The following is a 114,542-nucleotide window of genomic DNA, read 5'->3' as shown; positions in this document are numbered from 1 at the left end:
GTGGAGCACAAGCCGGTGGACAACAAATGCCGACATGTCGTCGAGCAGGTGTGCATCGTCGACACCGACCACCAGATGCGGCCGGTCGGGTCCACCGACCAGCCCGGTGAGAACGTCATGAACTCGCATGAGCGGGTCAGCACCGAAGTCGGTGACGACGTCGGTGAACGCACCCAGCGGGACGCTTCGGGACGACTCCGTTCCTGCCGTCCAGTAGGTACGGCATCGGCGGGTGCGCGCCTGCTCCAGGGCCTCGCGCGCGAGCCGGGTCTTGCCGACGCCAGGTGCTCCGGCGATGACGATGCCGGCGCAGGAGCTGTCCCCGGCGATCACTGTGCGGACGATTCGCAGTTCGTCCCCCGGCCGGTCAGCGGCCACGCGCTGATCACATGCGAATTCTAGGTCACCACAGCAGCGGTGCTCCACCGTCGGGCCACACCTGCAGGGCATCTGGTTCGGCCTCGGCGATGCGCGCGGATCCCTCCGGCGCGTCCGGGTCCACGTACCCGGCGAGCGGTTCGTCACCGGCAGCCCCTGCCCGCATCCGCAGCGCTGCCGCGTACGGCTTCGGCAGCTCCTTCGACATCGCGTCCCAGGTCTCGAAGCTCTCGTTCATGCATCGAGGGTTGCGCCGCGGCACGGGGACGGCACGCGTAGGGAGGTACTCCATTCGGATCCGTCCCGGCCGGACCGGTACGTCCGCCTCGTGCCCCATGCGTACCCCGGCTCGGCGCGAGGGCCGGACTGGGGTAGCGCACTACTCGCGTCCCCCGGCGGCGGGCGTCCGATGCTGAATATGCGGTCCGGAGATTCGGCCCCGCCCGGGGGCGGTCACCACCGCGTCACACTACTGCTCGGTCCTGCCGGACCACCCGAACGACAAGGACAGCCATGTCATGCAACAGCATCCGCGGCCCAGTGGCACCGCGGCAGCCGGGTCGAACGCCCGCGCCGTGCACATCGTCACGGGAGCCACCAACCGTCCGGGGAACGTGGCTGCTGGGCTCCACGAGGGAGCTGCTTCGCGATCCCCTCGAACTCGGTCTGCGCGGGTACGCCGAGGGAGGCGACGTCGTACGCTACGCCGTCGGGCTGCCGGGCCGGCGCCGCGAGTTCTTCACGGTCAACCACCCGGACGGGGTGGGGGAACTGCTGAACGCTCCGAACCACCTCAACTACCGGAAGGACTCGGAGTTCTACCGCGCGATGCGCGACCTGTACGGGAACGGCCTGGTCACGAGTCAGGACGAGACCTGGTTGCGTCAGCGTCGATTCATCCAGCCCCTGTTCACCCCGCAGAGCGTGGACGGCTACGTGACGACGATGGTCGACGGAGCCGAGCGTGTGGCCATCCGGTGGCACAACTGTCCGAGTCGCCTCGTCGACCTCGGTGCGGAGATGACGACGCTGACGCTCGGTGTCGCCGCTCGCATCCTGTTCGGCGTGCAGGCGCCCCAGATGCTGCCGGTGCTGCGCACGACGTTGCCCGTCCTCGGACGTGCCGTCCTGCAGCGGGGTGTGTCCGCGGTTCGGTTTCCCTCTGCGTGGCCGACGCCCGGGAATCGGAGAATCGCGCGCGCGGAATCCCGTCTCGACGGGCTGTGTGACGCGATTATCGAGCGCCGCCGCGCCGCCGCTGAGCCGGGGGTCGACCTGATCGGGCGCCTGGTGGCGGCCCAGGAATGCGGTGACGCGTTGTCCACCGCTGAGATCCGCGATCAGGTCAAGGTGTTCCTGCTGGCCGGACACGACACGACGGCCACCATGTTGACGTTCGCACTCCACCTGCTCGGCAAGAACGCGGGTGTGCAGAATCGAGCTCGGGACGAAGCCGAACAGGTGCTGGTCGGCGGAACACCGACGGCCGCCGATGCCCACGCGCTGACGTATACGACGATGGTGCTCAAGGAGGCCGCGCGGATGTACCCACCCTCGCCGTACCTGACGCGGCGGGCCGTCGAGGAGAGGGAGGTGTGCGGGTATCGGATCCCTGCCGGTGCGGACGTCAACCTGGCGCCGTGGGTGGTGCACCACCGTGCCGATCTGTGGCCGGAGCCGTTCCGGTTCGACCCGGAGCGTTTCACCCCGGACAGCGAGAGGGAGCGTCACAAGTATGCGTGGTTCCCATTCGGTCACGGCCCCCGTGGCTGTATCGGTCAGCGCTTCGCGATGCTGGAGGCGGCGGTAGCCCTGGCGATCCTGGTGCGTGAGTTCGAGTTCTGTTCCCTTTCGGGCTCGGTGGCGCTCACCACCGATCTGCTGCTGCACCCGGCCGGTGAGGTGCCGTGCGGCGTCCGCCGGCGCGTACCGGTGCGCCCGGCGAACCGTCACACGGACCAGTGGCCGTGAGAGGACTGTGGAAACGGGCACAGACGGTCGATTCCCCGAGGTAGTGGCGCCTACCCGCCCCATCACGGATTCGTGCGTGTTTCCGGAGGTTGCGCGGTGCACGCCGTGGGCAGATTCCGAAGGTGCGAGCGAATCCGTGCGTCCTTGACATGCGCCGGGCCACACCCCAAACTGACAACGTGCGTAGTCAAAGCGAGCTCGTCCCGCTCGGCCCCGACAGCCTGACGTGGAAGTACTTCGGCGGCTGGCGCGGAATGTTGTTCGGCCCCTGGGCCGGATCGATGCAGAACATGCACCCGGGCCTCGGCGCGGCCGTGGAGGAGCACTCGCAGTTCTTCGACGAGCGCTGGGAACGCCTGTACCGGTCGCTGTACCCCATCTACGGCGTCGTCTTCGACGGCCCGCGCGCCCCGGGGACCGCCGCCCAGGTGCGTGGCTACCACGACACGATCAAGGGGATCGACAAGAAGGGCCGGCGCTACCACGCCCTCGACCCCGACACGTTTTACTGGGCGCACGCGACGTTCTTCTACAGCCTCGTCGTCTCGATCGAGTGGTTCGACGGCCCGCTGTCCCTCGCCGACAAGCACAGGCTGTTCGACGAGCACGTCCGGTGGTACCGGCTCTACGGGGTGTCGATGCGACCCGTCCCCGGCAGCTGGGAGGACTTCCTCGCCTACTGGGACCGCATGTGCCGGGAGGTGCTCGAGGACAACAAGGCGACCCGCGACGTGCTGGACCTGTCGCACCTCGACCGGCCGCCGTTCCTGCGGTGGGTGCCCGCGAGTGTGTGGACGGTGCTGCGGCCACCGATGACCTGTGGGTTCCTCTGGCTGACGATCGGCCTGTACGACCCGCCGGTGCGCACGCTGCTGGGCTACACCTTCTCCGAGCGGGAAGAACGGCTGCACCGCGCCATCGGCCGCTCGATCGGGCTGGGGGAGAAGCTGATTCCGCGACGCTACCGCTACCATCCGCGGGCCCGGGCCGGCTGGGACCGCGCATCGGGCCGCATCCCGGCGGACGCGCCCGTCGTGCACACGCCCGATCGCAACCTGCCGCCGGCGCATCTGCTGGACAGTCCGATGCACTACACGGGGGCACACGAGAATGTGAGCGGCGGCACGCGCTGAACCGTCGCGGGCGGTGGCGTCATGGCTGGACCGCTCGCAGGGGTGCCGGAATCCGGTCAGGGGCGCAGTAGGACCTTGGTGGCGCGCCGCTTGTCCATGGCTGCGTAGGCTTCGGCGACCTGCGCGAGGGGCAAGGTGAGGTCGAAGACCTTGCCGGGCTCGATGCGTCCGTTCCAGACCCGGTCGAGCAGGTCGGGGAGGTAGGCGCGCACCGGGTCTTCCAGAACATGTGCTGTTGCGGAAGGTCGGTGACGTGGGGGACACCGACCCAGCCCACCATGGCACCCGGGTGGGTCGAGCGCAGCGCTTGCAGAACGCCCACGTCACAGGCCCGATGGTGCACCCGGGCGATCTTCCGCACCTGCAAGCCCTCGCCGCCCGCATCCAGGCCGGCGAACCACCCCCGACCGAACTGGTGCGCCTGCACGGACCCGGCGGCCGGTGGCGAAGGCTCAGGTCACCGTGCGGCCGTTCCAGCTCGACGACGGACCCGCACACGTCGATCTGACCCTGGTCCAGATCACTCGCACGCTCGACCGGTACCGACCGCCGCCGTCCGTGCAGGGACGTGTCGTCTGCGCAGGTGAGCGAGTTGCCGACACGGCCGGTGCAGTCGGCACCGCCGGATCGGGGGAACGAACCGTGCCGGCGCAGGGGATGGCATAGTGACCAACCGGGTACGCGCCAGGTGGAAGGGGTGGTGATGAGGGGCCGCAAGACGGGGGCAGGGTGTGGGTGCTGGGGGTTGTCGTGGCGCTGGCCACGCAGACCGGCTGCGGCTGCCCGGCGTCGGCCCCCCTTGTCGCCGGCCAGCTTCTGGTCGCCTGCGGCGACAACCCCGAACGACTGACCAGCGAACAGCAGTTCGCTGCCCTGTGCGGAACTGCACCCATCCCCGCGTCGTCGGGCCAGCATCAGCGGCACCGACTCTCCCGGGGCGGCGACCGCACCGCCAACTCCGCGATCCATCGGATCGTGCTCGTGCGGATGTCCGCCGGCGACACGCGCACCGTCGACTACATCGCGCGACGCACGACGGAAGGGTAAATCCGAGCGCGAGATCATCCGGTGCCTCAAACGCTTCGTCGCGCGCGAAGTCTTCAAAATCATCCGGAATCCGCAACCGGGGGCACGCACCGACACGGGCCGACTCCGACAACGTCGCCGAACACTGGCCATCCCGATCACCACGGCGGCGAACGCACTCGAGGTTCCCTACCAGCGTCTACGACGTCTGGAAATCGGGCAACGCCTCGACCCCGATCTCGCCGCCACCTACTCGCGGTGGCTCACCGACCGCGAACAGCAGTCCAGCTCCCAACCCCTGGCTGACACGGCTTGACACCAATAGGAGCATCCATCTTCATGGACGCAACCCCATTCTCGACCCACGTGTATCCACCGCGAGCGCGGTGGCGCGGGTGCCGGCGGATGCGGATGCGGCATGGAGGAGGCCGTTGCCGGTGGCAAGGACGTGCATACGAACCTTCTCGCCCGCGGCCATCGGCGTGTGCAGGGCAACCGCTATCCGGCCCCGTCCGGGGACGACCCTCCCTTGGCGGTGGATCTGCTGGTGCCGCTGACGGCCGGCGGGCGCATTGATGCCGTGTACGTCGGGGAGTACGGGTTCGACGTCATCCCGGGTTGAGCCTCGCGCCGGCCGCCGCACCGGTCGAGGTGTCGATCCACGCCCCTGCATCGAGGAGACACGCTGGTCTTCGATGCACTGCTTCCGGACGTCGAGGCAGCGGTCGTTCTGAAGACACTCGCGTGGCACAGCCGATCGGCCGCAAACGATATCGGCGATCTCTGCTCGCTGATGACCATCGGGCACGAGCACAAGCCGCGACTGCCGGGGTAGAAGCTCGGTACCGCCCGGAGCGGAACACGTGGGGATGCTGCGCGGGCGTTGTACGTCTTGGTGGCGATGATCGATCGACAGCAGAGGATCGAGGGGCTGACCATGCCGGTCAGAGCACGCCTCGCGAGGCGCAGCGCACGATGTCACCAGCAGAAGATCAATTCGACGAGGACATGTGACCAGGAACAAGATCCTTCCACGCCACGCCACGCCACGCCACGGGATGGTATGGCTACCTGGGGGGCGGCGATGCTGTGGCCACGCCCGTGAGCTGGTTTACCACGTCCGGGCGGATCTGACCCAGCGCTGGGCGCCGGTGCGCTCGCCGCCCTGGACGTATCGGAGCTGCGCGACGGCGAACCGCCCCCACAGAACCTGCCACCGACAGCACAGCTCGCACTCGCCGCAGAGCGGTAATCGCGCTGCCGCAGCCGCGGCACGGCGTCGACCTCAGTCCACAACCGTAAGGGGACTTCGTCCAGTTGGCTCGATGGCCGTCACGTACGGCGATGCGGTTCGCCGACCTACCTGGACGCGAAAGTGCGAGGGCACAAAAGCATGTCAGGGAAATGATGTCAGCCAGGGAGAACAAACTATTGACCTTCCGATCGGAAGGGATTAAATTCATCGGTCAAGCGGATCCGAGTCCGCGATCGGGCCCCACGCCCGCGGCGCCTCGCCGCGTGTCGTTGTCGGCAACTCGGTGCGAGGAGTGTGCCCCATATGGCTGTCAATTCCACTGGTAGAAAACGGTTATCGAGCAGGAACATCCGAGTGGCCGGCGACTCGACGAGGGTATGCAGCTGTCGAGGGGCAAATTCACCTGAGAGTCGGCCATCCGGGGTAACGGCCTGGTTCCACTGCAGGACTATCCTGTCGAGATATATCCTCCGGCAAAAGCTCTCGCCCGAGTTTCCTTGTTTGAGCTGCAGTTCGCGGGCCATCGGATCGGCACGGCGGGCGACTGGCCGGACGTGCTGGTCGCGACCAAGACGACCGAGCAATACCTGCGTTGTCGATTCGCGGAGCGGGCGGAAATCGCCGAGGCGAACGTCACCGCATTTCACGCCGACTACGCGTTTGAGGACACCACCGAGTCCTGCGCATCGCGATATGAGGTCGCGACGGCGAATCTGCCGGAGGGGCGGAACCGTACAGTCTCCGAGAACCTTGCGCTCGCCTACGGACTGCTGATCGGAGCCCGCAGCGCGGGCAGGCCGCTGTTCCTCTGCGTGACCGGGTCATGCCCGCGTTGGACCTGCGGCAGGGACTTGCGCGCCACAAGTCCCACGGAGCGCGGACCTTCCAAGCCGAGGACGAGAGTGCGGCGATCGTTGCCGCGGTGGGTGCCTCCTTCGGAGGTCACTTGGTTGTGACCTCGTGCCGCTGGACGGCGTGGACGCTGGTTCTCTGGTGGTCCACGACGCTCACGACGAGGATCCGTCGATCGCATTCATGCTCGCGCGTCTGCCGGACCGGCAGGGGCGAGTCGTCCCGGTCGGCAGCTTCTGCGACGTGGCCCGGCCCGCGTCCGACGATCTGGTCAAACGAGCAGATCGCGCAGGCCTGCACCGGGACCGCGTCGGACCTGGCCGCGGTCATCAGCGGCGGCGACAGCTGGGTGGTGGGTTCGGGCGTACGGCGGTGACCCATCTCCCATCCGGAACGACCACACGAAGGAGTAGGAAGTGATCATCGATCAAGTAGGCGTCGTGGGTGGTGGTCTCATGGGGACGGGCATCGCGCGTGTCTGTGCCCTCGCCGGCGCCGATGTCGCGGTCTGCGAGGTGGACGCCGAGCGCGCGGAGGCGGCGCGGGCACGCACCGAACGTTCGCTGCGGCGCGCCGCGGCGGCGGGCAAGATCACCGACGCAGACTGCAACGGTGCGTTGGGGCGGCTCCACTACACCGCAGCGCTCGAAGACCTCGCTGAACGCGAGCTGGTCATCGAGGCCATCGTCGAGGACGAGCGGGCCAAGACGGACCTGTTCGCCGCGCTCGACAAAGTGGTCGTCAGCCCGTCCGCCGTGCTCGCCTCGAACACCTCGTCCATCTCGATTACCAAGCTGGCCGCCGCAACCACGCGCCCGGAACGGGTTGTCGGTCTGCATTTCTTCAATCCCGTACCCGCGCAGCGCCTGGTGGAGCTGGTACCGACGCTGCACACCCAGGCGGCGACGATCGACCGAGTCGAACGGTTCGCCAGCGATGACCTCCGGAAGCTGGTGATTCGCTCGCAGGACCGCGCGGGGTTCGTGGTGAACGCGCTGCTGACCCCGTACCTGCTGTCCGCGGTACGCATGCTCGAGGCGGGATTCGCGGCGGCCGAGGACATCGACCGCGGCATGGTCGAGGGCTGCGCGCACCCGGTCGGCCCGCTGTCGCTGGCGGACTTCGTCGGACTGGATATCCTCCTCGCTGCCTCGACCTCGATGTACGAGGAGTTCCGGGATCCGGGTTTCGCACCACCACCTTTGCTGCTGCGCATGGTCGAATCCGGATTCCTCGGTGAGAAGACCGGCCGCGGCTTCTTCACCTACTCGTGATGCCCAGTTTCGAAGGAGCTTCCATGCCCTCAGCCAACTCCTACGCAGGACTCACCGTGTCCCCGAAGACGGCGTGGTCGCTGACCGGTGCGTCCGGTACAGGCGGTGATGCCACCGCGCCGACCAACCTGATCTGGCCGCTGCGCCGGGCCGCTCGACTGCACGGCGACTCGATTGCGATAGTCGATGGGGCGACGCGACTGAGCTATGCGCAGTTGTGGTCCTGGTGCGACCGGCTGGCCGCGGGTTTGGCGGGGCGCGGCGCGGTTCGGGGCGACCGGATCGGCATCCTTGGAGCCAACAGTGCCGAGTATCTCGCCGCCTACTTCGGGGTACCGGCTGCGGGTTACGTGCTGGTCCCACTGAATGCGCGTCTCGCCGACGCCGAGATGATTGCGATCATCAATGACTGCGAGCCGGTGATCGTGGTGGCGGACGAGGCTCATCTCGCCCGCGCCGAGTCGCTGTCGGCATCGACCGATGCCACCGTCGTGGACTTCGGACGGTTGCTCGGCGAACCGATCGAGTGCACCGCCTCGGACGGTGGGAGCGAGGTCGGTGCCCAGGATCTCGCGGCAATTTTCTATACCGGCGGTACGACGGGACGGGCGAAGGGAGCGATGCTTACCCACGGCAATCTCACCGCGAACGCGCTGCACATGATCGCGGGACTCGGCTATCGCTCCGATGACGTCTATCTGCACTGTTCACCGATGTTCCATCTCGGCGACGGGATGTCGACCTATCCGATGACCTGGGTGGGCGGACGACACGTCGTAATTCCGCGTTTCGAGCCCGAGGCCGTGGTCGATGCGATCGAGACGGAAAGGGTGACCTGTACCTTCCTGGTGCCGACGATGCTCACGCTGCTTCTCGAGTACCTGGACGGGACGGACCGAGACCCGGACCTGTCGTCCCTGCGTGTCGTGGTGCACGGCGGTGCGCCGATCGCGCCGATGCTGCTGAACAGGGCGATGGAACGGCTGGGATGCTCCTTCACGCAGTCGTATGGCATGACCGAGGCCGGGCCGATCCTGAGCTTCCTCCCCGACGAGGGCCTGCTGCTCGGCAGCCGGATCCTGAATTCCGCCGGGCGCCCGGTGGTCGGGGTCGAGGTGCGGGTGGTGCGGCCGGACGGAACGGACTGTGAGGTCGGCGAGACCGGCGAGATCATCGGTCGGGGACCGAACTTTGCGGTCGGGTACTGGCGGCAGCCGGAGGTGACCCGGGAGCGGTTCCGTGACGGCTGGTACTGGACGGGGGACTTGGCCTATCGCGATGAGGATTTCTACCTCTACATCGTCGGTCGGGCCGGTGATGCGATCATCAGCGGTGGGGAGAACGTCTATGCCGCAGAGGTAGAAGCCGTACTTGCTCAGCATCCGGACCTGGTCGAAGCCGCGGTGATCGCGGTGCCGTCATCTCAGTGGGGTGAGCAGGTCCACGCCGCCGTCGTGATCCGGCCGGGAGCGGCGACGACCGAGGCGGATCTCGATCGGCATTGTCGCGCACTGATAGCCGGCTACAAGATCCCGCGCTCGTACGAGTTCCATACTCAGCTTCCGCGCACCGGTCCTGGAAAGATCGACAAATTGGCATTGCGGCGTCCGCATTGGACGGCGCATGGAAGGGACGTGTCATGATCACATCGGATGGTGGGGAGAACAGGGTCGCGCTCGTGACCGGTGCCTCTCGTGGAATCGGAGCGGCCTGTGCTTTGCGTCTTGCGACGCAGGGGTACGCAGTCGCGGTGAACTTCGCGCGGTCCGGCCATGAGGCAGAGTCGGTTGTGAAGCAGATCCGTGCCGACGGCGGGCGGGCCGTGGCGATTCGGGCGGACGTAGGGGCGGAGGGCGCGGGCGAGGAGCTCGTGGGTGAGACGGTGCGTCGGCTCGGGCCACCGCTGGTGGTGGTCAACAATGCCGGGGTTCAGCGGTCCCGGGCGATGATCCGTCAGACGCGTGACGAATTCGACCAGATGCTCGACATCAATGTCCGTGGGGCCTGGTCGGTGACCCGCGCCGCGCTGCCGCACATGTACGACGCGGGCTGGGGACGCGTGGTGTTCGTCAGCTCGGTTCTGGGTGCCACCGGTGGGCCCGGCGACACCGGGTACGGCGCTTCGAAGGGGGCGTTGCTGGCGATGTCGAAGAGCCTGGCGCTCGAGGTCTCCCGACGCAATATCACCGCCAACGCGGTGCTGCCGGGAACGATCCTTACCGACATTGTCACCGACGTCGATCCGGCGGTGCTCGAAGCCAATATCGCGGCGATCGCCGCGCGGCGCGGGGGTGAGCCCGAGGAGGTGGCGGCCGTCGTCGCTTTCCTGTGCTCTCAGGACGCCTCCTATGTCAGTGGTGCGGAGGTCGTGGTGCACGGCGGTGGGTGGCTCACGCTTCCGCCGTCGAAATAGCACTGGTGGCATCGGATTCGAAACACGGAGGTAAGGACAAGTGCAGTACGGAATCGGCTTGTACACCGGGCAGGTACCTCCGGGCGAGGACCTCGGGTTCCACGACGAGTACGCCCGGATCATCGAGCAGGCGACTCTGGCCGAAGAGGCGGGCCTGGACTCGATCTGGTTGAGCGAACACCACGGGGCGACGGACGGATATCTTCCCTCGTTGTTGCCGATCGCGGCGGCGATCCTCGGTGCGACGACCCGGTTGGTGGTGGGGACGGCGGTGCTGCTGGCACCTTTCCACAATCCGCTTCGGCTGGCGGAGGACGTTGCGGTCCTCGACCAGATGTCGGGGGGCCGTTTCATCCTTGGGATGGGAACTGGGTGGCGGCGCGGCGAGTTCCGGTCTTTCGGGGTGAACATGGCGACCCGCGGACGGGCACTGGAGGAGACCGTCGAGATCCTCCGGCGGGCGTGGCAGGGGGGCCGATTCGGGTTCGAGGGGCGGGTGCACCGGATCGACAGCGCGATCGTCAGGCCCGAGCCCTTCACGCCCGGCGGGCCGCCGATCTGGCTCGGCGGGACGGGGCCGCGGGCACTGGATCGGGCCGGCCGCCTGGGGGACGGATTCTTCGGGGTCTGTACCCCGTTCGACCCCGCCATGGCGACCTTCTCCCAGGTACTCGAGTCTGTGCCTGAGCACCGGCGAGCGGGTTTCTCGTTCGGCCAGCTGAGGTCCGGATTCATCGCGGACGACCCCGAACTCGGTTGGAAGCTCACCGGGCGCGGTATGACCTACACGATGGACGTGCACGCTCGGTGGGCTGCGGAGGAAGCCGGCAATGCGGTCGAGGTGGACACGATGCTCACGCCGGAGGAGGTTGTGCGGCAGTACAACCTGATCGGCACACCCGATGAGGTCACCGCGGCGTTGCGGCCGTACGAGCAGCGCTTCGCGGCGCGCACCGATTCTCATCTCTGTTTCCGGCTCTATCATCCCTACATGCCGCAGGACGCGGTGCTGGACGCGGTCGGTACGTTCGGTAGGGTGGTGGTTCCCGCCCTGCGCACCTCGGCCGGCGGTGGGCCGCAGCCGGGGTGATTGCCGGGCACGCGCCGCACCTACTGGAGGAAAGCCCGTGCCACCCAAGCGCTCCGCCGAGCGGCATGCCGAGGTCCTCGACGCTGCCATTGAGCTGATCCGCCAGAAGGGCATCGACGGGACGAGCCTGCAGGACATCGCCGATGCGGTCGGTATCAAGAAGGGCAGCCTGAACACCTACTTCTCCTCCAAGGAGGAGCTGGTCGAGCTGATCCAGGCCAGATTCACCGAGGTGGCGGAGCGGGAGCTGCGCATCATCGGGGAGCGCACCGACCTGACACCCGATCAGCGGCTGCGTGAACTGCTCTATTTCCATGCCGAGCACTGCACCCTGCGGGTCTCCTCGCCGGTGCTGGTCGGCTTCATGCAGCTGTGGACCTCGTCCTCGTCGCCGGGTGGACGTCACCAGCCGTCTGTGGTGCGCGAGTACCAGCGCGTCTTCGAGGACGCTGTCGCGCAGTGTGCGCGTAAGCGCATCTTCCGGAAGATCGATCCCGTGCTCACCGTGAACGGGCTCATGGGCAGCATGAGCTGGTGTGCATTCTGGTACAACGAGGACGAGCACGGACCGTTGCGGCCGCTTGTGGACGAGATCATCGATATGGCCTTCGACGGCCTGCGCGCGAAGGGCTGACGCGCCACGGGCACGGGCGGTAGCCGACCGCCTGCGCCCGTGGCGTGTGCTGGCGGTCAGCGCTGCGCGAGGCGGGCGCCCGCGTCGAGTCGGATGACCTCGCCGTTGAGCATCTCGTTGGTGATCACCGCACAGGCCAGGTCGGCGAACTCGTCCGGGCGGCCCAGGCGTCGCGGGTGGGCCACCGCGGCCGTCAGCTGGTCCTGCAGGTCGGTTGGCAGGTCCGTGGTCAGTGTGGTCTCGAATGCGCCGGGGGCAATTGTGGCGCAGCGGATTCCGTACTGGGCGAGTTCGCGGGCGGCGGGGAGGGTCATGCCTGTGACGCCGGCTTTGGATGCCGAGTACGCCAGCTGGCCCTGCTGACCTTCGAACGCGGCGATGCTCGCGGTGGTGACGATCACGCCGTTTTCCGTGTCGGCCCGCTGGTTCTTGCTCATGTGCCAGGCGGCGGCGCGCAGGACGTGAAACGTTCCCCGCAGGTTGACGTCGATCACATGGTTGAACCGTTCGGGGGCGACCGGTCCTTGCTTGCCGATGAGTCGGAATCCTCCGGCGACGCCCGCGCAATGCACGACGATGTCGACCCGGCCGAAGGTGCGAACCGTGGTGTCGAATGCGGCGTCGACCTCGTCGGGGGAGATCACGTTCGCGGCGAGGGGGAGCCAGGTTTCGCTCGGGGTGCCGGGTGGGGCGGACAGGTCCAGCGCGGCGATCCGGGCGCCGCGTTGGGCGAGCATCTGCGCGGTGGCCTCTCCTAGTCCCGCCGCGGCTCCGGTGACCACGGCAACGGCTCCGGCGATCTGCATGTCATCCTCCTGTGTGATCCAAGCCTCAATCCGATCGGAATGTGATCTACGTCTTGTCCCGAGCGAGAATCGGCGTTACCCTTCCATTCGACAGGATAACAGCCGGTGCCTCGGAGGCGAGGCTCTCGATACCTGAAATCTATTGGCCTAGAGGTCAATCCAGTCCGTCACGGCGTGGCGTCGACAATGATGGAGGATCCGCATGCTGTCGCATGAAGACAATGAACTCCTGACCCGGGTAGACGGGGAAGCGCCGATGGGGGCGTACCTCCGCGAATACTGGACACCCGCAGTCCGCTCCCAGCGGTTGATCGCCGACGGCGCTCCCGTGCAGGTCCGACTCTTCGGCGAGGACTTCGTGGCCTTTCGCGCCACGGACGGCAGGGTCGGCTTCCTGGACGAGTCGTGCCCGCACCGGGGGGCCTCGCTCGCGCTGGCCCGGAACGAGGACTGTGCACTGCGGTGCATCTACCACGGCTGGAAGATCGACGTGTCGGGCACCGTTGTCGAGGTGCCGTCCGAGCCCGCCGATCGACTGGCGGACATGGCCGACAAGATCACGATCGGCAAATACCCCACCCGGGAGGCCGGCGGCGTGGTCTGGGTGTACCTCGGGGTGCACGACGACCCGCCCGAGTTCCCCCGGTTCCCGTTCGACAAGGTACCGGCCGACCACGTGCGGGCCCTGGTCGCCGAGACGCACTGCAACTGGCTGCAGGCAGTCGAGGGGACCCTGGACTCCTCACACGTGTCGATCCTGCACCAGGCCTGGTTGGGGCAGAGTACCGGCAGCCTGGGCAAGGCGGCGGAAGACTCCGCACCACGCTACGAATCCGACGAGACGGGTTACGGCATCCGCTTCGCCGCGATCCGGCACTCCGGCGACGACCAGCATGTGCGGGTGACCGAGTTCGTGATGCCCTGGATGGCCTACATCCCGACCGGCGACGAAGATCGGGTCGCCATCATCGGAACCCCCATCGACGACGAACACTCCCGCCAGTGGTTCATTCGGTGGAACGACGACCATCCGCTCACCGAGGACACCGACACCCACTTCTGGTACCGGGACCTGACGGGGGCGCCGGACGACTTCACCGAGCTGGTCCGGGGCAAGGGCAGCTGGGGGCAGGACCGCTCGCTCATGTCCGACGGACACTTCTCCGGCTTCACCAATCTCATTCTCGAAGATGTCGCGATCCAGGAGAGCCAGGGGCCGATCGTCGATCGCTCCAAGGAGAAGTTGGGCACCAGCGACATCGCGGTCGTGAAGACGCGCCGTCTGATGCTGGATTCCGTTCGAGCACACCAAGAGGACGGGACAGTGTTCGGTCGGAAGGATCCGCTCGCCCGGCCCGGCACCGCCGGCGTGGCGATAACGATCGAGACCACCGGCGACTGGCGTACCGCCGCGGCCGGCGAGGCCCGGTATGTCTAGCCCCGGCCGTGCCGGCTTCGCGGACTGGCAGGCGATCCGCGCCCTCACCGCAACCTACAACCGCTGTTTCGACAGGTCGGACGCGCAGGGTTGGGCGTCGACCTTCATCCCGTCCGGCCGCCTCGAGGTCGCCGGCGAGGGGGTCGCCTACGCGGGGCACGACGAACTCCGCGACTTCTGCTCGTCCCGGGGATGGGGGATCCTGCACATGACCCTCGACCCCGAGGTCACCGTCGACGGTGACCTCGGCGAGCAGCGCTGCAATCTCGTGATGTTCCGGCGGTACGAAAACCGGGAGCGGCCGACCCTGCTGGCGACGGGGCGGTACACGGACACCCTGATCCGAACCCCCGAAGGGTGGCGCTTCGAGTGCCGGGTCGTCGAGTTGGACAATCGGCTGGGCTACACACCGGAAGGGCCGAAATGACATACATACCGGGTCCTCACGGAAACTCCAGCCCCGACAGTGCGGCGTCACCGGTCGACGTCGTGGTGTTCGGCTCCGGCGCAGCGGGATTCGCAGCCGCGCTGGCCGCGGCCGAGGAAGGCGCCACCGTGCAGCTGTACGAAAAGTCGGAGGTGCTCGGCGGAACCACCGCGAAATCGGGCGGCGTCTACTGGATTCCCGACAACCACCTCATGCGAGAGCACGGCATCGAGGATCCCCAGGACCGCGCGGTCAGGTACATGGCACGGGTGAGCGCCCCCGAACGCTACCGCGCCGACGACGCACTGCTGGGGTTGTCCCACTGGGAATACGATCTGCTCACCGGCTACTACCGGATCGCCTCCGAGGCGGTGGAATTCCTCGACGGCATCGGGGCACTGCGGTCGACGATCGAGACGGCACTTCGGTTTCCCGACTACCACATGACCCTGCCCGAGCAAGGGGGCGTGTTCGGGCGGGCTCTGTGTCCCGCCGACGAACACGGACGCCCGGCGGGCGGCGACGAACTCATCGCCCAGTTGGCGGCGGCCGCCGCGCGCAGCGGTGTCCGGGTCGCCACCCGGCACGCCTTCGTGGGACTGGAGATCGACGACGGCCGGGTGGTCGGTGCGGTGGTGCGCGACCTCGAGGCCGAGCGTGACAGCACCATCCGTGCGGAACTGGGCGTCGTGCTCGCCGTCGGGGGCTTCACGCACGACGCCGAGCGCCGAGCCCGTCACCTACCCGCTCGGGTGTGGGGCGGATGCGCCGCGGGCACGAACACCGGGGATGCGCTCCCGGCGTTCGAGGCCCTGGGCGTGCCCCTGCACAACATGGACCGCGCCTGGTGGGACCAGGTCGCGATCGAGCACACCCGGGTGGGGGCGACCGAGACCCGCGCAGGAATGTGGGTCGCCCCGGGGGACTCGTCCCTGATCGTGGATCTCGACGGGCGACGGATCGTCAACGAGAAACAGTTCTACAGCGACCGGGCCAAGGTGCACCTCGGGCCCGACGCGCCGGAGCTGCTCGTGCTGGTCTTCGACGGCCGGACCGAGGAGCTGTTCTCGAGGGAGCCGTTCGCCTATCCGTTGGCGCTGCCCGGCGAGCCGCGGTCGCACCTCGTTTCGGGCGAGAGCTGGCAGGAGTTGACCGAGAATCTCGCCGACCGGCTGCACTCGCTCGCGGCGGTGACCGGCGGCGCCCGGCTCGGCGCCGACTTCGGGTCGAACCTGGTCGACACGGTTGCCCGTTTCAACGAGCTGGCGCGCGCGGGCGTCGATTCCGACCACGGCCGCGGGAGTGAACCGATCGAGGCGTTCTTCACCGGCGAACCGCGCGCCGGCGGCGGCCCGAATCCGGTGATGGCGCCGCTGCGCGGGCGGGGGCCGTACTTCGCGGTGCTGATCGGACTCGGGACGCTCGACACCAAGGGCGGCCCGCGGACGACTACCGACGGCCAGGTGCTCGGCGGTGACGGCGTCCCGGTGAAGGGCCTCTACGCCGCGGGGAACTGCGCGGCGTCGCCGTCCAACGACGGTTACTGGGCGGCCGGGGCGACGATCGGCCCGGCGTTGGCGTTCGGGTACAGCGCGGGGCGGCACCTGGCCTCCCGACGGGCCGTGGAGACCGACTCCCGGATGCGGGAAGTGTCGAGATGACCTTCATCATCGGCGCCGCGTGCATCGATGTCATGGACCGGTCCTGCCTGCAGGAGTGTCCGGTCGACAGCATCTACGAGGGTGCCCGCAAGCTGTACATCCACCCCGCCGAGTGCGTGGACTGCGGTGCCTGCGAGCCGGCCTGCCCGGTGGAGGCGATCGCCTCCGATCGCGACGAGGACGAGGACTTCGCACCGTTCGTCGCCGACGCCGTCGAGTTCTTCCACTCCGTGCTGCCGGGCCGGGTGAACCCGATCGGGTCGCCGGGCGGCGCGCGAAGCACCGGGCCGGTCGGAGTGGACAGCCGCTATGTGCGCGAGCTGCCCCCGGCCGGTTCCTTTACCTAGCCGCGGCGCGGAAGCCGCGGACCACCAGAAGGAGAGACAGCATGACCAAGGTGACAGTTGTCAGTGCGCACGGGCTGGACTGGGTGTGGCGGACCGGCGGAACGATTCTCAAGTACGTCCAGGCCGGGGCGGAGGTGACCGTCGTCTGCCTGTCGATGGGCGAGCGGGGCGAGTCGGCGTCGGCGTGGGCGGAGCCGAACCAGTCGGCGGAGCGGGTGCGGGCGATGCGGCTGGCCGAGGCGGAGAAGGCCGCGGCGGTGGCGGGGGTCGAACTGCGCACCTACGACTGGGGCGACTACCCGATGATCATCGATGACGAGCGGCGCCTGGAGATGGTGCGGCTGCTGCGCGAGCTCCGTCCGGATGTCGTGCTCACGCACGGTCGCCGCGACCCCAACAATCCGGATCACGTGGCCACCGCCCGCGTGGTCGAGGACGCCGCGATCTGGGCCCGGGCCCACGGTCGCCTGCCGGAGTCGGAGCGGTTCGTCGTTCGGCAGATCCACGGTTACGAACCGGAGTTCCCGGAGTTCTGCGACTTCCAGCCGGACACCTACATCGATATCAGCGATGTCGCCGAGCAGAAGCTCGAGATGATGCAGTGCTCGCAGGTACAGCAGTTCATGATCGAGGTCTACGAGCAGCGGGCGCGCTATCGGGCGATCATGGCCGGGCTGCTGCTCGATCGCAAGGTCACCCACGCCGAGGCCTTCGAACGTTTCCTGCCCGCCGCGGGAGGGTTGTTCTGATGGACAACTTGCCCGTCAGCCCGTCAATCGTCGACCGTGTGGACCGGCGCGTCGGCGCGCACGCGGCGGAGTTCGCCGAACTCGGCGTCGCGACGGTGCACGAATCACAGGGGCGCAGCGGGCTCATGGATCCCGCGATCAAGCCGCTTGTGGCTGGCTCCCGCGTCGCGGGACCCGCGGTGACGTGCCTGAACCATCCCGGGGACAACCTGATGTTGTTGGCCGCGCTCGACCTGTGCCGGGAGGGGGATGTCCTGGTCGTCGGGAACTTGGCGCCGTCCACCGCCGGCATGGTCGGTGAGATCATCGGCAGCATCCTGGTGGCCCGCGGGGCCGCGGGTCTGGTGGTGGACGGGGGCGTGCGCGACATCCGTGACCTCCGCCGGCTGCCGTTGCCGGTGTGGACCAGGACCGTGTCGGCGATGGGGACCACCAAGGGCGGCCCGGGGTGGGTCAACACCGCGGTCGTCGCCGGCGGGACAACTGTGCGGCCGGGGGACCTGGTGGTTGCCGACGACGACGGTGTCGTGGTGGTTCCCCGCGAGTCGGCCGACGAGGTCTTGGCCCGTGCCCGGGACCGGGCCGAGCGGGAGTCGCTGCTGCTCAAGGACATTGCGGCCGGTCGGTGGCCCGGGTTGTCGCCGGAGTTGCGCGAGCAGCTGCGCAGGCTCGGCGTCACGCGGATCCCCGGCCCGCACTAGGACAATCACTCCCGAGAGGTGTACTCATGCGTTTGTGTTCGTTCCTGTCCGGGGAGTTCGCGCACGCCGGTGTCGTCGGCGTCGATGATTCCGTCCTCGACGTGACCCGGATCGTCGAGGCCCGAGGTGACGATCTCCCGCGGACGGTGGCGGGGTGGGTCGAACTCGGCTCCGCCGGGATCGACCGGCTGCGTCGGCTGTGTGCGGAGTCGTCCTCGGAGCATGTCGTCGGCGACGTCCGTGATCTCACGCTGCTGGCGCCGATGAGGCGACTGGCGCGCAACGTGATCTGTGTCGGTGCCAACTATCGGGAGCACATCGAGGAGTCCGTGCGTGCCGTGGGAGAGATCGACGTGCCGGACGCGCCCGTGTATTTCACGAAGGACGTGCGCAGCGTGTGCGGCCCGTTCGAGGACATCAGCTGGGACCCGGCGGTGAGCACGCAGCTCGACTGGGAGGTGGAGCTGGCCGTCGTGATCGGGCGGGCGGGCCGCAACATCCGGCCGGCGGACGCGCTCGGACACGTCTTCGGTTATGCCGTGTTCAACGATGTCAGCGCCCGGGACGTCCAGCTTTCCCGGAATCAGTGGTGGAAGGGCAAGAGCATCGAGGGTTCGTCGCCGTTCGGTCCTTTCCTGGTGACGAGCGACGAGATCGCCGATCCGCAGGATCTCGAGCTCACGTGCTGTGTCGACGGCGTGGAGATGCAACGTTCCACGACCAAGCTGATGATCCACGATGTCGCGGCCCTGATTGCGGATCTGAGCCGGACGTTGACGCTCGAGCCCGGGGACGTCATCAGTACCGGGACCCCGGCCGGGGTCGGATTGGCCCGTATCCCCCCACAGTGGCTTGTACCCGGGTCCGTTCTCGAGAGTGAGATCACCGGGCTGGGCCGACAGTGCAACCGCGTCGTCGAAGCTGGAGTGTGAGATCACATGGCAAATCTCGTCGGTGTTTTCGGTACCTCTCACAGTCCCGCGTTGATCACTCCGGTGTCCGACTGGCCGGCGCTGGAGCCGAACATCGCGCGCCCGGGGCTGGACCGCCTCGTCGGTGACGTGCGTGACCTCTGGGACGCGCACGAGGCGCGCTTCGACGCCGCCACGGCGACGCTGCGCGCGGCTGTTCTCGCGGTGGAGCCGGATGTGCTCCTGATCGTAGGCAGTGACCAGGGCGAGAACTTCGGTCCGCGGTCCGCGCCCGTGTTCGAGATGTATCTCGCCGAGCATCTCGACGCGAGCGCGGCGAACCGGCGCGACGAGGGACCCGATCAGTTTCGGATCTCCGTTCCGATCGCTCGAGATCTCGGGATCGATGTTCTGAAGTACCTGTGTCACAATGGTTTTGACATCGCTCACACCTCGGAGACGGTCGACGAGTACGGTATCGGGCATGCGGTGACCTGGCCGATGCGCTTTCTCGATCTGGTCGATTCCGGGCTCGCATTGTTGCCGGTGGTGACCAACGTGTGGAATCCGCCGAACGTGCCGAGTGTGGAGCGGTGCGTGACCTTCGGTCGGGCACTGCGCGCGGCGATCGAGGCGGCCCCCGCGCAAGCCCGGGTCGCGGTGCTCGCGTCCGGTGGGCTGAGCCACCTCGTGCTCGACGAGGAGCTGGATGCTCGGGTCTTGGCCGTGCTGCGCTCGGACGACGTCGGCCTGTGGGGGAGTATCGGGGACGACGAGCTCCGACTTGCCCACGCCAAGCACGGCCTGCCACTGCGCCTCAACGGCACGGCGGAGATCACCGACTGGATCATCGCCGACGCCTGCGCGCAGGCTCCCGCCGACATCATCGACTACGTGCCGGCGTACCGCACCCGATCCGGGTACGGGGTCGGCATGTGTTTTGCCCGGTGGAACCTGCGGACCTGATCCGCACCACGGCGTAATCCTTCGGCGGACTCCATGCTCGCAGCCTCGGCCGAGGAAGACGTCGGGCGCCAGGCGCCCGCTACGGCCCTGTTCCCGGATCGTCGTCGAGCCGCCGACGACGAACATCGGGATGCGCACCGAGAACCCATACGCACACTTTCCACGCTCTGCTCGCCGAGGTCGTCGTCGCACGCACCCTGGGGCGGGACGAGCACACACCTCGCACAACACCAGCTGTCACACGTCGACGCGGGCGCCGCCCGCCTGAATGTCAACTGTCCCATCAGAAAGGACTCACCCATGTCACTGAACGGATATCACGGCTCCGACGACGACATCCTGATCGAGATCGAGAACCGCATCGCGTGGATCACCTTCAACCGTCCGGAGGCGTTGAACGCGTTCGGGCCGGCCCAGTTCCACCGTCTCGCCGACCTGCTCGACGGCGTCTCGGTGAACCCCGATGTCGGCGTCGTGGTGCTGACCGGCAACGGGCGCGCCTTCTCGGCCGGTGGCGACGTGCGGGAGTTCACCAAGAAGGGCCTGGTCGACACCGGGGTGTATGCCCTGCGCGCGATGACCTCCATTCGATCCTGCCGCAAGCCCGTGATCGCGATGGTCAACGGGATCGCGGTCGGCGGCGGTAACGAGCTGGTCATCGCGGCCGACCTCGCCATCGCGGCGCGCAGTGCTCGGCTGGGTCAGGCCGGCACGATGATCGGCGCGTGTCCCGTGCTGGGCGGTACGAATGTCCTGCCCCTCCAGATCGGAGAGAAGCGCGCGAAGCAGATCGTCTTCTTCAGCGAGAAGGTCCCGGCCGAGCAGGCGTTCGAATGGGGTTGGGTCAACGCGGTCGTCGACGACGCCGACCTGAAGTCGGCGACCCGCGAGTGGGCCGAGCGGTTGCTTGCGCTGCATCCGCAGTCGCTCCAGATCGCGAAGGCGGGCAGCAACGTGTGGTGGAATTACTCCTACGACACGATGGTCAATGGCCTGGACATGATTGCGATGGGTGTGCCGGCCGAATCCGTCGACGAGGGACGAGACGCCTTCCTGGCCAAGCGTCCGGCGGACTACTCACCCTGGCACTGATCTCCCGCCTTCTCCCGTCGTTACACCCCCGTCGCACGGAAATGGGTACGGTGCATGACCGGTGTGCGATCTCGATGCTGATCCAGGCGCTGCCGGCGGCCGTGCACTCCCTTGCTCCCGCGGTCTTTCCGGCCGGACTGCGGGGCATCGGGAACAGTACGGGGCAACCGCATCGGCTGAATCGCCGGAATAGCTGCAGGACATCGCTGCCGACGTCGAGCAGGGAGGCCGGTTCGCTGACAAGTGCGACGTGGTGCGCGGGATTGTCACGATGGCGGTGGCCGGCGCCGAGTGGACCGGACGCCGGAGGATGCGGGTGGGCCCCGGATTCGACGACGTCACATCGATCGGATCGGCCGACGCTACGTCGAGCCGGCCTCCGGCTGGGGCATCGGCTATCCGGAGTCGTTCGATCCGGGCCTCGTCCGGAGGGGTGTTGCCCCGTGGATCGGCCGGTCCTGCGCACCTACACGATCCGTTCCGTCCACCCGCGTCCTCGCGTCCTGGCTGTCGGGTGCGGCTGCGGCGCGGCACTGAACCGGGCGGAGACCGCGGGCATATCCGGAATCTCGCTGTGCGACCTGATCACTCGGATCAACGGGTGCTGTGGGCCGGTCCGGTGTGCCTGACCGCGCCGGCGCTCGAGCGCACTCACCGAGACCCGTTCGCCGAGAGTGGGCCTGACGGCAGGCGTTGGTGGCGCCGAAGCCGGATGCGGGGATGCGGAAAACGCGCCTCGGGTCTTGCCCGGCAGCATGCCGCTGGTGCGGTGGTCCGCGGTCGACTCGGTTCGCGCCCGTCGGATTGGTGAGGCAGCTCACATTTTTTCATTGACCTTCCGATCGGAAGGCCTTAATCTCGGATCCATCGCCCGAATCCGGGGCACACCATTCACCGGCTACCGGCCTTACCCAATTTGGGGGAGCAGTGGACACAAGCAACAGCGATTACAACAACCGCTATGTCGCCACCCTTCATGATCCCGACACGATCCACCGCGAGATGCGGGCCAGGTGTCCCGTCCAGCACAGCGAGACCCACGGCGGATTCTGGGCGTTGACCCGCTACCAGGAGGTCGACGCGGCCACCCGGGACACCGAGCGGTTCTCCTCCCTGCCGACCATCACGTTGCCGTCCGTCGGCGCGCCCCGACCGTTCATTCCGATGGAGTCCGATCCGCCGCAACACTCCAAATACCGCTCACTTCTCAACGTCGTCTTCAATGCCCGCCGGTTCGCGGAACTCGAGGGCGAAATCCGCAAGCACGCCGTCGAGCTGATCGAACGCTTCACCGCCGCCGGTGAAGCCGACCTGGCGCGGGACCTGGCGTTCCCGCTGACGACGCGGGTGATCACCTGGCTGCTGGGTATCCCCGACGAGGACGTCTCCCGGTTCAGTGACTGGTCTCTCGGGCTGGTCTCCGTCGCCTCGCCGGAGGAGGGCCTTGCACTGCAGATGGAGATCCGCGACTACTACGTCCGCCACATCGCCGCCCGTCGAGAGAATCCGACCACAGACCTTGCCAGCCATCTGCTTTCGTCGACCATCGACGACCGCGCGGTCACCGAGGAGGAAGTTCTCGACATCTACCTCTCCCTGACCGGGGCCGGCGGCGAAACTACCGCAGCGGCAGCCAACCACATCTTCACCCTGATCGATCGTCACCCCGATCTCCGCTCACAACTGCAGGCCCACCCCGAGATGCTGACCTCGGCAGTCGAGGAGTTCCTGCGCTACATCACCCCGGTTCCCGGCTTCGCGCGCACGACCACGTGCCCGGTCGAGGTTGCCGGGACGGTAATCCCGGAGGGTGAACGCGTGTGGTTGTCGTGGCTGTCCGCCAATCACGACGAGGCGGCCTTCGACGAGCCGGCCCAGATCCTCCTGGATCGAAGGCCGAACCGGCATCTCGCATTCGGAGCGGGCGTGCACCGGTGCCCGGGCGCGCCGCTGGCCCGGATCGAACTGCGCATCATGGTCGAGGAAATCCTTGCCCGCATTCCGGACTACCGGCTGGCGGATCCGAGCGCCGTTCAGATATCGGAGGGGCAGACGCGGATCATCCGCTCCCTGCCGATCGTCTTCACGCCGCAGCGCTGACCCCCACCGGTGCACGTCGCCGGGCGCCCGGCATCCATCCCACCACGCTCAGGAGGTTCATGTGAGAGCCGCAGTCAGCCGCAGAGTCGGCCAGATCGAGATCGAGGAGCTGCCGGATCCCCGGCCCCGGGCCGGGGAGGTGCGCGTTCGCCTGGTGAGTTCGGGCATCTGCCACACCGACGTCTCGGTCCTGGCCGGGCATCTGCCGTCACCGCGCCCGATCGTCCTCGGCCACGAGGGAGCGGGCATCGTCGACGAGGTCGGACCGGGCGTCGAGCAACTCGCGGTCGGAGACCACGTGCTCTGCTCGATCATCACCTCATGCCACGCGTGCTACCAGTGTCTGCGAGGCGAGTACGCGCTCTGCGAACGCGCCGTCGGCTTCTCCGGCACCATGCTCGACGGCACCACCAGGTTGCGATCGCGCGACGAGGACGTGCACACCCTCTTCTGCCAGGGTTCGTTCGCCGAGTATGCGGTGGTGCCGGCATCGGCGGCGGTGAAGATCCGACCCGACGCGCCGCTCGAGAAGCTCGCCGGCCTGGGCTGCGCGTGGTCGACGGGCCTGGGGGCGGCGATCGTCCGCGCGGAAGTGCGACCCGGCAGCAACGTCGTCGTGATCGGCGCCGGCGGCGTCGGCCTCGCCGCGATGATGGGTGCGCGGGCGATGGGTGCGACCTCTGTCATCGCCGTGGATCTCGCCGAGCACAAGCTCGCGCGGGCTCGCGAACTCGGTCTCGCCTCGCACACGATCTCCGTATCGGGACCGGAGGCCGTTGCAGCCATCCGCGACCTCACCGACGGCAGGGGCGCGGATTACGGATTCGACGCGGTAGGCGCGCAGGGAACGCTGGAGACGGCGCTGCAGGGCATCCGGCCCGGCGGGCTCGCAGTGGCCATCGGTGTCATGGATGCGTCGGTGACCGTCACGTCCGACCTGTTCGCGTTCCTGATGCAGAAGCAACTGACGGGTACGTACGCAGGTTCGATCATTCCGCAGCGCGACATCCCCGCGTTCGTCGACCTCTACATGGACGGCCGACTGCCGCTGGACTCGGTCATCGACGCGACCTACGGGCTCGACGACGTCCCCAAGGCCCTCGGCCAACTGGCCGCCAACGAGATCACGAAGGGCGTGGTGTTGCTGTGAACGGACTCGACATGCAGATGTACGTCGACGGCCGGTGGCGCGACGCGACGTCCGGCGGACGGATCGACGTGGTCAACCCCGCCCGCGTCACGGAACTCGCGGGGTCGATCCCCGACGGGGCACCTGCCGACGTCGACCTCGCCGTCGCCGCCGCAAAGGCGGCGCAGCGCGACTGGGCGCGGCTACCGCTCGTCGAGCGGGCCGCCATGGTGGCCGATGCCGGTGCGCGACTGACGGCGATCGACCCCTCGGGCCCGGAGGTCCTGACCCGCGAGATGGGCAAGATCCTGGCGGAATCGATCATGGACTTCCAGTCCCCGCCATGGGGGTGGAAGCACTATCTCGACAACCTCGACGATCTGGCCGCGATCTTGACGGACAGCCGCGTCGACGACACCGGGCGGCTCGAGGTCAGGCGCCGACCGGTCGGGGTCGTGGGGACGATCGTCCCGTGGAACTGGCCGATCGCGCTGCTCGGCGTCAAACTGGGTCCGGCTCTGCTCGCGGGTAACACGATCGTCGCCGTACCGTCCCCGTTCGCCTCGCTGGGGGTTCTCAAGGCGATCGAGGCGATCGGTGCGGCGCTGCCCGCCGGCGTGGTGAACGTCGTCACCGGGACCGGCGACCGGGTGGGGGCCGCGTTGAGTGCGCATTCCGACGTCGACATGATCGCGTTCACCGGTGGGCCCGAGGCCGGCCGGGCGGTCGCCCAGGCCCTCGGGTCGCGGCTGCGCCGGGGCGTGTTCGAGTTGGGTGGCAACGATCCTGCCGTGCTGCTCGACGACGTGGTCGTCGACGACGAGCTGATCCGGAAGCTGGTTTCGGCTTTCACCGTCACCTCCGGGCAGGTCTGCTTCGCAGTCAAGCGGCTGTACGTGCACGAGACGCTGCTCGAGGAGGTGACCTCCCGTCTCGGCGAGGCACTGCAGGAGTTCGTGGTCGGTGACGGGCTGGATCCTGAGGTGACGATGGGTCCGCTCGCCAACGAGCGACAGTTCAAGCGGTTCACCGCTCTGCTCGCGGAGGCGGAATCCTCTGGTGCCCAAGTGAAGTCCTTTGGCCGTGCGCGCGACACGGCGTCGTGGGAGGGCGGGTACTTCCACCTGCCGACACTGGTGACGGGCGTCGCGGCGCAGGAGCGCATCGTCACCGAGGAACAATTCGGACCTGCGCTGCCGATCCTCGGTTTCCGAACCGAGAGCGAGGCGATCTCGCTCGTGAACTCGACCCCGTACGGTCTGACCTCCAGCATCTGGACGGCGGATCCGAGCCGCGCCTGGAACATGGCCGGCGAGATCGATGCAGGCGTGACCTTCATCAACAAGCACGGCATGGCAGCGTTCGATCCGGGCGCGCCGTTCGGCGGGGTGAAGGCCAGTGGCTACGGGCGCGAGATGGGCATGGACGGCCTGCTGGAGTTCACCTGGACCCAGCAGATCAGCGATCGACAGATCCTCGGATAGACCCGCGCCCGGACGGGCACGGCGGCGCCGGGGCGTTCGGTCCGGCGCCGCCGCAACCGACCCGATCCTGGCGGCTTTCGGATTATGAACGACGAACACATTCGAACGGATGACATGGCATGGCACACTCTGACCTCGACGCTGATCCGCAACGGATGTACGAGCTGTTGGTGCAGCAGGTGACGTGGGAGGCGGACGGCGTCGTCTCGATCCGGCTGATCGATACGAACGGCTCCGAGCTGCCGGCGTGGGCGCCCGGTGCCCACCTGGACCTCATCCTGCCCTCGGGCAAGGTGCGGCAGTACTCGCTGTGCGGGGATCCCGACGACCGCGCTGTCTACACGGTGGCGGTGCTGCGCGAGGAGCACGGCCGCGGTGGCTCACGGGAGCTCCACGACAGCGTGCTGGTCGGCCGGACGATGTCGGTGCGCGGACCGCGCAACCACTTTCCCCTGGTCGACGCCCCCTCCTACCTGTTCGTGGCCGGGGGTATCGGCATCACGCCGATGCTCGCGATGGTCCGCGAGGTGCGGCGCCGGGGGGTGCCGTGGCGACTGGTCTACGGCGGGCGCAGCCGGTCGTCGATGGCCTTCCTCGGCGAACTGGACCGCATCGGTGGGGGGAACGTCGACGTCGTCCCCCAAGACTCGCACGGGATGCTCGATCTGGACGCGGCGCTCGCCGCGGTCCCTGGCGACTGCGTCGTCTACTGCTGTGGGCCCGAGGGTCTGATCCGGGCGACCGAGGAGCAGGTCGATTCCCGATTCGCGCCGGACGCCCTGCATGTTGAGCGCTTCGGTGCGGCGTCGAGCAGTCAGTGCAGCGAGAGGCCCCCGGCCGAGAGCGCCGGCACGGGGTTCGAGGTCGAACTGCGTCGTACCGGCGCGGTGTTGGACGTGCCGCCCGATCGAACTCTGCTCGACGTTGTCCGGGACTCTGTCCCGGACTTCCTGTCCGATTGTGAGGAGGGCTTCTGCGGAGCCTGCGAGGTGCGGGTACTCGCGGGCGAGCCCGAGCACCACGACCTACTGCTGTCCGACCGCGAGCGCGAATGCGGTGACCGGATGATGATCTGCGTGGGTCGCTCGAGGTCCCCGCGTCTGGTCCTCGACCTGTAGTTCGCCGCGCCCCTACAGATGGGAATAATCTTGGAATCCATAACATTTCCGGCGGTCGGCCGCCCGCGTGGCGCGGCGGGAGACTTCCGGTACGACGCAGGGGCGACGGCGCCCGCACCCGCCCGGGTGCGGCCACTCGACGAGATCGTGCGTGAGGTGGTGGAGCCGGGAGACCAGATCCATTTCCCGTGGCTCTCGACGCGCGCGTACGCGTCGCTGTTCGAGGTGCTCCGGCAGGTCAGATCGGGCCGACTGCGCGGGCTGACCGTCATCTCCGCGTCGCTGCGTGCGGAGGTCGCCCTCCTCGTCGCCTCCGGCGGAGTGGACCGGCTCGTCACCGCGTTCGCCGCCACCACGTATCCGGCGGTGCGGCCGAACACGATCCTGGCGCAGGCCATCCGGGACGGCGCGCTCGTCGTCGAGGAGTGGTCCATCCTGGCGTTGATCCAGCGGGTGCTCGCCGGCGCGCTCGGATGGCCGTTCGTGCCCGCGACGACGATGGACGGCACAGACCTGCCCGTCGTGCCCGGATCGCGGCCCGTCCGCAACATTGTCAATCCCTTCGATGAGTCGGACTGCTCGGTGATGCCGGCCCTGCGTCCGGATGTGGCGCTGATCCATTGCCCGGTCGCGGACTGGCACGGCAACGGCGTGGTGTTCCCGCCGTTCGCGGAAGACCTCCACACCGTCTATGCGGCGCGCAAGGGCGTCATCCTGACGGCCGACCACATCGTGTCGCCGGCTGATCTGCGGCGGTGGGCGGGCCACGTGAGGGTCCCTGCGGCCTGCGTTCGCGGGGTCGCGCACGTCCCGTTCGGGGCGCACCCCTCGGCTTCCCCGGTCCCGATTCGGGTAGAGGGCGCCGCCGGGTACGGCGAGGATTACCGGTTTCTTGCCGACCTGGGGTGCCTGCGGACCTTCGAGGAGGCGGAGGAGTTCAGCCGGCGCTGGATCGACGTGCCGACCCGCGCACACTACCTCGGCGAACTCGGTCGTGAGCGCATCGAGCACCTGATCGCGATGGACCTCGACGAGTCCTGGCGGATTGACGAACTCGATGCCGAACAGACCCGCGCGGAGACCGGCTCGGTGACCCTGGGCGAACGCCTCGCCGTCTCGGGTGCCCGCGCCATGGCGAACCTGGCGCGCGCGTCCGGCACCCGGACCGTGGTGGCGGGCGCCGGCGTGTCGCACCTCGCCGCTGCGCTGGGCCGGGTGACACTGCTGGACGACGAGCACGTCGTCGACCTGGTCTTCGAGAGCGGGGTGCTCGGCTATATCCCGAGACCGCACGACGCGACGCTCTCGAACACCCGCAACCTCCCCACCGCGCGTCACCTCAGCAGCGCGCTGGAGGTGCTTGGCATGCTGCTGCCGGCCACCCCGGACACCACGATCGCGGTGCTGTCGGCCGGGGTACTCGACAGCGATGGGAATGCCAACAGTAATCGCACGCCGTCCGGACAGTTCCTTGTCGGCGGCGGGGGGAGCACCGACATTGCGTCGCGGGTTCCGACGGTCGCCGTCGTCGCGGCCGACTCTCGAAAATTCGTGGGCATGGCCGATTTCACCAGCTATCACGGAGCGAATGTCGCGGTGATCGCCACCGACGTCGGGCATCTGAGTAAGTGCGACGGCGAGTACGTGCTGTCGGCGTGGTTCAAGGATGCCGCCGCCGGGGCCGACGAGGCGCTGGCCCGCGTGCGCGCGGCGACCGGATGGGATGTGCGGCTCGCGCCCGACGTCGAGCAGCTGGCGGCGCCGTGCACCGCGGAACTCGAATACCTCAGGGCCATCGACCCGGAGGGCAACCTGATCGGATGAGCGCGGACTCGCCCGATGATCGAAAACGCAAGGATGGGTCGGATGAACAGCGAGGACCGAGAACTCGTTCAGTTCGCGGTGAACTGGGCACCGTTCGGGGGCGCGCCCCCGGACGAGGTGTTTGTCACGTTCGGGATGACCGTGGACCGGTATCAACGCCGGCTGCGGGAGATCCTCCGCACTGCGCGGGCAACTGATTCGCCGACCGCGTCCGGACGGGCAGATGTCGCTAGACGAGCTCATAAACTGATGGAATCAGTTGAACCACAGCGTATTCGCTGATCCATTCCGTTGACCGGTTTCGTGACATCGTGTACCTTCCAATCGGCAGGGTAAAATGCGATCGATATCACACCTGCGCTGCTCGGATGGGTGGAGCTCCGGGCGATGCTGGCCGGCGAGCCAGGCGTCATCGATGCCGGTCCGAGCCGACACGTAGGTGGACGGCGCGGTGCAGCGCGACCGCGGTCCGGTTGTTCCTCGGGGATCCGAGACCTTCTTCGGTGCATAACGTCATGTCGACAGAATGGAGTCATGAATGGCGCTCGATATTCACAACCCGGATGTCGAAAGTCAAGGGAGGGAACTGGTTCGGTCGGAGCCCACCTTTCTTCCGGATCCGCAGCCTGGGGAGCTGTGGTGTCCCCTCATCTCGGTGGACGATCACGTTCTCGAGCCGGCGGACATCTTCACCCGCCGAACGAGTTCGCGGTATCGCGATCTTGTTCCGTCGGTCGTCCCGGATCAGGACGGCATACCGTATTGGCACATCGATGGTGACCGAGTTCCCATGCGTCTCACGATGTGTGGTGCGGTCGGTCGGCCGATCGAGGAGTGGAGTCTGGCACCTCAGAAGTACGAAGATTTCCGCCCCGGGGTGTGGGATGTTCATTCCCGGATAAAGGATATGGATCTCAACGGGGTGTATGCCTCTCTGAACTTTCCGTCATTCATCTGGGGGTTTGCCGGGAAGCGGTTGAGCGGGATGCGCGATCGGGAGGTTGGTCTGGCTTCCGTCCGGGCGTACAACGACTGGATGCTCGAAGAATGGTGCGGGGCCTATCCGGACCGATTCATCTCCTGTCAATTGCCCTGGCTCCTCGACCCGGAGGTGGCGGCATCGGAGGTGAGAAACAACAAGGAACGTGGCTTCCAGTCGGTGACATTCTCGGAGAATCCCGAGGGGCTGGGTCTTCCGTCGCTCTACTCCGAATACTGGGATCCGTTCTTTCGTGCATGCGAAGAGACCGAGACCGTGATCAACCTGCACGTGGGGTCCTCGGGGTCGATTTGCCAACCGAGCGTGGCATCGCCTGCAGATGTGACGGTTGCGCTTTTTCCGTTGAACTCCGTCCAGGCAGTGGTCGATTGGATTTTCTCTCGGATCCCTCTGCGGTTTCCGCGGCTGAAGATCGTACTCTCCGAATCCGGCGTCTCATGGGTGCCGATGATCATCGAGCGACTCACTCGTTCCTACCGACAGGCTGCCAGTTCGAAGACGTGGAGCCCGTCGGATCCGAACCCGGTCGACATCCTGCGACGCAACTTTTGGTTTACGTCCATCGAAGATCCGGCGGCGTTCCGGATGCTCGACATCATCGGCGCCGACAGAGTCATGGTCGAGACGGATTATCCGCATGCCGACTCCTCGTGGCCGGAGTCGCAGGACCTGTTCCGTCGGGACATGAAGTCGCTGCCTCGCGGCACGGTCGAGAAGCTCTGCTTCCGGAATGCGAGTGCGCTCTACCAGCATCCTCTCCCTCCTCAGGCGCTGATCGATTCCTCGAGCATCGCCCACTCCTGATCTCGAGTATCGGAAGCGACATCACCCTTCCTCCCTTCCAGGAGCAGTCAACGATGCACACTCTCGACCTGCCGGATCCGCCGACATTTCAGTCTGTCGCTGAAGAACGAAATCACAGGAAAGTGCGCCTTGCCGCAGCGTTCAGGGTCTTCAGCAAGTTCGGATTCGACGACGGAGTCACCGGACATATCACTGCCCGCGATCCCGAGCGCACCGATCACCTCTGGGTGAACCCGTGGGGGATTTCCTTCGGCCACATTCGCGCATCGGACCTGTGCCTTATCGATGGGACCGGACAATTGGTCGAGGGTGTAGGTCCCGTCAATCCGGCAGCAATCACGATACATGCCAGTGTGCACGACGCGAGACCTGATGTGGTCTGCGTTGCCCACAGTCACTCGTTGTATGGGAAAACCTGGTCCGCATTCGGCCGGAAGTTGGAGCCCATCACGCAGGACGCGTGTGCCTTCTACGAAAGGCACTCCGTTTTCGATCAGTACAATGGCGTGGTGCTGGAGGACGACGAAGGTCGTGCCCTCGCGGACAGTCTGGGTGCGAATCGCGCTGCAATTCTCAAAAATCACGGCATACTTACGGCCGGGGCAACGGTCGACGAAGCCGCATGGTGGTTCATCTCCCTCGAACGATCCTGTCAGGCGCAGCTCCTCGCCCTCGCCTCCGGGAAGCCGGACATGATTCCTGCCGGGACTGCGCGGCAGGTCGCCGCGCTCTACGATCAGCGTGCTGGTTGGTTCAATTTTCAGCCAATACTCGCGCGAATCATGCGAGAGCAGCCCGACCTGGCTGAGTAGATCGCCGAACTTCGATGTCGGTGCCCGAGGTCATTCGTCCACGCCTCGGTCGGTGATTACGGCCCGCCGAACCGTCCACCCGCCTGCGCATTGCGCTAGAGGGTCACCCAACCCAAGCACATTTCTCATTCCTCCGGAATGTAATACGAAAGGTGATGTAATGCGCACACGCTTTCACGTCAGTAGACTTACTTGCGGGCTCACTGCCGCTGCGGTCGCCCTCACGCTCGCCGGCTGCGGGGCTGCCAGTAACGCCGAGTCGCAAAGCGATGTCATCAGACTCGGTGAGACGAGTGGAATCAGCGGGCCGGCCGGGGGGTACGGCAAGGCACTGAGTGAAGGCCAGCAGGCGATCTTCCGGGCAGTCAACGACGCCGGGGGCGTGAACGGGAAGAAGATCGAACTGACCCTGCTCGACGACGGCCTCGATGTGGCCCGCGCAGTGCAGAACGTCCGAAAGCTCGTCACAGACAAAAATATAGCGATCGTCGGTGGCTCGGGCTCGGGCTCGATCGATGCAATTGTCCCGGTTCTGGACAAAGCGGGCGTTCCTCTCCTCTTCCCGGCGAAGTCGAGTCCGTCGTTTGTGAACACGGTGGTGCCGCAGGCCTTCGCGCTGGTCCCCACCTTTCCCGACCAGGCGCATGCTGTGGTGTCCGCCGCCTTCCAGAAGACAGGCGCCGGCAGCGTCTTCCTCGTCCGCACGGTGTCCGACCAGAACGATGCCATTCTTGCGAAGGTCGAGACAGCCGTGCGCGATGGTGGCGGCGCATTTCTCGGCACGGCAATCGTGCCTTTCGGCGCCGACGTGACGCCGGTAGCCCTTCAACTCGGCGAGGCGCGACCGGATTATGTGGTGTTCACGTCCGCTCCCGCAGAAACCACCAAGATCGTCAATTTCCTTGCTGGTAAGGACATGCTGCCCAAGAAGGCGATCCTGGGTACGAGCTCGCTGCCTGGTAACACCTTCTTGCAAGGGACCCCACCGAGTGCGCACGGTCTACTGTTCAGCCTGGCAATTACCAAGCCACCTGCGGACCCGAGCGCAGCCGAGTGCCTGGAAGCGGTCGAAAAGTACTACCCCGGTGCGGAGGTCGACACAGTGACCACGTTCGGGTGCGCGATCGCGCAAACGGTGGTCGCGGGACTCGAGATGGCCGGACCCAACCCGAGCAGCGAGAGCCTGGCCGATGCGTTTGCCTCCATGCGGCACCATCAGACCAGTCCTCTCATCCCGCCCGTAACGTTCTCTCGAGATTCGCACATGGGCCTGACGTCATTGCCGGCGGTCACTGTCAAGGACGGTGTGTACGAGGCAGTCGAATCGGTCAGCGTACCGGTTCTGCAGTGATGCTTACCCGATAGGCACTGGAGGTGTCATGAGTCTGTTCTTGGAGACGGTTCTGAGCGGCGTCGCTGTCGGCATGCTGTACGGCCTGATGTCCTTTGCGATGGTTGTGCTTTTCAAGACAACCGCGACAGTAAATTTCGCCCAGGGGATGATGGGCACGGCAGCTGTCTTCGTCGCCTTGACTGTAATGGTCGAGTTCGGCGCCTCCCTTGTCGTGGCCGTCGTGATGGGGTTGTTGTTCAGCACAGTCTTGGGCGTGGTCACCTTCTACGCCGTCATCCGTCCCAAGCCGAGGGCGGACAAGACGAATGTGATCATCAGAACGCTGGCCCTGTCGCTCGTACTGGCAGCATTCATAGACCGATTCAAGGGAGTCGGCCAACCGTTTCAGTTTCCACAGCTTGTGACCTCCGGCAGCGTCGGTATTCTTGGGGTTCGCATCGACTATTCCCTGATGGAAACGGTCGCCGTGGCAGCGATTCTCCTCGGTGGTTTCAGTCTCTTCTTCAGATTCTCCGGCGCTGGTCTGCTACTTCGCGCGGTGGCCGAGTCCCGCGAAACGGTCAGGTTGCTCGGCGTCCGGAGCGACCGATTGTGTGCGATAGCTTGGGGGATCAGCAGCTTCTTGGCCGCAATCGTAAGCCTCTTGGCCGCCAACCACGCCTACGTCTCGACATTCATGCTCGAGGGCTACTTGCTCTATGCCTTTACGGCAGCGATCGCTTTCGGGCTCACGAGCCTGACCGGGGCGGTCATCGGCGGCGTCAGCGCAGGTATCGTCAGCAATGTAGTGGCAACCTACTTTGGGCCCGACGCGGCCAACCTCGTCATCTTCGTGGCACTCATCACCGTCCTGGTCATTCGTCCCCAGGGAGTTTTCGGAGAGCGGAGCGTACATCGTGTTTGAGCACTCGATACCGCGACAGCAGCGAAGGTCCCCTTATCGGTACTGGGGCCTGTCCGCGACACTTGTAGCGCTTGCAGCCCTCGGGATGATCATTCGTGACCCCTCGTGGCAGTACATTCTTATACTCGGTATGGCATGGGGCACCGTGGCCGTCGGGATGAACCTGTGGCAGGGGCACCTCGGCGAGATCTCGTTCGGCCATGGTGCTTTGGTCGCCGTTGCCGCGTATACCTGGACAGTCGCGAGGACCGCGGGGATGTCGCCGTTTCCGGCGCTCGTTGTCTGCCTGGGCGTCACCCTGGTTGCGTGCGGGATCGTTGCGCTGGCAGTGGTCCAACTTTCGCATTTCGGTTCGGCAGTGGCCACGTTCTTTCTGGCGTTTGTCGTGGCGGCCGGCCTACAGTCGAGTGCGTTCGTCAGTCTTACGGGTAGCCAGTCTGGTCTGCTGGTTCCGGAGCTCCTCGTTCTCGGCGTCGACCTCGGAAACGGCGCTGGGCTGTATTTTCTTGCGCTCTGCTTCTTGGCGCTCGTTCTCTTCACCTCCTCAAGTTTCGGCAGTGGAAGGCGCGGGCACGAGCTACGGCTGATTCGCTCGAGCGAGCAGGTTGCTTCCTTGCTGGGCGTCAGGGTCAAGCACGCCAAATGGACCGCGTTTGTCTTTACAGGACTCGGTGCAGCGTTGGCAGGAATTGTCATCTCCCAAGGGCTTACGGTGATCACCCCAGATTCGTTCGGGGTGGCGGCGTCCATCACGCTGGTCGCGATGGTTGTCGTGGGTGGGCAGGGAACCTTGTCGGGCCCATTGCTCGGTGGGCTGTTCTTCGCAGTGTTGCCTGCCGTGTTTCACGGCGCTCCTGAGAACCAGGCCCTATACGCAAGCATCACCTTCCTTGTCTTTGTCGTGCTGGCTCCGGCAGGGATTCTGGGTGCGCTGTCGAAGTGGAATGGTGGAGTTCACTTGTGGGGGAAAGGCACTGTCGCGCGGCGAGCACCCGAGCGTTCCGGCACTGCGGTGGACATGACCGGCGATCTCGATAGCGCTGACGCCGGCGAACCCTCATCCCAGGATCTCGATCGTACGGCGCTGGGCCGGGGCCAGAATTCTGCGGAAGGTACCGCGACTGCAAGGACCGAGGTCGCCGCGATCGAGCTTGCCGGCGTTGGTGTCGCTTTTGATGGGGCGCAGGTACTTCATGGAGTCGATCTCGCGGTAGGGCACGGTCGGATCCATGCCTTGATCGGTCCAAACGGCGCCGGTAAGACAACGTTGATCAACACGGTCACCGGCCTGCTCCGACCGACAAGTGGCGAGATCAGGATCAATGGTCGCGAAACCACCACGATGTCGCCACCAGAAATCCGTGCGACGGGAGTCGGACGCACCTTTCAGAATCCCTCGCTCGTTGATGACTTGTCCGCGGTGGAGAACGTTGCCCTAGGTCTTTTGCATCAGCACCGTCGCTGGCTGCTGGTAGATCTGTTGCGCCCGACGCCCGGCCGAAAAACGGATGCCGATATTCGAACCAGGTGCGAGGAGGCCTTGTTTCTCGTCGGCGTGTCCGAGTCTGTGTGGAACAAGAGGGCAGATGAAATCTCTCTGGCTGACAGGAAACTGGTCGACCTGGCCAGGTCCTTTGTGTCGGAGCCGAAGGTCTTGTTGCTCGACGAACCCACAGCCGGACTGGGTGAACATGAGATCCACTGTGTGGAGAATGCGATTCGAAAACTACGCAGCAGTGGGAGAGTCACGATTCTACTCGTCGCCCACCATATTGCGTTCGTGCGGCGAGTAGCCGATACCGTCACGGTACTGGACGGCGGGGAGGTTTTGGCCTCCGGAGAACCAAATCACGTCACACGCGACGAGCGGGTACTGGAAGCCTTCGTCGGCAAGCCGGTCGAACTGCCGGACCCGGAGCGTGAATCGGACTCCAACCCAGTCCAGTCAACCGCGGTCCGCGTGGCTGAGTCAGTTGGCGCCCAATCTTCCTCGACGAACCCTCAGGCGGAATCGCTCAGCGTGAATCTGTCGTCACAAGGCTTGGTGGTTACCGACCTGACCGTCGGATACGGACCCACGCGCGTTCTCGACAAGGTTTCCCTGAATGTCTCCCGCGGAGAACTCGTCGGCCTTACAGGCAGGAACGGCGCGGGAAAGACGACGCTACTACGCGCACTGTCCGGAGTGATCCCCCGCGGAGACGGTCTTATCACCATGGATTCGACGCCGCTTCCTTCGTCGCCAGTGGCGGCGGCCAGATCTGGGTTGATCCACGTACCCGAGGGCCGGGGCGTAGTCGGATCGCTTTCTGCGCTGGCCAATCTGCAGGTCGGCGCCTTGGCGGTCGGCCACAGATTGACGAATGAGGACCTAGACCAGATTTTGGACCGGTTCCCGGGACTCAGACCCCTGTTGGACCGCCCCGCAGGGCTATTGAGCGGCGGTCAACAACAGATGCTGGCGATAGCCCGGGGACTTGCCGCCGAACCTTCCATTCTGATGGTGGACGAACTCAGTCTGGGGCTATCGCCCAAGGCGACAAGCGAAGCGCTACAGGTGTTGTCGGCCCTGGCCCGCGAAAACGGCGAGGGTGTGCTTGTCGTCGATCAGAATATCCAAACGCTTTCGAGTGTTTGTGATCGGTTGTACGTCCTGAGGGATGGGTCTGTCGTCGAACTCGAGGGAGACGCCGGATCGATTCACCAGTTGCAGGATGTCTATTTCTAACCTCAATACCGGTAGGCGTCGTTTCCGAAGGGGGCGGGTCTGTCCACCTGGCGATTTGCCGTCGTCGGCCTCTGTAGGCAGCGCTGGGTGAGGCCGACTGAATTAGCGCGCGTTTTCGGAGTGAATGATGACTCACCCTCTGTGACCTGGTAGTTGATCCGCACGCTGTACTGTCCTGCCCGGTCGCCGGAAAGCTCCTCCAGGCAGTTACCTGGCGGCACTCGTCGGTCGTTGACGTCGGTGGCCGCGTCGGTGACCAGGAGATTGTGGTGCGAACACCCACGCAGAGCCAGTGCTCGCCCTACGTCTACCGGGTGGCCGGGCGGGAGGTGCCGATCGTCGACGGTACTGAGCTCGGGAAGGGTGAGGTGTTCGTTCGACAGCTCGACGAGTTTTCAGGACGATTGCGATGACTGGTGAGGGGACCGCGATCGCCGCAAGGTCTGACACTCCCTCTGTCTGTCCGCTGTATCCCTGGGGGTAACCCTCTGTCTCCCAGGGATACTCCTGTCCGAGGGCGGGTGGGCGCAGCACTCGAGTGATCGGGCGGTTATTCGATCGCGTAGCCGATTAGGTCGGCAGCTCCGGCCAACCGTGATGCGAATCCCGGGTGGTCGAGGGGAAGGGTCATCTCGGGCCGATCCGGGAACGCCTGGGCGGCGGGCGTGAAGAGGGCGACGCACAGTCCACCGGCGAATCGGCCTCGGTAGGCGAGCCCGTCGAGATCCGGGTGGGCGGCGCGGATGGTGCGTGCCCACCGATTTCCTGACAGACCCGATCAGGCCCGTCGGGATACAGCCGATAGGCGACCGCGTCTCAAGAGGCCGGTGTTGGGTGCGGGCGTCGGCGGTGCGTGGACGGGGGCTGGGCGCTGGTTATGAGCGCACGTGCATTCGTTCTCCTTGGGGGCCGAAGATGGCGAGCACTTCGCAGGGGGTGGGTCCGGGGTTGCCGATCCAGTGCGGTGTGCGGGTGTCGAATTCGACCACTTCTCCGGGTTCGAGCACCATGTCGCGGCTGCCCAGGATCAGGCGCAGTCGGCCGTTGAGTACATAGAGCCACTCGTAGCCTTCGTGGGTTTGCAGCGTCGGGTGGGCGACGTCGTCGATGGTGGGCAGCACCATTTTGAAGGACTGCAGGCCCCCGGGCCGGCGGGTCAAGGAGAGGAAGGTCCGTCCGTGCCGGGTCACCGGCTTGGACCGGATTCTGGGGTCGCCGGTGTCCGGGGCGTCGACGAGTTCGTCCAGTGCGACCCGGTGGGCGCGGGCCAGTGGAAGCAACAGCTCGAGGGTGGGCTTGCGCTGTCCGGATTCCAGTCGGGAGAGAGTGCTGAGCGAGATGCCGGTCTCCTCCGCCAGATCGCTCAGGGTGGCTTCCCGCTCGAGTCGAAGCTGTCGCAGTCTCGGGCCCACGTTCTTCAAGACGTCCTGGTCTTCCATGTCGCTCAGTGTGCCGGAGTTTTGCCATTACGGCAAGGATGTTTGCCATATCTCGGGAGGGGTCTGCACCCTGGAGACATGACGGAGAACGAGAGTTTCGATGTGGTGGTGGTCGGCGGCGGCGCTGCCGGTTTGAGTGGTGCGATGGTGCTGGGGCGGTCCGGTCGCCGGGTGCTGGTGCTCGACGCGGGTGAGCCTCGCAATGCTCCGGCCGAGCACGTCCACAACTATCTCGGCCGGGAAGGGGTGCCCCCGCTCGACCTGCTGGCCGACGGCCGGGCCGAGGTGGCGGCGTACGGGGTGGAGCTGGCGAGCGACCGCGTGACGGCCGTGACCCGCACCGAGCACGGTTTCGCCGTGGCCACCGGCAGCGGACGCGAAATCGCCGCCCGGCGGGTGCTGGTCACCACCGGGGTGGTGGACGAGCTGCGCGATGTCCCCGGCCTCGCCGAACGCTGGGGCCGCGATGTGCTGCACTGCCCCTACTGCCACGGCTGGGAGGTGCGCGGTCGAGCGATTGCGGTACTGGCGACCAGCCCGGTCGCGGGACACCAGGGTCTGCTCTGGCGCCAGCTCACCGACGACGTCGTCCTCGTCGTCGCAGACGGGGTCGAGCTGCCGGCCGCCGACGTGGAGCGGATGGCCGCGATCGGCGTGCGGATCGAGCACGGCACTGCGCGGGAGGTCGTCACCGACGGCGACCGGCTGATCGGGGTGCGCCTGGCCGACGGCTCGCTGCTCGAGCGCGAGGCGATCGTGGTGGCCTCCCGGCCGCAGGTATGCCTCGACTTCCTGACCTCTCTCGGCCTGGAGCCGCAGCACGTCGAGTGGGGCGGGGTGCCGGTGGGGTCGGTGATTGCGGTCGACCCGGTGGGGGCGACCGCGGTGCCGGGCCTGTACGCGGCCGGCAACGCCACCGACATCGGCATGACCCTGATCGGCGCGGCCGCTCACGGCACCCGGGTGGGAGCGTTCGTCAACGCCGACCTGGCCGCCGAGGACGCCGACCGCGCGGTCGTCGAGCGCCGGGCCGAGCTGTTCGAGCAGCCCGCCTGGGAGGATCGCTACTCCGGGGAGCGGGTCTGGAGCGGACGCGTCAACCCCCAGCTCGAGGCCGAGGCCTCGTCCCTGACACCCGGACGGGCCCTGGACGTGGGCTGTGGTGAGGGCGCCGACACGGTCTGGCTGGCCGGCCGCGGCTGGTCGGTCACGGCCCTGGACTTCGCGGTCGCCGCCCTGGAGAAGACGGCCACGCACGCAGCCGAGGCCGGCGTCGGTGACCGTGTCACCACGCTTGCCGCCGACGTCCGCAGCTGGCAGCCCGGCCAGCAGCGATGGGATCTGGTGTCCTCGCAGTTCCTGCATCTTCCCGACGGCGGGATGGTCGAGCTGACCCGGCGCCTCGGCTCCGCGGTCGCCCCCGGTGGCACCTTGCTGGTGGTCGGTCACCACCCCGACGACCTGGCGACCGGGCTGCGCCACGGTCACCACTGGTTCCTCTTCACCCCCGAGGCGCTGATTCCGGCGCTCGAGGACGGGCAGTGGGAGGTCGAGCTCTGCGAGGTCCGGTCCCGCACCACGGCCCACCCGCACTCCGGGGTGCAGGTCACCGTCCGCGACTCGGTGCTGCGGGCGCGACGACGCGGCTGAGCCGGAACGGTCGTGACGAGACAGGCCATCGACCGTGCGGTCGACACCCGCGACGGCGCGCCGACGGCCGCCGTTGCCGAGGTGACCCCACCGCCGGCACCTCCGGCCGGCGGTGCGCCCCGCACAGCAGACCATCGCGCAACTGCTGGCGTTCCTCGACAGCGCCGACCTCGCTCCGGTCGTCAAGGCGGCCGCCCAACTCGAGATCACCCACCCGGAGTGGACCTTCGCGGTCTTGGCCGATCAGACCGGGGCCAAGGCGACGAGCACAGCCTCGCACCGGTACAAGAAGGCCAGGACATCGCTCGCGCCGCCGGATTCAGCATCCCGCCGCTGCCCGACTTGGGCGAAACCCTCGCCGGCAAGGGCGTCGTCGATGTGGACGCGATACCGTTCCGGGCGCGCGCGGAGCTGGTGGTGCGCTGACGGCCGGCACAACCCCTATGCCGCCTCGGTGTCCGTCTACGACGAGGACGACTACCGGCGGATGCGGCTACTGGTGACCGACGACGGCAAGGCCGGCGCCGCACTGCACGGCGACGAGATCGTCTCGGTGTCCGCCCACCGGGACTGCACCCACCCGCGCGCGGCACGCGCGATGGTCCGGTACGCCACCGCGCTCGATGGCCGCCGTCTGGACTGTGTCGACACCGTGCTGCCGGACCTGTATGCCGAGGCCGGGCTCGTGCCCGCCGCGCGAGTGCGGTGGAACGACGACTACGCCCCTGCCGGCTGGGACTACGACAACTTCCGCGCCTTCAACCAGGGCCGCCGGGACGTGGTGTTCCTGGCCGACGACCCCGACCGGGTCGGCGGCAGGTATCCCCGGGGGCTATGAGCTTGCGTCTGCCGTGACGTACCCGCCCGTACCATCCCCCGTGCACTCGATAGCCGTTCTTCACGCAGGCCAGGTGCGATCGCGGTGACGGGTTCGGGGGGCCGCAATCGGCGACAAGAGAGACCGGACACGGACATGCCGGAGGTGGTTCCTAAGCTGGAGTTGCCCGGTTTCCGTCGACGGGCGGAAGGACGTCCGCAGGGTGAGTGGAGTGGGTGTGGAGCCGAGGGTGAGCGAACCTGAACTCAGGGATCGCGTGCAACGCCTGCTCGCCTTTCTGGCCGAGCTCGTCAAAGCACGGAGCGCACCTGTCCGCACCCTCGACAAACACCGTGCCGTGCTGTCGCTCGACGAGAAAAACCTCGACGTCGGCCTGAGCGCCGATGCCGCGGCAGGAGACGTCTTCCTCCGCGCACGGCGCGTTGTCCTCGAAGATCCACCGCGTCCCCCCGCGCTGGTCGCGAAGTATGTGCAGGGGGCAATCGACAACTCTGCCGCCGAACCCACACTCGACCCACAGGCCCCCGACGCCGTCGACGGCGTCGAGATCTGGTTGGCGCAATGGCGGGCGTGGGCGGCTGTGGATCGGGAACGACGGCCCGCGTCGCAGCTGTACACGTTCCTGCAGCACGCGATGCTGAACCTCGACGCCCAACCGGAATCGCTCGAGCTCGTCGTCGCATCGGGGTTGCTGCACCTCTCCGACGATGTCGCAGGCGCGCGGGTGCACACGCACTTGATCACCCAGTCCGCCCTCATCGAGCGGCACGAGGAATCCGGCGACCTGCTGGTCCGGCTGAATCCCGACGCCGTCCCGTCGCTCGAAGACACCCAGCTCCTCACCGGATTGGAAGTGTTCGATCCATCGAGTACCCGCGACCTGCACCAATCCCTCGCGACTCAGGTCGCGTCGCCCCTCGACCCCGCGGCTCGGGTGTTTCTCAAGGACTGGACCGACCGGGCACTTACAGTGCGCGTGGACGTCGTCGACCAGGCGGAGGAGGCATCGTCGCCCGAGGCGTTCGTGAGACCGTCGCCGGCTCTGGTGCTCCGCAAGCGCGGCGCCTATGCGCTCATCGAGTACTACAACCGCATGAGCGAGGCCGTCGCCGACGAGTCGAACCAGGTGCCGCTGGGTCTGGCGCAACTCGTCGAAGCGATCGAACCGGCCGACCGTGTCGCATGGCTCGACCGCATCGGCACACCGTCCGCGCTGTTCGCCGATGAGCCGTTGTTCCCGTTGCCCGCGAACGATGAGCAGCGCGACATCCTCGATCGCCTCACCGGCGACAGCGGCGTCGTGGTCGAAGGCCCACCCGGTACTGGTAAGACACACACCATCGCCAACCTGGTGTCCGCGCTGCTCGCGGGTGGCCAGCGCGTGCTGGTCACCAGTGAGAAGGCTCAGGCGCTGCGTGTACTGCGCGACAAACTTCCGCTCGAACTGCAAGAACTGTGTGTGGCGGTGACCGACCCGGCGCGGGGAGGGTCTGCGGAGCTCAACCGCAGTGTCAGCGAGATCGCTACCCGCAAGGCGCAATTCAACGGGCGGCGCGCAGCGCAGCGCATCGACGAACTCACCACGCAACGCAACGACGTGCTCAACCGTCGGGCGATCCTGACGGAACAGATTCGGCAGACGCGCGCGCAGGAGACGGTCGTTCACACCGCGGTCGCCGCCGGTTATGAGGGGACGGTCGCGTCGATCGTCCGGAGGGTCCGCGCACAGGAATCCGGACAGGGGTGGCTGCCCGTACCGCTGTTCACCGACGCCCCACCTCTGAGCGTCGACGAATTCATCACCCTCCATGCGCTTCATCAGCGGTCGAGCGTCGAGCGGGCGCGTCGGCGGCACCAAGCGTTCCCCGACTTGTCCCTGCCCACCCAGAGAGAGGTACAGGACGCGTGCGCCGCGGTCGCACAGGCATCGCAGGACGTGACCGGCGAAATGCCGGAGTTGCTGCGGGTACTCGAGGGCGCCTCACCCGACATACTGGCCCGTATCCGCGATCTCTGTGAACAACTGCAGGGCGCTCTGCACGATGCAGAACGGCTCGACCTGGGATTTCAACGCGTGGCCGACGATGTCCTGTCGGGGAGGGCGCAGCACCTGTGGGGAAAGACCGCCGAGTTCGTAGGTCTCGTGCAGGCCGCGCAGGAGGCCGATCGCGTCGTCGGTGCCAGCACGGTGGCAACGCCGGTGACCGGGCGGCTCGCGTTCGAGGCGTATGACGCGCTGGCTCGCAAGCTGGAGGCGGGGGACACATGGCGCAGTGGCTTCTCCCGGTTCCGGAGGAGTGACGAGCAGTCGGCGGTCGAGGCGCTCGGCGAGCCTGCGACCGTCGACGGGGTCGCGGCCACTACCGCCCACTCGGTGCGTATCGTCGCCGAGCACCTCCGTGCGCTCGACGCGGTGCGGGTCGTGGGGATCGTCCTGCGCGATCTCGGTATCGACATCGCACTCGACGAGTCACGCAGCCGTGCCATCGGCACCCTGGCACTGATCAACCGGGACCGTGGCATCGTGGACAACCTTGTCACACGGGTACGGGATGTCGAATCGGCGTTACGAGACATCCACCCTGGTGCGCCGCGGCTTGTGAGTGTCGAACAGGCGCGGTCGGTTGCGGAGTCGGCGCGGGAAATCGCCGCGGTCGGCACTGCGCAAGCCAGCAAGGCCTGGCTCGAATCCGTCGGCCTGTATGTGCGGGGCCAGATCGCCGGGGGAGCGTCGCCCGAAGGGCGCGCCCTGGCACGGGCCTTCCACGATGCGGACTTCGACGGTATCAATGCAGCTTTGGATGCATGGGATCGTGCGGCCGGTGAACAGCGGGAGGAGCTCGAACTCTTGTCGCTGCACGCGCGTTTGACCGACGCCGCACCGGCGCTCGCGCAGGCCATCGCCGAAGATCCGTCGTGGCCGCAGTGGCCGGTTCGTCTGGCAAACATCGAGAGCGCGTGGGCGTGGCGTCGCGCAGAGCAGTGGGTGCGGAACGTCAACGAGGGGCGTGACGACGGGCAGTTCGAACGTGACCTCGACGCGGTCGAGAAAGACATCTCGCGGTTGACCACGCAGCTCGTCGCGGAGAAGGCGTGGAGCGCGTGTCTCGACCGCACGACCGCCGAGCAGGTCCAGGCCCTGCACTCGTACCGCGACCATGTCGCGAGTATCGGAAAGGGTACCGGGAGATATGCAGAGCGTTATCGGGCTGCAGCGCGTGAGGCCATGCAGGTCGCGCAGGGTGCGGTGCCGGCGTGGGTGATGCCGTTGCAGCAGGTGCTGTCTTCGGTTCCGCCTGTACAGAACCTGTTCGATGTCGTCATTGTCGATGAAGCAAGCCAGGTCGACATCAGTAGCTTGTTCCTGCTGTGGTTGGCGCCGCGTGTGATCGTGGTCGGGGACGATAAGCAATGCGCGCCGAGTGCGGTGTCGTTGGGTGCGCTCGACGGAGTGTTCCGTCGTCTCGATTCATCCCTGCCCGACATCCCGAAGTACTTGCGCGATAGTTTCACTCCCCGCTCGAGCATGTTCTCGTTGTTGCGGTCGCGGTTCGGGAGCATCGTCCGGTTGCGTGAGCATTTCCGATCGATGCCGGAGATCATCGCCTGGTCGAGTGAACAGTTCTATGCAGACGACCCCCTGGTTCCGTTGCGGCAGTATGGGTCCGACCGCCTTCCGCCCCTGCGCACCACCTACGTCGACGGTGGTGTCGTCACCGGACAGAACTCGACGTTGACGAACCGTGTCGAGGCCGGTGCCCTCGTCGACACTGTGGTGCAGTGTGTCGAAGACCCCGCCTACGACGGGAAGACCTTCGGCGTGGTGGTTTTGCAGGGGCAGTCGCAGGTCGACGTCATCCAGAACGAACTGCTCGACCGGCTCACCCCGCACCAATGGGACGAACGCAGACTCCGTGTCGGCACGCCTCCGGATTTCCAAGGGGACGAGCGGCACGTGGTGTTTCTGTCCATGGTGGTCGCGCCCGACCAGAACATCGCGGCGATGACGAGGACCGAATACCAACGACGGTTCAACGTCGCCGCATCGAGGGCACAGGACCAGTTGTGGTTGTTCCATTCGCGGACCGTCGACACGTTGCGGCCGACGGACCTGCGGCATTCGCTGCTCACCTACCTGCAGTCGACGTCGCCGATGCCTGCGGCGCCGATGCCGGCGGGTGTGACGGGTGAGGAGCGGCACGAGGCATTCGACAGTCTCTTCCAGCAGGAGGTGTTCCTCGACATCGCTGCCCGCGGATATCACGTGAACCCCCGGGTGGAGGTGAACGGTCACGTCATCGATCTGGTGGTGACCGGTGCGGCAGGCAAGCTGGCTGTGGCGTGCGACGGCGAGCAGTGGCACACCACTCCCGACCGGCAGCGCGCCGACCTCGAGCGTGAACGTGAACTGCGCCGCAGCGGCTGGAGGTTCTGGAGGGTCCGCGAATCCGAGTACTACCTCGACCCGGACGCGTCGATGTCGGGGCTGTGGGGCGAGCTCGAGCGGCGCGGCATTACCTCCGAGGGTGCGGATGCCGGTGCGGTGTCCGACGTCGAGCGTTCCGGATTCACCGAGTCGTCGGTGGCCACGCCGGTGTCGTCATCGCTGGCTGACACCATTGTGGAGGCACTCGGGAGTGAGGAATATCCGGTCGTCGAGCTTGCCGATCGGCTCGAGATGGACTGGACGGTCGTTCTCGCGGTGCTGGAAGAGCTCGTCGTCACCGGGCGGGTCGACGCGTTCGTTGCGCCAGGGCAACGGACGAACTATCGGGTTGCGGGTGTAGTCGATCGCACTGCCGACGATGTTGCCGGCTTCTGACCGAATCGGATGATCGGACGATTCGTAGGCCGGGTTTCGAGACGTTGGTGCCGCTGACCTCGCGTGGATCGTCGCAATGCCGGAGTTCGACCTCGTGAGCAGGAGTGGTGACGACCAGTTCGTCGCCCGGCGCTATGTCTTCGTGTCTCATACTCGAGGCACGCGGGTGTGGACCTACGGTCGTGCCGGTTTCCTGAGCTCAGGACGCGGACTGTCCACCACTGTTTTCTGCTGGCCAAGCTCGACGCCGAACCGGACCGGCGGTCGGTCGGGGACGTCTTCGGCGCCCAGCCCGTCCCGGGATCCGGTCCCGACGACGCGTCAGCAGGCCGAAGCCGAGATCAAGGCCCTGGCCGGCGCCCGGCCCGGGGAATGGGTCACCTGGAAGGTCTACGACCGCAGCCGCCGCCAGTTGGCCAGCGTCGCCGCCCGGACCTGCGCACCGGCAGGATCGCCGCGGTGCGCAGATCCGGGCTGCACATCGACTCCCGCGTCACCCCGACCGCGGACGGCCGCTTCGTCGTGGAGATCGCCCACACCGCCGAGAACGCTTCCTGAACAGGGAAAATGCACGTCCCCTCGCCGTTCGGTGCCAGACCGTCCCCTCCGGGGCCGCAGGACAACGGCGCGGGACGTCGGGTTCGGCACCCGGTGCGGGGGTACGGCACACTTTCGGGCATGACTTCTGTGGGGAGCCCGGTGTGGAACAGCAGTGCGCCGATGATCATGTGGGCCTTCGCCGAGGGGTTCGACTTCGCCGGCACGAGGGTCCACCCGATCACCACCCACGCCGTGAGCGGGCTCGGGAACATCCCGGACGATTACGAACAAGCTTGTCGCGGAGCAACTCTGGGTGAGAGTCTGGCCGTTCGGGGCGAAGAGGTCCGCGATGCCGGCGGCGCAGTCGACTCCTGGCTGCAGCGCACCGGCCTGCTCTGACTGCCTGCCGCACCCGCGGCTGTCACATCACCGCTCGCAGGGCGAGCCGGATCGAAGGAAACGGAAGATGCGGATCGACCCGCGTACTCCACCACGAAGAACCCGCCCGAACAGTTCCACGGCGACGTGTGGCTGGACCCGATTGCCTTCCCCCGCGAGGACGGTCAGCGGATGATCGTCGCGAAAGTCCGGTTCGCGCCCGGCGCCCGCACCGCCTGGCACTCGCACGCCCGCGGCCAGACGCTGCACGTTACACAGGGCGCGGCGTGGGTGCAGTCCCGTGGCGGGGAAAAGATCGAGGCGTACCCCGGCCGGACGATCTACTGCCCGCCCGGCGAGGAACATCGGCACGGTGCGGCCGCCGACTCGTTCATGGAGCATCTGGCGATGCTCGACGACGCCGACAGCCCGGCGACGACCACGACGTGGCTCGAGCACGTCACCGACGAGGAGTGCAACGGCTGATGAAGGCGGGGAACGACGTCGAGGCGGCGGTGCGCGACTACGAACAGCAGCGCGACGCGATGGTCGCCGGCGACGCGGTCGCGCTCGGCGAACTGCTCGATGAAGATTTCACACTCACGCACATGGCCGGGTACGAGCAGTCGAAGGCCGAATGGTTGGCCGACGTCGCCTCCGGCCGGACGCGGACGGAGGCCACCATCCGGGGCGGGCACGGCACCTGGCCGCTGCAGCTCGAGATCCACTACACCGCCCGCGACGGCCGGTGGGTGGCGGCGTACACCCTCGCGTCCACCTGGGTGGGTCAGCCGCGGCGTAGGGCGCGGCCATCGGGCAGGGTGCGGCCGCTCAGAAGCGCCACCAGGCGTCCGCTGTCGGTCCGCACGACCTTCCCGCCTCCCCAGCTCCAGTCGATGTCGGCAGCCTCGAGCCGGACGTCGGTCAGGTCGACCCCGAACAGTGCGCCGTTCACGGCGGTGAGCTGGTCGAGGACGGCGACCACGGCCTCGACCGGCGCAACCGTCGGCCGGTCGAGCGCGACCGTGACGTCGAGGGAGTGGATGACTGCATGGCTGAGCGCCCCGGCCGCCCCGCCACCCGGCGGCTGCCACTCGTGCAGCAGCGGCGACCGGAGGTGGGCCAGGTGGTCGGCGACCGGCAGGGAGGCGTCGCGGGCGGCTACGGTGTTGGACAGCAGGGTGAAGTCGCCGCCTGCCGCCGCCATCTCGGCTCCGAACTGCTCGGGTGTGAGCCGCGCCGGCATCGTTACGTGCGCGACCACGTGGCGGACCTGCCACGTCGCGCAGAGCGACGGGGTGTCCCAGGTCTCGGTGGGCGCGGAGTCGAGCAGGTCGGCGAGGCCGTCGTATGTTGGCGGTACCCCGGACTGCAGGTTGTTCACGGTCGGTCCCCTTTCATTCAGTGGAGCAAGGTGCCCCGCCGCCGAGCCGGACGTCCTTGCATCGCGCCGCCTGTAGAGGTTGAGACTCCACGGGCCGGTCAAACTCATCGGAGAGTGGCCAAGCCGAAGTCGCCAAGGTGTGCGACCTGCCTGACACCTATCCCGAAACTCGCCGCGGAGGGCTACGCCGAGTACCGCGCCACATCGACTTCATGAACGTGCTGGCCGAGCAGTTCGGTCTCGACGATCATGCGCTGCAGTACCCACAGGCGGGGAATATCAGGGACCGCAGGGTGCCTCACGATCCTCTGGATGGGTGAGGTGACGACGTCGCCGGATCGCTGTTCTCGACCGCCAGGGAGAGCACTGCCTCCGCCAACGCCTGCAGGGATTCGGTAGCCAAAGTGGTGTCCCGGTCGGCGGTCAGCCGGCGCACAACTGCTCGCGCACGATTCTCTCGTAGTGCTCGGCAGTCAGGCATGCCTGACGACGCAATCGGAAAGGGGGCCAGAGCCGACTCCGGCCTGCCGTCGACAGGCCGGATCGACCATCCGGAAAACGGCATCGATCTGGTGACCGGACTACGTAGCGACACGCCGTCCTGCCGACACCGGACTCGTTGCACGGCCGCGTAGGTATCTCTCAAACACGGAGGTGAGGGACGTTGTCCGACGAGACGCAGCGGGATATCGGGTCGATCAGACTGCCGCAATGGGGCCGTGTCGAGCGAGGCGGTGGCATTGTGGGCTTCACAGTTGAGGGTGTAATCGCTGGCTGGATGTTGGCTGGCGCGTCGGTCCCGGGGCAGCGATGCGCAAACGCAGCCGGAGGCCCGATCTTGTGTCACCGTTCGCAGTGGACTTCTTCGAGTACCCGCTCATATCGGTCAATGGCGCACCCGATAGCGCAGGTGAAGCACCCGGTTGCCCTGAATCACCACGTCGGGATCCTCCAACAGGTGCTGTGCGTGGACCGACCCGAAGTAGCGCTTGCCGGACCCGAACACGACGGGTACGACGTCCATGCGCACCTCGTCGACCAGGCCCGCGGCAAGCACCTGGCCACCGACGTCGCCACCGGCGACCTCGACGATGTGGTCACCCGCGAGCTCCTGCGCCTTGGCCACGGCTGCCTCGACGCCGTCGACGAAGTGAAACGGCGCCTCGGGGGCCCAGCCCTCGGGCTTCGGCCGGTGCGTCACGACGACCACGTGGTCGACCCCGCCCGGAGGCTTCCCCTCCCAGCCGTCCGTCATGTCGAAGACGTGGCGGCCGACGATTGTCGCCCCGATCTGGTCCCAGTACGGCCGGGTGTAGTCGTAGGACGTCTGCGACACCTTCACCTCGCCGCTCTCGTCCAACGGGACGTCACCGCTGGACAACCAGTCGAACAGCGGTCCGGGCTGGTCGTTCTCGTCCGCGACGAAGCCGTCCACCGACACCGAGCTGTACATGACCACCTTGCCCACGGGGCTCTCCTTAGACCTCGACGTGCTTGACGCTACCCCTGGGGCGGGCTGTGCCTGCCCTGATCTGACCGTGTTCTGCCGACTCGACGAGCTCGGTCTCGAAGTGACCAGGCCGCGGTTCGAGCCGGACCGTGCTGTCTTGGCCTGTCGCGTCGTCGAACCCGACGGGTCGGATGAGAGGTGGTGTCGCCGCTGCGGATGCGAGGGATCGTCGCGCGACACCGTAACCCGGCGTCTGGCGCACGAGCCGCTGGGTTGGCGGCCGACCACGCTGGTGGTCCCGATCCGTCGCTATCGGTGCTCCAGCTGCGAGCATGTGGCGCCAGGACACCAGCCTGGCTGCTGAGCCGCGGGCGAAGCTCTCGCGAGGTGGTCTGCGGTGGGCACTCGAAGGCGTCGTGCGCCAGCACCTGACCGTCGCGCGTGTCGCTGAAGGACTCGTGGGCGCCTGGAACACCGCCAACGACGCCGTCCTGGCCGAGGGCAAGCGGGTCCTGATAGACGATCCGCACCGGCTCGACGGCGTCCACGTTCTCGGCGTCGATGGATCCCCGCAGCGGTCGCGGTGATGGATCCCTTCCACGGGGTCCGCGTAGCCGGTGGCGTGCTCGACAAGTGCCGGCGTCGGGTCCAACTCGCGATCCACGGCCACTGCGGTCACAAGGACGACCCGCTCTACGCCGCCAGGAGGACCCTGCACACCGGCGCCGACCTACTCACCGACAAGCAGAAGGACCGACTCACCGCCCTGTTCGCCGCCGAAGAGCATGTCGAAGTCGAGGCGACTTGGGGGATCTACCAGCGGATGATCGCCGCCTACCGTCACCTGGATCGAACGAAGGGGCGCGAGCCGATGCAGAACCTGATCGGGTCGGTCAGCGCCGGCGTTCCCGCTGCGTTGAGCGAGGTGATCACGCTGGGCCGAACGCTGAAGAAGCGCGCCGTCGACGTGCTGGCATACTTCGACTGACCCGGCACCAGCAACGGCCCAACCGAGGCGATCAACGGACGACTCGAACACCTCCGCGGCTTCGCCCTCGGGTTCGGCAACCTCACCAACTACATCGCCGGCCCGCTACTCGAGACCGGTGGCTTCAGGCCGCTGCTACACCCTGGATTATGAAGAGCCGCATTGTGCCCTGGCTCGTTTACGACGATGTGGGCGAGGTGATCGAGCCAGTTCGGCGGCATCTGGCTGATTGTGTTGCCCCATCGAATCAATTTTCGCGACAGTGCGTTTGAGGAGCAAGGTCACCAAGGGGCCAGGCTCGCGGACGGCGGGGCTCGCGCTGGCGTTCACGGTGATCGAGGCCGCTGAGGCACGCTGGCGCGCCGTGAACGCGCCGCACCTGGTCGCCCTCGTTCGGGCCGGAGCCGTGTTCGAGAAAGGAAGACTCATAGAACGACCGGTTGATGCGTCAACTACGAAGGAGGTCGCCCGACGCTCGCCCATCCACAACGATTTGACAATAACTCGTGTGGTGTCGCGATGAGTTCTGCCCTCCGGTGCAGTCTGAACTGCATGGGCAAACTCATCTATGGCTTCAACGTGTCGGTGGACGGGTACATCGCCGATGCACAAGGCAACATCGACTGGACCGATCCGAGCGAAGAACTGCACCAGTACTGGAACGACTTCGAGCGGGAGACCGCCCTGTCGTTCTACGGGCGGCGGCTCTACGAACTGATGTCCGCGTACTGGCCGACTGCCGACAAGGCCCCGGACGCCACCCCTCTGATCGTCGACTTCGCCCGCATCTGGCGCGACATGCCCAAGGTCGTGTTCTCGCACACCCTGGAGTCCGTCGACTGGAACTCCCGCCTGGAACGCGGCGACCCGGTCGAGGTGGTGACGAAGCTGAAAGCCGAAACCGACGGCAGGCTGGAGGTGGCCGGCGCGACGCTGGCAGCACCGATCGTGCAGGCCGGACTGGTGGACGAATACCGGATCGTGGTCGCGCCCATCGCCGTGGGCGGCGGCACCCCGTTCTTCCCGACCCTGCCGTCATGGATCTCGCTGCGACTGTTGGAGAACCGCACCTTCCCGGGTGGCACGGTCCTCCTGCGCTACGAGGCGAAACACGACTGATCGGACATACACAGCCAGGCGAGCTGCGGATGCACTACGAGATACACGACTCGAGCGGCACGCAAGTACTGCTGCTGCACGGCAGCCTGTTCAACATCCACCAGCAGTGCGACGAACTGCTGCCCGGGAAACTCACAGAACGACCGATCGACCCACCAACCACCCTGGAGGTCGCCTGAAACTCGCCCATCCACAGGTCTTGACAATATCTCGATCCTAGGAGCGCGCACTGTCGGACTCGGAGAGACCGGAGCGGATTGCGCAAGGCCTACTACGACGCATGGTCCGAGGTCGCATCAGCCAAAGCAATGCGACGACGGTCGCGGCAAAGACCACTGTGGAGAACCCGAATTCGGCGATCGACGGCGGCTTGTCCCACCACGGCACCCCGTAGCTCGACACGTACCACCAGCCGTTCGGCCCGATGAACGACATGGTCACCACGAACGACACCGCTGCCGCGAACAGCGCCCGATTGCGCCGCGAACGCAACACCGCGGGGCCGGTCGCCACGGCAGCGAGCATCGCCACGATCGCCACCAGCAGGCACAGCACCAGGGTGAAGACCGCGAACCGGCGCGCCAGGAACCCGTCCACGGTGATCTGCAGCAGGTACTGATAGCGCAGATACTCCTGGAACCACGGCACATTCGGGCCGACCTCGTGTACGTGCTGCATCTCCAGCACAGCCGCAGGGGTCTGGTCCGAGAAGACCGGCACCAGCACCACCAGCCCGGCCGCGACCATCGGAGCGAGCAGCGGCAACCATCCCATGTTGCGAGCCGGTGATGGAGGATGCGGGCGATCGGGCGGGCGCCGGCGATCGATGCGGCGAAGCAGATGATGCCCGACGGGCCGGCGGTGACGGTGATCGCGCCGATGAGGATCGCGGCGGCGGCGGGCAGCAGACGCCGGGCGATCGCGCGTTCGACCGAACACCAGGTCAGCACGACACCGGTGGCCCCTCGTCTTCGTTGCCCGCGGCTTGCGGTGTCCCGGCGCGGATATCGACTCGGCGGGAGGTGCGCGCACGCTGTGGCCATCCCGAGTTGCCGGGGTGTGAGGGCCGGCACAGTGAACAATATAGGTCAAATGACCTATATTTTGGCCATGGCTGACACGCTCACACGAGACCACGAAGGTCCGGTCCTGATCGTCGGTGGATACGGAACCGTGGGTTCCGCACTGACCGAACTCGCCGCTCCGCACTGGCCGTTGCTGCTGACCGGGCGCAATCCCGAGAAGGGCGCGGCGCTCGCCGACAAGCACGGGGCTTCGGTGCGGCGCTGGGATCTAACGGATCCGGCGCCATTTCGGGCGGCGGTCCGAGCGGTGATCGGAACGGTCAACGATCCGATCGACCGGGTCTTGACGGCTGCGGTCGGCGCGGGCGTTCCGTACGTCGACATCACGCGATGGACCAGCCGCATGACCCGCGCCATCGCCGCGGCAGCCGTGATGAAGCCACGTGCGCCGGTGCTCTTCTCGTCGGCGTGGATGGGCGGAATCACGAGTGTGGTAGCCGCTGCCCTGATAGCCGAGCGCGGCGGAGCTGCCGCCTCGGTCGACATCGCAGTTCGCTGGGACATGAACGACATGGCCGGCATCGATTCGGTCGACTTCATGGATCGGCTCGGATACGACTACGAGGTTCGTCGGGGCGGACTACCGGTGACGGTGGCGCCGTTGACAGATCCGCGGATCGTGAATATCGCCGGGTCGCGCACCAAGGTGGTCCGAATCGACACCCCTGAACAGCTCACGCTGCCGATCACCCTCGATGTCGGCACCGTGTCCACACGTCTCGGCTTCAGCTCGGGCGCGGCCACCACGGCGTTGCTCGCAGCGAAGAAGGCCGGGTTGATCAGGTGGGGCAAGGGGGACCGGTGGACATCCGTACGCCGGTCGTTGTTGTACTCGCCCGGCGAGGGAGGGAACGCCGAGATCCGGGTCGACGTCGACGGCGAGGGAGGAAGGACATCGGCAACGGTCGTCGATCCGCGAGGCCAAGCTCACTTGACTGCGCTCGGCGGCTTCCTCGGTTTGCGAAGAGTGCTCGATCCGACGGGGTCGGAGCCCGGTGTCACCTACCCCGAGCTGCATCCGGATCCGGCCTCGATCCTGCGATCGCTACCCGAGCACGGAGTGGAAGTATTGCGGGAATGATCTCGACGAAGGGCGGCCAACGGCAGGCCGAACTGCTCGATGCCGCCGAACGGGTACTCACGACCCGCGGCAACGCCGATGCGTCTCTGCGTGACTTTGCCGCTGCGGCGGGCGTGCGTATCGGGCACCTCCAGCACTATTTCCCGACTCGCGCCGATCTGATCCGGGCTGTGCTCGAGCGGGCGCTGCAGCGTTCGCTCGAGCGGCTCTCGTCCGCACTGGGGCCGATCGAGGAACGGGGTGAGCAGCCGGCCCTGACCAGGTCGGAAACGACGAGTCTGTTCGAGATCCTGCTCGCAGAGCAGGACGATCCGTCGTGCGTGCGGTTGTTCGTGGAGGTCTGGGCCATTGCCATGAGCGACGAGAGCACGGCCGCGGTCGTCCGCGACTTCTACGCCGGATACGTCGGTCACGTGGCCGACCTCGTGGCCTGCGTTCGCCCCGATCTCGACCGGTCGCGGAGCCTCGCGGTCGCGGCGACCGTGGTCAGCCTGGTGGAAGGTGCGGCCATTGTCCACTCGACGGTCGGCGTCGGTCGTTCGGCGGAAGCGAGGAGCGAGATTATCCGGGCCGCAGTCGGATTGGTACATGGTCCCTGATGCGTCCGGGCGGGCGCCGGCTGTGACCGCCCGCCCCGGTGCCGGCGTCGTCGATGCGGTCCGGCTCGGGGCGGGGTCGTTATTCGGGGTGAGCCGAGCTCCACGCCTGCCAGATATCGGGACGGAGCCGGCCCCGATCCGGCACCGGGAGGCCTTGGGCACGCGCCCAGGCTCGAACCTCGGCGGTGGACGGTGCCGGCGGTGCCACCTCCCCGGCGCCGCTCTCGGATTCGGCGATGTCCCCGGATTCGGCAGCGGGCGCGTCGACCGGGCGCGGTGCCGCAATGCGGGCGATCGCCGTGTTCTCTGCCTCGGCCCAGACGTAGGCCGCCGCCAGATAGCGGTAGGTCCACTGCTCCGCCAGGGCGCGGTTGTCGCAGAACACGATCGGCACGTTCGGCCAGCGCACCTGCAACTCGGCCAGACCGTCGGCGACGGTCGCCGGCCGCACCCGCTCGAGCGCGAAGATCGCCGAGTACCGGTCCTCGACCACGATCGCGGCCCGCGGTAGGGCCGCCAATTCGGCCAGCGCGTAGCGCAGCGTGCCGTTCGTCAGGCTCGAGACCAGGTCCGGCACCGACTTGCGTTCGACCGAGGCCACGAGGCGGTCCTCGAGGAAGACCCCGTAGTCCCCGCACGGCAGTGCGCGTTTGGTGAGCCCGACCTGCTGGTCGGCGAACCGGTAGGCGTAACGCTCGTGCGAGTCGACGACGATGGGCAGCTCGGCGATGCCGGCGGCCCGCGCGGTGGGTGTGCGCACGTTCGGCCGGGCCTGTTTGCGGGTCCGCGGGGACTGCCAGAACACCACCTCGCGCCCGCGCGCGGTGGTGTACACGATCTGCGATCGGTTCTCCCGGCCCCGATCGAGAACCAGATCGATTGCCGCGCCGCGCCGCGCACACGACCGCACGGCCACCCGCTCGACCACCTCGGGGTCGTCGGGCCATTCGTCGATCGGCACCGGATGGCAGTACAGCGCCTTCGTGCGCGGCCAGGTTCCCGAGGTGCGAAACACCAGCCCGCCGTCGAGGGGTACCCGCAGCAGGTAGCCCAGCTTGGACGCCGGCTCCGGATTCACCGCGATCACCATTTCCACAGCTGTCAGGGTCTCATCGCAACGCAAGGACGTCCGCGGGTGCCAGAAGTTACCCGCCGGTACACCTACCGGGGTCCGGTCGCAACCGGCATCATCGATCGTAATTGATTGATCGATTACTCAATGAGCGCGCACAGCGGTGTGCGGTCCCGAGCAAGGAAGGCGGACGTGAACTCTGTGAACGGTGAGACGGCGCTGGTGACGGGAGCGGGTCAGGGGGTGGGACGCGGCATCGCCCTGGCGTTGGCTGCGGCCGGAGCCCGGGTGGCCGTGGTGGGGAGGACGGCCGACAAGATCGAGAAGGTGGCGGCGGAGATCGAGGAGCGCGGCGGCCGCGCTGCCGCCTTCGTGTGCGATGTCACCGATGCGGCCGGGATCGATCTCCTGGTCGAGCGGGTGATCGCGCGATTCGGCGGCCTGTCGATCCTCGTGAACAACGCCCAGTCGACGGTCCACGGACGATTGCTCGACCTCGACGAACAGGTCTATCAGCGGGGGATGGATTCCGGGCCGACCGCGACACTGCGGCTGATGAGGGCGTGTCACCCGCATCTGAAGGGCGGCGGCTCGATCGTCAATCTCGGGTCCGCGGCGGGGGTGCGCTGGGACCCGTCCGGATACGGTGGCTACGCGGCCGCCAAGGAGGCGATCCGCGTCCTCACCCGCACGGCGGCGTGTGAGTGGGCCGCCGACGGGATTCGAGTCAATGCGATTCTCCCGTTGGCCAATTCATCCGCCCTCGAGGTGTGGGCGCAGGAGAGTCCGGACGAAGCGCGGGCGTATCTCGACACCGTGCCGCTCGGGCGGCTGGGCGACCCCGAAATCGACATCGGTCCGGCGGTGGTCTTCCTGTGCAGTCCGGCGGCACGGTACATCACCGGTCACTCGCTCCCCATCGACGGCGGTCAAGCGCTGATGCGCTGAGACGTGCGACGGACATCGCTACTCGTACCTTGTCGCGGAAGAGAGAAACGTGCAGATGCCCGATGTGCTCGCACCGGCCCGGTCCGGCCCGGCTCGGTCCCGTGGCCATGTGCAATCGAATCATCAAGGCGGAGAAGGCCGAAGGGATGTTCCGCCCTGATCAACCATGCCGGGGCATATCGGTCCGCCATGACGGTGTGCTGTCCCTGCCCCCCTTCTACGTTATACACGATTCGAGGCTCTCATGAGGCCCGGAATTGTGGCCGATAATCGCCTGCGGAACGCCGGAACCTACAGGTGAGGGGCAGGGGAATGGGATATGTACTGGACTTCCGGGAGATCGATCGGACGCAGGTTGCGGTCGCCGGCGGCAAGGGCGCGAACCTCGGAGAGCTGTCGCGAATCGGAGGCATACGTGTGCCGGCGGGGTTCTGCGTGACGACTGACGCCTTCCGGCGGGTCGTGGCAGAAATGCCGTCCCTCGACGATCGGCTCGATCGATTGTCGCGTCTCGAGGCGGCGGATCGAGATTCGATCCGAGTGCTCAGTGCGCAGATCCGCCGTGCGGTCGAAGAGTGCGTCATCCCTGACGATGTGGTGTCGGAGATCGTCCGCTCTCTCGCCCGGCTCGGTGAACAAGCCGCATATGCGGTCCGATCCAGCGCGACGACCGAGGATCTGCCGACCGCATCCTTCGCCGGTCAGCAGGACACGTACCTGAACGTCTCGGGCCCAGCGGCGATTCTCCGGCACGTGAGCCGGTGCTGGGCTTCGTTGTTCACCGAGCGAGCCGTCACCTACCGTCTGCGCAACGGTTTCGACCAGCGGAAGGTTCACATGGCGGTGGTTGTCCAGCGGATGGTGTTCCCGTGGGCGGCCGGGATTCTGGTCACGGCCGATCCCATCACCTCCAATCGGAAGGTCGCGTCGGTGGAGGCAGGCTTCGGACTCGGCGAGTCCCTCGTTTCCGGCTTGGTGGACCCGGACGTCTACAAGGTGCGTGACGGCAGAGTCACGGACAGGACCGTCGCCACCAAACAACGCGCCGTCCAAGCAGCGCCAGCCGGTGGCACGCACATGCAGGGAATCGAGCAGGAGCAGCAGAACCGATCGGTGCTGACAGATGAGCAAGTTGTGCAACTCGAGCGGCTGGGCAGAAGAATCGAAGCGCACTTCGGCAGTCCTCAGGACATCGAATGGTGCCTGGTCGACGACGGTTTCCGAATCGTGCAAAGTCGCCCGATCACCACGCTGTTCCCGGTCCCCGTGGTCGACGACGGGGAGAACCGTGTGTACGTCTCTGTCGGCCACCAGCAGATGATGACCGACCCGATGAAGCCCCTGGGGATCTCCCTGTGGCAACTGACGAGTCCGGCACCTACGAGGGAGGCGGGAGGTCGGCTGTTCGTCGATGTCACCCAGGCTCTGGCTTCGCCGGTGAAGAGAACGGGACTGCTGGACGCTCTCGGCAAGTCCGATCCGCTTCTCGGGGATGCGTTGGCGACCATCGTCGAACGCCTCGACTTCATCAGGTGGTGTCCGGACGACGGGGCCGGCGGTGTACCGGCCGGCGATGCACCTGCCCTGATCGAGGCCGACGAAGGCATCGTCGCCGAGTTGATGGCGCAGAGCCAGGCCTCTGTCGCGATGTTGAAGCGCGAGATCCGGGCCAAGTCCGGAGCGGCGCTGCTCGACTTCATCTCGGCCGACCTCAAGGAGCTGAGGCGGATCCTGTTCGACCCGCGGAGCCACCAGGTGATCACGGCGGCGATGGAAGCAACCTGGTGGCTCAACGATCGGCTTCAGGCCTGGCTGGGCGAGAAGAACGCAGCCGACACGCTCACGCAATCGGTCCCGCGCAACGTCACGTCGGAGATGGGCCTGGCGCTCGTGGGCGTGGCCGACGCGATCCGGCCGCACCCGGACGTGGTGGCCTTTCTGCAGCACGTCGAGGACGCGGGCTTCGAGGAGGGGAGCTTCCTGGACGAGCTGGCGAAACGCGCCGGCGGCCCGCAGGCGCGCGCGGCGATCGAGGCCTACCTCGACAAGCACGGCATGCGCTGCGTCGGCGAGATCGACATCACGAGACCGCGCTGGAGCGAACGCCCCACCACCTTGGTGCCGATGCTCATGAGCAACATCAGAAACTTCGGGCCGGGCGCTGGAAAGCGACGCTTCGAGCACGGGCGGCGAGAGGCTCGCAAGAAGGAACACCAGTTGCTGGAGCGTCTGCGCGCCTTGCCGGACGGAGAGCGAAAAGCCTATGAGGCCAAGCGGATGATCGACCGTGTCCGCGCCTTCTCCGGGTATCGGGAGTATCCGAAATACGGCATGGTCAGCCGCTACTTTGTATACAAGCAAGCCTTGTTGGGCGAGGCCGAGCGGCTCGTGCAGGCGCGTGTGCTTCGCCGCAAGGAAGACATCTTCTACTTGAGGTTCGACGAGCTGCGCGAGGTCGTGCTCACGCACCGATCGTGTGACCAGCTCATCCGTGAGAGAAAGGCCGCATTCCGCTCGTACCAGGCGCTCACGCCGCCCCGGGTGTTCACATCGGACGGCGAGGTCGTCGCCGGAAGGTATCGGCGCGAAGGCGTCCCGCCTGGAGCGCTGGCCGGTACGCCGGTGTCCGCCGGGAGTATCGAGGGGCGAGCCCGTGTCGTGTCGGATATGGCGCAGGCCGATCTCGAGGCCGGCGACATCCTGGTCACCGCCTACACCGATCCGAGCTGGACTACCGTGTTCGTCGCGATCAAAGGCCTGGTGACGGAGGTGGGCGGACTGATGACCCATGGGGCGGTGATCGCGCGGGAGTACGGATTGCCGGCCGTCGTGGGTGTGGAGGGTGCCACCCGGTTGATTCGCGACGGGCAACAGATCCGCGTGAACGGAACCGACGGGTACGTCGAGATCCTGCCCCAGCGGGACGTCTGAGGGGCAGGAACTGCGGAGCCTGTTCCAGGAGATGCAGGTCCCGATACGGGTAGACCTTCGGTGCGAGCTTGCCGAACAGTCGGACGCCGAGCGTGACCGGTTGGGGCATCACCTTCGCGAAATCGCCGACCGGTGAGCGGTGGTGCGCGCCCCGCTCGTTCTGCTCGGCGGAGTCACCGACCTCGCCGGCACGCACACCGGCACGCGATGCGTCCTGACCCCGGTCCCGAATCCCGCCTCGGAAAAGGTGTCCCGTTGAGCTGACACCCCGCAGCCACAGCGCGGGGAAATTCCTACGCTCGAGGTACCCGAGGAAGGAAGTGATCGATGCAGTCGCTCGACTGTCATGCGTGTGGCAACACCGTGTTCGTGGCGAAGTACAGCCCCGTGCACACGAGCATTCAGTGGACAGGGCCGGCCCGCGACACCTGCCGCGAGTTCGCCGCGGCGGCCCGTCCGGGGGAGACCACGACCTACCTGCCCCGCTGCGGAGCGCTGCACGAGTCGGTCGATCGAGCCGTGCGTGACGGCCGGCTCGTGCCCTCGCAGCGGGTCGAACCGTAGTCGGTCCGGCGTCCGTCGCCGCACCCGGAAGCACATCACCTGGAGGACTTCATGACTGTTGAACCCGAGACCATCGAGGTTCGGAGCATCGAGAGGGGCAGCAACCCGACGCGGTACGCCCGCGGCTGGCACTGCCTCGGACTGGCGAAGACGTTCCACGACGGAAAGCCGCATCAGATCAAGGTATTCGGGACCGACCTGGTGGTCTTCGAGGATTCGAAGGGCGCCCTGCACGTCCTCGACGCCTTCTGCCGGCACATGGGCGGCAATCTGGCCCGGGGCGAGATCAAGGGCGACACGGTCGCGTGCCCGTTCCACGACTGGCGGTGGGGCGGCGACGGCCGGTGCGCGGAGGTGCCGTACGCCCGCCGCACCCCGAAGATCGCCAGGACGAAGTCCTGGATCAACATGGAACGCAACGGCTTGCTCTTCGTGTGGAACGACCCGCAGGGCAACCCGCCGCCGGCGGACGTGACCATCCCCGGGATCCCGGACTACGGGACGGACGCGTGGAGCGAGTGGACGTGGAACACCTTCCACGTGACGGGGTCGAACTGCCGGGAGATCGTCGACAACGTCGTCGACATGGCACACTTCTTCTACGTGCACTTCCAGATGCCGCAGTACTTCAAGAACGTCTTCGAGGGTCACATCGCTGCGCAGCACATGCGTTCGACCGGCCGTGACGACATCAAGACGGGTGTGCAGCTGGATCTGCCGGATTCGCAGACGATCTCGGACGCGATGTACTACGGACCGTCCTTCATGCTCGACACCGTCTACACGGTCGCCGGAGACGTGACGGTCGAAACCAAGCTCGTCAACTGCCACTACCCGGTCACGCAGGACTCGTTCGTGCTGCAGTTCGGGACCATCGTCAAGAAGGTGGACGGAGTCGGGGACGAGGAAGCCGCCGCGATGGCGACGATGTTCACCGAGGGTGTGGAGACGCAGTTCAAGCAGGACGTCGAGATCTGGAAGCACAAGACCCGCATCGAGAATCCGTTGCTCACCGAGGAGGACGGGCCGGTGTACCAGCTGCGCCGGTGGTACAGCCAGTTCTTCGTCGACGTCGAGGACGTCACTCCGGAGATGGTGCAGCGCTTCGAATTCGAGGTGGATACCAGTCGGGCACTGGAGAACTGGCAGAGGGAAGTGGACGAGACCATGGCACTGCGCGGCTGACCCGCGAGCGCCGGCCCGCGCCGAGCCGTACCGGCCCGGCGCGGGCCGGCGGCGGTCGTCAGCCGGTGCGCGGCCGGAAGCCGTCGACGAAGATCCGGGTGATCTCGTGCGCGAGGTCGGCATTGGAGCGCTGCGCGCTCGGTCGGTGCCAGCGCGGTGCCTGCCAGACGGCATCGCGGATCAGCTGGTAGAACACCTCCGGATCGATGTCGTCCCGGAAGATTCCCCCGGTGACACCCTCGGCGATGGCCTCCCGCCACGCCTTCTCCACCTCGTCGGCAATCTCGGCCAGGTCCGCCTCGACGAGGCGGTCCCGCATGTACTCACCCTCGCGCTGCCAGATCGTCGTGGCGCCCCGGTAGTTCTCCGAGGTGGTCAGGGCGAGCAGGACGAGCGCTTCGATTCGCTCGACCGGCGGCAGGGTTCGGGACGTGATCTCGCGGCACCGGGCGGACAGGTCCTCGATGTATTCGCGGATCAGTTCGGTGACGATCGCTTCCTTGGACGGAAAGTAGTGGTAGAGCGCCCCGGAGTAGACCCCGACCTCGTCGGCGATCTCCCGGATGGTGGTTGCCGCGATTCCCTTGGTGGCGAACAGTTGTGCGGATCTGTCGAGGATCTGGCGGCGGCGCTCGTGCGGATCCATGGCACTCCTCGGGGCTCGGTCGTCGACGGCCGGTCCATTGTGACACATCCATTGATCAAACGATCAGTGGAGCCTCAGACGGCGTGCTGTGAGTCCGCCGACCGGAGCCGGGTGAGGCGACGCCACGTCGTGAGGGCGGCCATGCGCACGGGGCCCGTCAGGGCGGCGGGGCGGATCGACGAGGTGGGGCCGCTGACGGAGATCGCGCCGACACACTTGCCGGCGTGACCGATCGGCGCCGCGACACAGGAGACGCCCGGGGTAGCCTCGTCGCGGTCGTGCGCGACGTGCTGTTCCCGGGTCCGGGCGAGCTCGATGCGCAGCCGGTTCGGGTCGGTGACGCTGTGGCGGGTCCGGGCCGTCGGCGGGCGCTCGACGAACAGCGCGTCGAGGTCGGTTCTTCCTTGTGCCAGAAGCGCCTTGCCCAACGCGGTGCAGTGTGCCGGCTGGCGTCCGCCCACGCGTGACGGGATGCGCATCGAATAGGGGCCGCCCACCTTCTCCAGATACAGCACCTCGGCGCCGGTGAGGACCGCCAGGTGGACGACGAGACCGGTGTGGCCGTGCAGTTCGTGCATGACGGGCAGGGCGGCCCGGTGCAGGGTGTCGTTGTGCTGGACGAGGGACCCGAGCTCGAGCATCTTCGTGCCCAGCGCATACGCGGGAGCGTCCCGTCGCACCCAGCCGATCTCGACGAGCTGGGTCAGCAGGCGATGCGTGGACGAGCGGGGCATGCCCGTCAGGCGGGTGAGCTCGGCCAACGTGAGCCGCTCGCTGTCGCGGAATGCCTCCAGCAGCCGGGCGGCGCGATCGATCACCGCCACCGGCACATCGCTGTGCGTCATGCTCTGCCTCCCACCGCCGAAGCGCGGTTACCTGTACTGATCAAGCGATCAATCAATGACTGTGGTGACTGTAACAGTTCGCCCGAGGGGCGGGAAGTGGAATCGAAGACCGAAACGCGGTCGATGGGGGCGGATCACCCGAGGGCGGCGGCCTCCTGTGAGGTGGCCGGCGGCTTCGCAGCGCCGCGGTGACACCGACGAGCCGGCCCCGCGGCGACCGCCAGCGACGCCGCGGAAGCGACGGCACACGTCAGGTAGGACGGCGCCCTGCCCAGCGCCCTTCGAGGGCCTCGCCCACCTGCCGGGCGAGGTGGTCGAGGTGCCGGCGGGTCACGGTGTCGTGGTCGGTGACATGGTCCTGGAGGCGACGGAGCTGGTCGGTGATCGCCGTGCGCTGCTCGCCGGTGGCGGCTTTCCATGCCAGCTCCCGCAGCATCGACAGCAGCGCGTCCAGCACCATCGGATCGTCGGCGCCGTAGAGCCGCGGCTGGGTGCACACCAGATCCAGCAGCTCGGCGAAGGTCGGCCGCGCCAGCACCACCCGTACCCGGTCGTGCTCGTCGCACTGGGTGTACGGGCCGAGCCGACGGTCGAGAAGGTCGGCGAGGACCGCGGTGCACGAGATCAGTCCGTGCACGGCGGTGGTGGGATCGTTGATCCCGGGCGAGAGGGCCCGCACCACCACATCGGTCAACTGCCGCAGTCCGTAGCCGATGTCCTGGACGGCGGTGCGTTCGCTGCCGGTGCGCAGCGCCGCGCGTACCCGTTCGCTCAGCCGGTGCGCCGCGTCCTCGGTCAACGGCTCCTGCGGGCGGACGGACCAGGAGAACGCTACCGGTGTGCCCGCCAGGACCGGGCTGCCCACCGGGCGGTTTACCCACACCACCGCCTCGGCCCGCTCCGCCGCGGTGAGCAGGGCGTGTTCGTCGATCTCGACGAGGAATCCGGACGAGGCCGCTTCGACGAGGTGCGGGTGCGGCGGTGGCGCGGGCACCGGCACAGCAGGTGTGTCCCGGCGTGCGGGAGGCAGGAGACGGGTGGCGGTGGCGCAGGTGTCGGCCCGCACGTGCTCGAGCACGGCTTCGACGCGGATCTGCCGGACCAGATGTCCGAGGAACAGCACCAGCGCGAGGACGCTGGCCACCGCGAGCAGGTATGCCGTCGTCACCGCCATCTGCGGGACGAACGCGGTGCCGTCGGTGTCGCTGCGGACGGTGCGCAACACGGTCAGCGCGTAGATGAACGTCGCCAGGAACAGCGCCAGGGTGCGTTGGACGACACGGTCGGCGGCGAAGGTGCGCAGTAACCGCGGGGAGTACTGGCTGCTGGCCAGTTGCAGGGTCACCAGTGTCAGCGAGAACGTCAGCGCCGTGACGGTGATCAACGAGCCGGCGATCACGCTCAGTACCTCGCGGGCCGCGTCGGCACCGCCCCCGAACAGGTATCCCGCCACCGTCGGTGGCAGCCGGTCATCGAGGGCGGCGTCGAGCTCGGGCACGCCGATGCCGGCCAGCACGGCCAGCAGCACCGCGACCGCCGGGACGGGCCACAGCCGGGAACGCACCGCTTCGACGAACACCTGCCGACGCTTCAGTACGGAGGAGATCGGTCCCCGTCGCCTCCGGGCCCCGGGGCCGCCGTCGGTCTCGAACTTCACGGACACCGCCCGGAACCACATTCCTCGCGCATACCCCCGCCCGCGGCCGGGTAATCGCGCACCCGTCACTGCGCCTGCCGGAGTGCGGCGGATCGGTTGGAACGGCCTCGGTGGCCGGGCCGAGGTGGATACGATGCCGACACCTGTGCAGGACTGGTGCGACGAACGGAATCGGTCATGACAAAGCTGGTGAACTCGCTGTCCGAGGACGAATTCGTGTTGGTGCGGCAGACGAAGAAGACGGAGATGGCAGATCTCGACGAGGACGGCCTGATCGATCTGCACACCCGTATCCGCCGATCCCGCAACAAGTACGTCAAGCTCTACCGCCGGCAGGGTGCCGAGAAGGTCGGCGCGAAAAAGTCTCGTGCGGCCGGTAAGTCGGCGAACGAGCGGAACGCCGGCAAGGCGGAGGTGTTCGAGGATGCGCTGGCCCGGGTCAGCCGCCAGCTGGGGGCGGTGGCCCGCCGCTCGGCCGAGGAGCTGAAGCAGGAACGGCTCGCTCGCGCCCGCTCGGATGCCGCCGCGCCCGCCGAGGATGTCGGTGACGAGGGCAAGGTGCGGTCGAAGGGCAAGACCCGCGTCGATGCCACCCGTAACTCGGCCGGCCGCAAGAAGTACGAGGCGTCGACCATCGCCGCCGGGGCGCGCCGGCAAGCCAAGAAGGACAGCAAGAACCGCTGAACGTCCGGGATCCGCCGCGGGGCGGAAGATCGATCCGGACGTGATGCAGCGTCCCGGTGAACGCGAACCGACCGAACCCGGCCGTCTCCTCCGCGACCGGGCTGCCCCGGACGTGGGGCGGTCGTCAGGCGAGCGCGGATGCCGAGCGTCCCTCGAGGGCGGATTCGACCAGGTTGCTCTTGGGTAGCGTCGAGCCGGACTGCACGGCCTCGATCCACTGGGTGGTCGTGGTGACCGCGGCGAAGTTGGACTGCAGCAGCACCATCAGGGTGGTGTGCAGGGACTGCGCGGAGACCTGCCCGGCGGCGTTCGCGAGATGGATCGCACCGGTGGCGTCGGAGAGGATCTCCGTGGCGAATCCGAGCGCCTCGGCCTCCGCGGCGGTGGCGAGATCGCAGTTGTTGATCATGTATCCGACGATCGTGACGGTGTCCACCTCGCGGGCGCGCAACCAGCCGGCCAGATCGGTGCCGGCGAACACACTCGCGTACTGCTTGTGCACGCGTTTGCACGTCGGGTCGATGCGCCGCTCGAGATCCGGGTGCAGCGACCATCCTCGCGAACCTTCGACGAAGACGGGGGCTCCGTCGGGCATACGGTGCTGAACGACGACGACCGAGACGTCGTGGGCGGCGGCAGCGTCGAGGGCGGCCTCGATGTTGGCGAGCGACTGCTCGCGCGGCGGGTACTGGATCTCGAGCGGTCCGTCGAAGTACTCCTGCTGGACGTCGACAACGACGAGGGCACGGCGGGGTGCGGTCACGGGTTTCCTCCCTGGGAAATCGATCGGGGGTGTCGCGCCCACGGGGTGAGCGCCTCACCGCCCGATTGTTCGGCAGATCTACCCTGGTCGGAAGTGGCACGAATGCACACTTTCGATGAGATCGGGCCAACCCGGGAGAACAGGATGCGAATCGCTGTCTACGCCTTCGACGGGATCACCATGTTCCACCTCGCGGCACCGTTGCTGGTGTTCGCCGAAGTGCGCCGTCTCGGTCCGGCCCCCGACTGGCAGACCCGGCTGTGGTCGGACCGGGCCGGCTCGGTCTGTACCGCCGAGGGACACCCGATCGGTGAGGTGACCGGACCCGAGACGATCGAGTGGGCCGACATCGTCATCGTCCCGTCGTGGCCGATGCCCCCGAGGCCGATCGGTGCAGATTTGAAAAGACAGCTGCGCCAGGCACATGCGCGGGGTGCGGTGATCGCCGGGTTGTGCCTGGGGGCGTTCGCCGTCGCCGACGCCGGGCTGCTCGACGGTCGTGCGGCGGTCACCCACTGGGAGGCGATGCCGCTGCTCGCCGAACGCTGCCACGGCACCGAGGTGGACTCCTCGGTTCTCTATATCGACCACGACGACGTCCTCACGTCCGCAGGTACGGCCTCGGCGATCGATGCCTGTCTGCACCTGGTCCGCAAACACCTCGGGTCTGCGATCGCCACCCGGGTGGCCCGATACCTGGTCGTGGCTCCGCACCGGGAAGGGGGACAGGCACAGTACATCGAACGTCCCCTCGCGCGGCCCGCCACCGACAACGCGATCGCCGAGGTGCTCGAATGGGCGCTGACCCGGCTCGACGAACCGCTCACGGTCGATCGACTCGCGGATCGGGCCCGGATGAGCCGGCGCAGCTTTGTCAGGCACTTCCGGCAGGCCACCGGCACCACGCCGGCACGCTGGATTCTCACGCGCCGACTGCAGGAGGCACGCGCTCTGCTCGAAACCACGGATTGGAGCATCGACGCCGTCGCGTCCGCGTGCGGCTTCGGCAGCAGCGCCACCTTCCGGCAGAACTTCACCTCCGCCTTCGCGACTTCACCCACCGCCTATCGTCGGCAGTTCGCATCCCGGCCGCAACCGCTGGTACCCAGGAGGACGTGAAAGTGACACGAGGTGCGAGTCACCGGCGAGGGGCCAAGTCCCGTGAGGTGGTGTACGACGTTGCCGCGTGATTCCTCGGCGGGAGGTCAGGAAGTCAAGGCCGCTGCAACCTCCTCGGCGGGTTCAGTCACGGTTCTTCGGCCGTGTTGGTACGGGAGCGGGCGAGCACATCCAGTCCGAGGTAGCGGCGCCCTTCGATCCACTCATCGTGCTCGCTCCGCGAGCACCGCCTCGACGAGACGGATCAACGCGGTACGATCCGGAAAGATCCCGACCACATTGGTTCTCCTACGGACTTCTTTTGTTGAGGCGCTCCCTGCGGATGATTGCTCCAGATCTGCTTCCAGATCTGTTTGGGAAATACTTTAAACCCCAACAGATCCGACACTGCGGCGTCGAGGTGGTCGGCGGCCTTCGCCGACTTCCCGGATTGGTGCCGGGTCATAGGCCTGCCCGGTTGAGACGTTCGATGAGGCGTGGTTTGCGCGCATGCGTGTGACGTAGTGCCAGGATGCGCTGGGTGAAGGTGTCACGTCGGCGTCGCGTTCGGCGAGCGTCCGGAGATCGGTGAGCAGTGCGGCGGCGGCGTCGTACTCGCCGGACTTTCGGGTGGCGATCATCGCGTCGATGCGAGACCACGGGCCTTGTGCCGGCGGGCTTCCTCCCCGGCGCGCCGGGCAGCTGCCCGGCGCTCATGGTCGCCTCGGCGACGCGCCGCGGCCTCGAGAAGATCGGCCACGGTCCGGCGAGGTGGGGCGGGCAGGTTTGTGGTGTGCTCCGTTGTGGAATCGACGAGGCATCTCCATCCGGACGGTCACCGTGTGATTTTCGGCGACCCGCAGCAGGAGTCGAACGGTGCGCTCGTGCGGGCCGCGATGGCGAGCAGGTCGTCGTCGAGGCGGAGAAGTTCGGCCAGGGCGCGCTGCGCCGCGCTGAGGGTGGCCAGTCCGGGGCGGCACGGGTGGCTCGAGGCGGGTGGCCGGCGCGGCGGCCGGTGGAATATTCGTCTCGCTCCGCGGTGCCGTGGCCGGCCAGCCAGGCGAGATAGAGCGGCCGGAGATCACCGGCGGCGAGTTCGGTGCGGACTCCGATGAGGGCTGACATCGGTGCGCCGGCGTCCGGATCGACGTCGCCGGACTCGTCCTCGCTGGTCAGGTCCAGCAGGAGGAATTCGCTCGTGGTCCAGGCAGTTACCCGCTCGTCGACGCAATAGTCCCCGACGACGTCGAGGTCGAGCAGGCCGCGCGGAAGGCGGAGCAGGATCCGCCGTGTTCCCCAGTTGGCCAGGTACAGGTGCGCGTCGTAGTAGCGCTCCATCATCCGGTTCGGATCGTCCCGGAAGCTGCCCAGTGGAACTCGTTGACGAAGCTGGTGGCCGTGATCCTCGCGCGGGTGGACAGGGAACGCACTTCGGCCCGCTGACGCTCGTCCAACGGCCGGTCGACGGTGAGGAACTCGTAGTGCTGGTACTCACTCATCGCCCCTCCCGCCGATCGGCGCGGTCGTAGGGCTCCGCCCGGAAACCCGAGTCGTCTCCCCGATGGATGAACAGGTGTCCCTCGAGTGTGGCGTCCTGCGCCAGGGCGGCCCAGCCGCGGCCGCTGACCTGGTCGCCTTCGTCGTCGCCGTCCCAGCTGAACTCCACGGCGGTGCGGCCGTCGCGTTTCTTGGTCCGGCAGTCCATCCAGCCGCGGACGGCGATGAAGCCGAACTGGCCGGTCCCGTCGGCGGCGAGCTCGATGAAACCGGGTTCGACGAGGTCGATCGCGTCGCGGTCCCACAGGTCCATCTCCACGATCCGCCACCGACCGGTCAGGCGCCTCAATGGTCCTCCATACTTGTCGCGAGTGCGGTGTCAGGGTAGCGACCGCGGGGGACCGATGCCGCGCGTCGCCGGCGCAGCGGCCTGCCTGAGATTCCCCTGAACCAGTGGACACGGAGGTCGGGGGCTCGGTGAGGGCTTGATCACGGCGCGGCCTCGCCGAACGTGCAGCCCACGTCCCCTTGACCTACTTGACTTGACCTACTTGACCGAGGACGATCGAGGTATGAGCACTCCACTGAAGAAGGTTGTCGACGACCAGCTGGACGCCAGCGGGATGGCCGCGGAACAGCTCAGCGACGACGACGCGCGGTACGTGGCCGACGGCGTGAGACGTATGCTGTCGAGCCTCAAAGCGCGCCGAGCGTGGGAAAAGCACATCGGCCCGATCCTGACGCACAAGCAGACCCTCGAAGTGACCGGCTGGTCGAAGCAGGCGCTCAGCCAGGGGGTCAGGGACAATCGCGTGTTGCGCCTGACCGCCGCGGACGGCACTGCCGGCTACTGGTCGGATGGCTTCACCGAGACTGCCGCCGGCTACCGACCGATCGCGGGGATCAAGAACGTCCTGGGCGCCTGGGCCCATGCCGACGTCGAACCGTGGACGATTGCGTCGTGGATGTCGAGTGCGCAACCCGAACTCGACGGCCGGACACCGCGGCAGGCCCTGCTCGACGGTGACAGTGCTGATGTCGAGAAGCTCGCCCGCCAGGCGTCGGAACGGCTCGCTTCGTGAATGTTTCCCGCGCACAACAACACCTGAAACCGCCACCGTCCCCGGACACACTCCGGGGACGGTTCCCTGAGACCGGGCTGGCTGCCCGTACGACGATCTACCGCAGTCATGCCGCCGGCCTGGGGGCGTGGTGGTTCAGCAGCAATGGGGGCGGCCGTTTCGATCTCACCGGGTCCGAGGGAACCTGCTACACCGCGGAAACCGAGCTCATCACCTTGCTCGAGGCGTGGAGCGGCATCTACGTCATCCCACGTCCGGAACTCGTCAAGCGGGACATTTCAACGGTGATTGTCCGTAGGGATCTGCGTCTCGCCGACGCGACCTCCAACCGGGCGATCCAGTTCGGATTGACCTCCGAGATGTTCACCACCACCGACTATCCGCTGACCCAGCAGTGGGCAAAGGCGTTGCACGAAGCGGGGTTCGACGGCATTCGGTATTGGGCACGGCACGATCTCAAGCACGTCGATGCGTGCATCGCGGTATTCGCGGCCAGCGGCGATCAGACCGGCACAGACGAAGAGCCCAGCGATTTCGCGGTGCTCGGTACCGAGAACCTGCTTGACCGCCCGGACCTGTGGGAGGCGCTGGAGGAAGAGGCAGGGATCGTGGTCCTCGACATCCCCAGGAGCTTCTGACCCTCCTCGCGTATGTCGGACGTGGGTCCTACGGTTGATGACTATGACATCGCGTCTCGCGGTAGCTGGTTGCGTTCCCGAGTCGATCATTGACGAAGTGCAGCGGTGGTACTCAGCGCCCGGTGTGGGTCGCTGGATGGACTCCGAGTTCGACGTCAGCGCCCTCGTCAAGCAGGTGACCGGCTCGGGACGGTTCGTCGGCAAATACCTGCTTGCTTCCTGGGGATGTGTGGGATTCGACAGCGAACATCAGCCTGTGGCATTCATGGGCGCCGACGTGTTGGTCAACCGTTCAGAGCAATCCGACTGTGGCCGGCCCGGAACTCGGAGGAAGCAGGTCCGCGACAACTGAGGTGAACCGTCTCGGGATTGATGCCGCTTTCCATTCTCGAGAGATGATGCACACCATGTTCTAGCGTTACCCGGCGAGGTCCTCGACGTCGTGATGAAACCCCACCACCTACTGCGGAAGGTTGCAGACCATCGCCCACGTGCGCGGCCCGTCGTCGGGCAGGGTCACGGAACCGACGACGTCGAAACCGAGCCTGCGGTAGAACGCGACGTTCCGCTCCGACGACGTCTCCAGGTACGCGGGCACCCCCGCTTCGCGGGCTTCCCTGAGTCCGGGTTCGAGGACCGCGCCGCCCAGGCCCGACCCCTGCCGGTCCGGATCCACGGCGACGGTCGCGAGGAACCACACCGGCCCGACGGGCCGCAGTGGCGCCAGCGCCTCCTCCGCGGTCGCCGCCGCGTCGGCCCGATCACCGGACAGCTCGGCGACGCGTCCGGAGATGCGTTCGAAAGCCTCTGGGATTCCGGTGGACTCGGGGGTGGTCCACACCGCGACGGCCGACGCGTCGTCGGCCACCCACACCCGCCCGCAGCGCAGGCCGATCTCGGTCAGATACAGCCGCTGCAACTCCTCGACGCGACGCAGGTGGTCACGGGCATCGACGGTGTGGCGGGTGAACGGGTAGTCGGCGAAGGCGCGCGCCAGGGTGCGGGTCGCGCGGTCGACGTCGGCGGGCTCGGCGGGACGTATCTCGGTCATCGCGACCCACCGTAGAGCCGCGCCGGGTCCGGCCGCGAACCATTTACCGCGCGGCCCGGGTGGTGGGCCGGATCTCGAACCGTTCGGGGATCCGCAGCCATGCGGTGCTCACCGTCGACCAGTCGCCCACCCCGGGCCACGGCCCCGACTGGCTGTGCCGGTAGCCGCCGGCCTCGTACCGGTCGTACGGCACCTCGGACAGCCTGGGGTGGGCGCACAGCAGGCCGAGGGCCGACAGGTGCACGGCGTCCCACTCCTCGGCGATCGACGGCCAGTCCGGGACGCGCGCCCCGCGGAACTCGAGCGGATGGTCGGCGATCAGGGCCGCCCAGTCGCCGGCGGTGTCGATCCGGACGATCCGCGCGACGTCCGGATCGAAGTGCACGGTGTAGCGGGCGGGGTCCTTCAGGCCGCGCAGGTTCTCCCCGCTGGCGCTCCACGTGTCGCTCGTCCCGTCGTGCAGAGGCGTCGCGGTCCAGAACGCGCCGTCGGGCAGCGCGCCGGGTCGCTTGCGGTTGCGCACCCGCGGCAGACTCAGCTCGGTGATCGTACCCTCGTGGGTCTGCGGGGAGTCGAGGGTGTTCCGGCTCGGGTGACGCAGCGCGGCGCAGATCGCCTCGGCCATCTCGATCGTCGCCGGTGCGGTGAGGGCCATGTCCAGGACGTCGTTGGCGCCGTTGCCGTAGAGGTACTCGCCGATGCTCAGCACGAGGTCGTCGACGAAGTCCTCGAGGGTGGAGGCTTCGATGAATGCGGCGACGGACGGCCGCGGATCTGCGTCACCGTAGGCGCGCAGATACCAGTGGACGAGCATGCGTCCCGGGACGGTGTCGAGGAGGTTCGCCGCGGCATCCGAGCACATGCCGGACATGTTGCCGTACGTCGGCTCCATGCCCGCTGACCACACGCCCTGCCGGCTGAGCACGCGCCCTGCAGCGAACCGTTGCTCAGGCGCCGGCTCTCGTGGTGCGCCGCTCGATCGTGACTGCGGGTGCCGGGACCGGTGGCGTCAGGGCCGGCGGCAGCGCGAGCACGACGATCTTGACCCAGACGGAGCCGATCTGGCGGCTCAGCCCGCCGGTGTTGTAGGGCAGGCGGTACTTCTCGCACAGAGCCTGCACCTCGGGCGCCATCGCCGGGTACCGGTGCGCCGGGAGATCGGGGAACAGGTGGTGCTCGATCTGGTGCGAGAGGTTTCCGGACATGATGTGGAACAGCGGGCCGCCGCTGATGTTCGCCGATCCGAGCATCTGCCGCACGTACCACTGCCCGCGGGTCTCGTCGGCGGTTTCGTCCTCCGTGAAGGTCTGCACGCCGGACGGGAAGTGGCCGCAGAAGATGATGGAGAACGCCCACACGTTGCGGACCAGGTTGGCGGCGGCGTTCCCGGCCAGTGTCGGGAGCATCAGCGGCCCGGACAGCAGGGGAAAGACCACGTAGTCCTTGAGGACCTGGGGGCGGGCCTTGCGCCACCAGCCGCGGACCAAGGGTGCGATGTCGCGCCACGGGCGTCGGCCCCGGAGTACGCGGTCGGTCTCGAGGTTGTGGAGCATCACGCCCCACTCGAAGGTGAGCATCAGCACGAGCGCATACAGCGGGTTGCCCAGGTAGTACGGGTTCCAGTGTTGACCGGGGTCCATCCGCAGGATGCCGTACCCGATGTCGCGGTCCCGCCCGAGGATGTTCGTGTAGGTGTGATGCATGTAGTTGTGCGAGTATTTCCATTGGTCGGCGGGACAGACGATGTCCCATTCGAAGTCCTGGGAGTTCACGCCAGGCTCGCGCATCCAGTCGTACTGACCGTGCAGCACGTTGTGCCCGATCTCCATGTTGTCGAGAATCTTCGAAATCCCGAGTGCGCCCACGCCGGCCAGCCACGCCGGCGGAAACACCCCCAGATGCATCAGAACTCGGCCGGCCACCTCGGCGCCCCGCTGCACCTTGATGACGCGAAAGAGGTAGTCGCGATCCTGGGCGCCGAGGTCCGCGGTGATGCGGGCGCGCAGCGCATCGAGTTCGCGCCCGAGTTCCTCGACCTGGTCGTGGTCGAGCACGACCACGTCCGCGGGTGGCCTGCTCGCCGGGGAGCGGCCCGGCAGCGGGAGGGTCGGCAACGATGGCATGGGCAACTTCAGTCCGAGCATCTCGGGCCTCCTCGTGCTGGTGCGGTGCTGTGACCGTGGTCGAACGGAACTCCTGTCGTCGGCGCACCCGTAAAGACACCGCCGCGATGTGCGGCGCGCGGAGGCACTCGGCGCAGTAGCGCCATACCGGAGGGGTGCGCGGTGGGGCGGTGGGCCGCCACGTCCGTCCTGTCAGTGCCTCCTCTGCATCGATCGGCACTCGATTCATCCAGTGTCGTGGCTTCGGATCTCCGCGGCATGGCCGCCACTTGAACATTGGGTTTCCGGGGCAGTTCCCCCAGGTCCTGGTGATCGAGTGGTTGCGGCGTCGGTCGGTGAGTCTCGACGCGAGGGGCTTGCGCCGCCGCTATTCAGCGTTACTATGTACCAGTAGTCAGTAACGCTTAGTAGTTGAGGAGGTGTTCCGTGAGCAAGCAGATGACGGAGATGCTCAAGGGAACGCTGGAGGGCATCGTCCTCGCGATCGTTTCCAACCGGCCCGCATACGGCTACGAGATCACGGCACGGCTGCGGGAGCAGGGCTTCTCCGACATCGCCGAAGGCACCATCTACGCCCTGCTCGTCAGGATCGAAAAAAGAGGCCTCGTCGACGTGGAGAAGGTGCCGTCCGAGAAGGGGCCACCGCGCAAGGTGTATTCGCTCAACGCGCAGGGACAGGAATACCTCGAAGAGTTCTGGGGGACATGGAGCTTCCTCACAGAACGGCTCGAACAGCTCCGCGAAGGAGGCAGATGACCATGTTCATCTCGAAGATGCTCGGGGACAAGCGGCGATGGCGGCAATACAAGGCGCGCACGAAACAGCTTCCCGCGGACTACCGCACGGCAATCGATGCGCTCGAGCGGTACCTGATGCACTTCGGGCCGGGGGACCCCTCCAGCGCGGCTTCGATGTTCGAGGACCTCGCCGATCTCTTCGAGCAGAGCGCGGCGGACGGAACGCCGATCCGCGCCGTCGTCGGGGAGGACCCGGTCGAGTTCGCCGAGGCATTTCTCCGGAACTACCCGGAGGGTCAGTGGATCAGCAAGGAACGGGAACGGCTGACCGACACCATCGATCGCGTCGCGGGCTCCGAATCGTGACGCACGAGAGAACGGATATCCGGATGACAACCGATCAGGTGCAGTTGCCCGCGATCCGCGTGCAGGGCCTGGAGAAGTCGTTCAAGGACCTGCCGGTGCTGCGCGGCGTCGACTTCGACGTGGCGCGGGGCAGCATCTTCACCCTGCTCGGCTCCAACGGAGCGGGCAAGACCACGGTCGTGAAGATTCTGTCCACGCTGCTCGAGGCCGACGCGGGGACTGCCGGCGTCAACGGCTTCGACGTCGCCACGCAGGCTGCGGATGTGCGAGAGTCCATCAGCCTCACGGGACAGTTCGCCGCCGTCGACGAAATACTGAGCGGGCGTGAGAATCTCGTGCTGGTCGCCCGGTTGCGGCACGTCGCGGATCCGGGCAGGATCGCGGATGATCTGCTCGAGCGCTTCTCGCTGACCGACGCGGCCGCGCGGAAGGTGTCGACGTATTCGGGCGGCATGCGCCGCCGCCTCGACATCGCGATGAGCCTCATCGGGGATCCGCCGGTCATCTTCCTCGACGAGCCGACGACCGGGCTCGACCCCCAGGCGCGCCTCGAGGTGTGGCAGGCCGTCCAGGAACTCGCCGAGCACGGCACGACGGTGCTGCTCACGACGCAGTACCTGGAGGAGGCCGAACAGCTCGCCGACCGGATTGCGATCCTCCACGAGGGCCGGATCATCGTGAACGGCACCCTCGCCGAGCTCGAGCAGTTGCTCCCGCCCGCCACGGTCGAATACGTGGAAAAGCGGCCGACCCTCGAGGACGTCTTCCTTGCCGTCGTCGGTGCCGACAGCAAGGACGGCGACGCCGGCAACGACGCAGCGCCGGCGCGGAAGAGTAGGGAACAACGATGACCAAGCACTTCTTCGGCGACACCGCCGTCCTGCTGGGACGCTCTCTGCGCCACATCACGCGCAGCCCGGACACCATCACCACGACCACGATCATGCCGATCGCCTTCCTGCTGCTGTTCGTCTACGTGTTCGGCGGCGCGATCAACTCGGGGTCGAATTCGTATGTGAACTACCTGCTGCCCGGCATTCTGCTCATCACCATTGCTTCGGGCATCTCCTACACCGCATTCCGGCTCTTCCTGGATATGAAGAGCGGCATCTTCGAGCGATTCCAGTCCATGCCGATCGCACGCTCGTCCGTTCTGTGGGCGCACGTGATGACCTCGTTGGTCGCCAATCTGGCCTCGGTCGTGGTCATCGTGCTCGTCGCCCTCCTCATGGGCTTCCGCTCGGCGGCGGGAGCGCCGGCGTGGCTCGCGGTCGCCGGCATCTTGACCCTGTTCACCCTGGCGTTGACGTGGATCGCCGTGATTCCCGGTCTCTCCGCGAAGTCCGCGGACGGCGCGATCGCGTTCTCCTACCCGCTCATCTTCCTGCCGTTCATCAGCTCGGCATTCGTGCCCACCGACACCATGCCCGGCCCGGTACGCGCCTTCGCCGAGCACCAGCCGGTGACGGCCATCGTCGATGCCATCCGCGACCTGTTCACACAGCAGCCGGTCGGCGCCGACATCTGGATCGCCCTCGCCTGGTGTGTCGGCATCCTCGTCGTCGCGTACATCTTCGCCATGGTCACCTACCGCCGCAGGATCGGCTAGGACGGGCGCCGCGGCGGGGAACGGTGGGCCACGAGCTCACCCGACCCCGCCGACGTGTGCGCCGTGGCCAACCCGCCTTCCCGTCCGGCCGGGCAGGGACTACCGTTCGCCCATGCGCGGAGCCGCCGTCGTCGTCGCCTGTCTGGTCGGCGTGGCCGCGTGCGCGTCCCCACCACCGCCGGACCCACCACCGCCGCCGCCGGCGCGTGTCACGGTCGACGGGCGGGGCCTGATTTTGGACGGGAAGCCCTGGTGGCCGACCGGGCTCAACGCCTATCAGCTCGCCTCCGACTGGGACGTCAACGGTGGCTGCGGCGCGCAGGTGGACCTGGACGCGTACTTCTCGTCGCTGCCGCCGGCGTCGCTGACGCGGTTCAACGCCTTCCAGGCGCTGGCGCTGAACCGCGTCACGGGGACCCTGGACTTCGCGGCGATCGACGCCGTGTTCGCCGCCGCCGAGCGGCACGGCCAGCTCGTCATGCCGGTGCTGTCCCCGCAGGACGGCGCGTGCGGCAACGAGCTGTACAAGGACCGCGCCTGGTACGAACACGGCTGGACCACGCGCCTGGCCCCCTTCGCGGTCAGCTACCGCGACTGGGTCCGCCTGGCCGTGGACCGGTGGCGGGTGTCGCCGGCGCTCGCCGCGTGGGACCTGCTGGGCGAGCCCGAGCCCGGCGTGTGCGGCGACGCCGCATGCAGCCTGCCGCGGCGCTCCTGCCCACCCGACTCGGCGCAACTGCTGCGGGCGTGGACCGACGCGGTCGGCCGGATCGTGCGGGAGACGGACCCGCGGCACCCGATCACCCTCGGCCTGATCGGTGGTGACCAGTGCGGCAGCGCCGGGGATGGCTACGCGCAGCTCGCGAAGTCGCCGTACGTGGACGTGCTGCAGTACCACGACTACGACGAGGCGGCGTGGCTGCCGGTGCGGCTCGGGCAGGTCACCAAGCCGATCCTGGTGGCCGAACTCGGCATCGAGGCCGGCAGTTGCCTGCCGCTGCCCGAACGGGCCGAACGTGTGGACGCGGCGCTGACCGGCTACCGCGAGACCGGGGCCGCCGGCGCGCTGCTGTGGGCGTTCGTGCCCGACCCGCGCGGCGGCGAGTGCACGTACGACATCGGCCCCGGCGACCCGGCGTTCGACGTGCTGGCCCGGCACGGGAGCTACTGACCCGTGCCGCGTCGATCGCCGCGTGGAGGGACGTGCGCCCGATAGCCGTCCAGCATCGAACCACCGTTCCCGGACCGTTCGAACGGACCTGTCCGCCAGTCGGATACGGAACCGGAGCACGGTCGCTCGCAGTAATTCGTTTGCGGGTTCACCCCGTGGTGAATATTGTCTGCTGCGTCCGGCGGAGAGGCCGGTCGAACTCGGATGGAAAGTGGTGAATTATGCCCCGGACAGCCGCCGAGCTCCTTCACGATCCCGTGAAGCGCTCGGACCGGTGATCCGCACCCACCATCGGATCGCCTGTCCGGTGTGAGGTCTTCGCGGGATCGACAGTGCTCGGCGCACATTGCAGCACAGTTGATCTCACAGAGGAGAACCCAAGTGTCCCACAGTGGCACATCGATATCGCACCTTTCCACGTTCACATGTATCCGGTGCGGGCTGACGGTACCTGCCGCGACGCCTGCCGGTGCAACACGGACGCACTGCCCGAACTGCCTCGCCGGAAAGCACCGACCCGGACCGGACGCCGGGTGCGGAGCACGCACGCACCCGATCTCGATCGCGGTGCTCCGGGGCGGAGAGTGGATGCTCATCCACCGCTGTACCGCCTGCGGTGGCCTCGACGCGTGCCCGGTGGTCGAGGACGACAACCAGTTGCTGTTGCTCCGCATCGCGGTGAAACCACTGGCGCAACCGCCGTTCCCGCTCGAGCATCTCGCACAACTGTAGGAGCGCTCGGTGTCCCGCAGGAACAATCGAACAGCTCGAGTGCAGCGGCCGAAGCCGGCACATCGCGACGCACCCGCGCGGCACGGAACATCGTTCCGCTGCATCGGATGCGGTCTGGACGTGCCGATGCAGGCGCCCGGAACCGCGCACCGCAACCACTGCCCGCACTGCCTGTCCAGTAGGCACGTCGATCGTGTGCCCGGCGACCGGGCCGCCGGCTGCGGGGGCCGGATGGAGCCCATCTCGGTGACCGTGCGCGGGGGTGGGGAATGGGTGATCATCCACCGGTGCCGCACCTGCGGCACGCTCGACGCCAATCGCTGCGCCGGGGACGACAACCCGCTTGCGCTCGTCCGGATCGTGCTGCGGCCGATCTCGGCCTCGGGCGTGCTCCTCGACGGGTAGAGGCCGACGCCACGGGAGCGCTTTCCATCTCGCTGCGGAAGGCCTTGTCTGCCGGCGGGGACGGCAGGATCGACCGAACGTCGCGGGTGCCGTCCGTCCGTGTCAGCTGGTCGGTTCGGTCGCCGGGTGGGCCGGGAGATGGGTCGCGGCCCAGCTGGCGAGAAGCTTGAGCCGGTCTTCGGAGTCGGTTCCGGGTTCGGCGGTGTAGATGGTCAGGTCCAGGACCCAGTCGTCGTCCGCCGCCAGGTCCAGGGAGTGGTAGACGAGGTCGAGCGTGCCGACCACCGGGTGGTTGAACTGCTTGTTCCCGGCGTGATGGATGCGGACGTTGTGTGCTGCCCACCGGGCGCGGAATTCGTCGCTGAGCGTGGAGAGTTCACCGACGAGCTGACGCAGGTCCTTGTTGTGGGGATCGCGGCCGGCCTCGGCGCGCAGCAGTGCCACGGTGACGTTGGCGGCGCCGTCCCAGTCGGGGAAGTAGTCGCGAGCGCCGGGATCGAGGAACTGGAAGCGGGCGATGTTGGCGGTTCTGCGGTCGTCGGCGAACATCGGCGAGTACAGCGCGCGGCCGAGCGCGTTGGTGGCGAGGATGTCCATGCGCCCGTTGCGGACGAACGCGGCGGAGGAGGTCATCGAGTCGAGCATCCACTGCACCCTCGGCCGCACCTGGGCCTGCTTGCGGGCGCGGGGTGCGCGGTGGGTGGGCCGGGCGGCGCGGGCGAGGTCGAACAGGTAGGTGCGTTCGGCCTCGTCGAGTTGCAGTGCCCGGGCGACCGCCTCGAGGACGTCTTCGGAGACGCCGCCGATGTGGCCCTTCTCCAAACGGGTGTAGCACTCGGTGCTCACCCCGGCCAGCACGGCCACCTCCTCGCGCCGCAATCCGGGGACCCGGCGGTGCCCGCCGCCGGCGGGCAGCCCGACCTGCTGCGGGGTCAGCCGGGCCCGCCGGGTGGCGAGGAAGCTGCGGATGTCGGCGCGGTTGTCCACGCCGTCCACGGTACGTCCGGTGCGGCGTTGTGGGAGGTTCTGCTGGTACCCCCCATGAACTCGACCTCCCGCGCGGGTGGTGCGCGGTGTTCCATGGAATCTGCCCGGAAACAGCTGGGCCACCAGCATCCGATCTCGTGCGAACAAGGAGCACCGTCATGCGAGGAGCAGTCCTGTACGCCCCCGGCGACGTCCGTGTCGAGGAGCGTGACCGTCCGACGCTTGTCGAACCTACCGACGCGATCATCCGGCTGTCCGCGACCTGCGTGTGCGGCTCCGACCTGTGGCCCTACCGCGGTGTCGAGACCTACGACGGCCCGATCCCCATGGGCCACGAGTACGTCGGCGTCGTCGAGGAGATCGGCGCGGACGTCGCGAACCTCGAGGTCGGCGACTTCGTCGTCGGCTCGTTCTTCGCGAGCGACAACACCTGCGAGATCTGCCGCGCCGGCTACCAGAGCTCGTGTATCCACCGGGTGATCATGGGAACCCTCGGATCCCAGGCCGAATTCCTGCGAGTCCCGCTCGCGGACGGCACCCTCGTGGCCACTCCGGGCATGCCCGACCCCGACCTGATCCCGTCCCTGCTGGCCGCCTCCGACGTGCTCGGCACCGGCTGGTTCGGTGCCGTCGCCGCAGAGGCCGGGCCGGGCAAGACCGTCGCGGTCGTCGGCGACGGCGCCGTCGGCCTGCTCGCGGTGCTGGCGGCCAAGCAGTTCGGCGCCGAACGCATCATCGCGATGAGCCGCCACGAACCGCGCCAGCGGCTGGCCCGCGAGTTCGGTGCCACCGATATCGTCACCGAACGGGGTGACGCGGGCGTGGCCCGGATCAAGGAGCTCACCGGCGGGCTGGGCGCGCACTCGGTCGTCGAGGCCGTCGGCACCCAGGAGTCGATGATGCAGGCCATCCGGTCCACCCGGCCTGGCGGGCACGTCGGCTACGTCGGTGTCGCCCACGACGTGCAGTTGCCCGGCGACGAGCTGTTCTTCTCCCACGTCCACCTGCACGGCGGTCCGGCACCCGTCCGGCAGTACCTGCCCGAACTGATCGACCTGATCTGGAGCCGAACCATCAACCCGGGCAAGGTGTTCGACCTGGAGCTGCCCCTCGCGAAGGCCGCCGAAGGCTACAAGGCCATGGACGAGCGAAGCGCCATCAAGGTTCTGCTCCGCCCCTGACCTCGACCGTCACCCGCCGGCGGTCACCGCCTCGAGTCTGCCGCACGGGCGACTCACGACTCATCAGGAGCCGTTCGTTCATGTCTGCCTCCCTGACCTCGGACCGCCGCGACGACCACCGGGTCGCCGTGGGCAAGGTCGGCAGCGTTGCGGGCCCCGGGCCCGGGGGTCGGGCGCTGGGGGTAGTGCTGAGCCTGCTCACCGTCTTCGGCCCCATTTCCATGGACCTGTACCTGCCGGTCCTGCCCGCGCTCACCGCCGACCTCGGGGCGAGCACGTCGGCCGCGCAGCTGACCGTCACTGCCTGCCTGCTCGGGCTCGCGCTCGGGCAGGTCGTCGCCGGTCCGCTGTCGGACCGATTCGGCCGCCGTCGCCCGCTGCTGATCGGAGTCGGGGCCTTCATCGCCGCGTCCGCCTGGTGCGCGGTGAGCCCGACCATCGAGACGCTCGTCGCGGCGCGCCTGGTGCAGGGGTTGACCGGCGCGGTCGGCATCGTCATCGCCCAGGCCGCCGGCCGCGATCTGTACTCCGGTGCCCGCCTGCTGCGGTACTACGGGCGACTCACCGTCCTCGGTGGTCTGGCGGCCATCGTCGGTCCGGTCATCGGCGGGCAGCTGGCGACGGTCACCGACTGGCGGGGCACCTTCGTGTTCCTGGCCGTCGTGGGCGTGGCCATCCTCGCAGCGAGTGCCGGGGTGTTGCGTGAGACGCTGCCACCGGGCAGTCGACGAGCCGGTGGCCTGTCCGACACCGGGCGGGTGTTCCGCCGGCTGGTGTCGGACAGGGTCTTCCTCGGCGCGGTCCTCGTCACGGGGTTCGTCAACGCCGCCCTGTTCGCCTACCTCAGCGGAGCGACATTCGTGCTGCAGGGCATCTACGGCCTGTCGCCGCAGGGCTATTCGTTCGCGTTCGGGCTGAACTCGTTGGGATTCATGGTCTTCGGGTTTGTCGCCGGACGCACCGCGGAGCGGTGGTCGGTCCATGGCACCCTGGTCGTCGGTCTGATCATGGTCGTGGCCGGCGCCGGTGGCGTGCTGCTCACCGCCACCGCACACCTGCCGCTGGCCGCGATGGTCGTCTCCCTGCTCACGATGGTCAGCGGGGTGGCGGTCACGACCCCGCCGTCGACGTCCCTCGCGCTGGAGAACTACCCCGAGGTCGCCGGCTCGGCCGCCTCGCTGCTGGGGCTGGCCCGGTTCGCATTCGGCGGCGTCACCGCCCCCCTCGTCGGCCTGGCCGGCCCGGGGACCGCGGTGCCGCTGGGCGTCGTCACCCTCAGCGCAGCCCTGCTCGGCCTCGTCGGCTACGTCCTGCTCCGCCCACCGGCAGCCGGTATGCCGGAACACCGTGCGTTCGCCTGAACCTTCCGCTTGGCCCGAAACCCCCGCAATTCCACTCAGAGGAGAAGCATCCATGCGTGTCCACGCCTACGCAGCCTCGTCCGCCTCCGCGCCGCTGGCCCCGACGGTCATCGAACGACGGGACGTCGGACCCAACGACGTGCTCATCGAGATCACGTACGCCGGCATCTGCCACTCCGACATCCACACCGTCCGCGGCGACTGGGGACCCCAGCCCCACCCGCTCGTCCCCGGCCACGAGATCGTCGGTCTCGTCGCCGAGGTCGGTGCCGACGTCACCGGCCACCGGGTCGGTGACCGCGTCGGGGTGGGCTGCATGGTCAACTCCTGCCGCGAGTGCGTGAACTGCCGCAACGGCGACGAGCAGTACTGTCTCGGCGGCATGGTCCCCACCTATGCAGGCGTCGACCGAGACGGCACCACCACCCAGGGCGGCTATGCCACCCATGTTGTCGTCGACGCCGACTTCGTCCTCTCCGTGCCCGAGACGCTCGACTTCGCGGCCGCTGCGCCGCTGCTGTGCGCCGGCATCACCACCTACTCGCCGCTGCGCCGCTGGAACGCTGGACCGGGCAAGAAGGTCGCCATCGTCGGTCTCGGCGGTCTGGGGCACTTGGCTGTCAAGATCGCCCACGCCCTCGGAGCCGAGGTGACGGTGCTGTCCCAGTCGTTGAAGAAGCAGGAGGACGGCGTGCGGCTCGGTGCCGACCACTACCACGCCACCAGCGATCCGGCCACATTCGAGCAGCTCTCGAGCCGTTTCGATCTGATCGTCAACACGGTCAGCGCCGCCATCGAGGTCGATGCCTACCTCGGTCTGCTCGCGGTTGACGGCACCCTGGTCGACGTCGGTGCCCCGGCCGAACCCCTGAGCCTGAACGTCTTCTCCCTCATCGGCGGCCGCCGCTCCTACGCCGGCTCGATGATCGGCGGCATCCGCCAGACCCAGGAGATGCTCGACTTCTGCGCCGCACACGACATCGGCGCCGACGTCGAGGTCATCCCCGCGGACCTGATCAACGACGCCTACGAGCGCGTCCTGGCGTCCGATGTCCGCTATCGGTTCGTCATCGACACTGCCACCCTCCGTTGATCTGCAGCCCGGAGTGCCTGAGTGCATTCACGGGCACGCCCGAACCACCACGCCGAAGGACGCCTGATGGACAACCGCTTTCGTGCAGTGCACGTGTCGCTGTCGCTGGCTCTCGTAGCCCTTGCCGCCGCGTGCAGCAGTCCTCCGGAGCCCACCGTCGACGACGAGTGGGACCGCATCCGTATCGCACTCATCCTCGCTGGGCAACGCCTGACGGGAACGCTGTCAGACACCCCTGCCGGTCGCGACCTCCTGGCGCAGCTCCCTTTGACCCTCACCATGACCGACTTCGGATCCGTGGAAAAGGGCGCCGAGCTACCCGCGTCCCTGTCGATCACCGGCGCCCCACCCGGCGCAGACCCTGCCCCGGGGGACATCGGCTACTACGCGCCGTGGAACGACCTCGTCCTGTACTACGGCGACCAGAGCTACCACGACGGCATCGTGAGGCTGGGAACCCTCGACGGGGGCGGGGACGTCATCGGGCAGCACACCGGGGACCTCCTGGTGAGGATCGAACACGTGAGGGACTGACCCGGGGCATCATCGCATGAGATTTCGCACGGACGTGGAAGACCGGAGGCACCGGCCCGAGCCCCGCTTCCATCGTCGGGACGTATTCGTCTTCGGGCTGGTCATCGTCATTCTCGTTGTGACGACATACCTGGACCCGCCGTACCCGTAGTCGCGGACGAGGCTACGAAATGACTATCGCTGCATCATCTCTCGCACCCCAAGACCCGCCGTTCCACGCCCGTCCGGGTGTGCTACCGACGCACTCTGCGACGAGGGCTGTGGGGAAGGTTGTGCGGGTCCGGTTCTGCGAGCCTTGGCGGTCGGATGGACCCGGGATCGGCGCGCGGACGTCAGAGACGCACAAGCGTCGAGTCTGTCGGCACTTCGTCCCTCGGCCGATCCATCGCCGTGGCGATCAGCAGGACGACGAGGCCGGCGGCCGTGACGACTGCGCCCATCCAGATGGGGGAGGTGAAACCCAGGCCGGCTGCGATGGTCAGTCCGCCGAGCCAGGCGCCGAGGGCGTTGCCCACGTTGAAGGCGGCGATGTTGGCGCCGGAGGCCATGGTGGGGGCGGCGGAGGCGTAGTTCATGATTCGCATCTGCAGGCCGGGGACGGTCGCGAAACCGAAGGCGCCCATGAGGAACAGTGAGAGGATCGTCATGGTCCGGTTGTCGGCGGTCGCGGCGAAGACGATCAGGACAGCGGTCACCAGAACGAGGATCCAGGTCAGCGCCGGGGTGAGTGCCCGATCGGCTGCCTTGCCGCCCAGGTAGTTTCCGACGAACAGGCCGGAGCCGAAGACGATGAGCAGCCACGGCACGCTGGACGTCGCGAAGCCGCTGACCTCGGTCAGGGTGAAGGCGATGTAGGTGAAGGCGCCGAACATGCCGCCGTAGCCCAGGACGGTGATCGCGATCGAGAACCAGACCTGCTTGTTGCGGAACGCGTGGAGTTCGCCACGCAGGCCGCCGTGCGTGGCAGCAGGGGGAGTGGCCGGCACCAGGGCGGTGATGCCGACGAGCGCCACCACGCCGATCACGGTGATCGCCCAGAAGGTCGAGCGCCAACCCAGTTGCTGACCGAGCAGGGTGCCGAACGGAACCCCGAGAACGTTGGCGATGGTGAGACCGGCGAACATGATGGCGATGGCGCCGGCGCGCTTGGCGGCTGCGACCATGTCCGCAGCCACGACCGACCCGATGCCGAAGAACGCGCCGTGGCACAGGGCCGCGACGATGCGTCCGCCCATCATGACCTCGTACGACGGAGCGACGGCCGACAGCAGATTGCCGATGATGAACAGCACCATCAGGGACAGCAGGGCCCGTTTCCGGTCGAAACGGGTGAGGGCAGCGGTGAGGAGGATCGCGCCGAGGGCGACCGAGAGTGCGTACCCGGAGATGAGGTAGCCGGCGACGGACTCGCTCACGGCGAAGTCCGCGGCGACCTCCGGCAGCAATCCCATGATCACGAATTCGGTGAGGCCGATCCCGAATCCGCCCATGGCGAGGGCGATGAGGCCTGAAGGCACGTCGAGTTTCCTTTCGAAGATCTGCGCGTCAGCGCATAGAGCGCGTGTGCAGTAGTTGCAGACGCCTTATAAATAGTTGCACGCGCTCTATATATGCGCAAGCGGGTAGTATCGGAGGAGGCAGGAAGCAAGGAGGCGACGTGGGCATTGCGGACGACGCGGTGGAGATCCGCGCGCAGGGGTGGCGCACGCTGGCCGCGCTGCACGGTGCGCTCGACACCGAGCTCGAACGCGCGCTCCAGCAGCAGCACCAGCTCTCGGTGGTCGAGTACACCGTGCTCGACGCGCTGAGCCGGCAGGACGGCTGGCACATGCGGATGGCTCAGCTCGCCCGCGCGGCCGCGCTGAGCAGCAGCGCGACGACCCGGCTGGTCAACCGTCTCGAGAAGCGCGGGTTGCTCACGCGGATCCTCTGCGAGGACGATCGCCGCGGCATCTACACCGAACTGACCGCCGCCGGGCGCGAGTTGCTGGACAGTGCGCGTCCGACGCACGATGCCACCCTCGAAGCCGCCCTCGGCAAGGCGTGCGAGATCCCGGAGCTGGCGCCGCTGGTGCGCGCGTTGCACGAGCTGCCGCCGAGTCCGCACTGATCCCGGCGCTGTAGATCCGGGCGTTGTGGATCCGGGCGCTGTGGATCCGTTCGCCGGGGTGCCGGTGCGCGTCGCTGGATCGAGTCCACGTGTTCGGGCCCGGCAGAGCAGAATCCGGGACGGCAAAGCAGACGGAGACCCTTCGGGTCCCTGACTTGTCGGCCCCTTCCCCAAGCAAACCCACGGACCATGCCCCGATACCGCGTCTCGGCCAGCACGTCTGGCCGCCTGCCGAAAAGGCAAGCGGCTGAGCTGGACCCGGTCGGACGTGTCGACCCGTGCTCGATCGGGTGCCCGGTGCCGTTCACCGGGACGATGGAATGCCGGATGCGGTTGGTTAGCGTCGGACCCGCACGGAAAACGACGTGACCGCGTGCGCCTCGGTCACCGGAACGGCCCTCGCACGCACGCAGGGAAACACCGACAGCCCCGGACCCGGTGGTCGGGTGCGGGGCGGGGTGCAGGTCAGGTCGTCGGCGGGCAGCTCACCACGGCGGACGACGCCACGTCGGGGTGTGTGGCACGCGGCCACTGTCGGGGATGCACGCCTGGAATGGGCGTGTGGATACAATCCACCTCACGGTGCATGACAGCTCTTCTCTGTCGTGTGCCCAGACCCCGGTTCGGTGTTGGCGCACCGGCCGGGGTCGCCCCGTTTTCGGGGTCGGTGCAGCGATGGTGGCACGCGGCCTGCGGGTGCGTCAACCGATCCGGTACAGACGCCAGGTCGGCTGGTTGTCGCCGTCGTTGGGGATCTCCAGATCGAGGGTCGCGATGTCGGCGCCGGTCTCGAAGACGGTGGGGTAGCGGCGGTTCACCGCATCCGAGACGCCGCGGCCCTCGTTCGGCACGGTGAGCAGATACCGCACGCCATTCGCGGCCGGATCGTTGAGGATGCGGGTGAAGTCGGCGTCGGACGGGATGACGAACTGCTCGGGCCGGTCGGTCGCGGTGAGCACCGCGAACCCGTACACGGTGTCCATCACCACCGAACCCGGGGGCAGGTCGAGCGCGTCGAGATGGTCCGCGATGCGACGTTCCGTGCCGAACGACGCGATGATGCGGTTCTCCTGGTCCCGCAGCTGCGACGTGTCGTCCGGATCGGGGAACAGCACGGTGCGCAGCGCGTGCTGCTCCTGCGACAGCGTCGCGTTGCCCATCGCGACGAACGTGACCGGCACCGACACCGCGAGCGCGAGCGCCCCGACCGGCGCGAGGGTGCCGCGGTCCTGCGGCCGCACCGTCGCATGCGCGCCGAGCCGGCGCGCCCGCAGCTGCCCGCGACGGGGCGCGAGCTGCACCACCCACATCGCCGCCAGCGGCACCGCGACGAGGTAGAACCGTAGGAACGGGAACGTCATGCCGCGGAAGTACGACAGGGCCGCGAACGCGAGCACCGCCCCCAGCACGACGAACGGCACGGCGGGCTCGAAGTCCCGGCGGCGCCACGCCAGCACCGCGACGACGGGCGCGAGCAGCGGCAGCGCCGGCCCGAGCACCAGGATCTCGGCGACGGAGAACGCGAGCGCCCCCAGGCCCGCGGTGGAGCCGCCGCCGCTCTGCTCGAGGATCGCCGCGTTGCCGTACGACGACGAAAACTGCTGCAGCGCTTCGCCGGTGATGAGCCAGCTCGTCGCCGCCCACACGAGGAACGCCAACGCCACCGGGGCGGCGACGAGGATCGCGTCGAGCAGCGCCGCCCGCCACACGCGGGTGCGCCACCACGTCACCGCGACGACGAGCACGGTGACGGCCGCGCCGACGGCGAGCGCGTCGTACCGCGCCAGATACGCCAGCCCGACGGCGATCCCGGCGACGGCGAGGTCGTGCACGTCGTCGGTGCTGATCCACCGCACCAGCCGGCGCGTCGCCCAGCACAGCAGCATCAGGAACGGCGCCTCGCTCATGCCGTTGGCGCCGTAGTACACGATCATCGGATTGAGCGCGAACAGCGCCGTCACCGTCCACACCAGCCACGGCGACGCACCGCGATCGCGGACGAACAGGTGGACCTGGGTGACGGCCCCGGCCATGAACGGCGCCGACATCACGACGGCCGTGAGGCCCCACCGGGTCAGCGCCGGCCACCAGTCCGACAGCGCCACGAGTGGCAACTGCATCAGCGCGGTCAGGGGCGTGAACACGAACCCGATCGCCGCCAGGTGCGGGTCGCGGCTGTGCAGGGCGCTGCGCGCGGCCGCGACGCGGCTGAGCGAATCGCCTTGGAAATAGCCCACATCCAGCGACAGGTACAACCCCACCGCCGCATAGAGCAGGCAGGACAGCCAGAACACCCGGGCCACGCCGCCCCTCATGACGACAGCCCGTGGAAGGTCTTCTCCCAGTAGGAGGGATTGCGGATCAGCTGATAGGTGCCCTTGATCGCTGCGAGCGACATCATCAGCCAGTACACCGGCACCGTCAGGCACGCGAGCCACAGCGCCGAGTTGCCGGTCTCCCGGCACGCGACCAGGTTCATGTACAGCACGGCGGAGTTACCGAACACCAGCGAGATCAGCGCGGGGAAGTACACGTACCAGGGGAAGATCTCCTCGATCAGGAACGGCTGCCCGAGCAGCCACGCGATGGTGATCAACCAGAACACCATGTTCAGGCACGCGATGATCGGCGTCCCGGCGAGCAGGGTCGTGAACCGGAGCATCCCGACCGTGCCGATGCCCCGCCACAGTTGTACGGGTCGTCGCACGTGCACGAGCCATGTCTGCAGATATCCCTTGTACCAGCGGGAACGCTGCCGGATCCAGTTGATCGGATCGCTGTTCGCCTCCTCCAGCGTCGTCGAGTCCAATACGGCCGTACGGTAGCCCGACTCGGCGATGCGCACCCCGAGGTCGGCGTCCTCGGTGACGTTGTACGGATCCCACGCGCCGATCTCGTCGAACACGGCGCGCCGGATGTGGTTCGACGTGCCGCCCAGCGGGATGGGCGAATTCGAGCGCATCAGGCCGGGCAGCACGAAGTTGAACCACAGCGCGTAGTCGGCGGTGAACCAGCCGGTGAGCATGTTCTGGGTGCCGTTGTGGAAGGCCAGCGTCGCCTGCACGCACGCGACGTCGTCGCCGAGCCGGTCGAACGCGACCGCCACGCGCCGCAACTGCAGCGGCTCCGGCAGGTCCTCGGCGTCGAAGATGGTGACGATGTCGCCGGTGGCGAAGTGCAGCCCGTAGTTGCAGGCCTTCGGCTTGGTCCGCGGGTCCGCCGCCGGCACCAGCAGGATCTCCACGCTCTCGCCGAGCCCGGCCTCCTCGGCCGCGGCGATGGTGACGGCGTCGTCCTCCTCGAGCAGCAACAGCACCTGCAGCTTCTCGGCCGGATAGTCCAGCGCGGCCATCGCCGCGATCAGATCACCCACCACCTCCGGCTCGTTGTAGGCCGGGACCAGCACCGTGTACGTCGGCAGCGCGTGCCCGGGCACGGCCCGCGCCACGTCGTCGCCGACGGTGAGGATCGCGTCGCGCGCCAGGCCGCGGGAGAACAGCAGCAGCCGGTCCGCGAGCGTCGCGATGTACCCGGCCGTGCACACCGCCATCAGCACGGTCAGCGTCGGCGTCGTCGCGAACACCAGCGCCACGATCGCCGCGGCGACCAGGCCGAGGGTCAGCCACTTCTGCCACGGCACGAACGCCACCGACGCCGACGACAGCGGCCGCTTCTCCCGCAGCCCGTACACCGCGTCGTGCAGCGCGGCGGCCTTGAACTCCTCGTCGACTAGATTCCGCGCCACTGCGCCTCCACCAGATCACGGCCCAGCTCGGTGAGCATGTCCAAGTCCTTGTACTCGGGATCGGAATCCTCCACCGACGCCCGCCCGCGCAGGAACACCGACAGCAGATTCCGGCCGTTCGACGCCATGTTCGGCGTCGGCTGCGGGAACGGCGCATCGAGTTCGTGGTTGTCGACGGTCAGCAGGCTCACCCGCTGCGCGAGGGCGTCGCCGCGCGTCCAGATGAAGTTCATCAGGCTCCAGGTGAGCAGCAACTCGTCGTCGACGACGGTGAAGAAGTCGGCCTGCACGCCGTGGCCGAGGTCCACCCGGATCTTCGGGCTCACCCGCGCCCGCCCGAGATCGTAGGACGTCTGCACCGGATACACCTCGAACACCCCCACCCGCCGCACCTGCAGGGTCTGCACGGCGACGGTGCGCGGCCGCGACAGCCGATCCCAGTCGGCGCGCGGCTCGACGGCCCGGATTATCTGCCGGCGAAGCTGCGCGGTGGAGCCGAAATACCTTCGTGGCCAGTCGTAGTCGATGGAGTCGATCTGGTACCAACCGGTGGGGACCACCTGCGTGACGGTGCCGCTCGGCGGTGGGCCCACCGACACCGGCGTGAGCTGCTGATCCGGCAGCGGCAGCACGGCGAGCACCAGCGCGGCCGGGGCGACGAGGAACAGCGCCGAGCGCGTCGCCTCCCGCGGCGACACCGGGTTCGGGGGCAGCGTGCGCGGCGCGAGGCCGCGATACCGGTACAGGTAGAACGCGCCGCCGACGACGAGCGCCGCCGTGCCCGACGGCACGATCTGCGCGACGGCGACCCGCGCGTCCGGGTAGCGGGTGGTCACCGCGAACAGCAGCGCCAGGCCGAGCAGCATCGTCGCGGAGAAGCCGATCAGCGCGCGGCGCCGGGTGCGGCCGACCGCGACGGCGATCGCAATCGCGCCCAGCAGCACCATCAGGAACCCGGCGGCGAACTTGGTGCCGCCGAGCTGCACGAGCACCGCCCGGTAGAACAACGGCGACGTGCCCAGCAGCAACAGCCACACCGGCCAGTACCGGGAGGCGACGCGCAGGCCGAACAGCAGCACGCACGCGCCGATCACGAACGTCCACGCCGACAGCACGTCGAGGTGCATCATCTGGTAGTTCGGCCCGTACCGCGGCAGCAGCAGCCACTTGACCGCGAGCGCGATCAGCAGGACGGCGCCGCCGACGATCCGGTCGGTCTGCCGGTCGTGGATCGGCAACTCGCCGCGGCGGCGCCGGGTGACGCCCTCGGCGGCGAGCACCGCGAACGGCGGCACGAGCAGGACGTAGCCGCCGCCCGAGCCGCGGGAGATCTCCGTGAGCAGTTGCTCCCACGTCGACCAGTACCCGAGCACGGTGGCGGCGACGATCACCGTCCACCGTGCGCTGGTGTGCGCGAACAGTGCGGCGCGCTCGGCGGTCGTGACGGTGCTCATGGCGACATCCGATCAGAGCGGGCGCGGCCGGCCGCGACGCCATCGCAAGGCCGTGACGCCCGCGGCGACGAGCCCCACGGCCAGCAGGGCGAGGCCACCGGCGAGCACCCAGCCCGTCGTCCGGCCCAGCGACTCCTGGGTGCCGGGCTCGGCGGCCGGGTCGGTGAGCGCGAGTTCGACCGGGTCGCGGTCGGCGGCGGTGAACAGCACGTCGCCGTCGAGTTCGGCCCAGCGTTGCGGGGTCGCGGCGAGCCAGCCGAGGGTGCGGTCGAGTTCGGCGGGCACCTCGGTGGCGGCGGCGACGAGGACCGTGCGGTCGCCGTCGCGCGCCACCTGCAGCGACGCGAACTCGATGTCGGTGGGGAAGGTGACGGTGGTGGCGTTCCCGGTGGCCGGGTCGAGGAGGTCGAGGGTGCGGCCCTGCGTCCCGGCGAGCGGCAGTTCCAGGGTGTCGGGGACGCGGCCGTCGGCGGCGACGACGATGGCGGGGGTGCCGCCGGTGGCGGCCTCGTCGACGCTCACCCATTCGGGATCGAGCGGCACGGAGGTCAGGCTCTGCAGCCCGGCCACGAGCGCGACGGCCCGGGCGGTGTCGGCGATCCCGGCCTCGGTGGCGGCGACGTTCACCTTCGGCAGCAGCGCCTGCGGCAGCGACCGGAAACCCCCGGGCAGCGGCGGGTCGGCGGGCTCGGTGGTGACGCGGCTGCCGGCGTCGACGGTCAGCGTCATCGGCTGCTGCAGGCCGCACTGGTGGGTGCCGCCGGTGGCGCGCAGGGACACCACCACGTCGGTGGTCCGTCCGAGCACGTTGTCCGGCACCGTGATCCACCGCTCGAGACGGCCGGACGCGTCGGCGGGCCACGAGTCGACGACGGTGTCGCCGACCGTCACCGACACCAGGCCGCCCTCGGTCGTGGGCAGCGGGGTGTAGGAGCCCTGCAGGTTGATCCGCAGATTGTGGGACGGCCGTCCCAGACGGGTCTGGTCGATGCCGAGCGGCACCTCCACCACGCCGACGCCGGTGTCGGTGAGGGCGCCGAGGCCCAGTTCGGCGAGCGTCGTCGCGTCGGGGGACAGCCGCGGCGGCCGGCCCAGCGTGCCGACCGTCGCCGCCGAGGCCACCGCGACCGACGAGATGTCGCTCGTGATCAGGCGGGCCTGGTTGCGCAGCGCGTCGGCGTCGCCGGTGACCGCGAGCGCCGGACCGCCGCCGGGCACCTGGACCAGCGTGGCGGCACCGTCGCCGTCGGTCTCGACGATCGCGATCTGCCGGGTGAACGGCCCGGCCGGGGCGGGCGGCACCGCGTCGTCGCCGGGCAGGGTCTGCACCGTCACCCGCAGCGGCCGGCCCGTGTACTGGGCGGTGACGGCCGCGGTGAGATCGAGAGCGGTGGCCGACTCGGCGGGCGTGGGGTCGGCGGGCAGCGCCAGCTCCAGCGACTCGAGGATCGGCGGCAGGAAGTCGGCGACCACGGCCGGCGGGGTCGCCGCCCCGGTGTAGCGGACGCGTCCGTCGCGCAGCACCACCGAGCGATCCGTCCAGTCCTCGGGGCAGATCCCGTCGAACGGCAGCAGGTGAAGGGTCAGGGTGACGGTGACGGCGCGGTCCGCGATCGGCGCAGCATCCAGGGGCAGCGAGACCGGCACCAGAGTTCCGGCGGCGGGCAGGTCGATGCGGGCGAGCAGTAGCCCCTGCGACTGGACGTCGATCCAGCCGCGGGCGACGTTGGCGGGCATCTGCACCGTCGCGTCGAGCGCGGCGGGCCGCAGCCCGTCCGGCACCGGGACGGTGAGGGTCGCGGTGTCGCTGTGGCCGCGGAAGGCAACCGTGTCGCCGAATCCCAGCGTCTGCGTGCCGAAGACGATGTCGCCGGGCGGCGCGACGGGGTCCTGCGCGGCGGCAGGGCCCGCGGCGAGCACGGTCAGCGCGGCCAGGGCGGGAACGAGGATGGCGTGTCCGGCGCGGCGAATTGTCTGGGTCGGCACATCGGGGACTTTACGGTTGTTCGGTACGAAATGTGGGACAAGTGCGACACGGCCGCGATAGCGTGGACGCAATATCGCTCACAGTCCTCCGCGCGTTACCCATCGGCGACCAAGTTCGTACACACTGTGGGTATGTGGTGGTGGGTTGCGGCGGTTCTGGGCGCCTGGCTGCTCGTCTCGGTGGCGATCGGTCTGGTGCTGGGCAAGGTGCTGCGCGTGGCCGACATGGAGGAATCCCTCGTCGAGATCCAGCGCGCCGAGCGCGAGAGCGAACGTCACACCAACCAGCCCTGACATCGCTTTACATGCTTTTGACCAGCGCTTTAGTGTTTGTACTCGCGAGTAACGATCTTGAGGACTAGTGTTCCTGTGTCGCCTTCCTGTCCCCCCTGCGAAGGCGACGCTCGCAGGCCGGTAACCCCCCATCGCCGGCCCGCGCTGAGGCCCCGCCGTTTCGCCACCACGATCGGCGGGGCCTCACCCCTTTCGGGCGGCGTACCGACCGATACGCTCGGGTGGTGACCGAGCCGCGCACCGCACCCCGCATCACCATCACGTACTGCACACAGTGCAACTGGCTGCTGCGTGCCGGCTGGATGGCGCAGGAGCTGCTCAACACCTTCGGCACGGATCTGGGCGAGGTCGCGCTCGTCCCCGGCACCGGCGGCATCTTCGTCGTCACGGCCGGTGATCGGGTGGTGTGGGACCGCAAGACCGACGGCGGCTTTCCCGACATCGTCACGCTCAAGCAACGGGTGCGGGACGTCGTGGATCCCGAGCGGGATCTGGGGCACTCGGACGCCGCGCACCGGGCGCAGGAATAGGATTTCTACGGCCGTATCATGCGCCGGTACCGGCAGAACTGCCCGGCCAGTTTCCAGTCGTGCTCGTGTTATCGGGCATCGTCCGCATGCGGTGCTCTGTATCGATACCCACTCGTTGTGGCTGTGCAACATCGGTCCACGGATTTCGGAGCACACTCGGGCCATGCCTGTCGGTCGGAAGTGGTGCGAGGTCGAGAACGAGTTCTTTCCGGCCGAGGAGTTCCAAGGCGACGTGCATATGCACTGCCAGGGGCGGGCGTGGGGAATTCCGGACAGCTACGTGATGCCGTCGAAGTCGCCCGAGGACGCGGATTGAGATCCGCGGTCGCGAGGGTGAGAATGTGGAGCCCTGCCGCGAGGCGCTCGCAGGAACTCGAAAGGCTCCGGCTGGAGGCGGAGCGTGCGGAGGAGGCGGAGCGCAGCGCCGCGCTCGAGAAGGCGACGACCGATTTTCAGCTGGCCGGCTGGGCCGCCGAGTACGAACTGCGGAAGCTGTTCCAGGAGAACCTGTACGACGCATCCAAGGGCGGTTTCGAGCGAAGTCGAGACAGTGCGAAGTTCGTGCAGACAGCCGCCGCTGCCATCGGAACCATCTATATCGGCGTGTTGGGTGTGTCGTTTTCGGTGACCGATAATTCGCTACCCCTGCGCGGGGTCTTTGCCCCGCTCTTTCTGGGTATGGCCGTTGCCTTTTCCGGGTTCTATCTGGCCTTCCTCATGCCTGCGAGTCGCTCGACGCTGCGCCCTCCGACGGGTACCCTGCACAATCACCAGATGCAGAGGTTGATCTTCTTCATGGAGTGGGTCAATCGAGCGACGGGGCAGCGGCGGTACTTCATTCAAGCGAGTGTGCTCAGTCTGGCGGTGGGACTCGTCTTCATCGTCGCACCCTTCGTCAGCAGTCCGCGCCCTCCCGAAGTTCCTGCCATGCCTACCCCACCGGCCGTGCCGGCCGCGACAGACCCGGATCTGCAACCCCGAGCGGTCGAACTGTTCCTCATCCAAGTGGACGAATTTCGGCGGTCGGTTCTCGAGAGAAACAAGGCGATAGCGGAATCCGCGCAACAGAGTGTCGAATTCGAGGAGCGGGAAGGTCGTTTGAATGCGTGGTCTGCTGTCCTGGCCGGGGTGGGCCTGATCGTCGTTCTCGTGGTTCCGGTCTTCTTCTCGCGGGAGCGAGCACCTACGCCGTGACGTCGAGGGCCGAGCACTGCGGGTGGGGCCGCACCGTGGACTATCCGGGTATCGGTCCCGTGGATCAGTACACCGTGCCGGCTGGCTTCCTGCGTTCCGCAGCGGCGCCGGTGGACCAAACCGGGCACGGATAGGAGCCCGGCGAGCGCACTGCGGGTAATGATCTCCCGAGCAGCGCCATTCATCGCAGACGTAACGTTTTGGCGATTTGCCCGATTCAATGGACCGTCAGGTCCTTCCTCTTCGAATCGAGGTCTTCGTGAAGCGTCTTCTCGCCGGCATCCTGGGCTGTGCCGCGATCACCGTCGCCGTACCGGCCACCGCAAGTGCGGGCACCGGAAGTGCCGACATCCTTCCCAACATTCTTCCCGCGGCGCTCTGCGTCCTCTCGTCCGGATCCGGTCAGTGCGCGCTCGTTCCGCTTCCCACGCCGGGCGCAGTGATTGGCGCTGCCGAGTCGACGCGCCTCACCGTGGCCGAGTAGGGACCGGGAGCCGCGGCAGCTTCGTGCACAATCCCGGTGCGCGCAGCCGCTGCTGCCGAGCTCAGACTCCGACCGAGGTCCGGACGATCGTTTCGGGCTTGGTCGGCTCGGCCGGCGCTTCGGCGGCGCGCGTCGGGCGGGACGTTCCTTCCGGAGCCGGACAGCATCACCGGCCACAACTGCGATCAGCACCGACAGCGCTGCCCACAGGACCACCAGGCGCACGACGATGTCCATCCGTCGAACCCTGAACGATGCCGACCGAGTCCATCGTTTCGTCCGCGGCGACGGACGTGGACTGGAATAGTCCGCTGAAACGACACCGAGAGTGCAGATTGGAGGCGCGGCGTGTAGGCGCGGGCGGCGCCGCTCGAAACAGACCGACCAACTCGCATGTGAGGCCGCCTCGGGTTACGGTGTTTCGGAACATTCCGACCGGGGGGTCGAAGTGGAGGCCGCGACTTCTCGCGGAATCGCCGTACTCGAGGGAGCTTTGATGCAATCCGTTCTGAAGAAGACCGCTGTGGCCGTTGTCGGGGTGGGAGCGCTGGCGCTGTGCGTGCCGGGGACCGCGTCCGCGGCAGGTAACCCGTCCGTGGGGGCGTCGGGTACGCCCGGCTCGATCACCGTCGATTTCGACTTCGCCGGGGTGGACGTCGCCGGCGGTGTCACCTGCGTGACCTATGTGTCGACCAAGCAGAGCGGGCTCGACGCCGCCGATCCGTCGGGCCGCGCCGATGCACAGGCGCCCGGCTCGAAGTTCTCCGTCGAGAACACCAGCACCTCCGCCATCACCTTCGTCCAGGACGGCCAGCCCGTCTCCCAGGGCCCGCAGCCCATCGCGGCCGGCACCTACTACGTGTACTGGGGTTGCCAGGACGCCGCCGGCACTCAGTGGGACAACGTCGGCCTGAAGTCCGGCGCGCCGTTCCAGAACCCGATCGTCGTGAACGTCGCCGGCGACGGCGCCGCTCCCGCACCCGCGGCCCCGGCCGCGCAGTCCGCCCCGACCAAGTCGGAGGGGACCGTTCCGCAGGCGGACGCCGCGCCCGAGACCGACGGCGTCATCGACACCCCCGAAGAGCTGATCGGTCTCGTGATCGATCTCTTCGGCGATCAGCTGCCGGACCTCTCGCAGAGCTGACCTTCGGCACGCGCAGGCGGCATCCTCCACGGGATGCCGCCACCGCGTGGTTCCCGGGAGTGGCAGTTGCATTCGCGCACGGTCGCGCCGGGCGCGCGCGTTCGATAGGGGAGGGACATGGGCGGAGGAGCCGCGACCGATGCGGTGGTCCTGGTGGGAGGCAAGGGAACGCGTCTGCGGCCCCTGACGCTGTCGGCGCCCAAGCCGATGCTGCCCACGGCGGGACTGCCCTTTCTGACGCATCTGCTCGCGCGGATCAGGAGCGCGGGCATCACCCACGTGGTGCTCGGTACGTCGTTCAAGGCCGAGGTATTCGAGGAGTACTTCGGTAGCGGCGAGAGCATGGGGCTGGAGATCGAGTACGTCACCGAGACCGAGCCGCTCGGCACCGGCGGCGGCATCCGCAACGTGCTGCCCCACCTGCGCTCCGACAACGTCATGGTGTTCAACGGCGACGTTCTCGGCGGTAGCGACCTGCGCGAGATCCTGCACACGCACGAGGTCAACAACGCCGACGTGACGCTGCACCTGGTGCGCGTCGCCGATCCACGCGCCTTCGGATGCGTGCCCACCGACGCGGACGGACGGGTCACGGCGTTCCTGGAGAAGACACAGGATCCGCCGACCGATCAGATCAACGCCGGCTGCTACGTCTTCCGTCGCGAGTGGATCGAGAAGATCCCGGCCGGACGTCCCGTCTCGGTGGAGCGGGAGGTATTCCCGGCGCTGCTCGTCGACGGCGCCCGCGTGTTCGGCCACGTCGACGCCGCGTATTGGCGGGACATGGGGACGCCGGACGACTTCGTCAAGGGCTCGGCCGACCTGGTCCGGGGAATTGCGCCGTCCCCGGCGCTCGACGGTGAGCGCGGCGAGGCCCGCATACACCCGACAGCCCGCGTCGCCCCTGGGGCGATGCTGATCGGCGGAACCGTGGTCGGCCGCGACGTCGTGGTCGGTGGCGGAGCCCGGCTCGACGGAGTCGCGGTGTTCGACGGCGCACGCATCGACGCGGGAGCGGTGGTGGAGCGCTCGATCGTGGGATTCGGTGCCCGGATTGGGCCGCGTGCTCTGGTTCGTGACGCCGTGATCGGCGACGGCGCCGAGGTCGGAGCCCGCTGTGAACTGCTACGCGGCGCGCGGGTGTGGCCGGGAGTCGTCCTGCCGGACGGCGGGGTCCGGTTCTCCACCGACGTGTAGAGACATGCAGGACAAGCTGATCCGGTTCCGGGGAGGAGCTCGATGTATCCGCTTCGCGGGGCCGTTCGCAACTATTCGTGGGGTTCGCACACCGCGCTGGCCGAGCTGACCGGCCGGCCTGCGCCGACCGAGGAACCCGAAGCCGAATTGTGGCTCGGTGCCCATCCGGCGGCCCCGGCCGTGGTGGACGAAGACGGCACCACGGTGTCGCTGCTCGATCTCATTGCTCGCGATCCCGAAGGCCAGCTCGGATCGGAATGTGCCCGAGAATTCGACGGTCGGCTGCCGTTCCTGTTGAAAGTCCTCGCGGCCGAGCAGCCGCTCTCGTTGCAGGCGCATCCGAGCCGGGCGCAGGCTCGGGAGGGGTTCGCGCGTGAGAACGACGCCGGAATTCCATTGGGCGCACCGCACCGCAACTATCGGGACGACAACCACAAGCCCGAGATGGTCGTGGCGCTGAGCCGTTTCGAGGCGCTGGCCGGCTTTCGGGCCCCGACCGAGACGGTCGAGTTCCTTCGTGACCTGAGCGTCCCCGAACTGACTCCCTACGCGTCGGAGTTGGGCGACCACCTCGACGCGACGGGGCTGCGCGCCCTGTTCACCGCGTGGATGACGCTGCCGACCAAGTCTCTCGTCGCGTTGGCGGACGCCGTTCTGGCCGGGTGCGAGCGCTACCTGGCGGCGCGGGCCGGCTCGGACGACGAGTTCACCGTCGCGGCACGCACCGCCCTCGACCTCGGCCGGGCCTACGCCGAGGACCCGGGCGTCATCGCGTCGCTCCTGCTCAACCGGGTGACCATGGAACCGGGCGACGCGTTGTTCCTGCCGGCGGGGAACCTCCACGCATACCTGCGGGGCACGGCCGTGGAGATCATGGCGAACTCGGACAACGTGCTCCGCGGCGGGCTCACGTCCAAGCACGTGGACGTGCCGGAACTGCTGCGCGTGCTCGACTTCGGATCGGTGGACGTGCCATGGGTACGTGCACGCATCGACAGGGGCGAATGCCTGTACGCACCGCCGGTGCGCGAGTTCGAGTTGGTGCGCGCCGAATTGGATCTATCGGGTACTTCGAGACCGACCTCTGCTGCATTCGGTGGCCCGGCGTCACGGATCCTGCTCTGCGTGGAGGGATCAGCTCAGCTGCGGTGCAGCGATCAGATGCTGAACCTCGAGCGGGGGGAAGCGGCGTGGGTTCCGGGCTCAGACCCCGAACTCGTTGTACAGGCCAGGAGTCCTCACGCGACGGTGTTCGCGGCAACACTGCCAATTCCGTCGGAGTCGACCTGAGTGGGCCGACAGCGCCAACTCTTCACACATTGTTGGTTCAGTACTCAGCGTGCATCGGTGTGCTGAACACGCCCGCTGAGTACCTCTGGGAGAATGCGTTGCACAGTCTTCGGCACGGGATACCTGGGCGCCACTCACGCCGCATGTATGGCAGAACTGGGGCATGACGTCCTGGGCGTCGACATCGACCCCGGGAAGATCGCGAAGCTGGAGGCAGGGGAGGTGCCCTTCTTCGAGCCCGGCCTTTCCGAGGTGTTGCGACGAAACCTCGAATGCGGACGGCTTCGTTTCACCACGTCCTACGCCGAGGCGGCAGACTTTGCGGACATCCACTTCATCGGCGTCGGCACCCCACAGAAGAGCGGCGAATTCGCCGCGGATCTGTCGCAGCTGCATGCGGTCGTCGACGCGCTCGCCCCGCTCCTGACCCGTCCGACGCTGATCGTCGGGAAGTCGACGGTGCCGGTCGGAACAGCCGAGCAACTGGCAGAGCGTGCCAGGAGCGCCGCACCGGCCGGCGACGACGTCGAGGTGGCGTGGAACCCCGAGTTCCTTCGCGAGGGGTACGCCGTACAGGACACTCTCGCCCCGGATCGGCTGGTCGTCGGGGTCGACCCTAGTCGCGGCGGGCGAGCCGAAGCGACACTGCGTGCCTTCTACGCGTGCCAGATCGCGGAGGGCGTGCCCTTCCTGGTCACGAACATTGCCACGGCCGAACTCGTGAAGGCTGCTGCGAACGCATTCTTGGCAACAAAGATCTCGTTCATCAACGCCGTCGCACAGGTCTGCGAAGCGAGTGGCGCAGATGTGGGCGAGCTGGCCGATGCGCTCGGCTACGACGCCCGGATCGGGCGGCGATTCCTCAATGCCGGCCTCGGATTCGGAGGTGGGTGCTTGCCGAAGGATATCCGGGCGTTCATGGCGCGGGCCGGCGAGCTTGGTGCCAATAACGTTCTGCACCTGCTCCGGGAGGTGGACGGCATCAACATGGGGCGCCGCACCACGATGGTCGAGATGACGAAAGAAGCCTGCGGCGGATCGCTCCTGGGCGCCCGGATCGCAGTCTTGGGCGCGGCCTTCAAGCCCGACTCCGACGACGTTCGGGACTCCCCAGCTCTCAACGTGGCGGGACAGCTCCAGTTGCAGGGAGCAGCGGTGACGGTCTTCGATCCGAAAGCAATGGAGAACTCTCGACGGCTGTTCCCCACCCTCACCTACGCGGCGGACATCCCCGAGGCATGCCGAGGTGCCGACGCTGTACTGGTACTCACCGAGTGGCAAGACTTCAAAGAACTGGATCCGGAGGAGATCAGTGCAGCAGTTCGGGCGCGCACCGTTCTGGACGGGCGCAACTGCCTCGACGCGCAGCGCTGGCGTTCCCACGGCTGGCGCTACCGCGGCATGGGCCGATGACGGAGTAACCAGGTCCGCCGGCGGCCGGGTCCTACTGCAGCACGCCGGTCGCAGCGTCGGGATCGATCTGCTTGAGCCGGTCCGTCAGCCAGGATCGCAGCATCGGGCCGTACTCCGGGCTCGCCAGGGCCGAGTCGACGCACGCTCGCAGGTAACCGCCGGGATTGCCGAGGTCGTGCCGCGAGCCGCGGTGGACGACGACGTGTACGGGGTGGCCCTCGTCGATCAGCAGCGAGATGGCATCGGTGAGCTGCAGTTCCCCGCCCACGCCGGGCATTACACGGCGCAGCGCATCGAAGATCGCGCGGTCGAGCAGGTAACGGCCAGCAGCGGCGAGGGTGGACGGCGCGTCCTCGAGCTTCGGCTTCTCGACCATGCCGAGAACCTTCATCACATCCGGGTTCGCGACGCCGGGAACCTCCTGGACTTCGAAGACGCCGTAGGAACTGACCTGCGCTTTCGGCACGTCGATGGCGCACAGGACGCTGCCGCCGCGCTCGGCGCGCACACGAGCCATGACCTCGAGGACGCCGCAGGGCTGGACGAGATCGTCGGGAAGGAGGACCGCAATCGCGTCCTCGTCGTCGTCGAGGGCCTGCTCGGTGCACCCGACAGCGTGCCCAAGACCGAGTGGCTCGGCCTGCACGACGGATTCGACGTCGAGCAACCTCGGTGCCTTGCGCACCTTTTCGAGCAGGTGATGCTTGCCCTTCGCTGCCAGGTGATTCTCGAGGACCAGGTCCTCGACGAAGTGCGCAACCACGCCGGCCTTACCCGGCGCGGTGACGATGACGAGGCGGCCCGCACCTGACTCGGCAGCCTCCGAGGCGACCAGTTCGATGCCGGGGGTGTCCACGACGGGCAGGAGTTCCTTGGGCACCGTCTTGGTTGCGGGGAGAAACCGCGTGCCCATACCCGCAGCCGGCACCACCGCCGTCTTGAACACGCTCGGGTTCTCGGCGATCAATTCGCCCATGGCGACACCTCGTCTCTCGATTGGGGCAAATCGGATACTCATCGGTAGGACGTACCCGCGCCATCAGGAATGTCGGTCGGAATAGGTACGCGCCGAACTGTCGCGGTGTGGGAGAGTTGCCGCGGGAATGCGCGATTGTGCAAAGTTTAGACTCATCGACCGAAATTCGCGACATCTTCGTTACTTGTATGCGACGGCGGAGCTGTGGACGAGAACTCCCCCCAGAAAGTTCATCGAACGTTCCTCCGAGTCAGATCATGTCGTTAGCGTCGGTCGTCCTGCACGCTTCCGGCCTGCACCGGCATGCCGGTGAAGCGGCCTTTGGGGCCTCGCTGCCGAGATCCGAAAACTTGCGCGGCAATTACCGGTTCTGTACCAGCGTATGCCGCCTACTGTCTGTACGTCCGGGCAAACTGGTCGTACGTCCAACTAGCTACGCTCCCAGGAGCGGTGGCGGTTCGTGTGTGATGTTTCACACCGTAACGCTCAAGCGCCCATATTCGAACAACTGAAACCCTTCTGGCTGGAACATACCGCTTGACCTGCAACTTGCTGAGAAGTTACTGAGAAGTAGGGAATCTCCGCTGGTCAAGGGGCGTGATCGCAGGTCCCAGTCGTCTCCCTATCGAGATGCAAGTCGTTGCCGAATGCCCCAAGATGTTGCTTACCGAGGGCAACGCAGGTTTGAGATGTGTGCGGTACGGGGAGGTACTCGCACAGCGTCGATGCCGTCCGCGTGTTCCGCCCGAGGTGTTCGCACCGGTACGGGCTCCTCGCCCGTACCGGGCTCGGGGAGGGAACAGAATGAAAGCAGCAGTGGGCCAGTCGGACCGGGTGCAAGCCACGGTCGACTCCACCAAGGAAGTGCCGACGAGGCACGAGGCATTTCCGGTCGGAGGCGGCTCCGGCAACACTCGATGGTCGTGGCAGAGCGCGTACGTCGAGCGCCTCTTCTGGACCGACAATGTCATCGTCGTGATGGCCGTCGTCCTTGCGCACGTCGTGCGCTTCGGGGAGGCGGACTTGCTCGCGGCCACATCGTTCAGCGAAGTGAACTACGCCGTCGTATCCGTCTGCCTCGCAGCTGCGTGGATCGGGACTCTCGTACTCTTCCGTACGCGGTCGCGCCGAGTCATCGGCAGCGGGTACGAAGAGTATCAGCGCGTGATCGCGGGAACACTAAGGCTTTTCGGCGCTATTGCAATCATCTCGCTCGTCTTCAAGCTCGACTTGGCCCGCGGCTACCTGGCAATCGCTCTGCCTGCCGGGCTCATCATGCTGCTCTTCAGCCGATGGATGTGGCGCGGCGTGGTGGCACGAAAGCGGAGCCGCGGCGAGTTCCAGACCTCCGTTCTCGTGGTCGGTGGTGAGCACGCGGTACGCCTCATGACGAGAACCTTTCAGCGCGAGGCTTCCGATGGCTACCGAGTCGTCGGTGTCTGCGTTCCGCGCTATGCGGGCGCTCGCGGTGAGTCCATCGAGGTGGACGGAAACCGGATCGCCATCTACGGCGACGAACGATCGGTCGTCGACGCCCTGGCCGAGTCGGGCGCGGACACGGTCGTCGTGACGGCAACAGAAACCCTCGGACACGAAGGTATTCGCGACTTGGTGTGGGAACTCGAACCGTACGAGGCGGATCTCGTCGTTGCCACCGGCGTCGTGGACGTCGCGGGGCCTCGCATGGAGATGCGGCCCGTCGCCGGCCTGCCGCTCATCCATGTGGAGAAGCCCAGCTACCACGGCGCCAAGCGAAGCGGAAAGCGCGCGTTCGACTTGGCCTTCTCGCTCACGGCCCTAGTGCTGCTGGCTCCCATGTTCGCTCTGGTGGCGCTCGCCATCAAGCTCGACAGCAAGGGCCCGGTGTTCTATCGCTCCGAACGCATCGGCCTCGACGGCGAGCCCTTCGGCATGATCAAGTTCCGGTCAATGGTGACCGACGCCGACAAGCAGGTGACCGCGCTTCTCGATCGAAACGAGGGTGCCGGCCTGCTATTCAAGATGCGCGCCGACCCGCGAATTACCCGTGTCGGCAGGTTCATTCGACGATACAGCATCGACGAGCTTCCGCAGTTCATCAACGTTGTTCGACGAGAAATGAGCGTCGTCGGACCGCGCCCGCCGCTGCGACGCGAGGTCGAGAACTACGACGGCATGATCCGTCGCCGGCTGTTGGTCCGGCCTGGGGTCACTGGTCTCTGGCAGGTGAGTGGGCGGTCGGACCTTTCGTGGGATGAGTCCGTTCGACTGGACCTGTCGTATGTGGAGAACTGGTCCATGGTCAGTGACCTACTCATCATTGCAAAGACCGTGAAAGCAGTCGTCGGGAGCGACGGCGCGTACTAAGCCCGACACATCACCCCACCAGGATGAGGGTGGGCGAATCACTCTCTCTCGTCAGCGCACGCCGTTTATGACCCGGCTGATGCACTTGTCGAAATACCGTCGAAAGGTTGCTGGAATGGTCAACGACGCGCTGTTTCCGCCCGACGCCAAAATCGGTGACGTAGATCCTCGGATTCGCGTTCTCCACGTTGTCGAAGCCTTCGGAGGCGGCGTGCAGACAGCACTGAGTCAGTATCTGGAAAATTCCGAATTCGCCGCTCACAAGATTGTCGCCAGGACGCGGCCGGGCCACGCGGTAGGCGTCCTCGAGGATGCTGACCTGGAAGTATTTGACGGGAACCTGGCTCAATTTGCCAATTTCTCGAACAAGGTCATCAAGAAATTTGAACCCCATATCGTTCATCTGCACTCGAGTTACTCCAGCCTGTTGAGGGTTCTCCCTATGTGCGCGAGCCGGAGGCTCGTCTATTCACCTCACTGTTTCGCATTCGAACGCGCGGATAAGAACTCGCTTCAGAGAACTTTCTATAAGCGCGTGGAGGAATTCCTGCATAGGATCCGGCCGGCAGAGATTGCGGCCGTCAGTCCCTACGAGGTTGAGCTTGCGACTACTGCCCTCAAAGCACGAGATGTAACACTTCTTCCAAACGTAATTCGAGGGCAAGATAACCCACACCAAGCGTCTGCAAAAGACCAGACGGCGTGGACTCGACGCGTTGTTGGCGTTGGAAGAATCACCCCCCAGAAATCGCCAGACTTCTTCGCGGCGGTCGCACAGCGCTTAAGCGGCAGGGGAATCGAATTCGTTTGGATCGGCGATGGAGACCCATCACTCCGGGAATTGCTCGAACGCGCCGGCGTCGATGTTCTGGGATGGCAAACGAACTCCACGACAAAGCAGATCGTTCGATCGGCAGATCTGTACCTACACACCGCATCATGGGAGGGTGCGCCCATTGCGCCGCTGGAAGCGACAGAAGTGGGCGTACCGGTAATCGCTCGCGATATCGCAGCGCTCCAGGGGCTCGGATACTTTACGGCCGGGAAGACAGTGGAGTGTGTATCCGATGCGGTGGAGAAATTTTTCAGGTCGACCGAATTTGCTGCGGAAGTGATACGGACTGACCGAGCTCGGGCGACGAAATATTGCCCCTCATTTCAGCGTGCTGCCCTGCGACGACTGTACTCAATTCGTTCTGAAACAGTTGGGGTCTTGTGATGCGAGTTCTATTTCCAAGCAGAATTGTCGACCGACACGTAGGCGGGAATACCACCTACGGTCGACAACTCGAGCGCAGCCTCCACGAACTAGGAATTCACACGGGACGCATTCCCTCCGGGCGGCACCCTGTAATCACCGCAATGATTGAGACACATGCCGGATTACGTCATCGGATCGAAGGCGATGCGGTCCACTACCTGGCGGATACGGGACCGCTCGTGCGAACCCGCAGCCCATCTGTCGTCACGGTCCATGGAATTGCGAGCCTGCACGCGCGGGGTATCCGCAATGTCCGTCAGGAAAAGGTATGGAGAACGCGGGTTGCGGCGGCAATTCGAAACACAGATGCGGTAATAACCGTCTCAAAATCGAGCGCAAACGACATATGTGAAGTATTCGATGTTCCCTTTGAAAAGATCGATGTTATCCCACATGGTGTGGCCCTTTCGGATCCATGCCGCCCGGTCGAGATTGCAGCGGATATTCTCGGATCAAGGGCTCGCGACGGATACGTCCTCTATTTGGGAAACATTGAACCGCGCAAGAACATAATTGAGCTCGTTCGAGCCTTCAGCCGACCGCAGGTTGCATCCCTAGGGCTGCCCCTCGTTATTGCGGGAAAGCCCGCTTGGAACGCAGAAGCAGCAATGCAGGAAATCCAAAATGCGGCAAATGTGATCTACCTCGGATTTGTCGAGGACGATCAAAAGGACGTACTTCTAAGGAATGCGTCGTTGTTTGTATTCCCGAGTCTCTACGAAGGCTTCGGGTTTCCAGTCTTAGAGGCGCTTTCGGTCGGAACTCCAACACTGACATCCAGACGAGGTTCGCTTGCCGAGGTCGCTGGGCCGGCCCGGACCTTGGAGGGTCTCGACGCTGACGCGATTGCGTTTGGCATCGTCGCCGCACTGGACGATGAGGACTACCGGGAGTCAGTCCGGGTGGACGGGCCAAATTGGGCTGCGAACTTCAGTTGGGAAAACAGTGCCTTACAACACGTGGATGTATATCGAAGGATTCTCAAATCATGAAGGTTCTCGTTACACACGGATACAGTGCAAATAACATGGGTGACGGACTTCTCGTGGAGGAGACCATCAACATTGCACGGACTGCGTGGCCGTCGGCAGAAATTGTGCTTATAGCGTCCGACCCAAGTTCTTTTGCGAAAACAGATTTGCGGACCGTTTCGAGCAAACCGCGATCGTTTCGCGATTTGTTTCATTATATTCAAACTTTGACGCGAATTCATCGATTCGACCTGGTGCTCGCAGTCGGTGGAGGATACTTGAGGTCGCGGTCAGCGGTTGAGCTATTCAAGATGACAATAATTCATGGTCCTCAACTGCTAGCCACTGCATTTCTGGCTGGTAAATCAGTGTATATGCCGCAGAGCATCGGACCATTCGACAAGGTATCCGGATTCGTGGTGCGATTGTTGCTCCACAGGATGAGCGCAGTCTATGTTCGTGACGACAAATCCGAAAATTTCGTTGGAACGGGAAAATGCTATCGAGCGCCAGATCTTGCGATCCTCTCCAGCGAATTTCCCGACAGAATTGTGCGAGATGTCGAATCCGTGCCAGTTCTTTCCGTTCGGTCGTTGAGGGGAGGGATGAGTGCCGAAGTTCTCGAACTTGCAGAGAATCTACGCCCGTTTGATTCCCTGGTGCAGAGCGCTGTCGGCGGCAACAACGATACTTGCCTAACGGCCGCGCTCGATCCCCGCACAATCATAGGTCATGTAAAGGACGATGGTGATTCACCGAGGCGGGTGATAATTGCGGTGCGTCTGCACGCTGCGCTGATGGCGATCCGGCGAGGCCATTACGTAATTCATTTAGCCTATGAGCGGAAGGGGTACGGTGCATTTGCCGATCTCGGCCTGGAGCCATTCGTTCACAACGTTTATAATTTTGACGTCGCGAAGGTTCTCCAACAGTGTCACGACCTGCGTACGTCACGTCAAGTACGAGAGCACTATGACAGGCGAATAAATGAGCGGAAGACGGAACGAGTTGCTCAGGGTGAGGCACTGATTCGTCATATTAGGAAAGCGACGCCGTTCGGAGCGTTTCCATCACGTAGCACGAGCCCGGATAAGGAACGAAGATGACCCTCGTCTCCGCCGAATCCCCTTCCTCGTCGCGCCAATGCGGTATTGAAGCTCACTATTTTTTCCCCTGGTGGATCAATCCGCTCTGGGGGGCATCTGTATTTGTTGCGTTGCTTGTTGCTGCGGGGAGTCTGTTCGGTGAGGAGTCATATGAGCTCTGGGACGTTCCCAAGTACGTGACAGTCGATCTCACCCTTACAGCCGCGATTTCAGGTACCGGGTTTTTGGTCGGTATCGCGCTTGCACTTGTGAAGAAGTCGCCCGGCCAGTGGCTATCGGTGCGGATCGGCCCGCAGACGCTCCGGGTGTGTTCAAATTCTGCGACCGTAGCCTTCTGGCTGTCGATGGCCGGCTACGGGTTTTGGGCCGTCTTCGCGCTTGCGCAAGGGGCCAGTATTGACCACATTCGCGCGATCCTTGACTTTCAGGAGGGCTCTGTAGGCGCTTTAAAGCGTGTCAGCGCACCGGTTGCGGGATTTACAACCTTTACGCAGTTCGCCGCGATCGCGGTGGCCCTTCGATATTTTCTGACGCGATTAGGATTTCGAGATAAGCAGTATCAGATTTATGCGATTCTAATTTTTTCTGTCGCACGAGCGTTCTTTCTGGGGGAACGACTTGCCTTGATTGAGGTTGCCGTTCCGATTATTCTATTGTCGGTTATTGTTAGTCGATTTCGTCGGGAAGTCTCTCGAAATGTTTTGGTCCGCACGTTCCTGCCGGTGCTCGGCGTCCCGGCGCTGTGGAGCGTGTTTGCCGTATTTGAGTACTCGCGAAGCTGGCTTTACTACCGAATGACAACAGATAAGACATTCGTGGAGTACATCACCGACCGGTTGGTCGGATACTACGCCACTGCAATAAACAACTCAAGCCTTTATCACCTCCATGTGTCTGGTCGTCCGCACGATCCGGTTTTCTCGTTTACAGCTTTATGGGACTCACCGGTAAGCTCACAACTCCTGGGCCACGGGACGTTCGCTGGCGTTGAAGTTCGCGAATGGTGGGCCGCGACTCTTGCGCTCAATGCAAATCCGGAATTCAATAACGCTGGCACATTCTTGGTCGTAGATGCTGATCTCGGTACTGTGTCAGCATTCTTCTTCTGGCTTGGGTTGGGGGTAATTATCGGTCTCTCCTATGTCTATATGAAACGCGGGCGCATTGAGTGGATGCTTGTATACACCGTTTCCTTTATCGGAATTCTCGAACTATTGAGAATTATATATTGGGTCCAGGGTCGATTTGTGCCAACGCTTATTGGGCTTGCGTGTTTCGGATACGCAATTGCAAAGGCCAGGGGCATGGATGAAGTGAGTCGAGCAGCCGAATGAGTCGTACCGGGCAGCTCGCGATCGGATTGGTGAACCAGTGTTTGGTGAGTTTGGGCTCACTTGTGCTTTTGATTGTTGCGGCAAGAAGTTTCCCGAGTGCGGAACTTGGAACCTTCTCGATTGGTCTCTTGACGGTACAAGTCGGCATTGTCGTTGTTCGCTCGTTCAGTGGTGAGGCGCTGATCGTAATGGAGGCGAGGAGTCCCGGTGACATAGCAGATGATTGCCGATACTGCTTACAGTTTTCGGCGACTACTTGCATTCCGATCGCCGCGCTCGGCATCCTAGGTGTCGTATTCGGAGACGGGGTCGTTCAGGCTGTTTGTGCTGCGTTCATCACGTTGCCTGGCGTTGCGGTACAAGATGCGCTCCGTCATGTATTGCTTCGGAGAGGCAAGGTGGGCACTGCTTCAGCGATTGATGCAGTTGTCGTTTTTGCCCAGGTGGTTCTTCTTGCATTCGGCGTCAATGCCGGGATGCAGCCTTGGATTCTAGTTCTCCTAATAGGTGTTCCTGCGTATGTAGTGGTCGTCATTCGGTCGCTGCGCGACCGATCTGGATTTTCGCTTGAAGGGTCGAGACGTTGGAGATCGCGTTCCAAACATCTTGCAGATGGAATGGCCTTTGAAGCGATACTGGGTGCGTTAGTTCAATGGCTAACTCTTCTGGCCGTCGCGCATTTTGCATCACTGGCGGAAGCTGCTGCCTTCCGTGCGGTGATAACTATTTATGGTGTAACCAACGTTGTGACAAATTTCTTGCGTTCTCACTATCTTGCCTATATGGCGAGGTCGATCAGAGTTGGCGCGAGGGAACTGGTTTGTAGTTCTGTTGAGATGTCCGTTCTCACCGTGGTGACGGTTCTAGTGTCCTTTGGTGTGCTATCGTGGCTGCCCGACGACATTGGATATCAGTTGCTCGGGGCAACGTGGGCGTTGGCTGTGCCGTATATCGGTCTTGGCGCGCTGAGTCGACTTTCCGCGGGGCTTACGACCGTACCGACGGTCATATTGCGAGTGCTTCGGGCGCCGTGGCGTGCAGCTACCGCCCGGGTAGTCTTGAGCATTGTCACGCTGGCAGTCGCTCCAGCCGCGGTCGTTACTGGTGGCGCCGAAGCGGGGTTTGCAGCTTTGTCTGTGATGTCATTGGTGATGGTTCTGGTACTGAGCGTGTTGGCATGTGGGGAATTTCGCCGAGTTTACATGGCGCTAGTCAGGGAGGACGCATGCGAAGACGGCAATTGATGGAGCGCCTCGTCGATGCGCAGAGGTATCTGCTGATTGGCGGCGTCATGCGACAGTTGTGCATGGTGCTTGGGTTGGATATACCGCGGAGTGTCACGTACGGCGCGGATTTCCGCATATACCACCGGGGTGTTGGTACGGTCATCCATCCGAATACCGTATTTGGTGATCGAGTGCGACTCTATCATGGCGTAACTATTGGACGAGCGGATTCGTACACCGGTACGCCGGAGTCGGATGATCTTCGCTTTATTGTTGAAGATGATGTCGCATTGTGTGCTGGATCTGTTGTTCTTGCTTCGAGTGGTGTCCTCCGGATTGGTCGCGGAACTGTTGTCGCGGCAAATGCAGTACTGAGGGAGAGCACGGGCGATTACGAAGTGTGGGCTGGTGTTCCCGCGCGGCGGGTTGCTTCACGCTCTGATTGATGCTTCACCATCTGATTGGTGTGGGGACCGATAGAATTGGATCTGCGGCGCATATATGTATTCGCGCGTGTCCGAGTCGTTAGTGCAATCGAGGGAGTCTGTCGCAGAGGGGGTTGCGGGCATGGGTCTTTGGCAGGTCGCGGACGATGGGTTCTTGCAGGCTTCCGTCTTGGATTTTCGTAGAGTTTCGAAGTCCGCCGGCCGTGTTGGTGAAGAATTACTCGCTACGAACTCTTGGTATAAGAAGCGCGCTGTTACCGAAGGTTCGACTGATCGACTAGTAGGAGGCAGCGGCCATAGGGAATGAATTGTTTTATCCGATTGTTTTTTTGTGCTCGTTGTTTGCGTCTGCCGCATGGTGTCTAGCCCGGCCCAACTCGCTCTCAAGTGGCGCTGTTGCAGTTTCGTCAGTCCTCTGGCTGGTGCGTAACGGCTCTCTGGAGGGGGCAATTCTCTATACGTTCACCCCAGGTCGTGGTTTAACGGAATCGGACCTCCTCGCGATTGTCGGCGTTGGGATTTCAGTCTGGGGGTTCCGGACCACCTTCCGGCGGAATTCGCGGCGGAGGATTAAGCGGAGGGTTTGACCCGAGTTGGCTCATTTTGTTAGTGCGTGAGTCCAGATCCTGAAATCCGGTCGAGCAGTGCTTGTAGGTCGGCGTCGACCTGCGGTGGGAACGTGTGTCGGGTGCCGTTGATCGCGATGGTCGCCGACCGCAACGGTCGCAGCAGCTTGACGACCTTGCCGATCGCGAGGCCACTGCGTTCCTGCACCACCCGGGAAACGGCCAACGCCGCGAACACCACGGTCAGGTGCGCCTCGATCGCATCGCGGGTGCGATGGAAGATCGGCCGGGCCCGCAGATCCGTCTTCGACATCCGAAACGACTGCTCGACGTGCCACAACTCGTGGTACTTCGCGATGATTTCACGCGGATCCATCAATGGGGCAGGGGATTGGTGACGTAACCTTTCAGGCCGACGAGCATCCGTGCCCGCTCGAGCGAGGCGGTGTCCAGTCGCCGGCCCTTCGCGGTCACCGTCACGAACCGCGTGGACTTCGGAACCGTGTCCCCGTCGACCACCGCCCGGGCACGGGCCTCCTGGGCATTGAGGGTCTTCTCGTCCCGGCCGGCGCGGCTGCGTGAGTACTGCCAGATCGCCCGCCACGCGTTCGGATGCGCTGTCGCGTTCCAGATTGGCTCGGCCCGTCGCCGGGGATTGTTGACCACGGAGCGGCCGTGCCGCGGAGTGATGGTGTCGATGATCTGGCCATCGGTGAAAACGTTTCCATTCCAATGGAAGTGCGATGCAAGATCACCGGGCGCCTTCGTGGTACGGGAGCCGACGATGAACTTCAGTCCGGCCTCGTCCAACGCTGCGAGGTTGGCGGCGGACAGCATCCCGGCGTCAGCGGCCACGACCATCTCGACCCCGTCGAGGTCGTGGCGGGCCTGGAACTGCCGTACGATCGGCACGATCGTGCGGGTTTCGGCCGAATTGCCCTCGTAGCATCCGATCTCCAGCGGGAAACCGGTTCTGTCCACAAGCAACCCCACCACGATCTGCGGGTCGACCCGCCGTTCCTTCGAGTACCCGACTTTGCGCAGGTCATCTTCCTTTTCTGCTTCGAAGTACAAGGTCGTCACGTCGTACAACAACAGGCTCAAACCACCGGTTTCGGCGGCATACTCGAAACACTGCTCGGCGATGCGATCCCGGTATCTGCCGGTATTGATCTGCCCCAGGTGGCGTTTGATCGTGGCGTAGCTCGGCGGATCGGCCCCGAGGTCCTTCAGGACGCGACCGGCGTCGAGTTTCGAGCCGGGCTCGACGATGCGGGCGATCACCAGATCGCGGAAGACCGCATCGTCGACGATCCCGAACCCGAGCTGGTCGTACACATCGGTCAGCACCTGGCGCAGCAGCACCGACCCGGTCGATTCGGTGCGCCCCGGCGCGTCCACCTGCGAAGTTCGCTGAGCAGGGTCGAAAAGTGCGCTCTGGCCGCCGGCCAGGGGCTTTTCGACCGGAACCTGCGGGGTGACGCCCAGATCGAGAACCTGCTGATCGGGTTCGAGCCAGGCCCGAGCGCGTTCGAGAAGCATGCCGAGTTCGACGTCGGTATGTGCGGAACCGATGTGCTTGACGATCTCCTGCCGGCCGCCCACATATCGGGCGATCTGCACGGCCGTGGCCCCGGATTTGGTGCGCACCTTCCTGACAAACGCCACCTGCCGAGCCTAGAACCAGCGCCGTTAGTGCGTGAAATCAGACCGATCCCGACGAGAAACTGCAGGTCACAGACGTGAGCCGCTGTTCATCCCGGAAACGTGAGCCAACTCGGGCGGCGGAGGATTAAGCGGAGGGTTTGAGGAATTGACGGTGTCTGGCGCGCGATTGTCATTCACAAGTTGGGACATCGATTCTGACTATTGGATCAGCGACGAGCGGTTGGATTGGGACGCGTGCCTCGCCTGGCGTCACTGGTTCCGTCAACTGGTAAACGACCTCGGCCGACTCGCCTCGGTGAATTGGAAGCTGGACGCTGTAGACTGGGTGGCCCAGTTCCCTGCCGGTGAAGCTTATGGCCGCTGTCCCGTTCACCGTCACCTTGTCGAGCTTTGCGCCCTGGGTGGCCACAAGCGACAAGTCCGTGAGATTGGATCCGAACGGAGCGCCGACCGGGTTGTCGAACATACCCGCCACGTAGTTGGTGTAATCTCCGGCCGGGAGTGCGTTGCTTAGCCGGACCGTGACTGTGGAGTTCCGGTTTTCGCCGTGGCAGGAGCCGGCGATGTACTCGATCTCCCGTCGGAGGTAGTAGTCCAACTTGTTGCCGCCGAGATTGTTGACGACTACGCCGGCGTACGGGGCGGGGTCCTCGGGAACCGTGTGACCGAGCGGTGTTCCCACAAGAACGGTCTGCTCATCCGGGTTGGCGCTCCACACGGCGATTCGCCCTTCGCCCGCTGCCCGGCCGAGGGCTTCCAGCAGGGCCTGGGGGCGGCTGATGCTGCCCGTCATCTTCTGGACGACCGCTGACGCGACTCGCTCAAGGTATTGCTTGCGCGCCGCCTGGTTGTCGCCGAAGCGCGAATACGCGGTGGATTCGGTGAGTTCCACGACGTTGTCGGCGGTGATCTTCTCACCGTCCTGCAGTATGACTGGGCCGACCACCTTGAGGACGTAGCTGAGCGCCACCGGATCGGTGGCCACCGCGCCGTCGACGCGCTCACCCGATTCCTGCAGCCACAAGGACTGCCAGATCTGCGCGGCGTAGGGGAAGTGGGAGCTGACGTTGCTGTTCACAGCCCGAGTCGTCGGCTGGCTGTGTCCATATGTGCGTTGGAAGTCGGGGCCGAGATCAATCGGCTGGAACGGACCCATGAAGTCCCGTCTGGATATGTCGTCGACCCGCACCGCACCGCCGGTCGCGCGGACGATGCCGAACCCGCCGAGCAGGCCGCCCGTGCCCCGGGCCTCCGCATTGGTCTGGAAGCCGATGAAGTAGCTGCGCGGCCCGTCGGCGCCGAGCATGGCCGGCGCGATCTGCGCGGCGGTGGCTGTATTGGTGATCAAATCGGACAATTCGGCTGTCTGGTCCTGCAATTGGACGCGGGCGTCGTCGATCAGGCCGAGGTAGGTGCCGTCGATGTCCTGCGCGCGCGCGTCCAGTTCAGCCGCCGCCGCCGCAGTGGTCTCGAGGACTGGGGCGGCATCGCGCAGTGCGGCGAGGTTGATGCGGGCGCCGTCGAGGATCAGCTGATCGGGGGAGACCGCCGAGCCGGCGTCCACGGCAGGCACCAGAACATCCGATGTGAGGCCTGTCACAACGTCGCTCATCTGCTGGCTCGAGGCGAAGGGGCTGCCGAGCCAGGGGATGGCCGCGGCGATGCTCCACGGCAGCGAGTGGGTGGAGTCTTGGGCCTGCTTCGCGTACTTGTCGGCGTCGCCGGCGGTGCGCAGGGCCGTCTCGGTATCACCTGCTAGCAGAGCCTCTTTCGAACTGGTGGCATACTCCCGCGCCTGTTCGAGGCTCGACTTCGCCTGCAGTCCTTCGTAAGCCAGCCAGGTGCCGAGACCGACGACAACGACCGCTCCTGCGGTGCAACCGATCGCGACGGTCCGGCGCTTGTAGCGCTCGGCGGCGATCTGCTCGTCGGTCTTGCGTCGGCGCACCTTGCGCCGCCGTGGTTCCGGCGAAAGTGACTCGTCGGTAACATCGTTCACGCGGTCAAACCCCCTTCGATTCCTCCGCGGCGACCATATCCGAGAAACCGGTCGGATGGTCGGTTCGAGTGGTGAGTAACGCTCGGGATCGTTAGGGTCGATGTATTCGACGGTGATGGATGCAGGGAGGCGTCCACGCCGTGGTCGATCGAGGGGTTCCACTGCACGCCCGTCGGTCTCGAGGGAAAACGAGGGGGTGCGGTGCCGTCTTTTGCCATGTCCACGAGTCAGCGTGGACTGTGGTTTGCTCAGCAGCTCACCCCGGACGTCCCGTTCACCATCGCTCAGTACCTGGAGCTGCACGGCCCGCTCGACGCGGACCTGATCCGCGCGGCCTGCAACCGGGCCGCCCGCGAGGTCGAATCCGGCACGCTGTTCCTCGAGATGGTCGACGGCGAGCCGCGGCAACGGGTGATTCCCGACGTCGACGACTACCCCGGCTACCTGGACCTGCGCGGCCACGACGACCCCGAGGCCGAGGCGCGACGGTGGATGGACGAGACCTACACCCGTCCGCTCGACCCGCTGCACGACCGGCTCATCGCCACCACGCTGATCCGGCTCGCCGACGAGCACTTCTACCTCTTCACCTACATCCACCACCTCGCCCTCGACGGGCACGGCGGCATGGTGATGCTCGGCCGCAGCGCCGAGCTGTACACGGCGTGGGCGCGCGGGGAGGAACCGCCGCCGCTCGGGGCGCTGAGCCTCGAGCAGATCGCCGAACACGAGCTCGCCTACGTCGGCAGCACGCGGCAGGCCACCGACCGCGAGCACTGGAGGCAGCGCCTGGTGGACCTGCCGCAACCCGTCACGCTCGCCGCCGGCTCCGCCGCCCCCACGATGCCGTGCCGACACGTCGGTGCGGCGCTCGGCGCCGAGGTGACCGACGCCGTCGCCGAGTTGGCCCGCGACGCCAACTCCACCGACGTCCCGATCGTCGTCGCCGCCTTCGCCGCCTACCTGGCCCGCATGACCGGCACCACGGACGTCGCGCTGAGCCTGCCGGTCTCGGCCCGCACCACCGCGCCGCTGCGCCGCTCGGCGGGCTCGATCTCGAACATCGTGCCGCTGCGGGTGGGCGTGGA

103 protein-coding genes and 7 pseudogenes (2 of these 110 cut by a window edge) are annotated in these 114,542 nt (G+C 66.6%); 79 read left to right on the top strand and 31 right to left on the bottom strand.

The window, feature by feature from the left end; translation table 11 throughout:
• On the bottom strand, nt 1–333 hold the 5' portion of the coding sequence (locus ISO16_RS11455; RefSeq protein WP_072636059.1) for an AAA family ATPase. Its footprint begins 774 nt before the window's first position; 333 of the gene's 1,107 nt are visible here — the first part of the coding sequence; the start codon lies at nt 331–333; the stop codon falls past the left edge of the window.
• A 70-nt stretch (nt 334–403) separates the two neighbouring features.
• Complete coding sequence (locus ISO16_RS11450; protein ID WP_043798425.1) at nt 404–616, bottom strand: hypothetical protein; 213 nt, start codon at nt 614–616, stop codon at nt 404–406.
• Between the two features lie 275 nt (nt 617–891).
• Between ISO16_RS11450 and ISO16_RS11445 the strand changes: the two genes are divergently transcribed.
• Nucleotides 892–2,349: a cytochrome P450 gene (locus tag ISO16_RS11445; RefSeq protein ID WP_072636058.1), complete on the top strand. Its 1,458-nt coding sequence runs from the start codon at nt 892–894 to the stop codon at nt 2,347–2,349.
• 179 nt (nt 2,350–2,528) lie between these two features.
• A complete protein-coding gene (locus ISO16_RS11440; RefSeq protein WP_268256895.1) occupies nt 2,529–3,482 on the top strand; it encodes an oxygenase MpaB family protein in 954 nt (317 codons plus the stop codon).
• 56 nt (nt 3,483–3,538) lie between these two features.
• Here ISO16_RS11440 and ISO16_RS28990 read toward each other — a convergent pair whose 3' ends face one another.
• Nucleotides 3,539–3,694 (bottom strand): hypothetical protein, encoded by a 156-nt coding sequence (locus tag ISO16_RS28990; RefSeq protein WP_326839323.1) that lies wholly within the window; start codon nt 3,692–3,694, stop codon nt 3,539–3,541.
• Nucleotides 3,695–4,286: 592 nt separating this feature from the next.
• On the opposite strand from ISO16_RS28990, the pseudogene ISO16_RS29070 reads away from it, so the two are divergent.
• Nucleotides 4,287–4,617: pseudogene (locus ISO16_RS29070) on the top strand (transposase); the annotation flags it as partial.
• 309 nt (nt 4,618–4,926) lie between these two features.
• Nucleotides 4,927–5,130, top strand: a complete 204-nt coding sequence (locus ISO16_RS11420; protein WP_072636054.1) for a hypothetical protein — start codon at nt 4,927–4,929, stop codon at nt 5,128–5,130.
• Nucleotides 5,131–6,705: 1,575 nt separating this feature from the next.
• Here the strand turns inward: ISO16_RS11420 and ISO16_RS28680 are convergent.
• Nucleotides 6,706–6,996, bottom strand: a complete 291-nt coding sequence (locus ISO16_RS28680; RefSeq protein WP_072636053.1) for a hypothetical protein — start codon at nt 6,994–6,996, stop codon at nt 6,706–6,708.
• A gap of 35 nt (nt 6,997–7,031) precedes the next feature.
• Between ISO16_RS28680 and ISO16_RS11410 the strand changes: the two genes are divergently transcribed.
• Genes ISO16_RS11410 through ISO16_RS11390 form a run of 5 tightly spaced genes read left to right on the top strand, consistent with a single transcriptional unit; the run spans nt 7,032 to nt 12,026 of the window.
• Nucleotides 7,032–7,889 carry a 3-hydroxybutyryl-CoA dehydrogenase gene (locus tag ISO16_RS11410; RefSeq protein WP_072636052.1) on the top strand — a complete coding sequence of 286 codons (858 nt, stop codon included), beginning with the start codon at nt 7,032–7,034 and terminating at the stop codon, nt 7,887–7,889.
• Between the two features lie 23 nt (nt 7,890–7,912).
• Nucleotides 7,913–9,532, top strand: a complete 1,620-nt coding sequence (locus ISO16_RS11405) for a class I adenylate-forming enzyme family protein (RefSeq protein WP_170913978.1) — start codon at nt 7,913–7,915, stop codon at nt 9,530–9,532.
• Nucleotides 9,529–10,302 (top strand): SDR family NAD(P)-dependent oxidoreductase, encoded by a 774-nt coding sequence (locus ISO16_RS11400; protein ID WP_072636051.1) that lies wholly within the window; start codon nt 9,529–9,531, stop codon nt 10,300–10,302. The genes ISO16_RS11405 and ISO16_RS11400 overlap by 4 nt, the downstream gene beginning before the upstream one ends.
• A 40-nt stretch (nt 10,303–10,342) precedes the next feature.
• Nucleotides 10,343–11,392 (top strand): LLM class flavin-dependent oxidoreductase, encoded by a 1,050-nt coding sequence (locus tag ISO16_RS11395; protein ID WP_065922145.1) that lies wholly within the window; start codon nt 10,343–10,345, stop codon nt 11,390–11,392.
• Nucleotides 11,393–11,429: 37 nt separating this feature from the next.
• Nucleotides 11,430–12,026, top strand: coding sequence for a TetR/AcrR family transcriptional regulator (locus ISO16_RS11390; protein ID WP_065922146.1), 597 nt, complete (start codon nt 11,430–11,432; stop codon nt 12,024–12,026).
• Nucleotides 12,027–12,082: 56 nt separating this feature from the next.
• On the opposite strand, the gene ISO16_RS11385 is transcribed toward ISO16_RS11390, so the two are convergent.
• Entirely contained in the window at nt 12,083–12,832 is a 750-nt protein-coding gene (locus tag ISO16_RS11385; protein ID WP_065922147.1) for an SDR family NAD(P)-dependent oxidoreductase, read from the bottom strand.
• 256 nt (nt 12,833–13,088) lie between these two features.
• Between ISO16_RS11385 and ISO16_RS11380 the strand changes: the two genes are divergently transcribed.
• The 20 genes from ISO16_RS11380 to ISO16_RS11285 all read left to right on the top strand — a co-directional run bounded on the left by ISO16_RS11380 (nt 13,089) and on the right by ISO16_RS11285 (nt 36,381).
• Nucleotides 13,089–14,270, top strand: a complete 1,182-nt coding sequence (locus tag ISO16_RS11380; RefSeq protein ID WP_075288570.1) for a Rieske 2Fe-2S domain-containing protein — start codon at nt 13,089–13,091, stop codon at nt 14,268–14,270.
• Nucleotides 14,263–14,697 carry a nuclear transport factor 2 family protein gene (locus tag ISO16_RS11375; protein ID WP_072636049.1) on the top strand — a complete coding sequence of 145 codons (435 nt, stop codon included), beginning with the start codon at nt 14,263–14,265 and terminating at the stop codon, nt 14,695–14,697. Before ISO16_RS11380 ends, ISO16_RS11375 begins: the two co-directional genes overlap by 8 nt.
• On the top strand, nt 14,694–16,358 hold the full coding sequence (locus tag ISO16_RS11370) for an FAD-dependent oxidoreductase (RefSeq protein WP_083662314.1): 1,665 nt from the start codon (nt 14,694–14,696) through the stop codon (nt 16,356–16,358). The genes ISO16_RS11375 and ISO16_RS11370 overlap by 4 nt, the downstream gene beginning before the upstream one ends.
• Nucleotides 16,355–16,705, top strand: coding sequence for a ferredoxin (gene fdxA, locus ISO16_RS11365; protein WP_072636048.1), 351 nt, complete (start codon nt 16,355–16,357; stop codon nt 16,703–16,705). Before ISO16_RS11370 ends, fdxA begins: the two co-directional genes overlap by 4 nt.
• A gap of 41 nt (nt 16,706–16,746) precedes the next feature.
• Complete coding sequence (locus ISO16_RS11360; protein WP_065922151.1) at nt 16,747–17,454, top strand: PIG-L deacetylase family protein; 708 nt, start codon at nt 16,747–16,749, stop codon at nt 17,452–17,454.
• Entirely contained in the window at nt 17,454–18,155 is a 702-nt protein-coding gene (locus tag ISO16_RS11355) for a 4-carboxy-4-hydroxy-2-oxoadipate aldolase/oxaloacetate decarboxylase (RefSeq protein ID WP_072636047.1), read from the top strand. The genes ISO16_RS11360 and ISO16_RS11355 overlap by 1 nt, the downstream gene beginning before the upstream one ends.
• 26 nt (nt 18,156–18,181) lie before the next feature.
• Nucleotides 18,182–19,087, top strand: coding sequence for a fumarylacetoacetate hydrolase family protein (locus ISO16_RS11350; protein WP_072636046.1), 906 nt, complete (start codon nt 18,182–18,184; stop codon nt 19,085–19,087).
• 51 nt (nt 19,088–19,138) lie between these two features.
• Nucleotides 19,139–20,032, top strand: a complete 894-nt coding sequence (locus ISO16_RS11345) for a hypothetical protein (RefSeq protein ID WP_170913977.1) — start codon at nt 19,139–19,141, stop codon at nt 20,030–20,032.
• A gap of 300 nt (nt 20,033–20,332) precedes the next feature.
• Complete coding sequence (locus ISO16_RS11340) at nt 20,333–21,124, top strand: enoyl-CoA hydratase/isomerase family protein (protein ID WP_072636044.1); 792 nt, start codon at nt 20,333–20,335, stop codon at nt 21,122–21,124.
• Between the two features lie 927 nt (nt 21,125–22,051).
• Nucleotides 22,052–23,224 carry a cytochrome P450 gene (locus ISO16_RS11335; protein ID WP_072636043.1) on the top strand — a complete coding sequence of 391 codons (1,173 nt, stop codon included), beginning with the start codon at nt 22,052–22,054 and terminating at the stop codon, nt 23,222–23,224.
• A 61-nt stretch (nt 23,225–23,285) separates the two neighbouring features.
• On the top strand, nt 23,286–24,374 hold the full coding sequence (locus ISO16_RS11330; RefSeq protein WP_072636042.1) for an alcohol dehydrogenase catalytic domain-containing protein: 1,089 nt from the start codon (nt 23,286–23,288) through the stop codon (nt 24,372–24,374).
• Nucleotides 24,371–25,837 carry an aldehyde dehydrogenase family protein gene (locus ISO16_RS11325; RefSeq protein WP_083662312.1) on the top strand — a complete coding sequence of 489 codons (1,467 nt, stop codon included), beginning with the start codon at nt 24,371–24,373 and terminating at the stop codon, nt 25,835–25,837. The genes ISO16_RS11330 and ISO16_RS11325 overlap by 4 nt, the downstream gene beginning before the upstream one ends.
• 119 nt (nt 25,838–25,956) lie before the next feature.
• On the top strand, nt 25,957–26,955 hold the full coding sequence (locus ISO16_RS11320; protein ID WP_072636041.1) for a PDR/VanB family oxidoreductase: 999 nt from the start codon (nt 25,957–25,959) through the stop codon (nt 26,953–26,955).
• Nucleotides 26,956–26,973: 18 nt separating this feature from the next.
• On the top strand, nt 26,974–28,779 hold the full coding sequence (locus tag ISO16_RS11315) for a CoA-transferase (protein WP_083662311.1): 1,806 nt from the start codon (nt 26,974–26,976) through the stop codon (nt 28,777–28,779).
• A 42-nt stretch (nt 28,780–28,821) separates the two neighbouring features.
• Nucleotides 28,822–29,061, top strand: coding sequence for a hypothetical protein (locus ISO16_RS11310; protein ID WP_139310904.1), 240 nt, complete (start codon nt 28,822–28,824; stop codon nt 29,059–29,061).
• Nucleotides 29,062–29,317: 256 nt separating this feature from the next.
• Nucleotides 29,318–30,583: an amidohydrolase family protein gene (locus tag ISO16_RS11305; protein ID WP_072636039.1), complete on the top strand. Its 1,266-nt coding sequence runs from the start codon at nt 29,318–29,320 to the stop codon at nt 30,581–30,583.
• Nucleotides 30,584–30,636: 53 nt separating this feature from the next.
• Nucleotides 30,637–31,395 (top strand): class II aldolase/adducin family protein, encoded by a 759-nt coding sequence (locus ISO16_RS11300; RefSeq protein WP_072636038.1) that lies wholly within the window; start codon nt 30,637–30,639, stop codon nt 31,393–31,395.
• A gap of 160 nt (nt 31,396–31,555) precedes the next feature.
• Entirely contained in the window at nt 31,556–32,746 is a 1,191-nt protein-coding gene (locus ISO16_RS11295) for an ABC transporter substrate-binding protein (RefSeq protein ID WP_072636037.1), read from the top strand.
• Nucleotides 32,747–32,774: 28 nt separating this feature from the next.
• Nucleotides 32,775–33,653, top strand: a complete 879-nt coding sequence (locus tag ISO16_RS11290; protein WP_072636036.1) for a branched-chain amino acid ABC transporter permease — start codon at nt 32,775–32,777, stop codon at nt 33,651–33,653.
• A gap of 85 nt (nt 33,654–33,738) precedes the next feature.
• Nucleotides 33,739–36,381 carry an ATP-binding cassette domain-containing protein gene (locus ISO16_RS11285; RefSeq protein WP_072636035.1) on the top strand — a complete coding sequence of 881 codons (2,643 nt, stop codon included), beginning with the start codon at nt 33,739–33,741 and terminating at the stop codon, nt 36,379–36,381.
• Nucleotides 36,382–37,256: 875 nt separating this feature from the next.
• Here ISO16_RS11285 and ISO16_RS11275 read toward each other — a convergent pair.
• Nucleotides 37,257–37,820, bottom strand: coding sequence for a helix-turn-helix domain-containing protein (locus tag ISO16_RS11275; protein ID WP_072636033.1), 564 nt, complete (start codon nt 37,818–37,820; stop codon nt 37,257–37,259).
• 78 nt (nt 37,821–37,898) lie between these two features.
• Here ISO16_RS11275 and ISO16_RS11270 point away from each other — a divergent pair, with 78 nt between their 5' ends.
• The 6 genes and pseudogenes from ISO16_RS11270 to ISO16_RS29065 form a co-directional block, all read left to right on the top strand.
• Complete coding sequence (locus ISO16_RS11270; RefSeq protein WP_072636032.1) at nt 37,899–39,470, top strand: bifunctional NAD(P)/FAD-dependent oxidoreductase/class I SAM-dependent methyltransferase; 1,572 nt, start codon at nt 37,899–37,901, stop codon at nt 39,468–39,470.
• Nucleotides 39,471–39,582: 112 nt separating this feature from the next.
• Entirely contained in the window at nt 39,583–40,308 is a 726-nt protein-coding gene (locus ISO16_RS11265; RefSeq protein WP_195886203.1) for a hypothetical protein, read from the top strand.
• Between the two features lie 256 nt (nt 40,309–40,564).
• Nucleotides 40,565–45,130 carry an AAA domain-containing protein gene (locus tag ISO16_RS11260; RefSeq protein ID WP_072636031.1) on the top strand — a complete coding sequence of 1,522 codons (4,566 nt, stop codon included), beginning with the start codon at nt 40,565–40,567 and terminating at the stop codon, nt 45,128–45,130.
• Nucleotides 45,131–45,808: 678 nt separating this feature from the next.
• A complete protein-coding gene (locus ISO16_RS11255) occupies nt 45,809–46,069 on the top strand; it encodes a flavodoxin (RefSeq protein ID WP_206003392.1) in 261 nt (86 codons plus the stop codon).
• 126 nt (nt 46,070–46,195) lie between these two features.
• On the top strand, nt 46,196–46,534 hold the full coding sequence (locus ISO16_RS11250; RefSeq protein WP_230304525.1) for a cupin domain-containing protein: 339 nt from the start codon (nt 46,196–46,198) through the stop codon (nt 46,532–46,534).
• Nucleotides 46,534–46,710, top strand: a pseudogene (locus tag ISO16_RS29065) (nuclear transport factor 2 family protein); the annotation flags it as partial. The gene ISO16_RS11250 and the pseudogene ISO16_RS29065, both read left to right, overlap by 1 nt.
• Nucleotides 46,711–46,835: 125 nt before the next feature.
• On the opposite strand, the gene ISO16_RS11240 reads toward ISO16_RS29065, so the two are convergent.
• Nucleotides 46,836–47,432: a maleylpyruvate isomerase family mycothiol-dependent enzyme gene (locus ISO16_RS11240; RefSeq protein ID WP_072636028.1), complete on the bottom strand. Its 597-nt coding sequence runs from the start codon at nt 47,430–47,432 to the stop codon at nt 46,836–46,838.
• Between the two features lie 886 nt (nt 47,433–48,318).
• Nucleotides 48,319–48,900 (bottom strand): dihydrofolate reductase family protein, encoded by a 582-nt coding sequence (locus ISO16_RS11235; protein ID WP_072636027.1) that lies wholly within the window; start codon nt 48,898–48,900, stop codon nt 48,319–48,321.
• A gap of 22 nt (nt 48,901–48,922) precedes the next feature.
• Between ISO16_RS11235 and ISO16_RS11230 the strand changes: the two are divergent.
• The 4 genes and pseudogenes from ISO16_RS11230 to ISO16_RS11215 all read left to right on the top strand — a co-directional run bounded on the left by ISO16_RS11230 (nt 48,923) and on the right by ISO16_RS11215 (nt 51,168).
• Nucleotides 48,923–50,023, top strand: a pseudogene (locus ISO16_RS11230) (transposase).
• 85 nt (nt 50,024–50,108) lie between these two features.
• Nucleotides 50,109–50,393: pseudogene (locus tag ISO16_RS11225) on the top strand (hypothetical protein); the annotation flags it as partial.
• Nucleotides 50,394–50,422: 29 nt separating this feature from the next.
• A complete protein-coding gene (locus ISO16_RS11220; protein ID WP_006930815.1) occupies nt 50,423–50,989 on the top strand; it encodes a dihydrofolate reductase family protein in 567 nt (188 codons plus the stop codon).
• Nucleotides 50,990–51,018: 29 nt separating this feature from the next.
• On the top strand, nt 51,019–51,168 hold the full coding sequence (locus ISO16_RS11215) for a hypothetical protein (protein WP_170913974.1): 150 nt from the start codon (nt 51,019–51,021) through the stop codon (nt 51,166–51,168).
• 124 nt (nt 51,169–51,292) lie between these two features.
• Here the strand turns inward: ISO16_RS11215 and ISO16_RS29060 are convergent.
• Nucleotides 51,293–51,951 (bottom strand): annotated as a pseudogene (locus ISO16_RS29060) (arabinosyltransferase domain-containing protein); the annotation flags it as partial.
• Between ISO16_RS29060 and ISO16_RS11205 the strand changes: the two are divergent.
• Both ISO16_RS11205 and ISO16_RS11200 read left to right on the top strand, forming a co-directional pair.
• Nucleotides 51,833–53,155, top strand: coding sequence for a saccharopine dehydrogenase (locus ISO16_RS11205; RefSeq protein ID WP_442800828.1), 1,323 nt, complete (start codon nt 51,833–51,835; stop codon nt 53,153–53,155). The pseudogene ISO16_RS29060 and the gene ISO16_RS11205 overlap by 119 nt on opposite strands.
• Nucleotides 53,152–53,754, top strand: coding sequence for a TetR/AcrR family transcriptional regulator (locus ISO16_RS11200; RefSeq protein WP_072636023.1), 603 nt, complete (start codon nt 53,152–53,154; stop codon nt 53,752–53,754). Before ISO16_RS11205 ends, ISO16_RS11200 begins: the two co-directional genes overlap by 4 nt.
• Nucleotides 53,755–53,833: 79 nt before the next feature.
• On the opposite strand, the gene ISO16_RS11195 is transcribed toward ISO16_RS11200, so the two are convergent.
• Nucleotides 53,834–54,850: an ERCC4 domain-containing protein gene (locus ISO16_RS11195; protein ID WP_029545693.1), complete on the bottom strand. Its 1,017-nt coding sequence runs from the start codon at nt 54,848–54,850 to the stop codon at nt 53,834–53,836.
• 168 nt (nt 54,851–55,018) lie between these two features.
• Between ISO16_RS11195 and ISO16_RS11190 the strand changes: the two genes are divergently transcribed.
• The 4 genes from ISO16_RS11190 to ISO16_RS11175 all read left to right on the top strand — a co-directional run bounded on the left by ISO16_RS11190 (nt 55,019) and on the right by ISO16_RS11175 (nt 60,454).
• Nucleotides 55,019–55,774 carry an SDR family NAD(P)-dependent oxidoreductase gene (locus tag ISO16_RS11190; RefSeq protein WP_083662309.1) on the top strand — a complete coding sequence of 252 codons (756 nt, stop codon included), beginning with the start codon at nt 55,019–55,021 and terminating at the stop codon, nt 55,772–55,774.
• 312 nt (nt 55,775–56,086) lie between these two features.
• Nucleotides 56,087–58,705 (top strand): rifamycin-inactivating phosphotransferase, encoded by a 2,619-nt coding sequence (gene rph / locus ISO16_RS11185; RefSeq protein WP_072636021.1) that lies wholly within the window; start codon nt 56,087–56,089, stop codon nt 58,703–58,705.
• 327 nt (nt 58,706–59,032) lie between these two features.
• Complete coding sequence (locus ISO16_RS11180; protein WP_006930830.1) at nt 59,033–59,269, top strand: hypothetical protein; 237 nt, start codon at nt 59,033–59,035, stop codon at nt 59,267–59,269.
• Nucleotides 59,270–59,320: 51 nt separating this feature from the next.
• Nucleotides 59,321–60,454, top strand: coding sequence for a Rieske 2Fe-2S domain-containing protein (locus ISO16_RS11175; protein ID WP_072636020.1), 1,134 nt, complete (start codon nt 59,321–59,323; stop codon nt 60,452–60,454).
• A 58-nt stretch (nt 60,455–60,512) separates the two neighbouring features.
• Here the strand turns inward: ISO16_RS11175 and ISO16_RS11170 are convergent, their stop codons facing one another.
• The 3 genes from ISO16_RS11170 to ISO16_RS11160 form a co-directional block, all read right to left on the bottom strand.
• On the bottom strand, nt 60,513–61,100 hold the full coding sequence (locus tag ISO16_RS11170; protein WP_050035797.1) for a TetR/AcrR family transcriptional regulator: 588 nt from the start codon (nt 61,098–61,100) through the stop codon (nt 60,513–60,515).
• 74 nt (nt 61,101–61,174) lie between these two features.
• Complete coding sequence (locus ISO16_RS11165; protein ID WP_072636019.1) at nt 61,175–61,945, bottom strand: IclR family transcriptional regulator; 771 nt, start codon at nt 61,943–61,945, stop codon at nt 61,175–61,177.
• A 250-nt stretch (nt 61,946–62,195) separates the two neighbouring features.
• Nucleotides 62,196–63,623, bottom strand: coding sequence for a DUF2254 domain-containing protein (locus tag ISO16_RS11160; RefSeq protein WP_072636018.1), 1,428 nt, complete (start codon nt 63,621–63,623; stop codon nt 62,196–62,198).
• Nucleotides 63,624–63,779: 156 nt separating this feature from the next.
• On the opposite strand from ISO16_RS11160, the gene ISO16_RS11155 reads away from it, so the two are divergent.
• Nucleotides 63,780–64,286 (top strand): hypothetical protein, encoded by a 507-nt coding sequence (locus tag ISO16_RS11155; RefSeq protein ID WP_072636017.1) that lies wholly within the window; start codon nt 63,780–63,782, stop codon nt 64,284–64,286.
• A 124-nt stretch (nt 64,287–64,410) separates the two neighbouring features.
• On the opposite strand, the gene ISO16_RS11150 is transcribed toward ISO16_RS11155, so the two are convergent.
• Nucleotides 64,411–65,049: an isochorismatase family protein gene (locus ISO16_RS11150; RefSeq protein WP_072636016.1), complete on the bottom strand. Its 639-nt coding sequence runs from the start codon at nt 65,047–65,049 to the stop codon at nt 64,411–64,413.
• A 144-nt stretch (nt 65,050–65,193) separates the two neighbouring features.
• Between ISO16_RS11150 and ISO16_RS11145 the strand changes: the two genes are divergently transcribed.
• The gene (locus ISO16_RS11145; RefSeq protein ID WP_072636015.1) at nt 65,194–66,168 is read left to right on the top strand and encodes a GlxA family transcriptional regulator; all 975 of its coding nucleotides are present in this window, start codon (nt 65,194–65,196) and stop codon (nt 66,166–66,168) included.
• A gap of 86 nt (nt 66,169–66,254) precedes the next feature.
• Here ISO16_RS11145 and ISO16_RS11140 read toward each other — a convergent pair.
• The 4 genes and pseudogenes from ISO16_RS11140 to ISO16_RS11130 all read right to left on the bottom strand — a co-directional run.
• Nucleotides 66,255–66,592, bottom strand: a pseudogene (locus ISO16_RS11140) (transposase); the annotation flags it as partial.
• 17 nt (nt 66,593–66,609) lie between these two features.
• Nucleotides 66,610–67,488 (bottom strand): hypothetical protein, encoded by an 879-nt coding sequence (locus ISO16_RS11135; RefSeq protein WP_230304523.1) that lies wholly within the window; start codon nt 67,486–67,488, stop codon nt 66,610–66,612.
• On the bottom strand, nt 67,485–67,646 hold the full coding sequence (locus tag ISO16_RS28665) for a hypothetical protein (RefSeq protein WP_206003391.1): 162 nt from the start codon (nt 67,644–67,646) through the stop codon (nt 67,485–67,487). Before ISO16_RS28665 ends, ISO16_RS11135 begins: the two co-directional genes overlap by 4 nt.
• A complete protein-coding gene (locus ISO16_RS11130) occupies nt 67,643–67,993 on the bottom strand; it encodes a hypothetical protein (RefSeq protein ID WP_083662308.1) in 351 nt (116 codons plus the stop codon). Before ISO16_RS11130 ends, ISO16_RS28665 begins: the two co-directional genes overlap by 4 nt.
• Nucleotides 67,994–68,216: 223 nt before the next feature.
• Here ISO16_RS11130 and ISO16_RS11125 point away from each other — a divergent pair, with 223 nt between their 5' ends.
• From ISO16_RS11125 to ISO16_RS11115, 3 genes are read left to right on the top strand one after another with little or no spacing between them, the layout of a single operon-like run.
• Entirely contained in the window at nt 68,217–68,726 is a 510-nt protein-coding gene (locus tag ISO16_RS11125; protein WP_072636013.1) for a hypothetical protein, read from the top strand.
• Nucleotides 68,723–69,364, top strand: coding sequence for an RES family NAD+ phosphorylase (locus ISO16_RS11120; protein ID WP_083662307.1), 642 nt, complete (start codon nt 68,723–68,725; stop codon nt 69,362–69,364). The genes ISO16_RS11125 and ISO16_RS11120 overlap by 4 nt, the downstream gene beginning before the upstream one ends.
• A 43-nt stretch (nt 69,365–69,407) precedes the next feature.
• Entirely contained in the window at nt 69,408–69,716 is a 309-nt protein-coding gene (locus ISO16_RS11115; protein ID WP_139310902.1) for a hypothetical protein, read from the top strand.
• A 108-nt stretch (nt 69,717–69,824) separates the two neighbouring features.
• Here the strand turns inward: ISO16_RS11115 and ISO16_RS11110 are convergent, their stop codons facing one another.
• Genes ISO16_RS11110 through ISO16_RS11100 form a run of 3 tightly spaced genes read right to left on the bottom strand, consistent with a single transcriptional unit; the run spans nt 69,825 to nt 72,559 of the window.
• Nucleotides 69,825–70,415: a GNAT family N-acetyltransferase gene (locus ISO16_RS11110; protein WP_072636011.1), complete on the bottom strand. Its 591-nt coding sequence runs from the start codon at nt 70,413–70,415 to the stop codon at nt 69,825–69,827.
• 43 nt (nt 70,416–70,458) lie between these two features.
• A complete protein-coding gene (locus ISO16_RS11105) occupies nt 70,459–71,307 on the bottom strand; it encodes a hypothetical protein (protein ID WP_230304522.1) in 849 nt (282 codons plus the stop codon).
• 55 nt (nt 71,308–71,362) lie between these two features.
• Nucleotides 71,363–72,559, bottom strand: coding sequence for a fatty acid desaturase family protein (locus ISO16_RS11100; RefSeq protein WP_072636010.1), 1,197 nt, complete (start codon nt 72,557–72,559; stop codon nt 71,363–71,365).
• A 405-nt stretch (nt 72,560–72,964) separates the two neighbouring features.
• Between ISO16_RS11100 and ISO16_RS11095 the strand changes: the two genes are divergently transcribed.
• The 7 genes from ISO16_RS11095 (at nt 72,965) to ISO16_RS11065 (ending at nt 77,558) form a co-directional block, all read left to right on the top strand.
• Nucleotides 72,965–73,294 carry a PadR family transcriptional regulator gene (locus ISO16_RS11095; RefSeq protein WP_043798394.1) on the top strand — a complete coding sequence of 110 codons (330 nt, stop codon included), beginning with the start codon at nt 72,965–72,967 and terminating at the stop codon, nt 73,292–73,294.
• Entirely contained in the window at nt 73,291–73,641 is a 351-nt protein-coding gene (locus ISO16_RS11090) for a DUF1048 domain-containing protein (RefSeq protein ID WP_043798392.1), read from the top strand. The genes ISO16_RS11095 and ISO16_RS11090 overlap by 4 nt, the downstream gene beginning before the upstream one ends.
• Before the next feature lie 23 nt (nt 73,642–73,664).
• On the top strand, nt 73,665–74,492 hold the full coding sequence (locus tag ISO16_RS11085; protein WP_072636009.1) for an ABC transporter ATP-binding protein: 828 nt from the start codon (nt 73,665–73,667) through the stop codon (nt 74,490–74,492).
• Nucleotides 74,489–75,250, top strand: coding sequence for an ABC transporter permease (locus ISO16_RS11080; protein WP_072636008.1), 762 nt, complete (start codon nt 74,489–74,491; stop codon nt 75,248–75,250). Before ISO16_RS11085 ends, ISO16_RS11080 begins: the two co-directional genes overlap by 4 nt.
• 112 nt (nt 75,251–75,362) lie before the next feature.
• On the top strand, nt 75,363–76,421 hold the full coding sequence (locus tag ISO16_RS11075; protein ID WP_072636007.1) for a beta-mannosidase: 1,059 nt from the start codon (nt 75,363–75,365) through the stop codon (nt 76,419–76,421).
• Between the two features lie 309 nt (nt 76,422–76,730).
• Nucleotides 76,731–77,153 (top strand): RNHCP domain-containing protein, encoded by a 423-nt coding sequence (locus ISO16_RS11070; protein ID WP_308936530.1) that lies wholly within the window; start codon nt 76,731–76,733, stop codon nt 77,151–77,153.
• 9 nt (nt 77,154–77,162) lie between these two features.
• Nucleotides 77,163–77,558: an RNHCP domain-containing protein gene (locus ISO16_RS11065; protein WP_072636006.1), complete on the top strand. Its 396-nt coding sequence runs from the start codon at nt 77,163–77,165 to the stop codon at nt 77,556–77,558.
• Between the two features lie 102 nt (nt 77,559–77,660).
• Here the strand turns inward: ISO16_RS11065 and ISO16_RS11060 are convergent, their stop codons facing one another.
• Nucleotides 77,661–78,554: a helix-turn-helix transcriptional regulator gene (locus tag ISO16_RS11060; protein WP_072636005.1), complete on the bottom strand. Its 894-nt coding sequence runs from the start codon at nt 78,552–78,554 to the stop codon at nt 77,661–77,663.
• A 149-nt stretch (nt 78,555–78,703) separates the two neighbouring features.
• Here ISO16_RS11060 and ISO16_RS11055 point away from each other — a divergent pair, with 149 nt between their 5' ends.
• The 4 genes from ISO16_RS11055 to ISO16_RS11040 all read left to right on the top strand — a co-directional run bounded on the left by ISO16_RS11055 (nt 78,704) and on the right by ISO16_RS11040 (nt 82,714).
• Nucleotides 78,704–79,726 carry a zinc-dependent alcohol dehydrogenase family protein gene (locus ISO16_RS11055; protein WP_072636004.1) on the top strand — a complete coding sequence of 341 codons (1,023 nt, stop codon included), beginning with the start codon at nt 78,704–78,706 and terminating at the stop codon, nt 79,724–79,726.
• Nucleotides 79,727–79,806: 80 nt separating this feature from the next.
• On the top strand, nt 79,807–81,087 hold the full coding sequence (locus ISO16_RS11050) for a multidrug effflux MFS transporter (protein WP_072636003.1): 1,281 nt from the start codon (nt 79,807–79,809) through the stop codon (nt 81,085–81,087).
• 52 nt (nt 81,088–81,139) lie between these two features.
• A complete protein-coding gene (locus ISO16_RS11045; RefSeq protein WP_072636002.1) occupies nt 81,140–82,180 on the top strand; it encodes an NAD(P)-dependent alcohol dehydrogenase in 1,041 nt (346 codons plus the stop codon).
• A 66-nt stretch (nt 82,181–82,246) separates the two neighbouring features.
• A complete protein-coding gene (locus tag ISO16_RS11040) occupies nt 82,247–82,714 on the top strand; it encodes a cyclophilin-like fold protein (RefSeq protein WP_083662306.1) in 468 nt (155 codons plus the stop codon).
• Nucleotides 82,715–83,046: 332 nt separating this feature from the next.
• Here ISO16_RS11040 and ISO16_RS11035 read toward each other — a convergent pair whose 3' ends face one another.
• Complete coding sequence (locus ISO16_RS11035; protein ID WP_072636001.1) at nt 83,047–84,231, bottom strand: MFS transporter; 1,185 nt, start codon at nt 84,229–84,231, stop codon at nt 83,047–83,049.
• A 140-nt stretch (nt 84,232–84,371) separates the two neighbouring features.
• Between ISO16_RS11035 and ISO16_RS11030 the strand changes: the two genes are divergently transcribed.
• Nucleotides 84,372–84,824, top strand: a complete 453-nt coding sequence (locus ISO16_RS11030) for a MarR family winged helix-turn-helix transcriptional regulator (protein ID WP_072636000.1) — start codon at nt 84,372–84,374, stop codon at nt 84,822–84,824.
• Between the two features lie 701 nt (nt 84,825–85,525).
• Here the strand turns inward: ISO16_RS11030 and ISO16_RS11025 are convergent.
• From ISO16_RS11025 to ISO16_RS11010, 4 genes are read right to left on the bottom strand one after another with little or no spacing between them, the layout of a single operon-like run.
• On the bottom strand, nt 85,526–87,118 hold the full coding sequence (locus ISO16_RS11025; protein WP_072636186.1) for an ArnT family glycosyltransferase: 1,593 nt from the start codon (nt 87,116–87,118) through the stop codon (nt 85,526–85,528).
• Nucleotides 87,119–87,135: 17 nt separating this feature from the next.
• On the bottom strand, nt 87,136–88,569 hold the full coding sequence (locus ISO16_RS11020) for a glycosyltransferase (protein WP_072635999.1): 1,434 nt from the start codon (nt 88,567–88,569) through the stop codon (nt 87,136–87,138).
• Nucleotides 88,554–90,023, bottom strand: a complete 1,470-nt coding sequence (locus ISO16_RS11015) for an archaeosortase/exosortase family protein (protein ID WP_072635998.1) — start codon at nt 90,021–90,023, stop codon at nt 88,554–88,556. Before ISO16_RS11015 ends, ISO16_RS11020 begins: the two co-directional genes overlap by 16 nt.
• 12 nt (nt 90,024–90,035) lie before the next feature.
• Nucleotides 90,036–92,009: a hypothetical protein gene (locus tag ISO16_RS11010; protein WP_072635997.1), complete on the bottom strand. Its 1,974-nt coding sequence runs from the start codon at nt 92,007–92,009 to the stop codon at nt 90,036–90,038.
• Between the two features lie 132 nt (nt 92,010–92,141).
• Between ISO16_RS11010 and ISO16_RS11005 the strand changes: the two genes are divergently transcribed.
• The 9 genes from ISO16_RS11005 (at nt 92,142) to ISO16_RS10965 (ending at nt 99,555) form a co-directional block, all read left to right on the top strand.
• A complete protein-coding gene (locus tag ISO16_RS11005) occupies nt 92,142–92,303 on the top strand; it encodes a hypothetical protein (RefSeq protein ID WP_168580011.1) in 162 nt (53 codons plus the stop codon).
• A gap of 224 nt (nt 92,304–92,527) precedes the next feature.
• A complete protein-coding gene (locus ISO16_RS11000) occupies nt 92,528–92,833 on the top strand; it encodes a SelT/SelW/SelH family protein (protein WP_072636185.1) in 306 nt (101 codons plus the stop codon).
• A gap of 163 nt (nt 92,834–92,996) precedes the next feature.
• Nucleotides 92,997–93,149, top strand: coding sequence for a hypothetical protein (locus ISO16_RS10995; protein WP_157127564.1), 153 nt, complete (start codon nt 92,997–92,999; stop codon nt 93,147–93,149).
• Nucleotides 93,150–93,172: 23 nt separating this feature from the next.
• Entirely contained in the window at nt 93,173–94,027 is an 855-nt protein-coding gene (locus ISO16_RS10990; protein WP_072635996.1) for a hypothetical protein, read from the top strand.
• 259 nt (nt 94,028–94,286) lie between these two features.
• A complete protein-coding gene (locus ISO16_RS10985) occupies nt 94,287–94,511 on the top strand; it encodes a hypothetical protein (protein ID WP_139310901.1) in 225 nt (74 codons plus the stop codon).
• Between the two features lie 496 nt (nt 94,512–95,007).
• Nucleotides 95,008–95,655, top strand: a complete 648-nt coding sequence (locus tag ISO16_RS10980; protein ID WP_072635994.1) for a hypothetical protein — start codon at nt 95,008–95,010, stop codon at nt 95,653–95,655.
• Between the two features lie 117 nt (nt 95,656–95,772).
• The gene (locus tag ISO16_RS10975; protein WP_072635993.1) at nt 95,773–96,852 is read left to right on the top strand and encodes a sugar phosphate nucleotidyltransferase; all 1,080 of its coding nucleotides are present in this window, start codon (nt 95,773–95,775) and stop codon (nt 96,850–96,852) included.
• Between the two features lie 42 nt (nt 96,853–96,894).
• On the top strand, nt 96,895–98,142 hold the full coding sequence (gene manA / locus ISO16_RS10970) for a mannose-6-phosphate isomerase, class I (RefSeq protein ID WP_072635992.1): 1,248 nt from the start codon (nt 96,895–96,897) through the stop codon (nt 98,140–98,142).
• Nucleotides 98,143–98,235: 93 nt separating this feature from the next.
• On the top strand, nt 98,236–99,555 hold the full coding sequence (locus tag ISO16_RS10965; RefSeq protein ID WP_072635991.1) for a UDP-glucose dehydrogenase family protein: 1,320 nt from the start codon (nt 98,236–98,238) through the stop codon (nt 99,553–99,555).
• A 31-nt stretch (nt 99,556–99,586) separates the two neighbouring features.
• Here ISO16_RS10965 and ISO16_RS10960 read toward each other — a convergent pair whose 3' ends face one another.
• Nucleotides 99,587–100,531, bottom strand: a complete 945-nt coding sequence (locus tag ISO16_RS10960) for a UTP--glucose-1-phosphate uridylyltransferase (protein ID WP_072635990.1) — start codon at nt 100,529–100,531, stop codon at nt 99,587–99,589.
• 804 nt (nt 100,532–101,335) lie between these two features.
• Here ISO16_RS10960 and ISO16_RS10955 point away from each other — a divergent pair.
• Nucleotides 101,336–102,877: a sugar transferase gene (locus ISO16_RS10955; RefSeq protein ID WP_230304520.1), complete on the top strand. Its 1,542-nt coding sequence runs from the start codon at nt 101,336–101,338 to the stop codon at nt 102,875–102,877.
• 10 nt (nt 102,878–102,887) lie between these two features.
• Here ISO16_RS10955 and ISO16_RS28660 read toward each other — a convergent pair whose 3' ends face one another.
• Entirely contained in the window at nt 102,888–103,286 is a 399-nt protein-coding gene (locus ISO16_RS28660) for a hypothetical protein (protein WP_230304519.1), read from the bottom strand.
• Between ISO16_RS28660 and ISO16_RS29055 the strand changes: the two genes are divergently transcribed.
• The 6 genes from ISO16_RS29055 (at nt 103,197) to ISO16_RS10925 (ending at nt 109,221) form a co-directional block, all read left to right on the top strand.
• On the top strand, nt 103,197–104,096 hold the full coding sequence (locus tag ISO16_RS29055; RefSeq protein WP_442800827.1) for a glycosyltransferase: 900 nt from the start codon (nt 103,197–103,199) through the stop codon (nt 104,094–104,096). The two genes, ISO16_RS28660 and ISO16_RS29055, sit on opposite strands and share 90 nt — an antisense overlap.
• A 143-nt stretch (nt 104,097–104,239) precedes the next feature.
• Complete coding sequence (locus tag ISO16_RS10945; protein ID WP_230304518.1) at nt 104,240–105,130, top strand: glycosyltransferase family 4 protein; 891 nt, start codon at nt 104,240–104,242, stop codon at nt 105,128–105,130.
• The gene (locus ISO16_RS10940; RefSeq protein WP_072635988.1) at nt 105,127–106,215 is read left to right on the top strand and encodes a polysaccharide pyruvyl transferase family protein; all 1,089 of its coding nucleotides are present in this window, start codon (nt 105,127–105,129) and stop codon (nt 106,213–106,215) included. Before ISO16_RS10945 ends, ISO16_RS10940 begins: the two co-directional genes overlap by 4 nt.
• Nucleotides 106,212–107,549 carry an oligosaccharide repeat unit polymerase gene (locus ISO16_RS10935; protein ID WP_139310900.1) on the top strand — a complete coding sequence of 446 codons (1,338 nt, stop codon included), beginning with the start codon at nt 106,212–106,214 and terminating at the stop codon, nt 107,547–107,549. Before ISO16_RS10940 ends, ISO16_RS10935 begins: the two co-directional genes overlap by 4 nt.
• Entirely contained in the window at nt 107,546–108,793 is a 1,248-nt protein-coding gene (locus ISO16_RS10930; protein ID WP_139310899.1) for a hypothetical protein, read from the top strand. The genes ISO16_RS10935 and ISO16_RS10930 overlap by 4 nt, the downstream gene beginning before the upstream one ends.
• A complete protein-coding gene (locus ISO16_RS10925) occupies nt 108,775–109,221 on the top strand; it encodes a hypothetical protein (protein WP_139310898.1) in 447 nt (148 codons plus the stop codon). Before ISO16_RS10930 ends, ISO16_RS10925 begins: the two co-directional genes overlap by 19 nt.
• Before the next feature lie 606 nt (nt 109,222–109,827).
• Here ISO16_RS10925 and ISO16_RS10920 read toward each other — a convergent pair.
• Nucleotides 109,828–111,455 (bottom strand): annotated as a pseudogene (locus tag ISO16_RS10920) (IS1634 family transposase).
• A gap of 169 nt (nt 111,456–111,624) precedes the next feature.
• Complete coding sequence (locus ISO16_RS10915) at nt 111,625–113,454, bottom strand: DUF4012 domain-containing protein (RefSeq protein WP_442800817.1); 1,830 nt, start codon at nt 113,452–113,454, stop codon at nt 111,625–111,627.
• A 216-nt stretch (nt 113,455–113,670) separates the two neighbouring features.
• Here ISO16_RS10915 and ISO16_RS10910 point away from each other — a divergent pair, with 216 nt between their 5' ends.
• Nucleotides 113,671–114,542: the start of a non-ribosomal peptide synthetase gene (locus ISO16_RS10910; RefSeq protein ID WP_072635964.1), read on the top strand. The gene runs 18,025 nt beyond the window's last position; 872 of the gene's 18,897 nt are visible here — the first part of the coding sequence; it begins with the start codon at nt 113,671–113,673; the stop codon falls past the right edge of the window.

Origin of the sequence: Rhodococcus sp. M8, assembly GCF_015654185.1 — a bacterium.
Classification (GTDB): Bacteria; Actinomycetota; Actinomycetes; order Mycobacteriales; family Mycobacteriaceae; genus Rhodococcus; species Rhodococcus aetherivorans.
The sequence above is the reverse complement of the archived record's forward strand: the minus strand, read 5'-3'. Positions and strand labels throughout refer to the sequence as shown.

What these genes read in the sequence shown, in the direction of transcription:
- ISO16_RS11450 (WP_043798425.1), bottom strand. Translation starts at nt 616, where the DNA reads ATGAACGAGAGCTTCGAGACCTGGGACGCGATGTCGAAGGAGCTGCCG.
- ISO16_RS11305 (WP_072636039.1), top strand. Translation starts at nt 29,318, where the DNA reads ATGGCGCTCGATATTCACAACCCGGATGTCGAAAGTCAAGGGAGGGAA.
- manA (WP_072635992.1), top strand. Translation starts at nt 96,895, where the DNA reads ATGTATCCGCTTCGCGGGGCCGTTCGCAACTATTCGTGGGGTTCGCAC.
- ISO16_RS11075 (WP_072636007.1), top strand. Translation starts at nt 75,363, where the DNA reads ATGCGCGGAGCCGCCGTCGTCGTCGCCTGTCTGGTCGGCGTGGCCGCG.
- ISO16_RS11040 (WP_083662306.1), top strand. Translation starts at nt 82,247, where the DNA reads ATGGACAACCGCTTTCGTGCAGTGCACGTGTCGCTGTCGCTGGCTCTC.
- ISO16_RS11115 (WP_139310902.1), top strand. Translation starts at nt 69,408, where the DNA reads ATGACATCGCGTCTCGCGGTAGCTGGTTGCGTTCCCGAGTCGATCATT.
- ISO16_RS11300 (WP_072636038.1), top strand. Translation starts at nt 30,637, where the DNA reads ATGCACACTCTCGACCTGCCGGATCCGCCGACATTTCAGTCTGTCGCT.
- ISO16_RS11170 (WP_050035797.1), bottom strand. Translation starts at nt 61,100, where the DNA reads ATGGATCCGCACGAGCGCCGCCGCCAGATCCTCGACAGATCCGCACAA.
- ISO16_RS28680 (WP_072636053.1), bottom strand. Translation starts at nt 6,996, where the DNA reads ATGGGTCACCGCCGTACGCCCGAACCCACCACCCAGCTGTCGCCGCCG.
- ISO16_RS11205 (WP_442800828.1), top strand. Translation starts at nt 51,833, where the DNA reads ATGCCCGACGGGCCGGCGGTGACGGTGATCGCGCCGATGAGGATCGCG.
- ISO16_RS10925 (WP_139310898.1), top strand. Translation starts at nt 108,775, where the DNA reads ATGCGAAGACGGCAATTGATGGAGCGCCTCGTCGATGCGCAGAGGTAT.
- ISO16_RS11380 (WP_075288570.1), top strand. Translation starts at nt 13,089, where the DNA reads ATGGGGGCGTACCTCCGCGAATACTGGACACCCGCAGTCCGCTCCCAG.
- ISO16_RS11105 (WP_230304522.1), bottom strand. Translation starts at nt 71,307, where the DNA reads ATGGAGCCGACGTACGGCAACATGTCCGGCATGTGCTCGGATGCCGCG.
- ISO16_RS11270 (WP_072636032.1), top strand. Translation starts at nt 37,899, where the DNA reads ATGACGGAGAACGAGAGTTTCGATGTGGTGGTGGTCGGCGGCGGCGCT.
- ISO16_RS10975 (WP_072635993.1), top strand. Translation starts at nt 95,773, where the DNA reads ATGGGCGGAGGAGCCGCGACCGATGCGGTGGTCCTGGTGGGAGGCAAG.
- ISO16_RS10960 (WP_072635990.1), bottom strand. Translation starts at nt 100,531, where the DNA reads ATGGGCGAATTGATCGCCGAGAACCCGAGCGTGTTCAAGACGGCGGTG.
- ISO16_RS11420 (WP_072636054.1), top strand. Translation starts at nt 4,927, where the DNA reads ATGGAGGAGGCCGTTGCCGGTGGCAAGGACGTGCATACGAACCTTCTC.
- ISO16_RS11015 (WP_072635998.1), bottom strand. Translation starts at nt 90,023, where the DNA reads ATGAGCACCGTCACGACCGCCGAGCGCGCCGCACTGTTCGCGCACACC.
- ISO16_RS10930 (WP_139310899.1), top strand. Translation starts at nt 107,546, where the DNA reads ATGAGTCGTACCGGGCAGCTCGCGATCGGATTGGTGAACCAGTGTTTG.
- ISO16_RS11290 (WP_072636036.1), top strand. Translation starts at nt 32,775, where the DNA reads ATGAGTCTGTTCTTGGAGACGGTTCTGAGCGGCGTCGCTGTCGGCATG.
- ISO16_RS11085 (WP_072636009.1), top strand. Translation starts at nt 73,665, where the DNA reads ATGACAACCGATCAGGTGCAGTTGCCCGCGATCCGCGTGCAGGGCCTG.
- fdxA (WP_072636048.1), top strand. Translation starts at nt 16,355, where the DNA reads ATGACCTTCATCATCGGCGCCGCGTGCATCGATGTCATGGACCGGTCC.
- ISO16_RS11275 (WP_072636033.1), bottom strand. Translation starts at nt 37,820, where the DNA reads ATGGAAGACCAGGACGTCTTGAAGAACGTGGGCCCGAGACTGCGACAG.
- ISO16_RS11200 (WP_072636023.1), top strand. Translation starts at nt 53,152, where the DNA reads ATGATCTCGACGAAGGGCGGCCAACGGCAGGCCGAACTGCTCGATGCC.
- ISO16_RS11385 (WP_065922147.1), bottom strand. Translation starts at nt 12,832, where the DNA reads ATGCAGATCGCCGGAGCCGTTGCCGTGGTCACCGGAGCCGCGGCGGGA.
- ISO16_RS11180 (WP_006930830.1), top strand. Translation starts at nt 59,033, where the DNA reads ATGCAGTCGCTCGACTGTCATGCGTGTGGCAACACCGTGTTCGTGGCG.
- ISO16_RS10995 (WP_157127564.1), top strand. Translation starts at nt 92,997, where the DNA reads ATGCCTGTCGGTCGGAAGTGGTGCGAGGTCGAGAACGAGTTCTTTCCG.
- ISO16_RS11220 (WP_006930815.1), top strand. Translation starts at nt 50,423, where the DNA reads ATGGGCAAACTCATCTATGGCTTCAACGTGTCGGTGGACGGGTACATC.
- rph (WP_072636021.1), top strand. Translation starts at nt 56,087, where the DNA reads ATGGGATATGTACTGGACTTCCGGGAGATCGATCGGACGCAGGTTGCG.
- ISO16_RS11145 (WP_072636015.1), top strand. Translation starts at nt 65,194, where the DNA reads ATGCGAATCGCTGTCTACGCCTTCGACGGGATCACCATGTTCCACCTC.
- ISO16_RS10935 (WP_139310900.1), top strand. Translation starts at nt 106,212, where the DNA reads ATGACCCTCGTCTCCGCCGAATCCCCTTCCTCGTCGCGCCAATGCGGT.
- ISO16_RS11315 (WP_083662311.1), top strand. Translation starts at nt 26,974, where the DNA reads ATGGGAATAATCTTGGAATCCATAACATTTCCGGCGGTCGGCCGCCCG.
- ISO16_RS11175 (WP_072636020.1), top strand. Translation starts at nt 59,321, where the DNA reads ATGACTGTTGAACCCGAGACCATCGAGGTTCGGAGCATCGAGAGGGGC.
- ISO16_RS11320 (WP_072636041.1), top strand. Translation starts at nt 25,957, where the DNA reads ATGGCACACTCTGACCTCGACGCTGATCCGCAACGGATGTACGAGCTG.
- ISO16_RS10955 (WP_230304520.1), top strand. Translation starts at nt 101,336, where the DNA reads ATGAAAGCAGCAGTGGGCCAGTCGGACCGGGTGCAAGCCACGGTCGAC.
- ISO16_RS11050 (WP_072636003.1), top strand. Translation starts at nt 79,807, where the DNA reads ATGTCTGCCTCCCTGACCTCGGACCGCCGCGACGACCACCGGGTCGCC.
- ISO16_RS11005 (WP_168580011.1), top strand. Translation starts at nt 92,142, where the DNA reads ATGTGGTGGTGGGTTGCGGCGGTTCTGGGCGCCTGGCTGCTCGTCTCG.
- ISO16_RS11405 (WP_170913978.1), top strand. Translation starts at nt 7,913, where the DNA reads ATGCCCTCAGCCAACTCCTACGCAGGACTCACCGTGTCCCCGAAGACG.
- ISO16_RS11080 (WP_072636008.1), top strand. Translation starts at nt 74,489, where the DNA reads ATGACCAAGCACTTCTTCGGCGACACCGCCGTCCTGCTGGGACGCTCT.
- ISO16_RS11055 (WP_072636004.1), top strand. Translation starts at nt 78,704, where the DNA reads ATGCGAGGAGCAGTCCTGTACGCCCCCGGCGACGTCCGTGTCGAGGAG.
- ISO16_RS11370 (WP_083662314.1), top strand. Translation starts at nt 14,694, where the DNA reads ATGACATACATACCGGGTCCTCACGGAAACTCCAGCCCCGACAGTGCG.
- ISO16_RS11400 (WP_072636051.1), top strand. Translation starts at nt 9,529, where the DNA reads ATGATCACATCGGATGGTGGGGAGAACAGGGTCGCGCTCGTGACCGGT.
- ISO16_RS11350 (WP_072636046.1), top strand. Translation starts at nt 18,182, where the DNA reads ATGCGTTTGTGTTCGTTCCTGTCCGGGGAGTTCGCGCACGCCGGTGTC.
- ISO16_RS11135 (WP_230304523.1), bottom strand. Translation starts at nt 67,488, where the DNA reads ATGATGGAGCGCTACTACGACGCGCACCTGTACCTGGCCAACTGGGGA.
- ISO16_RS11090 (WP_043798392.1), top strand. Translation starts at nt 73,291, where the DNA reads ATGACCATGTTCATCTCGAAGATGCTCGGGGACAAGCGGCGATGGCGG.
- ISO16_RS10980 (WP_072635994.1), top strand. Translation starts at nt 95,008, where the DNA reads ATGCAATCCGTTCTGAAGAAGACCGCTGTGGCCGTTGTCGGGGTGGGA.
- ISO16_RS11155 (WP_072636017.1), top strand. Translation starts at nt 63,780, where the DNA reads ATGACAAAGCTGGTGAACTCGCTGTCCGAGGACGAATTCGTGTTGGTG.
- ISO16_RS10945 (WP_230304518.1), top strand. Translation starts at nt 104,240, where the DNA reads ATGATTGAGACACATGCCGGATTACGTCATCGGATCGAAGGCGATGCG.
- ISO16_RS11045 (WP_072636002.1), top strand. Translation starts at nt 81,140, where the DNA reads ATGCGTGTCCACGCCTACGCAGCCTCGTCCGCCTCCGCGCCGCTGGCC.
- ISO16_RS11310 (WP_139310904.1), top strand. Translation starts at nt 28,822, where the DNA reads ATGAACAGCGAGGACCGAGAACTCGTTCAGTTCGCGGTGAACTGGGCA.
- ISO16_RS11160 (WP_072636018.1), bottom strand. Translation starts at nt 63,623, where the DNA reads ATGTGGTTCCGGGCGGTGTCCGTGAAGTTCGAGACCGACGGCGGCCCC.
- ISO16_RS11285 (WP_072636035.1), top strand. Translation starts at nt 33,739, where the DNA reads ATGATCATTCGTGACCCCTCGTGGCAGTACATTCTTATACTCGGTATG.
- ISO16_RS11100 (WP_072636010.1), bottom strand. Translation starts at nt 72,559, where the DNA reads ATGCTCGGACTGAAGTTGCCCATGCCATCGTTGCCGACCCTCCCGCTG.
- ISO16_RS11375 (WP_072636049.1), top strand. Translation starts at nt 14,263, where the DNA reads ATGTCTAGCCCCGGCCGTGCCGGCTTCGCGGACTGGCAGGCGATCCGC.
- ISO16_RS11110 (WP_072636011.1), bottom strand. Translation starts at nt 70,415, where the DNA reads ATGACCGAGATACGTCCCGCCGAGCCCGCCGACGTCGACCGCGCGACC.
- ISO16_RS28665 (WP_206003391.1), bottom strand. Translation starts at nt 67,646, where the DNA reads ATGAGTGAGTACCAGCACTACGAGTTCCTCACCGTCGACCGGCCGTTG.
- ISO16_RS11355 (WP_072636047.1), top strand. Translation starts at nt 17,454, where the DNA reads ATGGACAACTTGCCCGTCAGCCCGTCAATCGTCGACCGTGTGGACCGG.
- ISO16_RS11340 (WP_072636044.1), top strand. Translation starts at nt 20,333, where the DNA reads ATGTCACTGAACGGATATCACGGCTCCGACGACGACATCCTGATCGAG.
- ISO16_RS11255 (WP_206003392.1), top strand. Translation starts at nt 45,809, where the DNA reads ATGACTTCTGTGGGGAGCCCGGTGTGGAACAGCAGTGCGCCGATGATC.
- ISO16_RS11295 (WP_072636037.1), top strand. Translation starts at nt 31,556, where the DNA reads ATGCGCACACGCTTTCACGTCAGTAGACTTACTTGCGGGCTCACTGCC.
- ISO16_RS11165 (WP_072636019.1), bottom strand. Translation starts at nt 61,945, where the DNA reads ATGACGCACAGCGATGTGCCGGTGGCGGTGATCGATCGCGCCGCCCGG.
- ISO16_RS11360 (WP_065922151.1), top strand. Translation starts at nt 16,747, where the DNA reads ATGACCAAGGTGACAGTTGTCAGTGCGCACGGGCTGGACTGGGTGTGG.
- ISO16_RS10965 (WP_072635991.1), top strand. Translation starts at nt 98,236, where the DNA reads ATGCGTTGCACAGTCTTCGGCACGGGATACCTGGGCGCCACTCACGCC.
- ISO16_RS11215 (WP_170913974.1), top strand. Translation starts at nt 51,019, where the DNA reads ATGCACTACGAGATACACGACTCGAGCGGCACGCAAGTACTGCTGCTG.
- ISO16_RS10990 (WP_072635996.1), top strand. Translation starts at nt 93,173, where the DNA reads ATGTGGAGCCCTGCCGCGAGGCGCTCGCAGGAACTCGAAAGGCTCCGG.
- ISO16_RS11125 (WP_072636013.1), top strand. Translation starts at nt 68,217, where the DNA reads ATGAGCACTCCACTGAAGAAGGTTGTCGACGACCAGCTGGACGCCAGC.
- ISO16_RS10940 (WP_072635988.1), top strand. Translation starts at nt 105,127, where the DNA reads ATGAAGGTTCTCGTTACACACGGATACAGTGCAAATAACATGGGTGAC.
- ISO16_RS11445 (WP_072636058.1), top strand. Translation starts at nt 892, where the DNA reads ATGTCATGCAACAGCATCCGCGGCCCAGTGGCACCGCGGCAGCCGGGT.